Genomic DNA, 113,004 nt, shown 5'->3' with positions numbered 1-113,004 from the left:
CAACGGTCTGCATATGAGCAGTAGCGGATTTAGGCCACTAAACTGCCAGATAGCAAGATACTTAAATAGATACAAAAAGCGGTTCAAGTTCGCACCTAAACCGCTATTGCTTTTATACAATGTTGTATGCCGTGCTTTCTTTTCATTTACAATAATTTGATATAAACAGAATTGATTGTGCCGTTAAACTTAAATGGTGCCTTTTCAAAATAATCGAAGGAAACAGGCGAGCCTAAATCTGTACCAATATCCAAAGTTTCACTAGCTGAAAATGCCGCTGGCACTGTACCCAAAGTGGTCATGGCACCAACTTCTTTACCATCTACTTTCAAAGTGATCGTTGCTGGTGCTCCAGGCTTATTGTCTTTTATCTTTGTGGTAATCTCAAATTCATGCTTACCCATACCAATTTTATTTTTACTGCTCACTTTAAATTGGTGGATAATCATCATGTTGTATTCGTATTTTAAATAGCCATTATCCATGTAGCAAGTTAATCCACCAGCGCTTCCACCGAGCGCATATAATACACCACTTTGGTTTTCTTTTACCTCCAGATCTATCACCACGGTATTACTTTTTTTACCAAGACCTGGTGCAGCAAATTCCGGCATCCTTGTTGTGGTTTGGTTAAATGTCCATTCGGTATAGGGTGAGGTAATCACATCTTCCGGATGCAGCCTTAACCAAATACCCGCACCAATGGGGAAATCTTTATTTTCCTTGGCTTCATTTAAAAACAGTTCTTTTAGTTCAGCTAGTTTTTCTGGATATTCGGCTGAAAGATCATGCGCTTGTGAGAAATCATTTTTCAAATCATAAAGCTGCCAAACGTCTTCATTTGAGTTCCAGTCTTCTAATCCTTTTTGTGCAGAAACCCAAGGGCGCAGTGGGCCAAATGTACTTGCAAACCAACCCTCATGATAAACTCCACGACTACCGTTATTATCAAAAAATTGGGTCTTTTTTAAATTCTCTGCATTGGGGTTGGTAAATGTTTGTGCAAAACTTTTTCCATCCATCTGGTCTTGCTCAAAGCCATTAACAATTTCAGGATGTTGTATACCTATAATATCATACAGCGTGGGAACAATGTCATTTACATGAAGAAATTGGCTGCGAATTTCCTTGTCAGGTTTTATTCTTTTGGGCCAGGAAATCACCATCGGGTTTCGTGTTCCTCCAAAATGCGCTGCAACCAATTTTGTGCTTCTAAACGGAGTACTTCCTGCCCATGCCCAACCAGAATGATACATGTTTTCTACCTTGTTGGTTCCTAGCGCATCTAAGCCACCAATTTTGTCCAATGCAGCCATTTGTTGACTAATGGTGTTAGGTATCTGGTTTTGAGCTAGCAACTCACTTATACTGCCGTTTTGTCCTTCTGCACTAGAACCGTTATCGCCAAAAATGTAAATCACGATGGTGTTGTCTTTGTAGCCCATAGCATCCATACCGTCGATTAGCTTACCTACTTGCACATCCGTATGTTCTACAAAACCTGCAAACACTTCCATTAAGCGCAATTGAAACTCTTTTTCATCTTCAGGAATATCATCCCATGCGACCATTGTGGAGTCTCTTTCCGTTAATTCAGTCCCCTCAGGAATTATTCCCATAGCTAACTGACGTTGAAAGACTCTTGCTCTGTATTCATCCCAACCTCCATCAAACTTGTCTTTGTATTTCTCTGACCATTCTTTAAAAATATGATGTGGACCATGAGCGGCTCCCGGAGCCCAGTACATGAAAAAAGGCTTGTCTGGCGAATAGGCTTTGTGCTCTCCCAACCACTTAAGACCTTGCTCTGCCATATCTTCTGTCAAATGATAATTAGGGTCGTGGGGAGGTTCAATGGCATTATAATTTTCAAATAATCGTGGTTCATATTGGGAGGTTTCTCCCGCTAAAAATCCATAGAAATATTCAAATCCATAGCCATTTGGCCAAAAGTCTTTTGGTCCCATTGACGTAGTTTGGTTGGCAGGTGAATTATGCCATTTTCCAAAGGCAGCAGTATGGTAACCATAGTTTTTAAGCACTTCGGCTACGGTAGCTGAAGTTTTGGGGATGACGCCTGTATATCCATCAAAATTAACAGCTCGTTCTGCAATGGTGCCAGATGACACTCTTGTGTGGTTTCTTCCAGTTAGCAAAGAAGCCCGAGTAGGAGAACAGATTGAAGTGGTATGGAATCGGTTATACATAATTCCTTCGTTTGCTAGTTTTGTAAGCGTAGGTGTGGCTACTTCCCCTCCAAATGTTTCTGAAACCCCGAAACCAACATCATCTATCAAAACAATAAGTACATTAGGAGCATCATCAGCCAGGTGTTTGTTGTTTGGCCATGGTGCTAATTTACTTTCGGCCAAGGTTTGGCCTGTCTGGCTTTCAGAAGCAATTCTTGGAAATGGGAGAACCCTCCCGTCCTGCTTTTGCAGGTTTTCTGAATGATCAGGATTTTTTTGAGGATTACACCCTGTTATCAGTATTCCTAAGCCAAGGATGGCTATTAAGTGTTTTTTAAATTTCATAATACTCCTTCTTATTAATGTAATTCTAACGTTGGCAATAAAACAGCTCTTTTGTTCTTTCAGCATGGCATACAACGGTCTAGTATAAGAATAGTAGCGGATTTTCACGCACTAACTTTTCAGTTAAACAAAGACCTTTATTATATTTACTTACTTTAGTTTTAGCGATAAACCCGCTATTATTTTTATACATTGTTGGCAACAGTTTTTTTCGATAATTTCTTTCCAATAAAGTAAAATAACACTAGAAATACTGCCATAACAACCAACAGAAATAGACTGTTGGTTAAGACTTTACCAATTCCTAATGTTTGTACATCCAAAAAGGGATATGGATAAAAATTAGAGAAACTTCCTCTTATCAAAACAAAGACAATGTATACAATAGGATACAATAACCATTTCAATAGTCTTTTTAATTCAATTGTCTTTTTGTTGTCTGAAATAATCCAAAGTATAAATGTGCATAGAGGAATAAATGTGTGGCATATTTCACTTAATATCATTTGTATTCCTTCTGGATTCCATATCGGTTTTAGTGCAACGTGATAAACTAATCCTACTATCATTATAAAAACCATTAAAGCCGTGAGAGTTTCTGGTTTATTTAAGATAGATGTACTCTTTTCGTTAGGTCTCAATAATTGATTCGTACAATAGATAGTAACAAATAAATTAGTCAGAATCGTGAAATAACTAAAGAATTGAATTGTAGATTCAAAAGCAGAAAAATCATATTCCGTAATTCTCAAATAAAGTCGGACAGATAATGTTATCCATCCTATAATCGTAATTGCTAGTATAATCCCTTTTTTCATTCAGTTTTCTTAAATTGTTGCCAACAATTGGATATAGTTATTAACTATATATCTTTTATATAAACTAAGATAGTACAACTAAGATTATGAGTATAATATATTTAATACAAGACCCCCAATTAGAGAGAGTGACTTAAAAGTGTTCTTTGTGAAAGAGAAATCTCAAGCTGGCTGGAGGAATAATTCTAAATATGAAAGATTTGGTTTTCAGTCAATAAGTCATCATTGCGAAGTCTTAGAAAGACCTGTACTAAAGTGATAACATCTAGTTCACAATAAGTCACTATGCGATCCAAATCACCTTCTTCATAATAAACATCTCTTACCATACTACCATCCATATCTTCTTTGGGAGAAGGGATACCCAGAATATTGGCCATAAGTTTCAGGGAGGTATAATGCTTAAAATCTCCAAATTTCCATAACTCCATTGTGTCCAAATGAGGCACTTCCCAGGGTTTTTTTCCAAAAAGGTCCAGCTTATAAGGGAGCGAAATACTATTGATAATTAATCTTCGCGCTATATATGGGAAATCAAATTCTTTCCCATTATGTGCACATAGCAGATTTTTTGGACGGCTGAAATGTTCGTTAAGCAATTTTTTAAAGTCTTTCAGAAGCCTTACTTCGTCCCCCTGAAATGTCGTAACCCTGAAATTTCTAACCCCATCTTTAATCAAAAAATAGCCTACGGAAATACATATTATTTTGCCAAATTCTGCCCAAATTCCGGCCCTTTCGTAAAATTCTTCCGCTGTGAATTCATCTTTGCGCTGATACTGTGATTTCTGTCCCCATAGTTCTTTTTTATAGTCATCTAAGTCCGCATACTTCGCTACTTCAGGAACAGTTTCGATATCTAAAAAAAGGATATCCTCAAGATTTAGTTTCTGTAACATGCCAATCAATTTTTAAAGTAGTTTCATTTTCAACCTTAATAGACTAATAGTATAGCTAGAGTTTAATTTTTTGAACTTTAAAACTAAAGATAGGAACAATATTCAGAAACTTTTGGCTTTCCCTGCTAAGTAGTTTTATCCAAGATACATATTGGTAATGCAGGATATTTGCAGTTTATCGAATTACAATCTTAAAATTCAATAAATAAACGGAAAAAACGTTTTAATAACCCCAGAATGCCTTTTAAATTATTATAGCTATGAAACCACAATCTTATTTTAAACTGATCAAAAAGTTATTCATGCTTGCTTTTGTATTTTCTCTGTGTTTTTCTGTCTCCTGTACAAATGACGATTCGGACAATGAGGGAGATTTGGAAATAATTACTCCCACTCAGGAAAATGGGTAAATACCATTAACTAAAATAAGGCAGGCACCACATAGGCGCATTAAAATTTTACCTTAAATATAGTCCTTGCCTGCAAGAGCTCAAAGTTCTAAACTTTATTTACAAGTAAAAGTTCTAAAGAAATAACTTCTTTGTCTCATGGGCCGCTCACAATAGGATATTATGTATCTTTAAAAAAAAAAGTGCATGAAATTTTATAAGATCTTGGGGGTATTCCACCTCCTGGTTATTAGCTCCCTTTTTATAAGCTGTACAAATGACGACAATAGACCCGAAATGGTTTCTGAGGAACAGATGCCGGATTACATAGTTATAGGCCAGAATTTTCAAAGTGTTTTTCAGTATAATTATGATGGTTCACAAGATGAAGGGGAGTTATTTAACTTAACACAAGAAAGTAATATTAACCGGGAGTACCTCACTTTAAGACAGGTATCTCAGGTTCTTACTTTTTTCAGCTTTGCAGCAGGTAGTTTTTCTGCGGTACAAAGAAATCATGTAACCGGAGAGAGCACCTTTCTAAACGAATTTTATACAATTTCCAATGAAAGATCGGTTATCTGGGGAGCCAGTTCGGAAAACAAACTTTTTCTGGGATTTTTCAACCCCGAAGCGTCTACTAACTATGGGATCAGGACTATAGACCTTACTACTGAGCAGGAGACAGATTTAATAATTGAGTACAATGTTAATGATGTATTTGAACCTATATATTACGATGGCCGGCTGTTAGTCACCTATTTGGATCAGGAGGCCAATTATAAACTTGCTGTTTTAGACACAGAGAGCAACCTTATAATAAGAACCTTTGATTTTGGAAAACTGGTCCCTAGCATTTTGATTAATAAAGATGGGGAGATGTACATTTTTAGCGGGAATTCGGCGTCTGATTATGAATTAACGCTCTATGATTTGCAGACCCTCAATGTAATACAACAAGACCTCTTCTCAATAAACAGGTATTTCCTGGCAGGACCTATCCAATCTGTGGCCTCCATTTATAACGAGAAACTTTATTATCTCAATCTGTATGCACAGCCTTCATTAATTCCATTTGGCCCTGCTACCTACGATTTTATTACAAAAGAGAATGTAATTATTGATATGCCCTCCATTGTTCAGCAAGTTCAGGATGAACTAGGGCTTGATATTGAGCTTACTGCCTTTGCTTATAATGAAAAAAGCAAGACGTTCCTTATGGGCTACGCCAAATTTGTAAATGTCGAAACGCTGGAGGGAGGAGTACTTATTATTTCTGAAAAAGGCAGGTTGTTGAAGAATACTAATTTGAAATTTGCACCAACGCGTTTTATTGATAATTAGAAAAACAAAGAACCGACCATACGGTTTGTTTTTTAAGCTCCGGGAACAGCTCTTTTTTTTCTCCATAAGGTCAATACGGATAAAACAACGACGAATTACTTATTTTAAACCGAATAAGTTTAGGAAAGTATGCCTTTGCAAACCGCTTAGTCTGCAGATTTAAAATAAAGATTGTTGCCTGGAAGGACTCTCGTGGTTTAACAGCCATTTTTTGCGGTGCAAACCACCGGCATATCCTGTTAATGAACCATCTGAACCAATTACCCTGTGGCAGGGGATAATTATCCATAATGGGTTTTTTCCGTTGGCCGAAGCAACCGCACGAATAGCTTTTACATCTCCAAGTCTCCTGGAAAGCTCTAAATAAGACAAGGTTTTCCCATATGGAATTTCAGACAATAAGGACCATACCTTTTTTTGGAATTCAGTTCCTTCCGGGTTCAGCAAAAGATCAAAGTTCTGACGTTTACCTTCAAAATATTCATTTAACTGATAGGCTGCATCTATCAGAACATCAGGGATAATCTTACTTTCCGGCTCATCCTGCTCCAGCACAGTGACCGTATTCAGGCCATTTTCATCACCTTCCAGCTTTGCACTTCCTAAAGGAGTGCTAATATATGCAGTAGCCATTTTCTATTCTATTATACCGGTTTTTTTTGCTCTGTCTTCCCACTTTTTCCTTGCCAGCAGTTGTAAATCTTCAACGTTGTCGCTTTCGTCCATAATTTCCAGTCCTAATAATGTTTCGATGACATCCTCCATGGATACCAGGCCACTAACGGAACCGTATTCGTCAACAACCAGCGCAATATGTTCCCTTTTCGCAATTAAAGTCTCAAATAATTGTGGAATCGGGGTATCCCTTTTAGTAATTAAAAGAGATCTCTTAATATTCGCAAGAGGAATATCCCCATTTTCATTTATGATTTCTTCCAAAACATTATCTTTTAAGACATATCCGGTAATATTATCTTCGCTATCTCCATAAATAGGAATCCTTGAGAACCGCAGTTTAGGGTTTTCTTCAAAAAATTCCTTTATCGATATAGATTCTTCTGCAATTTTCATTACTGCACGCGGAGTCATGATGTCCTTTGCATAAATCTCATCAAATTTCAACAGGTTTTTTATCACTTTTGATTCTGATTCCTGAAAAACTCCTTCTTCATGCGCTATATCGGCCATTGTAGTGAAATCCTCTTTGCTCAGGACACTGCCATACACTTCTTTTTTCCCAATAAGTCTTGTAAAAAGCTGAAGTAGCCAAAGCAAGCCTGTCCATTTTAGCGCTAAAACCATTATTTTAAGGGATTTTGCGGTAAAATTGGCAAGTTTTTTCCAGTAAGTGGCGCCAATGGTCTTTGGTATAATTTCTGAAAGCACAAGAATTAATATGGTCATTATTGCAGACACTACACCAACCATAAATTCTTCAGTAAAAGTAAATCCAAATAAGGTGCGGGTGGTACTCCCGTAAATTTCCTGATATGCTACTTTAGCCTGTACCCCCACAAGTATGGCGCCAACCGTATGCGCTATTGTATTCAGGGTAAGGATGGCAATTAGAGGCTGGTCCACATCCTTTTTTAAATTTTCGAGAGTTTGGGCATAATGCTTCCCTTCTTTTTTCTTTAAATTAATGTAAGTACGGGTAATACTTAATAGCACGGCTTCTAAAATGGAACACAAAAACGAGAAAAATATAGAGACAAAAGCATATAAGAGAAGTAATTCCATTTGGTTTAATTATAGTACTAAAATACTAATAATATGATTTAGTATTTTTAAAAGTTATTTGTCCCCCTGGTCATCATAAAATAACTGATGTAATTGCGGGCGAATATTTAGTTCGTATAAATTTCGATTATTGCGTGTGGGATAAACCCGGTTGGAAAGAAAAATAAATACCAATTGGTTTATTGGGTCGGCCCATATAAAAGTTCCTGTAAAACCTGAATGTCCAAAGCTTTCTTCACTTGCAGCTACTGCAGGATAGGCACTGGTAATTGGTAATGTCATATTATTTAAAAGGGGCTTATCAAAACCAAGACCGCGTCTGTTGTCATTCCCGGGAAATTGAACTTTTGTAAATTCTTTGACAGTAGCCTCCGAAAGATACCTGTGGCCTTCATAAATACCATAATTCTCCAGCATTTGCATTATTTTATGAAGATCTCTGGCCGTACCGAACAAGCCGGCATTTCCTGAGATTCCTCCCATAAGAGCGGCATTTTCATCATGTACCCATCCTTTTACAAGGTCTTTCCTGAATAGGGTATCTACTTCCGTTGGTACAATGACATTGGGATACCCCTTAGTTTTTGGATTAAACCCTAGCGCCGCAGCACCCATTGGTAAATAGAAATGTTTTTGTAAATAATATTCATAAGAGACTCCGCTAAGCTGCGAAATAAGTTCAGGGAATATTAAAAAAGACAGGCCGGAATATAAGTAGGTTTTATTTTCACTTACCTCGGACCGGTTAATTTCCCTATATATTTTTTTTACAAATCTATTTTTTACATAGAGATTCTCGTAAGCCCGGGATTTAAATCTGGGCGAAGGCTCAGAGCGGATATATTTTCGCTTGAGCCGGCCTTTTTCTTGAACTTTATTCAGAAAGACAAAATATGGCTTTAACCCTGCCTGATGAGAAAGTATTTCCCGCAGGGTCAGGTTTTTTTTGTTTTTTACTTTCCCCCAGGGTTTCCAGTAATTGCTAAATGGAGCATCCAGATTAAGTTTTCCTTCGTCGTATAGTTTCATCAGAGCAAGCAACGGGCCCGTAATTTTCGTAACTGATGCCAGGTCATAAATAGCATTCAATGCAACAGGTTGTATGCTGTCGTAAGTATAAAAACCAAATGCCTTATGAAAGATTACGGCACCTTTTTTAGCTACCAGAACCTGGGCCCCCGGAAAAGCATGGTTCTTGATGCCATTTGTTATAATTGAATCAACTTTTTGGCTGGTTTCCTTAGAAACCAGCTCTATTGGGATAAGGCTATTGTTGCTTTTGCTGTCCGCGTTACTTGCATCCAAAGCTTTTGAAGGACTATCCTGGGCATGGGAAAAGGTAGAGAAAATACCCAATAGTATTAAAGCATAAAATGAATGAAAATAGAATTCAATTCTTTCCATAGGATTGAATGCTGTAGTAAAATGGCTAACCCATAAGCCTTACGGCATCTTTTGCAAAGTAACTGGCAATGATATCTGCTCCTGCGCGCTTTATGGAGATCAATTGCTCCATCATAACAGAATCATGATCCAGCCATCCTTTTTCTGCTGCAGCCTTTAGCATGGCATATTCTCCTGAAACCTGATAAACAGCAACTGGCACCTCCACTTCATCTTTTATCTCTCTAACGATATCCAGATAACAAATTCCCGGTTTTACCATAACAATATCTGCCCCTTCATCAACATCCATATGGGCTTCTTTAATGGCCTCTATCCTGTTGGCCGGATCCATCTGGTAGGTCTGCTTATCCAGAGGGACGTTGCTCTGCTTTACAGGAGCTGATTCCAGAGCTTCACGGAAAGGGCCATAGAAACCGCTTGCATACTTGGCACAATAAGACATAATACCCGTGTTGGTTAATTCCTCATCCTCCAGGGCCTCTCTGATAATTTGTATCCTTCCATCCATCATATCACTTGGAGCTACGAAATCTGCACCTGCTTCGGCATGGGAAATACTCATTTGTGCTAATATTTCACTTGTCTCATCATTTAGAATTTGTCCATTGGCTACTATTCCATCATGCCCGAAAGAGGAATATGGGTCTAGCGCAACATCTGTCATAACCAGCATATCAGGGCAGGCACTCTTAACAGTATTTATTGCACGCTGCATTAAACCATGTTCATTAAGGGCTTCTGTTCCCTTATTGTCTTTTAAGTTGTCCGGAACTTTTACAAAAAGCAGAACTGCGCAAAGTCCCATGTTCCATAGTTCTTTCACTTCCTTGCCGAGATTGTCCAGGCTTAACCTGTAGTAATTTGGCATGGAAGGAATTTCTTCCTTAACTCCATGACCTTCAACAACAAACAATGGAACTAAAAAATCACTGGGCGTTAAAATTGTTTCACGAACCAAATGCCGAATAGCACTGTTTGCTCGCAATCTTCTATTTCTTCGAAGTGGATACATTTACTTTATTTTAAGCTTAAAGGTAATGTAAATGAATATATTCTAAATAATAATCTGGCCTTTTAAATAAGGCACTGCCCTTCCCGCAATTTTCACCCGATTGTCCATGAACTCACAGTAAATATCACCTCCCCTTTTAGATAACTGTTTTGCAACAAGTTTAGATTTACCAAGGGCCCGGGACCAATAGGGAATAAGGCTGGTATGGGCTGAACCGGTAACAGGGTCTTCATTGACTCCACATTGGGGAGCAAAGAAACGCGATACAAAATCTACCTCATCTCCTGGAGCGGAAACAATTACGCCGCGTGCTGCCAGTTGATTGAGCAGGAAGAAATTTGGCCTCAATTGTTCTATTTCTTCCTGATTATTATAAATAAGGAGATAGTCTGTCTTGCCTTTCAGTGTCTGAACCGGATTCTTACCCAGGGCGTCACTTAGTAATTGAATTTGTTTTATCGATTGAATATCATCTGTGGGAAAATCCAGGATTAACAAACCGTTTTCACCCTTTTCCACTAAAAGTTTACCGCTTCTGGGTGAAAAAAATTCAATAAAAGAAACATTCAAATTATAGTAGTTAAACAGGACATAAGCCGTGGCCAGGGTTGCATGCCCGCACAAATCCACTTCCAACTCCGGGGTAAACCACCTGATGATATACTGAGAACCTTCCTTAACAGCAAATGCAGTTTCAGCAAGATTATTTTCCATGGCTATTTTTTGCATGATGCTATCCTGTATCCAGTTTTCCAGAATACAAACAGCGGCCGGATTCCCGGAGTAGAGCTGATCTGTAAAGGCATCTATCTGGTATAATTTTTGGAGCATCTTAGTGGATATTTCCTTCTAAATTACAACTAAAAAGATCAAACCCACGATTTTGGATCCTTCAATACGTCGATTAACCTGGCCTCTTCACTGCCTTCTTCCGGATGATGGTCATACTTCCATTGAACATGTGGCGGCAGGCTCATAAGAATACTTTCTATACGGCCATTGGTCTTTAGTCCAAAAAGTGTCCCCTTGTCATGAACCAGATTAAACTCTACGTAGCGACCTCGCCGAATTTCTTGCCAATCCCTTTGTTTATTGGTATAATTAAGGGCTTTTCTTTTTATAACAATTGGTATATATGCCTCAAGAAAACTATCTCCAACGGTTGTGACAAAGCTATACCAATCCTCAATACTCATTTTATCAGTTACTTTGCAGTAATCAAAGAACAGGCCACCTATTCCACGTGCTTCCCCGCGATGGCTATTCCAGAAATAGTCATCACATTTCTTTTTATAACTTGTATAAAAATCAGGATCATGCGCATCACAAGAGGCTTTGCAAATTGAATGGAAGTGCTTAGCATCTTCCTCAAATAAGTAATAGGGCGTAAGATCCAGGCCACCACCAAACCATTGATCTACCAAATCCCCTTTTTTATCATACATTTCGAAATAACGCCAGTTAGCATGCACAGTCGGAACCATAGGATTTTTCGGATGGAGAACCAAACTCAGGCCACATGCATAAAAATCAGCATCTTCTACACCAAAATAGGTTTGCATACTTTTTGGAAGCTCACCATGCACGGCAGAAATATTTACACCACCCTTTTCAAAAACAGAGCCATATTCAATTACCCTGGTCCTGCCTCCTCCACCTTCCGGACGTTTCCAAATATCTTCACGAAATTTGGCAGAACCATCTATTTCTTCTAACCTGGAAGTAATGGTGTCTTGAAGTTTTTCAATGTAACCGTAGAATTTATTTTTCATTTGATCTTTCATATAATTCCATATCAATCGGTTCTTCATTTGGAGGGATAAAGCCTTTTAACAATGTTTTTGTCCATTTATACCCGCATTTTTCTGCTACCCGAATACTTGCTTTATTTAGTTTGGAGACAATTATTTCCAGACTTTTTAAGCCAAGATCATTGAGTGCAAAAGAAGTGATTTCCTTTACAGCTCTAGTAATCCAACCTCTACCCTGATAATTTTTATCAATACAATAAGCTATTTCACCCCGCTTAAGTTCCCAATTCAAATTTTTTAATATAAGTAAGCCTACTACAGTCTTGTTTGCCTTTATGGCAAAAGTAAATTCTGTTTTCAACTTTATCTGATCACTTTTATGAAGAATATAGTTTTCAGAGTCTTTAATCGTCTCATTTTGGCCTAAGGTGATTGGGAAAAAGCGAAGAAATTCTTTTTTATTTGACGCTAAAAAAGCATGTAAAGAGGAGACATCCACAGTTGTTAATGGCTCTAAAGCAAATAAACTATTCATTCGACTATCCGACATCAATCACTTGATTCTAATGAGATAAAGAAAGGGCATTAAGTAATTTAAAACCCTTTTGCCTTCTTAAGGTTTATACTCTTTTACCGCATCTATAAACGCTTTTGCGTTTTCCACAGGGACGTTGGGCAGAATCCCATGGCCAAGATTAACCACATATTTATCTTTTCCAAATTCATTTATCATTTGGGTGACCATTTTTTTAATGACTTCCGGGGGAGATAATAAACGGGCTGGATCAAAATTTCCCTGGAGCGTTATTTTCCCTCCTGTCAAATACCGTGCATTTCGCGCAGAACAAGTCCAATCTACTCCAAGTGCCGCTGCACCGGATTTTGCCATATCACCCAGGGCAAACCAGCACCCTTTTCCAAAGACAATAACCTGGGTTTCATCTTTTAGGGCATCTATGATTTGCTGGATATAATACCAGGAATATTCTTTATAATCATTCGGAGAAAGCATGCCTCCCCAGGAATCGAACACCTGAACTGCATTTACACCTGCTTTTACCTTGGCTTTCAAATATGAAATAGTAGTATCTGTAATTTTCTGTAACAGATTATGGGCAGCCTCGGGTTGTGTAAAACAAAATTCCTTGGCCTTATCAAAGGTTTTACTGCCTTGTCCTTGTACGCAGTAGCAAAGTATAGTCCATGGTGAACCTGCAAAACCAATTAAAGGAATCTCATCCTGCAACTTTTCCTTGGTAGCGGCAATCGCCTGCATAACATAATCCAGCTCTTCATTTACATCGGGCACTAAAACCTTGTCTACATCTATTTGAGAACGAATAGGATTGGGCAAATAGGGGCCAAAATCGGGTTTCATTTGCACTTCTATTTGCATGGCCTGAGGTATCACAAGTATATCACTAAAAAGTATAGCTGCATCCATGCCATAACGCCGAATAGGTTGTACGGTAATTTCAGAAGCCAATTCGGGTGTCCGGCATCTGGTAAAGAAATCATATTTCTCCTTAATCGCCATAAATTCTGGAAGGTATCTACCTGCCTGCCTCATCATCCAGACCGGAGGGCGCTCAACTGTTTCACCTTTTAATGCTCTTAAAAACAGATCGTTTTTTATTTTCATTTCTTTAAGCTCAAGTTATTATGTGATATTACCTTTTTCAAAAGATTTTCTATTGTTGGGGTATCTGGAACAATAATGGAATCTGTATATAAAGCTGCCTCTTTAGCCGTGGTATTGCCAATGCAAAAGGCCACACTTTTTCCTATTTTATTAGACAAAGTAAAGCTCTTTACACCAGAAGGACTGAAAAACAATACGCCATCAAAGGATTCTGAAAAATGCTGAGGGTTTAACTCTGTATCGTAAACCGTAATTTCTTTGAAATGCAGCTTGTTTTTTGTCAAAATACCGGGTAAATCATCCATTCTTCTATTTCCGCAAAAAAACAAAAATGACTCATTTATATGGTATTTTGCTATAAAATAGGCTAAATCTGCCGCATTTTGGGACACTTTCGCAACTTTTTGGCCATTATTTTCCAATAAAAGCCTGGTCTTTTCCCCTACGCAAAAGCATGCTTTTCCAGATTCCCTATTTTTCTGAAAATCTGATAAATGCCGGTTAAACGCCTCAACCGCATTTTGGCTGGTAAAAATATAATTATCAAAACCGGCAGGTAATTGAAATTCTTTTGGAGTAATATTTATGGCCTGGTATTCCTGGAGATGTATGCCGGCCTCATTTAAAATTGTCTTCTGATGTGGAGTAAGAAGTTTTGTGGAAAGGATATTTTTCATTGATTCATCCGGATTTTAATATCCTGCATCAATTCCTTTCCTCCGTTGGTTAATATTTCTTGTGCACAGGCCTTGCCAAAATTGGCGGCATCTGCCAATTTAATTTTCTTATCGACACCTATTGCCTGTTGCCCATCAAGAGACAATAAAATACCTTTAAAAAGCAGAAAATTATTTTCAATAGTTGCCAAAGCACCTATAGGTGCGGTACATCCGCCTTCTAATTCATTTAAAAAATTACGTTCTACCTGTGCACAGATCTCCGTGGTTTTATCATTTAAAGAGGTGAGCGCTTCCAGAGAATACTTGTCACCTTCTTTGGTTACAACCATCATTACGCCCTGGGCAGGTGCCGGTATCATCCAATGAAGTTCCGTACAGTTTTCCGGAAGTTTGTTTAACCGTTCAAGGCCGGCAGCTGCAAAAATTGCGGCATCCCAGGAATTATCCTCCAGTTTTTTTAACCGGGTATTTACATTTCCTCTTAAACCAATTACTTCATGTAGCGGATAACGACGCAGCCACTGCGCTTTTCTTCTTAAACTGCCCGTTGCCACAATTCCTTCAGTATTTAGAAAATCAAGGCCCTTATGAACCAATATATCCTTGTGGTTGGCACGCTTTAATACCGCAGCCTGAACAATGCCATTTGGTAAAACGGTGGGAACATCTTTCATGGAATGCACGGCAATATCTATTTTATTACCAAGTAATGCTGCGTCCAGTGTTTTTGTAAAAATTCCGGTGATACCCATCGAATAAAGTGGTTGATCTAAGTCCAGATCGCCGTCAGATTTTACAGGGATTAATTCCGTGGAATATCCCATCTTGTCAAGTTTTTTCTTGACGTCATTCGCCTGCCATAGTGCAAGTTCACTATCGCGGGTACCAATTCGAATGACTTTCTTCATTTGGAGTTTAATTCTATTTGAAAGACTTTCTGAATAAGTAGCAAACTCTCGTCCGCATCATTCTCAGATTCTTTCAGATGGTTAGCAAACTGTTTAGTAATCTTATGAATGATCCGTTCAGATATTATATCTGCATGCTCCGAATTAAAATCAGCAAGTTTTTTAGACTGAAAATCCAGTTCCTCATCCTTAATTGAGTTTAACTTCTTTTTGAGGGCTTTAATTACCGGAGCAAATTTTCTGGTTTCCAGCCACTGGTTAAAGTCTGATTTTACTTCATCTATAATAGATTCTGCTTTAGGGATATATTGTTTTCTGCGTTCCAGAGTCTCGTCTGTTATTTGCGACAGATGATCCAGGTGTAAAACAGTTACGTCTGGTAAGTCTAAAACATTATCTGCTACATTTTTAGGGATTGATAAATCCAGAATCAAGAGTGGTTTGTTGGTATAAATAAGTTCTTTTGAGATGGTAGGAGTATTAGCACCTGTGGCCACAATTAAGACATCGGTCTTGCGGATTTCTGTTTGCAAATCACCGTGATCCTTTACGACAAGATTAAACTTTCCTGCTATTCTTTCAGCCTTATCTTTTGTTCGGTTTATAAGGGTTATATGCGAATGATTTGTATGCTTTACAAGGTTTTCACAAGTATTCCTGCCTATTTTACCTGTGCCGAACAATAGAATGTTTTTATCAGAAATATCAGTTACATTTTTTAGAATATACTGAACAGATGCAAATGCAACTGATGTAGCCCCCGTAGAGATTTCTGTTTCATTTTTAATCCTCTTACTGGCCTGAATTATTGAATTTACCAGCCGTTCTAAAAAGTGATTTGTCAGGCCGTGCTTTCTGGAACGGTAAAAGCTATTTTTTAATTGACTTATTATTTCAAAGTCACCCAATATCTGACTGTCCAGTCCGGTACCTACACGAAACAAATGGTTAATTGCTTCATAATTTTTCAACACATACGCCACTTCCTGAAATTCCTCAACAGTTCCCTTGGAATGATCACATAGAAGTTTAATTAATTGGAAGGGGTGCTGCGCAAATCCGTGTAATTCTGTCCGATTACAGGTAGAAGTAATAAGCAGACCATCAACACCTATGGTTTTAGCTTCTTTTAAAAGTGCCTCGGCTGCATCATGGTCCAGGCTGAATTTCCCTCGAACGACTGCATCGGCATTTTTGTAACTTAGCCCAACAGTATAAAAAGAATTGTGTTTGGAAATATGATACCTCTTCATGCATTATCCATATAGCTCACAAAAATAATAGCATACATTTAATAAAAATAACGCTGAAGGTACAATATATATCGTTTTAAGTTTTTTATAGCTTTTTTGCCGGAATTATGGGAAAAACCTCTAATTTTACAGCAATAATGGCCGGTAGCAAATATTCAATTTAGAATGTTTCTAAATAAAATGTTCATGAATTCCACTAAAACAACTTACAAAAACATCGCTCAAGGTTCTTTTACTGAAGTCCTGATAGATGATGATTTTTATGTATTAAAAATACAGAATAAAAGTCCTAAGGTTCAAAAAGTTAACCGTGATATCGATAGTAGTTTTATTCAGTTCCACTTTTGTTTAAAAGGGAACGCAAAATTTATTTTTAACGAGGGCCATTATGCTTTAGAGGTCTCCGAAGAAAATTCTTTATTGCTATATAATACTCAGGTAGATCTCCCATTAAATCTGGACCTTAACCCAAATTCATGGTTGGTATCTGTTGTAATGACCATACGAAGGTTTCATTCTCTTTTTTCAAAAGAAGCCGACTATATTCCCTTTTTAAGCAGTGATAATAAGGAAAAGAAATACTATTCTCAGGAAAGTGTAACTCCTGCAATTGCAGTTATACTCAGCCAAATAATTAATTATAATCTTCATCCTTCAATTAAGGAGCTGTATCTGACGGCCAAGGTGTATGAATTAATTTCGTTGTATTTCAACAAAAGTGAAGATGCGGATTTGGAGCAATGCCCCTTTTTGGTGGATGAAGAGAATATAAAGCGCATAAAACAGGCCAAGGAAATTATGATTAGCCGCATGGCAGAACCGCCTACACTTGCTCAGTTGTCGGATGAGATTGGCCTCTCCCTTAAAAAATTAAAGGAGGGTTTTAAACAGGTGTATGGAGAACCCGTATTTAGTTTTTTGTTCGACTATAAAATGGATTTCGCACGCAAAATGCTGGAAACGGGGGAGTATAATGTGAGTGAAGTAGGCCATAGGATAGGGTATAGTACATCCAGCCATTTTATTGCTTCCTTCAAAAAGAAATTTGGCACTACTCCGAAGAAGTATTTAATGTCATTGGGTAATTAATAGTTAGATTCGACAGAATTATCGATATTTAACAATCAATATTTTATTAAAATGAAAACTCTCAGAAAAATTTTTGGCACTTTCCTAATTTGCATCTCCTTTACGGCATACGCACAACCTCAAATGTCAGAAGAAAACATTGCAGTCATAAATGAAGTAACCGCACAGGTTTTGGTTTTTACAAAGACCATGGGCTATAGGCACAAGTCCATTGAAAAAGGTGTTGAAACCCTTAAAAATTTGGGAAAAGAAAATAATTTTTCAATAACGCAAACTGAAGATTCTTTGCAATTTAATGAGGCGAACTTAAAAAAATATGATTTGGTTCTATTTCTAAGTACTACCATGGATGTGTTGGGCCCTGATCAGGAGCAGGCCTTTAAGAAGTATATCAATAACGGAGGCAACTACATGGGAATACACGCCGCCAGCGATACAGAATACGGCTGGCCGTGGTATGGCAAACTGGTAGGGGCATATTTTACGAGCCACCCAAATGATCCTAATGTGAGAGAGGCTAAAATGAATGTAGTAAACAGAGAACATCCGTCTACAGTGCATTTAAAGGATACCTGGGTTCGCAACGACGAATGGTATAATTATGAAAATATAAATCCGGACATGAATGTACTTATCTACCTCGATGAAACTTCATATGAAGGTGGCACAAACGGCGATAACCATCCTATTGCATGGTATCAGGAATTTGATGGAGGTCGTGTTTTTTATACCGGAGGAGGCCACACAAATGAATCTTATGATGAACCCGACTTTCAAAAACATTTAGTAGGCGGTATAAATTATTGCCTCGGCCGATAGACATCATTCTTTAAAAAAATCGGGTTAGAGCATTATAATCATTCCTGGAAAGTTCACTAATACTTTCGACAAAGCATATAATTACGATGTGAAAGTACAAATTACATGGAGCATTGATTTTATAATGGTCTGGCAACCATTATCCCTGTATTCTTTTTGATCTTTTTCAAATATTCTGTCAGGGGTAATTCAGAAATTTCAACCTTTCCGGAAGAAGATGCATGCAGCAGGTGAATCCGGCCGTCTTTTTCCCTGATGGCAATGCCCGTATGGGTAATATCCAGTCCTTGAATGGAGGTGGTTAATGCAATAATATCCCCGTTCTTTATCAGATCTTCGTTTGCTTCGATCTGGTTCTGGGGCAAAATGCAAATTGGCTGGTGATTAAGGGAGTTTTCAGAAGCTTTGATTTTTTCGAAATTTTCATCGTCGGCCAAAAAGGGATATAAATCCCTGTGGGTACTCATAAAATTTATCTCTTTCGTTATTTCAATACCTCCTGTTGCAACAGTTATATCTTCCAACAGCCCTTTCTTTTCGTTGTTGGCTATCCATTCAGAAAAATAATGTAACCGGGAAGCATAACCATCTAATTTACCATCTTTATAACGGATATTTTCAAGGGTATTGGCGAAGGAATCAAAATTCATACTATCCTTCTTTAACAAAATACTGAAAGCCAAAACGTTCTCTACATAGGTGGTGCAGTCCATCCCCTGAAAATTAATAACCAAAGCCTCAGATTCTCCTATTTCCAATGTTTTGGCTACATAAGGCAGTCCAAGAAAAGTTTTACCAACCGAAATTATGGTATCACCAAAATTGGGCTGTTTCAAACGTTTAAGCTCTTTAATCTTAATATCAAACGCTGTTTTGTCCTGATCGGAGCAAATAAGCTGCTGAGAACTTGCTGTCAGGGATAAAATGAAGAAAATAATGCCAAAAATTAATTTCATGTCTTATTGCTAATAAAGCAAAAGTACAATTTAGAAGCCAAAACTTGCATAACCACGGTATTGGTTTGGCCTGTAAGCAATAGCCCTCTTCCTATCTTTTAACAGAAAGGTTTCAGTAACAAAGTCCATTGCCTCCTCTTCAGTATCTGTATCTGCCATTCGCAATCCTTCATTCATATAATATGGATCTGAATTGAAGGGGGTATTATCTGCAAATACAACCATATGGATTTTAAAATTCTTATGGTAATCCTGGCTATTTTTTGTCTTAAAATAATATGCAGTATAGGAGCTATTCTTATAGTTTAAAGACCTGTCTCCAAGGTATATAACTTCATCCTTATTTCTGTCAAATCTTCTGTCCTTATAAATAAGGGCTTCCGCCAGATATTGTTCCGAACCGTATTGATGAGGAAAAAGTTCCGATTTTCCCTTGCGGACCAGCTTGGTATACAATAAAAGCCGGCTATTAATATCATAAGCCATAGAGTTGATCACCGCTGAAGGTATACTTTTTCCATCCGATGCCAGCAGCGTAACATAGGTACTTCGTATTTCCGGATCTTTTACTAAAAGGAGTCGGTTAAAAAACTGAGCCATTTCTCTTTCCCCTGCAAAAGGATATAATAAAACAACATAATCGTTCAGGATTTTGTTATTTCTGAGTCTTGTATAATTAGCCTGCCTGGTTTTTAATTCTTTGTTATTCTGTTCACCAAGATGCCTTTTCAAGAGAATTTTAGCATCATTTAAAAGCTGACCTTTGTACTTCTTATAGTTTGCAGACTTTATCAGATCTTCCTTTTTTAACTGTGCCAGAAGTGAAAAAATTGGGGCTTTGTACTCTGTAATAGAACTGTATTTTAACAATTCGGGATATAATCGCCTGGCTAATTCCAAACTGTCTTCATATGGTTTGAAAATACTTTTTATTTCTGCCGTATTAGATACCAATGGCAGATCTTGAGTCATAAGTTGAAGAAAGAGGCCAGCAGAGGCTTCTGTTTTTTTACTTGCTAATGATTGCAGGATATTAATTTGAGCACTGGAGTTATTATATGATTTGGCATAGAAATCTGTAAGAAACGTAATTACCTCTTCTTGTGGTAAGACCCCTAATTGCTTAATCAGGTAGGATTGAATGTGCTTTTTATCCTCATCAAAAGAAAACTTTGAAATATAGTAGGTTAATGAATCTATATGCCGTTCATCAAACAAAAGATATCTGTAGCCCTTTAGCACTATACTGTCGTTTTCCCTTAGTGCGGCAAAGAAATCTGCTGTTTTATCTTCCAGGAGATCTCTTCCCAAAGGCTTACCTACCGGTTTGAAATTGTCGAAAAAAGCGCTGACAAAAGGACTGGGTTCCGACAGGGTATCTACAACTGTCTTTAACTGGTAAAACAGGCCGCCGCGAATAACATTTTTTATTAGAATACCCCTTGTACTGGCTGTATCTGTGATAACGAATTGTAATTCGTGAGACCCATCACCTGTGGTCTTAGTCTGTTCATTTTGGATAACAAAATGTTTATCGGAATATTGTTTTTTGCGTAATACCCAAATAGAATCTATGTTGGAAAAGGTAAGATAGTCATGAGATTTGGTAAGTTCTACCTCAATTGCCTCATTATTTTTGTTCTGATAAACTGTCTTTTTGGAATACGGACTATAAGCCTTTGTTTTTTTCTTATTACTGAATTGGTGATTACTATTTTCAACAAATTTAGGTGGATCTATAGAGGTAACCGTGCTGAAATGCATCGCTGTATCTATTACCTTTTTGAACACTTCAGGATAAGATACTTCTGAAATTTTGAACGAATTAAAATACTCCTCAGCGAGAATTTCACTCGTTGTACGTACGCCCATCAAATAATAATCCCCCCTTTTAATCACAGTTTTCAAGTACAGATCCTGACCCGTTACAGAATCCCAAACAGCCTTTGAAGTCAGGGATTTCTTATCAAAAGAATTGTATTTTGGTTTAAGCTCGAGGTCCTGGTATATCCTTTTTTGAATTTGTTTGAGTTCAAAGGTGTCTTCCTCAATAAAATTTAAATCATTCAGCGTTGTTTTCTTTAGAAAGTAATAGGAATTGCTTGCAGGGTCATATCCTTCAATGCTGCGACTGCCACCTCTGGATGCGTTTGTAAATTTATGTAACCCGGGCATAGCTATTTCAAAGTCCTTGTAAGCAGAAGATATTAGTTTTGGGCCTTCGTCAGGCTTTTTAAACTTTAGGCTATTAAAAACTTTGTCCGAATAATTAGTGACGTAGTCACCTTCTCCTCCCATTTTAAAAATTAGTATTTCAAGCGGAGTGATATAAATTTGGTATCTCTGATGATCTCCATTTTTTAATTTGTTTCTTATGTCGAGACCTTTATATCTTTTATTGATAATAGGTTTTTTACTCAAAATAGTTCCGGGGATATTTTCAAATAGTAATTGATCAATATCCTCCAAAGTGTAGTCTCCTCCTGCTTTCAAATTGGCATAGGTAGGCACCCTGTTTACCATAAAATAACTTCCATTTGCCAAATCAGGCGAAACGTATACCGTGGTAATTCTTTCAGATATCGGATATAATTTATAGGGAAGTGAAATGGTAAAGAAGTTGTCATCCGGCCCAAAAGTTTTATAAGAATGTTCCCTTATTTTACCCAAGAATTTATTTTTGAGTTTTTGGCCTTTATCTGTTGCTTCAGACACAAGCGGCTCTACCACATATCCTTTTTTCTTCAATAAGGCAATTACCCCATGTGCACCCGGTAAGTGAGCTGCACCTATTCCTGCAAAAACTTTGGCCTTTTGTATAGCAGAATCTAAACTTTTCGCCATGTTCTCATTGCGGATATAGAGCATGTTTTTCAGGTAGTGATCCGTATACATGGCCTTATCGATAGAATCCAATAAACTTAAATTGCGTTCACGATACGCATCCTGCATTAAAAACATCAGGTCTTGCTGCTGCATACGTTTTTGAAGCCATTCATCCGGTTTCATTTTCATGGAATTCAGGCTCGCCCTGCCTACCAGTGCAGATGATTCTTCCAGCTTCTCCAATGCAAGGATCGGTTTGTTAAACCTGCTGCCGGCCTGATATATGAACATATCCAAATACGTGTCCTCCTCAAAATTTTGTGAATTTTCGTTCGTTCGGTAAAGAATGCTATTTACCAACCTTTCTTCAAATGCCAGATAAGATGCAAGGTCTTTTTTTCTTGGATGTTGGAAGGCAAAAGAATGCGTATAAAACCCTTTTGTATTGAAACCATAGCCTTTATTCTGGGAATCAGAACCAAAACGATCTTCGCTCTCCAGCCAGGTTTCAGGATCTGATTCAAGAGCAACTATTTCACTTTTATCCAGGGCTTCATAAAAAACATCGTCTAATCGGAAAGCGATTTTCTTACTCACGTGCATGGTGCCGTATAAATATGAAGATGTTTCTAAGCCATTGCCGGATATTTCCCAGAGCAAACTTTTTTCCGACTGGGAATAGCACATCAGCGACAATACAAAGCAGATTATTATTGAAGTTAAGCGCATTATATAGGTTTGTTTGGCACCTCTTGTAAATTTTCCGAGGCAAGAATAGTATCCAATGCCATTGCAATTTTAAAAAAAATATCTATAGAGTGGTTGGCTCTATAAAGATTGCTTATTTAGTCATCAGAAAAGTATTCGCCTTAATTTAACGGAGTTTCATTCCAAGTAGTATTTTTGTATTGTTAAAAAAAATAGCTTAATAAAAGAATTATGAAGGGTGTGTTGTTAGTTAATTTAGGATCTCCTGATGGTCCCACAGCTAAAGAAGTAAAACCATATTTGGATGAGTTTTTAATGGATGAGCGGGTAATTGACGTTCCAAAATGGCTACGCAACTTACTTGTTCGCGGAATAATTCTTCAAACCCGCCCCAAGAAATCTGCAAAGGCATATGCAAAGATCTGGTGGGAAGAAGGCTCTCCTTTAATTGTAATTTCAGAACGTTTTGCGTCTAAAGTTCAACAGCAAACAGATCTTCCTCTTGCCCTGGGGATGCGCTATGGTTCAATGAGCATAAAGAAGGCCTTAAAGGAATTAAAAGAAAAGGGAGTGAATGAAATATTGTTAGTGCCACTTTATCCGCACTATGCAATGTCTTCTTATGAGACTGTTGTTGTTAAAACTATGCAGGAACAGCAGGCTAATTTTCCTGAAATAAAAATTACAACCTTACCTGCATTTTATAAGAATGCGGACTATATTAGAGTCCTTTCAGAGAGAATTTCCACAGGATTAAAAGACTTTGAATACGACCATATATTATTTTCCTATCACGGTATTCCGGAACGACATATCAGAAAGTCAGATCCAACTAAATTCCATTGTAAAATAGATGGTAGTTGTTGCCAGACAAACTCAGTTGCACACTATACATGTTACAGACATCAATGCTATGATACTACAGAATTGGTAAAAGCAGAGTTAAATCTGGATGATCGGAAGGTAAGCACTTCATTTCAATCGCGTCTTGCGGGAGATCCATGGTTAAAACCTTATACAGATTTTGAGTTTGAACGTCTGGCTAAAGAAGGAATTAAGAGACTTGCGGTTATTACCCCTGCTTTTGTAAGTGATTGTCTGGAAACTCTTGAAGAAATTGCCATGGAGGGCAAAGAGCAATTTATTGAGGCGGGAGGTCAGGATTATATTCATATCCCCTGCCTAAATGAGAGCGATTCCTGGGTGGCTCTAATGGCCGAATGGATAAACAATTGGCATAAAAGTGAAGCCTTACCTGCTTAATAAGCGGTATTCAATTAATATTGGGCTTTGAAAAAGCGCATCCATCTATCAGAATATGCATAATACTATAATTACAGGATAATAATGGCAAAAGTCTCCTCAGATCAATTAGGGGCGGAACCCATTGGAAAACTCCTTATCAGGCAGGCAGTACCGGCATCTATAGGCATTCTTGTAATGTCTCTTAATATTTTGGTAGATACTATTTTCGTAGGCAACTGGATTGGTTCTATTGCCATAGCTGCCATTAATGTAGTACTGCCCGTTTCTTTTTTTATTGCAGCATTGGGAATGGCTATCGGGATAGGAGGAAGCAGCATTATTTCTCGTGCACTTGGTGCGGACCATAAAGAGAAGGCCTTAAAAACCTTTGGAAATCAGATTACTTTAACCTTGCTGGTTACTATTTCAATGGTGGTTTTAGGTCTATATTTCGTAGATGGTTTAATACCTGCATTCGGGGGTAAGGGAGCCATATTTGATCCTGCTAAGATCTACTATACCATAGTTTTATACGGAGTACCCTTTTTAGCACTTTGTATGATGGGCAACACGGTTATTCGGGCCGAGGGGAAACCTAAGTTTGCCATGATTGCCATGATTATACCATCGATTGGGAATCTCCTGTTAGACTACATATTCATTTATGTATTTAATTGGGGGATGGCAGGAGCAGCCTGGGCAACTACGGCCGGGTACCTGATGTGTTTTGCATATATTTTTTATTTTTTCAGATCGAAAAATTCTGAACTAAAAATTACTTGGTCTCATTTTGGATTAGATCGAAATATTTTACGGGAAATAGGAGGTTTGGGATTTGTAACCCTCTCGAGGCAGGCAGTAACAAGTATTACCTATTTACTAATGAACAACATTCTGTTTTCTCTTGGTGGGGAACCTATGGTTGCTGTGTACGCCATTATAGGGAGAATGCTCATGTTTGCCCTTTTCCCTGTATTTGGAGTTACCCAGGGCTTCCTTCCTATTGCCGGTTTCAATTATGGGGCACAAAAATACCCCAGAGTACGAGAATCAATCAATACTGCAATTAAATATGCGGCTATCGTAGCCACGCTCGTTTTTGTGGTTTTAATGATTTTCCCGGCAGAAATTACGTCCCTGTTTTTAAGTGATAAACCAAATATGCCTGCAATGGAATTGGCTACGAATGCCTTTGTCCTGGAACATACACCTTCAGCGATGCGATGGGTTTTTGCCGCAACCCCTATCATTGCGCTTCAACTAATAGGGGCGGCATATTTTCAGGCTGTAGGGAAAGCTATTCCCGCCCTGCTCCTTACACTTACCAGGCAAGGGTTCTTTTTTATTCCTTTGATCCTGATATTGCCAAATTTTTTAGGGGAATCAGGTGTCTGGATCTCCTTTCCCATTGCTGATGTATTAGCAACCCTGGTTACCGGGTTTTACCTTAGGAAAGAAGTAAAAAAGGTATTGGTCTGAGAATTATTTTATTCCAAAACGTTGCTTGCTTTTTCGGGTTTAATTCCAAACCAGGGTGCCTATGTCCTTTCCACCTAAAGTTAATTGCAACTTTTCCTCTTCCTTTTTGAGCTCAAAAGTAACGCTCTTATCGTTTTTATTTTGCAGAATAACTACTGTCTTGTTGTCAGGGGTAACATAGGCTACATTTAGTATATTTCCTTCCTGATTTGAATCTATTCTAACAGAGCCGGGAGGGACAAATTTAGAAGCGTGGGCTATAATATAATAGGCCGGGTTACGTGTAATGCTGTCGCCCTGTATAGTAATTGCCCCCAGACAACGGGTACAGCCACCCCGGTCTGTATGTGGCTGTTGGTTTTCATCTGCTGCTAGATTCCATTGTAAGACATTTCGGCTCCAGTTTCTCGGAGCGCCAATAATGAGATTTTGTATATGCCAGCTAAGATTCTCTTCAAAATTTCCGGGAGCCCCTATCCATTGTTCTGTAAAATAAAGATGCTTATCAGGGTGGGCATCATGAACTTTGGTCAGGGAATCAATAGCGCCGCCGTACAAATGAAATGCGGAGCCATCAATATATTGCGCTGCAATTGAATCGTCAAGAATAGAAATAGGATAGTCTGGCCTGTCTGCATTATGGTCATAAATAACGATTTTGGTTAAAACCCCATTTTTTTTAAATGCAGGGCCCAAATGATTTTTTACGAATTCGCCCTGATCTTTTGCCAGCATTAGGAGACTTGGATTATTGCCCGGGTGCAGCGGTTCATTTTGAACAGTAATAGCATCAATGGGGATGCCTTCGGCTTCCATGGCTTTAATATATTTGACAAAATAACTGGCATATGCCGGGTAATATTCTTTAAGCAGACTGCCACCTCTTGTATCCGTATTATCCTTCATCCATGGTGGCGGGGACCACGGTGAGCCCATTATTTTTATTGCGGGCGATATTTTAAGGATTTCCTTTAAAACCGGGATGAGGTAAAGCGTATCATAAGCCAATGAAAAATGTTCTAATTCAGGATCAGTTTCACCCGGGGGGAGATCATTATAAGACCATGGGTATTCATCCAGATCCGAAGCGCCAATGCTAATTCTTAAATAACTGACTCCAATACTATTGGGGCCTTTACCAAAGAGTTCTTCTAAAATTTCGGCTCTGGCAGAAGCACTCATTTTTTGCAGGTGCAAGGCGCTGCCACCTGTAAGTGTATAACCAAAACCATCCATTTCCTGGTACCGGATAGAAGGCATTAGCGTAATAGTGGATTCAATTGAAACCGAATCGGCAATCTTACTTTTTTTTAATTTAATTTCATTTAATAGTTCTGATTGGTCTGGCGAGGTACGGTAAAGTATAGCTTCTGGCAGCGTGTCTTCTGTGCCGGACCCGCCTTTGCAGTTGATTAAAATAATACTTAACATCAGAAAAAGGACAGGTACTATACAGCTCTTATGGATAAAATAATTAAGGCAAACAACTATTGGCCCAGACCTTTTAAATAAATATGACTTCATAGTGCGTTACTTTTATTTTTTAAATGTCGAGACATTTACATAATATAGAAACCTTTATCCTTCAAAGGCTCAGGCAAATCTTTTTCCCCCAACAATTCCTTAATGTTTATTTCAATAGCGCGGGCAATACTCGTCATAGCCGTATCTGTTGGTTGATTTTCGAAAGGGTCCTGAATGACAAATGCAATTTTTTCAAGCATAAAAAAAGGAATCGAAATTAAAACCAATATTGGAATCTCCAAAAAACCATAGAGATCTTCAAGAGCTAAAGACAACAATAACAAAAAGATATAGATAAAAAAGTGTAGAACATTTCTGTATGTTCTCGGAAACACCGTATTTTTTATACGTTCGGCCATTCCCATTGAAGCTGTAAGTCTTGCTATTGTAGAATCTAATTGTATTTGCTGGAAGTCATTGATTGATTTTTCTTTATGGAGAGCCCTTAAATTTTGTGCATGATCGTCCAGTAAAGCCAAAGGAATATGTTTTTTGTGTCTTAGTGAGAATATTTCTTCCTGAGAAATATAGTCTTCCAAATTATCAGGCACATCCAGCTTCCGTAAATAACTTCCCAAAGCATAGCACCAGGCAATCTGCCTGTACGACATAGTTTTAACCATACTATTTTCAGATTCTTTATTGAATTGTTTTAGTTGCACTACAAAGGACCTGGAATCATTAACTATAGCACCCCATATTTTGCGAGCTTCCCACCACCGGTCATAGGATTGTGAAAGCTTAAAAGACAATAGCAAAGCAATAGCGGTTCCTAAAAATGTTCCTATACCCAATGGGATATCTAAATTAATTACATAGATCTTAAAAAAATAGATAAGAATTGAAAACACACTTACAATAAGCAGATCCCATTTTATTTCTTTAAACCAATATTTCAGGGGTATTCTCTTTTCTAATATCATTCGTTATTTCTTGTTGATAATTTTTCGGTACTAGTTTAAACTTAAAAATATGCGCCAATGGTTTTGATAACGCTTACCTAATTTAAATGGTCGTTTATAAAATTCGGGACTGTTAAAATTAGGGATTATTTCCGTATAAAGTAATCTAAAAGGATAATATGAGTCGCGTTGATTTAACAAAAAACCGAACTATTTGGAAGGATAAACTGCAATCATCTGTTCTGATATTTCATTCTCAAATCCCTGGTTTTTTTCCTACATTTAGCCGTTCATTGAAAAATACCCAATATGAAATTCATTACTGTCAGGACAAGCCTCCTAGTTTTAGCTGTTTTAACATTAACGTCTCCTGCAAACGCTCAAAATAAACGAGTAAATTCTAATACCGAATTTGAATATCCGGAAGCATTGTATTCAAGCCTTGAATATAGATTAGTGGGCCCTTTCCGGGGCGGGCGTTCAGCCGCGGTCACTGGAGTGCCGGAAGAACCTAACCTGTTTTATTTTGGTTCTACCGGAGGAGGTGTCTGGAAAACAGTGGATGGCGGCAGAACCTGGGAGAACATCTCGGATGGGTTTTTTGGCGGGAGTATTGGCGCGGTGGAAGTTGCGAAAAGTGATCCAAATGTGCTTTATGTTGGCGGGGGTGAAAAGACTTTGCGGGGAAATGTGTCTTCCGGCTATGGTATCTGGAAAACTGTGGACGCCGGGAAAACCTGGAAGTCAGTAGGTCTGGAGAAAAGCAGGCATGTACCACGTCTACGCATACATCCGGGGAATCCGGATATAGTCTATGCTGCCGTATTAGGGAATATATATAAACCAACTTTGGATCGCGGCATTTATAAGAGTATAGATGGAGGCGCTACATGGCGCAAAACCCTTTTTGTAAATGATATGGCCGGGGCAGTTGACCTTATAATGGATCCTAATAATCCGCGAATATTGTACGCTTCTACATGGAGAGCACAGAGGACGCCTTTTAGCCTGAGCAGTGGAGGAGAGGGCTCTGCTTTATGGAAGAGTACCGATAGCGGGGAAACATGGAATGAAATTTCAAAAAATGAAGGGTTTCCGAAGGATACTTTGGGAATAATTGGCGTAACCGTATCACCCAAAAACTCGGAACGCGTATGGGCAATAGTTGAACAAAAAGAAAAAGGGGGCCTCTACATGAGTGAGGACGGGGGTAAAAAATGGACACAGGTTAATAACGAGAGAAAGTTAAGACAAAGAGCCTGGTATTATACAAGATTATATGCCGACACCGAAAATGAAGATGTTGTTTATGTTTTAAATGTACGTTACCATAAATCTTCGGATGGAGGTAAGTCTTTTGAAACATTTAATGCTCCCCATGGTGACCATCACGATTTGTGGATAGCACCTGAAAATTCCAATCGGATGATCATTGGGGATGATGGTGGCGCTCAGATTTCTTATGATGGCGGAGATACATGGAGCACATATTATAATCAACCCACAGCTCAGTTTTACAGAGTAACCACAGATAATGATTTTCCATTTAGAATATATGCAGCCCAACAGGATAATTCAACAATCCGGATAAGACATCGAAGCGATGGCAGCAGCATTGGTGAAGATGATTGGGAAGAAACAGCCGGAGGAGAATCAGCGCACATTGCTGTAGACCCTTTGGACAATGATATAGTTTATGGTGGCAGCTACGGTGGCTTTTTAACCAGAGTAAATCATACGACTGGTACCGTTAGGGCAGTTAATGTGTGGCCGGATAATCCTATGGGATATGGTGCAGAGGGAATGAAATACCGTTTTCAATGGAACTTTCCTATAATGTTCAGTAAGCACGATCCAAAAAAATTATACACCTTTTCCAATCATGTGCATCTAAGTGAAAACGAGGGACAAAGCTGGAAACTTTTGAGTGAAGACTTAACCAGAAATGATCCGGACAAACTGGTTTCAAGTGGAGGACCAATTACACAGGACAATACGGGAGTTGAGTATTATTGTACCATTTTCGCGGCTAATGAAAGCCCACTTAAGGAAGGGTTACTTTGGGTGGGAAGTGATGACGGACTTATACATGTGTCGAAAAACGGAGGAGAAAGCTGGGAAAATGTAACACCTGCAAATATGCCGGAGTGGAGTATGATTAACAGTATAGAGCCTTCTGCTTTTGATGAGGGTACCTGTTATGTAGCAGCAACGCGTTACAAATTGGGTGATTTTAAACCATACTTGTACAAAACCAGTGATTTCGGTAAAACCTGGAAAAAAATAACGAACGGTATAAATAATGAGCACTTTACGCGAGTTCTTCGGGAAGACCCAAAAAGAAAGGGACTTCTATATGCAGGAACAGAGACGGGAATGTATATAAGCTTTAATGATGGGCAAAACTGGCAGGCTTTTCAACTTAATTTGCCTATTGTTCCCGTAACGGATCTAACTATCAAGGATGACAATCTTATTGTGGCAACCCAGGGGCGCAGTTTATGGATTATTGACGACCTCACGGTCTTGCATCAGCTTAATAGCGCGAATAAAAATGCCGCCACAGTGCTTTTTAAACCCAAAGATGCATACAGGACCAAAGGCCGGGCGGCAAGTGAGCCTTCAAAAACAGAAGGGCAAAACCATCCGGAAGGCGTAATTACTCAGTTTTACCTGAAAGACTGGGATAAAAAAGACAGTATTGCTCTAACCTATATGTCCATGTCCGGGGATACTCTGGCTAATTTCAATACATATAGCGATAAAAAGGAGAATAAATTGATGGTCAACAATGGAGGAAACACCCATGTCTGGGATACACGGGGAGAAGGCGCAGAAAAACTGGAGGGTATGATTTTATGGTCGGCCAACCTTGATGGGGCAAAGGCGGTTCCAGGTTCCTACAAAGTTTATTTGAACAGAAATGGCGCAAGTATTTCAGAAACGTTTACCATTTTGCCGGATCCGAGAGCTGAAGTCTCATTAGCGGATATGCAAAAACAATATGATTTTATAACCGACATAAATTCAACAGTAGATAAGGCACATAAATCTATTAAAAAGATACGCAAAATCACATCCCGGTTAAATGCTTTTACCGAGCAGTATAAGGGCAATTCCGAAACAAAGGATTTAGTGGAAAAAGCCGGGGAAATGAAAAAGGGTTTTGAAGAGATTGAAAAAGCATTATATCAAACTAAAAACCGCAGCGGTCAGGATCCTTTGAATTTTCCAATCCGGCTTACTAATAAACTGGCACATTTGAACAGTTTGGTCTCCATGGATGATTTTCCCCCAACAGATCAGGACATTGTTGTAAAAAATGAATTGACCACAAAGATCAATGCACAATTGGTGACTTTTGATACTATGGTTGATAAAGAAATCAAAGAATTTAACGAGGCTTTTAACGATTTAAAGCTGAATTACTTATTTATTGAAGAATAAATCCATATAAAATATTACACCTTTAGAATGAAAAATCTTTATGTACTGTTTGTTTTTGTATTATCCATAAGTCTGGGTTTTGCCCAGGATGCGGAAACTTATTTTAAACCTCTTAAATATAGGAATATCGGCCCTTTTCGGGGCGGCAGATCGGTAACTGCTACTGGCGTCATTGGAGATCCATTAACCTATTATATGGGAACTACAGGAGGTGGTCTTTGGAAAACTTCCGATGCCGGTCAGCGATGGGAAAATATTTCGGATGGGTTTTTTCAGACGGGCTCAGTGGGCGCAGTTGCTGTTTCTCCCTCGGACCCCAATGTTGTTTACTGTGGAATGGGGGAGCACGCACCACGAGGAGTTATGACCTCCTATGGTGATGGGGTTTATAAATCTACAGATGCCGGGAAAACCTGGAAAAAACTGGGGTTAAGCAAAACACAGCATATTTCGCGAATTGTCATTCATCCTAAAAATCCGGATATCGTTTATGTAGCAGCTCAGGGAGCATTATATGCCCCGAATGAAGATCGCGGAATTTATAAATCTGTTGATGGCGGGGAAAGCTGGAAGCAAGTTTTATTTGTAAATACACTTACCGGATGTTCAGAACTTTCAATTGATCCCAAAACACCGGATGTACTTTACGCCGCAATGTGGCACCATCAAAGGAAACCGCATATTGTTATTAGCGGGGGCTCCGGAAGCGGACTTTATAAATCTGTTGATGGCGGAGAAAATTGGTTTGAAATAGGCGAGGGTCTGCCAGAGGAAAAGGGCAAGATGGCTATTGCCGTAAGTCCGGCCAATTCTGATAAAGTCTATGCCCTGATTGAAAGTGATTCTGATCAGGATAAGGGAGGGTTGTTTGTTTCTGATAATGCAGGAATTTCCTGGACTATGGTAAGTGGTGATAACAGATTAGTGCAACGGGCCTGGTATTATATTGAGGTGTTTCCAGACCCTAATGATGAAAATACGGTCTATGTTTTAAGTGCTTCTGCCTACAGATCTATTGACGGGGGTAAATCATGGGAATTGATAACCGGAACACATGGGGATTACCACGACCTGTGGATTAATCCGGACAATTCAAAAAACATGGTCATTGCAGATGATGGTGGTGCAGCCATCACCTATAATGAAGGAAAAACGTGGTCTACACAGGATATCATGCCTACTGCTCAAATCTACCGGATAAATGCCGACAGGCTGTTTCCTTATAATATCTATGGGGGGCAACAAGACAATACTTCCATAAAAATTGCAAGTCTTTCGTTAGGGCGGGAGGGTATTACCGAAAGAGACTGGACTTATGCCGCAGGTGGTGAAAGTGCTTTTCTTGCCTTTGACCCTGATAATCCAAGGTATGTTATGGGAGGAAATTATTTGGGTACTATTGAAATACTTGATATGCAGACCAGGTCTGAAACAAAAATTATGGCCGCTCCCATTCAGTATTTGGGAAGAGCAGCCAGGGATATGAAATACCTGTATAACTGGAGCGCACCAATTATAAGATCTCAACATGAACCCGACACTTTTTATCATTGCGCCCAACTGGTATTGCGAACGAGGGATAAAGGGCTTAGCTGGGAGGAAATTTCTCCCGATTTAACCCGCAATATGGACGATAAGCAAGGAAAAGGCGGGGGCCCCTATACTGTAGAGGCTGTTGGCGCCGAAAATTATGGAACTATAGCCCATATTATTGAATCGCCCCATGAAAAGGGAGTGCTTTGGACAGGCAGTGATGATGGCCTTGTTCATGTAACCAGGAATGGAGGAGATACCTGGGAAAATGTTACGCCCAAAGGTCTCAGCGAGTGTTTGATTAACGCTATTGACGTTTCGCCACATGACCCGGCTACTGCCTATATTGCAACAACCCGCTACAAGTTCAATGACTATACTCCTGCCTTGTACAAGACTACAGATTACGGTAAAACATGGAACAATATTAGTTCGGGAATTCCTTACGGTTCCTTTACAAGAGTAGTTCGTGAAGATGTTTCGCGCAAAAACCTTCTCTATGCGGGTACTGAAAAGGGGATTTATATTTCCTGGAATGGCGGAGCTTCATGGGAACCTTTTCAGCTTAATATGCCCGTTACTCCTATTACTGATTTAATGGTACATCAAGGCGATTTAATTGTGGCTACTTCAGGAAGGTCTTTTTGGATTTTAGATGACCTCGGGGCACTTGCCCAATACAAAAATCAGAATAGCAATTTTGGAATAATGAAGCCTGAGGATGCATATAATGGATCCTGGGACAGCCCTTTAAATACGAATTTAAATGGTTTTAAAGGAACAAATCCATTTTATGGTGTGAACCCTGCTAACGGGGTGGTACTGTATTATGAATTACCCAGTACGATCGCATCTGAAGAAATTACACTGGAAATTCTTAATGAAGATGGCAAGCTTATTCGAAAGTTTAGTTCGGAAAAAGACCTGAATTATAAAAAGCATGAAGGTGGTGGTCCACCTCCGGCACCTATTCTTTCCAGGGATGAAGGTTTAAACAGATTTGTATGGGACATGCTTTATCCAATAATTCCGGGTATACCTGATACATATATCGAGGCTAACTTTACAGGACATATGGCGCCACCTGGAACCTATACTTTAAAATTGCAGATGGGAGATAAAACAATAAGTACGACGGCAAATATCCTCGAAACACCGGGTTTCGAAACTAAACCTGGTCAATATGATGCTTACGATGCTTTTATGACCGAAATGGAGAAAAATGTTACCCAAATGCATCTCATGGTAAATACACTTTATAATGCCGGGGCGCAACTAAAAGACATCGTTAAAGACATGGAAGAAAATGACCTTAAAAAGGCAGGGATAGCACTTTACAACAAGCTAAACCAATGGGATGAGGATATGATACAGCGGAAATCCAAGGCATATGACGATGTAGAAAATTTTCCAAATAAATTTACCGCCGAATATCTGTTTCTAATAGACCAAACCAATAGTGCAATACCAAGGGTTAATACCTCATCCAGAAATCGTAAAGATGAATTGGATAAAGAATGGCAGCGATTAAAAATGCAAGGGAATTCATTTTTAGAAAAAGAGCTGCCGGATTTTAATAAAAAACTGTGGGAAGCAGGTATTGGAGCAATCAGATATTAGAAATAATGGAGGAATACTATAATTATATTAAAGCACTGCATCTAATCTTTGTAGTAACATGGTTTGCCGGTTTATTTTATATACCCAGATTATTCATTTATCATATTGAAGCAGGGGATAAGCCTTCTCCGGATAAAGAAATATTATCTAACCAACTTAAACTAATGACAAAGAGGTTGTGGTATATTATTACATGGCCTTCAGCTGTTTTATGTACAGTTTTTGCTATCTGGCTACTGCTCTTAATACCGGGATGGTTAGAACAGCCGTGGATGCATATTAAATTGGCATTTGTAGTATTGCTCATTGTCTATCATATGAAAACACATATGATATATCTTCAATTGCAGCGAGATGAAATAAAGTATTCTTCTAATTTTATGCGAATTTGGAATGAAGGGGCCACCGTAATACTGTTCGCCGTTACATTTTTAGTAATATTGAAGGGCACGTTCAACTGGATTTTTGGAGTATTGGGACTTATTGTTCTCGGCATTCTTCTTATGCTGGGTATACGTTTATATAAGAGGTTTAGAGAAAAGAATCCCAATGCTTAAGACTGTTTAAATTGGGTTTTTCATTGGCTGCTTTGGCTTGATTATTGCTATCTTTAAACTCAAATCAGGAGTCATTGCTTAAAAAATTATCTCTCAGATCCCGAATTTTTGTCACTATGATTTTACTGGTGCTCATTGCATCGGTATTAATAGCGGGAGTTACTATTTACCAATATAGGGAGCAATCCAAAGATTATCACAAGGTTCGTTTAGAGCGTAAGGAAGGACAAATTAAACAGAGTATTGCCTACACTTTACAGGAAACAACTTATCCGGTAACTACAGAAAACCTTGCCCTGATATTTAAAGATGAAATATATAGGATCGCTGATGTCCAAAACGTTAATTTCAATATTTATGACCTTAAGGGAAATTTAATCAAGAGTTCAAAACCAAGATTCAGAAATGATTCAATATCACTTCACCTGGATTCGAAAATAATTGAAATGTTATCAAATGCAGTGAACAAGAGATACATACTTGAAGATACTGCTGCCGGCGATAAATACCACGCTTCGTTTACCTACATAAATGATGATAAATTTAAACCAATAGGTATATTAAATTTGCCATATTATGAGGATAACACTCTTAACGACATGGAACTCAGGGAATTCCTGATGCGTCTCTCCGTTGTCTATTTATTTATGCTGCTGATTGCTGTTGTTCTGGCCTATTTTATTTCAAAATATATAACCCGCTCTTTGCAGACCATTTCTGATAAGATTACACAAACTGACCTTACAAAAAGAAATGAAAAAATACTGATTGAAAATCCCGGGCACGAAATAGGAAAACTTATTGATTCATATAATGAAATGATTGACGAATTAGAAGTTAGCGCGGCGAAACTGGCTCGGAGTGAAAGGGAACAGGCCTGGCGGGAAATGGCAAAGCAAGTGGCCCATGAAATTAAAAATCCGCTAACTCCCATGCGCCTGAGCGTTCAAAGTTTTGAAAGAAAATTTAACCCGGAAGATCCCGATGTACAAACCAAAGTGAAGGAATTCTCCCGAACATTGATTCAACAAATTGATACAATGAGCAGCATTGCTTCGGCGTTTTCAAACTTTGCAGAAATGCCTGCCCAACAGAACGAAAATTTGAATGTGGTAAAAATAGTTAAACTGGCTTTGGATATTTTTAATGAAAAGTACATACATTTTATGGCAGATGAAGAGGAAATCATTGCCAAATTAGACCGCACTCAATTGATACGTGTAATTACAAATTTGGTAAAGAATGCAATACAGGCTGTTCCGGAAGTTCAATCTCCCAGAATATTGGTTTCCGTTGTTTCGCAGGGAGATAAGGTAAAAATATCCGTGGCGGACAATGGCATTGGAATTCAGGACGGATTTAAGGATAAAGTGTTTGAACCCAAGTTTACCACCAAAACAAGCGGGATGGGTTTAGGCCTCGGCATGGTAAAGAATATTGTTGAAACTTACAACGGCAGTATTAATTTTACTTCACAGCCCGGAAAAGGAACTGTATTTACTGTAATGTTTCCAAAAACTGAAAATAATTAAACAAAATAATGACCTATGAACTTTGAAAATGTCCTGGTTGAGCTTGATGATAGCCTGGCGACAGTTATAATAAACAGGCCAAAAAAATTAAATGCATTAAACAGGGCAACCATAAAGGACTTGAGTAAGGTATTTAAGAAACTTGAAAAGGATAAAAGGATAAGGGCCATAATACTCACCGGGAGTGGTGAAAAAGCTTTTGTTGCCGGTGCAGATATTTCAGAATTTGCAAATTATTCTGTAAAAGAAGGCAAAGAACTTGCTGCAAAAGGACAAAAAATACTTTTCGACCTTATAGAGAACTTAGCTACTCCTGTCATTGCTGCTATTAATGGATTTGCGCTTGGGGGCGGACTGGAATTAGCCATGTCCTGTCATTTCAGGATTGCAGCTAATAATGCCCAAATGGGCCTTCCTGAAGTATCTCTTGGTGTAATTCCTGGTTATGGAGGCACGCAGCGCCTGCCTCAGTTAATCGGAAAGGGAAGGGCTATGGAACTTATTATGACTGCCGGAATGATTAATGCGGAAAAAGCTTTGTCCTTTGGCCTGGTAAATTATGTCGTGCCTCAGGAAGAACTATTGCCCTTGTGCATAAAAATGGCTGGCAAGATAACGAATAACTCACCTGTTGCAATTTCTTATGCAATAAAAGCGGTAAATGCGGGTTTTAAGAATAATGCGAAAGGGTTTGAAACCGAAATAAATGCATTTGGAAGCTGTTTTGGTACAGCCGATTTTAAAGAAGGCACTTCCGCCTTTTTAGAAAAAAGAAAAGCAGAATTTCCGGGAACCTGATGCGCTTAAAATTCATTATTTATCATGAAAATTCGTGTTTTCGTTTTTTTGGCAGTTTTAACTGTGAGCTTTATATATGGGCAAAAAATGCCCATTTCCTATGATTTTGGGGAAAAGTATGACGACAGATATAAATACTCCAATTTGGTTTCAATTTCCCAGGACGGAAAAGGGGGAACTATTTTGGTAAGGTCTTATTACACAGGAATGATCCTTAAACCCAAGGGTTATTTTATAGAACATTATAATAAAGATCTTGAATTGGTTTCTGAATATAATTATAAACTGAAAGGACCCGATTTTATAGAAGGTTATTTTAAAAATGGGCAATTGTATTTATTGTTTTTGGATTATAATCTGGAAACTCTGTCCTATGATTATATAGTGCACCGAAGTCCAGTTTCAGATTTTAATTTTACTGAAGAGAAGTTGCTGTCAATTAGGTCAGATCAGGTAAACCAACCCTATGATCGCAACTACTACAACAGAAATTTTTCATCTGGTTTTACCACTACCGCCCTGTTTAGCCAAGATAAGAACGCCTTTATAATTAGCACCCATTTCAAGAAGGGAAAGATAAACAAACATAATATCTATGTTTTCAGTGCTTCCCTTAAAAAGATGTTTGAACAAGATTTTTCCAATGAAATAGAAGATAAGAATTATGCCTTTGAGAATATAGCAGTTTCCACAAATATGGATCGGGTATATATAATTGGAAAAGCATATTTTAAGAAAAAAAGATTTACAGCCCTGGAGCGAAAATTCCAGTATGAACTCGTTATGCTGACAAAACAAGGGGCCAGCACCCAATCCTTTGACGGGCCAGGAAAATACTCTGAAGCGCTAAAACCTATTCTTCATAAAGGAAATCTCATCTGTGTTGGGTTTTATGCAGACAGGAAGGATAACAGGTATAATGGGTTGGGATATTTTAAATTGGATCCAATGACGCTTGAGTTCCAAATAAGAAAGTACAATCCCTTTTCAACACAGTTCATGGCAGACAAGTTTGGCAAGGAGGACGCAGAGCAGGTTAAGAATCTTGTATTTAAAAATGTGAGCTTCACACAGGATGATGAAATACTTTTCAATGCTGAAGAGTATTTTGTTACCTCAAGCGTACAGGCAAATTCCAGCGGCGGCAGACTGAGAGTGGAACGTTTCCATTATAATGACATAGTGAGTGCAAAGATTAATTTGAAAGGTGAAATGCTCTGGGCCAGAAATATTAATAAAGCTGAGGTAACACAAGGTGACGGGGCCTATGCGTCTTACTCCTCCTATACCAAAAACGACAATACTTACTTTTTTATAAGCAGCTCGGCAGAGAATCCGCAACTCCTCAATAATGAACGTTTAATTTTTAAACAGGGCTTGAGCAGGAATAGAAATGTGTTTGTAATCCAATTAGACAAGCATGGCAAAATGAGTTATGAAAAAATCATTGATGATAAAGAAGCCCGTTTACCACTTATGGTATCCAAACCATTAATGGACTTTAATGATAATGCAGTTTTGTTTTATGCTAAAAGAGGCAGCAAAAAACAGTTAGTGAATGTCTCGATCAATTAAATTAATAAAATTGGCAACATAGGAATAATTCCATAAATTTGGAATAAATCCATAGTTTGAAACAAAATAATTTTATTAAGGGAAGAGGAGCGCAGCACAATACGCCCAATAAATTTCTTAAGCACGTATACGAAATAGAGCAGGATTTTCTTGAATTTTGCGCTAAGGAAGGTGAAGAAGCCACTAAGAGCAGAACGGAATACTCAGCTGTTTACCCCAAAACAATTGTAAACAAGGTAAGCAGCCCGGATGTTGGGATGGAATATTCAATGAATCCATATCAGGGCTGTGAACATGGCTGTATATATTGTTATGCCAGAAATACACATGAATTTTGGGGTTTAAGTGCAGGATTAGATTTTGAACAAAAAATTTTAGTAAAGAAAAATGCTGCTTCCCTTCTGGAATCCAAACTAAAAAACAATAAATGGAAAGCCGAAACAATTGTACTCTCGGGAAATACAGATTGTTATCAACCGGCAGAGCAGGAATTTAAAATTACAAGGGCATGCCTGGAAGTATTTTTACGCTACCGCCACCCTGTTGGGTTAATCACCAAAAACTCCTTGATCTTAAGAGATCTGGACCTGTTAAAAGAATTAAATGCAAATGGCCTGGTAGGGGTAAACATCTCACTTACTTCACTTTCGGAAAATACGAGAAGAATTTTGGAACCCAGGACGACGACTATTAATAAACGACTGGAAACAATAGCCATTTTGGCTGAGAACAAAATCCCTGTTAATGTTATGCTGGCCCCGATTATTCCGGGAATAAACAGCCATGAAATTATTAATCTGGTAAAGGTTGCCGCTGATCACGGAGCCTCTTCTTTTGCGTATACCATAGTGCGTTTGAATGGTGCCATTGGCCTTATTTTCACAGATTGGATCAGGAAGGTTATGCCTGATAAGGCAGAAAAGGTATTGAACCTTATAGCCTCATGCCATGGAGGCACTTTAAATGACAGCAGATTTGGATTGCGGGCTAAGGGTGAGGGACAAATAGCCAAACAAATTCAGGATATGGCAAAATTGGCGAAATTGAAATATTTTGAAGGACGATCATTTCCCAAATTGAATCGGGATTTACACGAACCATATAAAAAGGGTCAATGGAAATTGTTTAATTAGACCTGTTTATTTGTGCCGGATATAGCTTTTTAAGCTAAAAACAGGTTATAAATTTATCACTAACTAAGTTCCCATCCTTTTCGATAAGTGCCCTGCACCCATTCATTTGCCTTTTCGTAATTTGTTACCCTCATATTCTCTCCATCCCAAAGTATTTTTCTTCTGCCCGGATAAACGAAGCCCCGGCCATTTGCATTAGGTTTTTTATATTGAAACGATTTTATAGCCAGGTTTCCCATTAAAACAGCCTCTGTCAAAGGTCCTGAACGCTCAAAACCGGAAGAAGTCTTTATGCCATTTATACAGGCCTCTACCCAATTACTTTGATGGCCACCGGTATCGCCTGGAATTCTATCCAAATAGGGTTCAGGCGGCTTTATATCCAGCATCCTTTCTGAAGGCAAAAGCCTTGCATTCCTGGAATAGGTGTCGCAGATCAGAATGCCGGTGGTGCCATAAAAAATACTGCCACCACCATTGTCTCCAATTTTTTCACCATCTTTTAAGTCATCAGGTAAATCGGGCATTATTCCACCATCATGCCAGTTTAAGTCAATTTTACCATGTTCTTTGGTATTAAATTTAAGTCTGACGACTGAAGAAGCAGGACAGGATTTACTGTAGTCGGCTTCAATGAAGTCGCCTATCCAATTCGTAGTGCAACTGGCTTCAGCTTCCGTGGGATACCCAAGGTCTAACACTCCAAAAGGTGTTTCCATAATATGACAACCCATATCACCTAAGGCTCCGGTACCAAAATCCCACCAACCTCGCCATTTAAAAGGGAGATAAGAATCATTATAGTCGCGCATTGCGGCAGGCCCCAGCCATAAATCCCAATCCAGTCCTTCCGGAATTGGATTTGTCTCGGCTGGTACGGGAACCCCTTGCGGCCATACGGGTCTATTCGTCCAGCAATCAACCCTTTCAATCTTCCCAATTACCCCGGATTGTATCCATTCTTTGGCCTCTCGGCTCCCATTACTGGAAGCACCCTGGTTTCCCATTTGAGTAACAATTCCATTTTCACTTGCAACCTGGGTCATTAGGCGGGCTTCTGCAATATTATGGGTTAATGGTTTCTCTACATAGGCATGTTTTTTTTCACGCATAAATGGTAAGGCAATAGCTGCATGGGTATGATCTGGAGAAGCCACCATTATGGCATCCATATCATTTAAATGATTATCAAAAACTTTTCTGAAGTCCTTGTATCGTTTTACTTTGGGATATTTCTTGTAACTGCTCGCTGCTCTCCGATCATCTACGTCGCATAAAGAAACGTATTTTACCTTCTTCGTCATATCAAGACCTCTCATAACACTTGCCCCACGCCCTCCTACACCAAAGGCCGAGATATATAAGGTGTCGCTTGGCGGGATATGATTTTTGCCCAAAACAAAGCTGGGGACAATTGAAAAAGCAGTAGAAGTTGTAGCTAATTTTTTGACAAATATTCTTCTTTTCATTTTGCAGCTGATTTCGAAATAAGAATTTAAGATACGAAATAATGTGATATAGAAATTTTCGTAAAACCTGGAGCCAATTAGGCTAAATTAAAGCTATGTCATTTTAAACCTTCCCATTCCTGGAAGAATTGGTCCAGGTAACTGAGCATGAATTCATGACGTTTTTCTGCAAGCTTTTTGCCCGTGGCGGTATTCATCTTTTCTTTTAAGAGCAATAATTTTTCATAAAAGTGATTTATTGTAGGAGCTGCAGACTTCTTGTACTCTTCCTTGCTCATGTTCCTGTTTGGGGTAACATTTGGATTGTAGAGTTCCCGGTTTTTAAATCCCCCATAGTTAAAGGCACGTGCAATGCCTATTGCCCCAATTGCATCTAATCTGTCGGCATCCTGCACAATCTGCATTTCTATTGAGTTAAAGGTCTTCTCCAAAGGGGATAGGCTATTCTTAAATGATACAGATTCTATTATTTTAACTATATGTTCCCTGCTTACCTGATCTACCTTTTGTTCTTTTAAGAATTCTGAAGCTACCTTAGGTCCAAGAGTTTCATCCCCATCATGGAATTTTGAATCTGCTATATCATGCAACAATGCGGCCAGTTGAACTACAAATAAATTGGCATTTTCTTCCCGGGCAATATGAACAGAATTCTCTAATACCCTTTTCGTATGAAACCAATCATGACCACCTTCCGCACCTTTAAAGCTTTGTTTGACAAATTCTTTAGTCTTTTTTAAAATTGCTTTCCGGTTCATTAAAAAGAAGTTACGCCACTGGTTATCACTTGTTCTGCCTTTTCAATTAATTCTTCCGGATTTCCCTTATTATCCAAAGGTTGGTGAACATTAAAAGTTAAATGCGATCCTATCCCGTATGGAAATTTTCCGTAACGAAGCATTTTCCAGGAATTATTAATACTAATAGGAACTATCAATGCCGAGGGTGCTTTCTTCATAAGAATTTTTAAGCCCGTTGTCTGGAATTTTTTTGGATGCCCGGTCCGGCTTCTGGTTCCTTCCGGGAATATGACTGCGCTTCGATTATATTTTTCAATATATTGGCCTAGTTTGGATATTTCCATCAGGGCCTGTTTCGGGTCTTTTCTGTCAATAAGCACAGATCCGCCATGTCTAAGATTATACGAAACACTGGGAATCCCTTTCCCAAGTTCAATTTTGCTTACAAATTTGGGATGGTGCCTGCGCATAAACCATATTATTGGAGGAATATCATTCATGCTTTGATGATTTGCAACGATAATTAGAGGTCTGTTGGCAGGAATACTATAGGGATTGGTAAATGTATATCTGGTTCCCAGTACGTGGGAACATCTTATCAGCAGTAAATTGAGGATGCTTACACTTTTTTTATGTGCATTATACCCAAAAAAATTAAAGCAGATCCATTGAATAGGATGGAAGACCACCAGGACTATTCCAAAAAAAATAAAATATATTACAGTAAGCGGATACGCCAAAATTTTTTGCATGGCACAAAAATAAAAAACCGCTTCTATAGAAGCGGTTTTTTACCATTTTTTATACTAACTAAAATCCGTTATTTTAAAAAAAGAGTATTTAGTCTTGTATGGAAAATTAAATAACTACAAGGAAATAAAGAATACTGTTGCACTAAATGTTAACAGAATTCCTCGTAGGCTTGCATTAAATTCTCTGATATTAATTCTGCAGGTCTTCCTTCTATATGATGTCTTTCAATCATATGTACCAATTCTCCATTTTTAAACAAAGCCATACTGGGAGATGAAGGTGGAAACGGAATCATGAGATTTCTAGCGGCGTCTACCGCTTCCGTGTCTACCCCAGCAAAAACCGTAATCAGATGGTCCGGTTTTTTACCATTTACCAGGCTTAATTTCGCAGCTGGTCTTGCATTTGCAGCAGCACAACCACAAACAGAATTCACAACCACAAGGGTTGTACCTTCTTGCTTTATAGCATTTTCAACTGCCTCTGCTGAATATAATTCTTCGAACCCGGCTGAAGCCAGATCTGCTCTCATTGGTTTTACTAATTCTTCAGGATACATAAGCATTTTTTTAATTAAACTAATGGCAAAGATAGTGAAATTGTTATATCCATAGTGCAAAGCTTAACCATTCTTTAAGTAATGTATTCATTGATATTATCCTATATTTGCCCAAATTTTACTACTGTTATGCTAAGGTGGTTCGCCGCAATATTGGGTTATTTTCTTTTTCGTCTGCCTGGAGCCATACTGGGCTTTTTAGTAGGGAGTTTTATAGATAATTTAAATAGCAGTTCAGGTGGCAGAACGGTATTTAGTGATTTCACCAGACAAAAAGTATCTCCGGCAGATTTTGAACTAAATCTTTTATCGCTTTGTTCAATAGTGATTAAGGCAGATGGGCAGGTCAGTCAGCGCGAATTGGACTATGTAAGACAATATTTTCTAAGCACATACGGAAAAGACAAGGCGAATGCTATTTTCAGAACGTTTAATGAGGTTATAAAAAACAGGGAGATATCTGCCCGGCGTATCTGTACCTACCTGAACCAGCGCACGCGTTATGAGGTACGTTTGCAATTATTGCATTTTCTTTTTGGGATTGCTCAGGCAGATGGCGCCGTAAGTAATTTGGAAATAGAAAAAATAAAGGAGATAGCAGGTTACCTCAGGGTTGGGCGGAATGATTTTGAAAGCATTAAGGCCATGTTCATAAAATCTGCCGACAATGCTTACAAAATATTGGAAATAGAAAAGGCAGCTTCAGATGAGGAAGTAAAAAAGGCATATCGGAAAATGGCGAAAAAGTATCATCCGGATAAGGTAATCACGGATAATGAAGCCATTAAAAAGGGAGCAGAAGAAAAGTTTAAGGAGGTTCAGATAGCCTATGAGCAGATTCAAAAGGAAAGGGGGATTTAGACTGGTTTCTTAGCCAGAAATTATTTCCGTGCAGACGATCAGCTAAATTCTAAACTATTATTTCAAAATTAGTTCAATGTACGATTTTTGGTTCTATAGCAAACTTGGTGTTAACCATGTCCTGGATTGGGGGGCCTATGATCATGTATTATTTTTGGCGGCTTTAACTGCTCCTTTTACATTTAAGTACTGGAAGAAAGTAATTGTATTGGCTACATTATTTACAGTCGCTCATTGTCTTTCCTTAGCTTTATCTGCCTATTCGATTGTCCATGCTGATGTGGAACTGGTTGAATTTTTAATTCCTTTGACCATAGTGTTAACTGCATCTTTTAATCTGATTCAGGCCTATGCGTTTCAATCCGAAAAAAAAGGATATCTGCTTGAATTTAGTACAACTTTTTTTGGGTTAATTCACGGGTTTGGATTCTCTAATTACTTCAATATGTTGATGAGTGAAGAAAATGAAAAAATAGGGCCTTTGCTGGGTTTTGCAAGTGGAATAGAGATTTCGCAGATTATAGTAATATTTTCCATACTCTTGCTGGCCTTTATCTTTCAAAATATACTTGGAGTTAAAAGGGTGGTATTCACAGGCCTGGTTTCGGCGTCCATAGTTCTTCTTACAATACCCATGTTAATAGATAGCTGGCCCTGGTAGGAGAGATATTCTGTACGCGGGCTTTAGTCTGAAGACTAAAATGTTTTGTGTCAGACAACGGTTTTAAATAAAAATTAACCGTATAAGGTTGTAGGACTTTCCCAAAGCGGGTATCTTAGTGCTTTACCTGAATTAATTAGCGCATAAAAAATTCTGTTTGGTGAAACAAAGTAAACAGGAAAAATACGATAAGGCTTATTTGAGAATGGCTCTGGAATGGGGTAAATTATCCTATTGCAAGCGAAAGCAGGTCGGAGCTATTGTGGTTAAGGATAGGATGATTATCTCTGATGGGTATAACGGGACGCCTACCGGGTTTGAGAATTTTTGTGAAGACGAAGAAGGTTATACCAAGTGGTATGTTTTACACGCAGAAGCCAATGCCCTCTCCAAAGTAGCTGCCTCAACTCAGTCTTGCGAAGGGGCTACCTTGTATATTACCTTATCGCCCTGCAGGGAATGCAGCAAACTAATACACCAATCCGGCATTAAACGCGTTGTATATCAAATTGCGTATAAGGATAATTCAGGATTGGACTTTCTGAAAAGGGCAGGAGTGGAATTGCAGCACCTCCCTGCAATAGAAGACGTTGTTTAAATTATAATTAGACTAATGAAGAAAAATTATTATATATGGCCAACAATTATCGCACTAGCTTTATCGCTTGGAATTTTTGTGGGCGGAAAACTTCATTTTAACGACACACCTGAGAAATTATTTACTACTAATTCCAAAAAGGATAAACTCAACAGGCTAATCGATTATATTGATTATGAATATGTTGATGAGATTAATACAGATAGTATAGTAGATATCACTGTAAATAATATTCTGGACAAACTGGATCCTCATTCAGTTTATATTCCCAAAAGTGAAATGAGGCGTGTGGCTGAAAATATGAAGGGAGATTTTGTAGGGATAGGGATTAATTTTTATATGTATAAGGATACGATAACGGTAATTCGTACCGTGGAAAAGGGCCCCAGTTTCCTTAAAGGGATTAAGCCGGGAGACAGAATACTCATGGCAGGCAACGACACTCTTTATGGTAAAAGATTGGCGAGTGAGGTTATTGTAGAAAGGTTAAAAGGGCAAAACGGTTCTTCTGTTGAACTTAAGGTTTATCGAAAATCCGAGAACAAAATGTTCAGAGTAAATCTTAAAAGAGACAGGATACCTATAAAAAGCGTGCAGGCCTATTATATGCTTACGCCGGAAATGGGATATATTAAGATAAACAGATTTGCCGAATCAACTTATAAAGAATTTAATATGGCCCTGCGCATACTGCAGCGGCAGGGTGCAAAAAAGCTGGCCTTGGACCTTAGGGATAACCCCGGGGGCTATCTTGGAATTGCCGAACAATTGGCCGACGAATTTTTGCAGGATGGTAAGTTAATCCTTTACACAAAAAATAAGAAAGGGGAAATAGAAAAAACTTTTGCAACCAAAAAAGGCAGTTTTGAAAATAAACCGGTCTATGTATTAATAAACGAACGATCTGCCTCTGCAAGTGAAATCATTGCCGGCGCCCTGCAAGACAATGATATAGGGACAATAATTGGTCGCAGATCCTTCGGGAAAGGACTGGTTCAGCGTGAAATGGAATTGGGAGACGGCTCTGCCGTGCGGCTGACAGTGTCCAGGTATTACACGCCTACCGGGCGTTCTATTCAAAAGACGTACAAAAACGGAAGTAAAGATTATTATCAAAAATTTACAGATCGCTACCACAACGGCGAGCTTATTTCTGTAGATAGCATTAAAGTAGCAGATTCCTTAAAATTTACAACGCCCAATGGTAAAGTGGTTTACGGAGGCGGAGGTATTATTCCCGATATTTTTGTGCCAATTGGCTCAAATGAAGAAGAAGCGGTTGAAAGCCTGGAAAGCCTTGGGTTTATGTCCAGGTTTATATTTGAACATTTAGAAGAAGACAGAACCAGATATTCCAATTATACCGAAGCGGAATTTGTACGGGATTTTCGTGTAGATGATATTGTTTTTGAAAGGTTTGTGGACTATGCAATAGATCGAAATATTAAAATCAATTTCTATGATTTTGAGGATAAAATAAAACTCTATTTAAAAGGGGCTTTGGCAGAGCAGCTATTTACATCCAACCTGAATGCCAGGATCAAAGGAAGTTCAGACAAGATGCTACAAAAAGTACTGGAATTGGATAAGCCTACAATTCAGTCAAAAGAAAAAATCGAATTCAGCAACTAATTATCCTCTATTTTTCTCTGAATTTTTTTGGAAGTCATATATATTAACAGCAATAATATAGCGCATAAAGAAGCCACAATCCCAATTAAAGCAACGATACTATTTCCTTTAAAGGGCTCGTCAAAATCAATAAGTGTACTATTGTAGGTAATTAACACTAGTCCTAGGATTATAAGAACTATGGAGAATTTTTTGTTCATTTTTGTTGTTTCTGGATTTTTTTACGCTCTGGCTTCGGAACCACAAATTCTAAAAAAGCTGATTGATATTTGAAGTAAATAACTTAACCGCTATTGCCAGCAAGATAACTCCAAAGACTTTCCGGATTATGTTAATACCGTTCCTTCCAAGCACCCTTTCGATTGCTTTAGACGATTTTAGAACTATATAGACAAAAATAATATTAATTATAATAGCCACAATGATATTCTCCACATGAAATTCTGCCCTTAAAGAAAGGAGGGCAGTCATAGTGCCCGCGCCGGCAATCAGAGGGAATGCAATCGGGACAATAGATGCACTTTCCGGTTCATCATCTTTGTAAAGCGCAATCCCCAGGATCATCTCAATTGCTAAAAAGAACAAAACAAAGGCACCTGCCACTGCGAATGAATTTACATCTATCCCTATAAGTTTTAAAATTTCTTCGCCAATAAAAAGAAAAGCGACCATTATGGCTGCTGCCACTAAAGTAGCTTTCCCAGATTGTATGTGGCCTACTTTATTTCTAAGGCTAATAATTATAGGAATGCTTCCTATAATGTCTATAACTGCAAAAAGGATCATGCTTGCAGAAGCTATTTCTCTTAAGTTAAAATTCATTAGACGTGCAAATTTAATAAACTCGCAAATTTACGTTTTACCAAAGTTAGTTGGATCATACAAAGACAAATATTTTATAAATGTAAAATTCAATAATTATCTTTACCACCTTAAATCTGTAAGATGTTTCAAATTGGGAAAGCCATTGTCTCTGATGATATTTTGGAAAAGGAATTTGTATGTAATTTATCTGCATGCAAGGGCGCATGCTGCATAGATGGGGAGGCAGGAGCTCCATTGGAGGATAAGGAGACCGAAATTCTGGTAGACATTTATGCGGATGTTAAGCCTTTCCTCAGGGCTGAGGGGGTTTCGGCTATTGAAGAGCAAGGTGCATTTATAAAGGGTGCCGATGGGGAATGGGAAACACCATTGATTAATAAAGAAGAATGTGCATATGTCGTTTATTCAGAAAAGGGGATCGCAAAATGCGGAATAGAAGAAGCGTATAATAATGGTGCTACAAAATGGAGAAAACCGGTTTCCTGTCATTTGTATCCTGTAAGAATAACAGAATATGAAGAACTCACTGCGGTGAATTATCATAAATGGCAAATCTGTGACCCTGCATGTTCTCTGGGAGAAGAATTAAAAATTCCGATTTACAGGTTTGTAAAGGAAGCACTGATTAGAAAGTTTGGAAAGGAATGGTATCAAAAATTGGAAAATATTGCTTTGGATACTTCTAAATAGTAGGAATATTTAAAATTACCCGGGTTCCGGAAGCTTCACCCCGCGAATCAAAAAGGTCATGAATTTCTAATTCAAAGTTATTTTGATAATCCTTTGAAAAATTAGCCAAACGCTCCTTTGTAATACTAATCCCAACTGATTTTCTTTTTAAAACCTTGCTTTCTTTGAGTTTTTCAGCTATTTCTCTACCCACTCCGTTATCCGTTATAGCTATATTTATGAACCCCTTTTTTTCTTTACTTATTTGCAAGACTATAGATTTTTCACCTTCTTTTGAAGAGAGGCCATGCCATAGTGCATTTTCCAAAAAAGGCTGAAGAATAAGAGATGGAATTCTGATTATATAGGGATCGATATCCTCATCTACGATTATTTTGAAATTTATTTCATTGGAAAATCGAATATTTTCAATGTTCATATACAACGCAACAGTTTCCAGTTCTTCAGATAAAGGAATCTCCCTGACTGAGGAAGATTCCAGTATTTTACGCACTAACTTCGAAAACTTATTAAGGTATTGAACAGCATTCTTTTGTTCATTGTTTATGATATAGTGTTTTATAGAATTTAGTGAATTGAATAAAAAATGTGGATTCATCTGGCTGCGCAGCATACTCTGCTCAAGGGTCAGCAATTTCTTATCGCTTTTTAGCTGGGTTTGCCTGTATAAAATATAAAGTAATAATGTAAACAGGCATATTAATAGTGCGCTAACCAATAAGGTATTTTGATTTCTGCGCAGCTTTAGATTGATTATTTCATTCTCTTTTGCAAGCACTTGAATCTGATTATTCTTTTTATCTGTCTCAGAACGCGTAATTAAATCAGCTACATAGCGCTTATTGCGATCATTTGAAATACTATCCTCCACCTGTGAGGCCTTCATAAAGAATTCTTTAGACTTTTTGAAATCATCCTGGGTTGCCCATAAATCCGCTAAAAAGGAGTATGCCTCTTCCATCTCAGTTATCAGATTATATTTTTTGGCTATTTCCAGGCCTTTATTCAAGTGGGAATTGGCTTCTTTAATATTATTATTTTGGATCTGTGCCCAGCCTATATTGAGATGTATCTCAGAAATGATTTTCATGTCGCCCAAATCTTCTGATATTTCAAGAATAGATTTGAAAATATCCAGGGCTTCTTCGGTTTTTCCCTGATGAACGTATGTATGAGCTAACCCCAGACTTGCTTCGACATGAATCCTACTGGATCCGACCTTTTCATTAAGAGCTAAGGATTTTTCATAATTTTCAAGCGCTTCTTCCAGCTCGCCCACTGCCTCAAGACATTCCCCTATATCCTTATAATTTGTGGCAATGCCCCTGTTATTTCCCAGTTCGGTCTCCAGCACTATTGATTTCCGGAAATTAGCTATGGCAAGATCAAATTCACCTAAAGTTCTATAGATATGGCCAATACTGTTCAGAGAATAATTTAAGCTTCTTTTTATGTCTTTACTGGGCTGTTCAACGGTCTCTGCCAGATTTATTGCTGTTTGTGCACAGTCGAGGGCGGATGGAATAGCCACTGTTTGCCTGTAGACAGTGCTTAACATTGCTAAACTGTAAATTTGAAATTCGGTATTGTTGTTTTTCACTGCTGTATCTAAAGCCAGTTGGTGCAGTTTAATTGCTTTGCCGTATTGCGCATAATCTCTGTAGGCAATGCCTAACATGTTCAATGCATAGGATTCACCCACATAATAGTTTGCAATGGCTGAGGCATTTGCAAAATAACGCATCAAACTTGTATCACGCTGAATTGGCTTAAGTGCAATATCCAGATCATAATAAGACTGAGGGGCCTTTGAAATAAGGTTTTCGGTTGTTTCCCTGAAATTTTTACCGTTTAATTGTGCATTTGTTTCATTTAGAAAAAGGGTGATGCTAAAACAAAAAACCAGGGAAGTTTTAAAAAAAAATGACGTGCTACAGGGGATTTTACAACGAATTGACATAGGGAATTCTACAATTGATTAGAACAGATCCAAAAAATCACTCTTTTTTTGCCGGGACACGGGTATTTTATGATTGGATTGAAGCACAACATACCCGTCTGTTTTTAGGAACTCCTTAATTTTTGTAAGATTAATTATGTACGAGTTGTGTATCCTGAAAAAGGAATCACCCGGCAGCAACTTATTAACCTCTTTCAATTTTTTGGTAAGTACGATCTTTTGACCATCCGAAAGGTAAATTGTGCTGTAATTGCCGTCGGATTCCGCATATAGGATTTCCTCGCTCTCCAGGAAAATCAGTTTCCCGTCGGTATTGAAAGTAATTTTTTTATGCTTTTCATTAGCATTAAAATTCAAAAGAATTTTTTCCATTCTATCCGAGGTGTAAGTTCTGGCGTTGAACTTTTTAATCTTTACAATTGTATCCTTTAGGTCGTCTGTATCTATTGGTTTTAACAGATAATCAACAGCCTCATTTTTAAGCGCTTTTATCGCATATTGATTGTAAGCGGTGGTTATCACAACGGGAAATTCCTTATTGCCTAATTTTTTAATGAATTGAAACCCATCCATGGTGGGCATTTCAATATCCAAAAACAAGCAGTCCGGAGAATTATTATTCAGAAACCGCAGCGCTTCAAAGGGATCGGTAAAAGAAGCAACTACATTTATTTCATCACTGAAGTTGGTCAATTCCCATGCAAGGCTTTGAATTGCCTTTTTTTCATCATCTACAATAACAGCTTGTAACATCACAATATAATATTCTTGAAAGTTACAAAATTAGGGGTACTACTGTCAATACTTTTTTAATTATGTATAGTTAGATTAAATAGATGTACGACCTGCCCTAAAACACTTAAAGTCGGGGTTTAAAGGAAAATTTAAGCGGATATACACTGTATTGATTTTTGAAACAAACAAATTGTTATGGATATAACAATTAGCTGTTAAAAGACCAATAAAACTAAACTTAGATAAGTTGGTCTGTGGCAATGCATACATAATCCTATACCAATTATACATATAGGGTGTTAATATTACTTTTATGTGCATATTTTGGCGCTGGAAATATTTGACAATAACATCATTGAACGCTTGTTAATTTCAGTATAAAAATGAAAAAATGTGTTATTTTTTTTATCCTTTTAATTTTAGCGCTTTTGTTAGCGGTTCATACGGATAAGAATGAACATTTTGAATTGCTGGATGAAGTAGTGGTTACGGAAAACGGCGTGGATAATCTTTTGGCTAAATAGCAGAGGCTGATAACAGAAATGTGTGCGGAGTAGAACTATATAAGATGCGTCCTTCCGGGTCTCTTAATCAAAGCCCTCAGGATTGTTTTATGGGTTATTTTTTACCTGATTTAACTTCTGACATTTCAAATTATGAAACGTAAGAGGAGAAGAAATGCCAGAAGGATATTGTCGTCAATTAATTTTACGGAATAAGAAATACTTGGTGAAATTAAGTTCTTTGAAGGTTAATACAGTTGTACAGTTAGAAGTATAAATAAATCTGTCAAACCATTATGTACGACTCCGGGGGGTATTTTCTATATGGAAATACCATTGCTTTGATGCAGGCCCATAGGTGCAGTTGCTAATTGGATAACCATACCAATCATGTTGGTCATGAAATTTGCTCGATTTTTAGGTTTCGGGGGAACTACCTAGATCAGCAGAACCAAAAAGTAATTAAAATTATAAACATCTAGTGAGTCGTACGGTTTGTCAGTTTTATGAATATGCGTAAAAAATAAGACCGCCTTTTACACTATATTTTCTTTGGCATATTAAAATTTTAAGGAATGCAGTGTAATAAGCCCCGAATATCTCAAGAATAGAAGAATTTAATAGGAGCCCGTATAATCTTCATAGATACAGGCATTTCCAAATTATTCAGAATTGTAATTTTAAGCTCATATTTTATGTAATTAGCTTACTGCCGAAGAGTTAGAATGGAATTACTAATTTTTCATTTTCTAATAAACCAAAAAGTATGGTTTATTATACTTTATGGTTTAATTTTTCGAACTCAAAAAAGTTCATTTATTTATCAAAGACTGACTTTCCAGAAAAGTCAGCAAACATCAATGGCCAACGTAGATTTCAACATGCTGTGTTAAAAACTTTGAGTAGTATTTGATAAAACCTTCTTTACAATTTGATAACATTTTTGAATCTTTGTTACCCCCAACAATCAGGAATTCACATCCTTCATTAACACTTAAAAAAATATATATAATGTCTGCAGCCCTCGAGCCAATTTTAGAAGAAAACGAAGATAGATTTGTCATATTCCCTATACAACACCATGATTTGTGGGAATGGTATAAAAAATGTGAAGCTTGTTTTTGGACTGCAGAAGAGATAGACCTTCATGAGGACTTAACGGACTGGAACAATAAACTCAGTGATGATGAAAAATATTTCATCAAGCATATACTTGCATTTTTTGCTGCTTCAGACGGAATAGTAAATGAAAACCTTGCAGAGAATTTTGTGAATGAAGTGCAATATTCCGAAGCTAAATTCTTTTATGGTTTCCAGATTATGATGGAGAATATCCACTCGGAAACATATTCTCTATTGATCGACACCTATGTCAAAGATGAAAAGGAAAAAGGGATTTTATTTAAAGCAATTGAAAATTTTCCGGCCATTAAGAAAAAGGCAGACTGGGCTTTAAAATGGATAGAATCTCCAAGCTTTGCAGAGAGATTAATTGCTTTTGCCGCTGTTGAAGGTATCTTTTTTTCCGGGGCTTTCTGCTCTATTTTTTGGTTGAAAAAAAGAGGATTGATGCCGGGGCTTACGTTCTCCAACGAACTAATTTCCAGAGATGAGGGAATGCACTGTGATTATGCAGTTCACCTTCACAATAAACACTTGATTAACAAGGTTCCCAAAAAGCGAATTACGGATATACTCGTTGATGCCTTGAATATAGAACGCGAATTTATTACCGAGTCACTTCCCGTGAGCCTTATAGGGATGAATGCCAAGCTCATGACACAATACCTCGAATTTGTTACGGACAGGTTATTGGTTGAGCTGGAATGTGATAAGGTATACAACTCTACAAATCCGTTTGATTTTATGGATATGATTTCTCTTCAGGGAAAAACCAATTTCTTTGAGAAACGTGTTTCAGAATACCAAAAGGCGGGTGTCCTCAATAAGGATAAAGACGTAGATGCACAAAAAATCAGTTTCGACGCGGATTTCTAAATTATAGAACCAGGGATTTTTTCCGGTTTCTATAAGGGATATTCAGGTCATTTATTTGGCGTATTTGACTGGTGTAAGCTTTCAATAATCAACTTAAGACTTAAAAAATAATTAGAAACACATGTATGTAGTTAAAAGAGATGGAAGAAAAGAGCCGATGATGTTCGATAAGATCACGGCCAGAGTACGTAAACTTTGTTATGGCCTTAACAACCTGGTAGATCCTGTTAAAGTTGCCATGAGGGTAATTGAAGGCCTGTACGATGGTGTGACAACGTCCGAACTGGATAATCTGGCTGCCGAAATTGCAGCCACAATGACCACGGCACACCCGGATTATGCGAAATTGGCGGCCCGAATATCTGTCTCTAACTTACATAAAAACACAAAAAAGTCTTTCTTTGAAACAATGAAGGATTTATATGAATACGTAAATCCCAGAACCGGAAAAAAAGCACCGTTGTTATCTGATGAGGTTTTTAAGGTTATCTCTGAAAATGCTGACAAGTTAGATTCCACTATAATATATAATCGGGACTTTGGGTATGATTATTTTGGATTTAAAACGCTTGAGCGTTCTTACCTCTTAAAATTAAATGGAAAAATAGCAGAACGACCACAGCATATGCTAATGCGTGTTGCTGTTGGGATACATCTTAATGATATGGAGTCGGCCATAGAGACCTATGAGCTTATGTCCAAGAAGTACTTTACGCATGCAACTCCTACATTATTTAATTCGGGCACGCCTAAACCACAAATGTCTTCATGTTTCTTATTGGCAATGAAAGACGACAGTATAGATGGTATCTATGATACGCTAAAGCAGACTGCGAAAATTTCTCAATCTGCCGGAGGTATAGGCCTTTCTATCCATAATGTAAGGGCAACCGGGTCTTATATAGCAGGAACAAACGGCACATCTAATGGAATTGTACCCATGTTGCAGGTATTTAACGATACGGCCCGCTATGTTGACCAGGGCGGCGGAAAGCGAAAAGGGAGTTTTGCAATATATGTTGAGCCCTGGCATGCGGATATTTTTGATTTTTTAGACCTTAAAAAAAATCACGGGAAAGAAGAAATGAGGGCAAGAGACCTTTTCTATGCCATGTGGGTGCCAGATCTTTTTATGAAAAGAGTAGAGGCCGATGCAGAATGGACTTTAATGTGCCCGAATGAATGCCCCGGCTTATTTACAAATCACAGTGAGGATTTTGAAAAATTATATACTGGTTATGAAGCGGCTGGGAAGGGCAGGAAAACGATTAGAGCACGTGAATTATGGGAAAAAATCCTTGAGTCGCAAATAGAGACCGGGACACCGTATATGCTCTATAAGGATGCAGCGAACAGGAAGAGCAATCAAAAGAATTTGGGAACCATCCGCTCTTCCAACTTATGCACAGAAATATTGGAATATACTTCTCCTGATGAAGTAGCTGTTTGTAACCTGGCATCTATAGCGTTGCCAATGTTCATTAAAAATGGAGAATTTGACCATAAAGAGCTCTACAGAGTAACCAAAAGAGTAACAAAAAATCTAAATAGGGTAATTGACAGAAACTATTACCCTGTTAAAGAGGCCGAAAATTCTAATATGCGCCACCGCCCTATAGGTTTGGGGGTACAGGGTCTTGCAGATGCTTTTATAATGTTGCGCCTGCCTTTTACAAGTGATGAAGCCAAGCAATTAAACCAGGATATCTTTGAAACACTCTATTATGCAGCTGTAACAGCATCAATGGAACAGGCAAAAGAAGAGGGAGCTTATTCTACTTATAAAGGATCACCTATTTCTCAGGGTCAATTTCAACATAACCTTTGGGGTATTAAGGATGAAGAATTATCCGGCAGATGGGATTGGGAAAAATTGCGTAATAAAATAGAAAAGCACGGAGTTCGCAATTCGCTTTTAGTAGCACCGATGCCAACGGCTTCTACGTCGCAGATATTAGGCAATAATGAATGCTTTGAGCCCTATACATCGAATATTTACACGCGCAGAGTACTTTCCGGCGAATTTATTGTAGTAAATAAACATTTGTTGGAAGACCTTGTTAAACTGGGATTATGGAATGAAACCCTCAAACAGGAATTAATGCGCGCCAATGGTTCTGTTCAGCATATAGATAATATTCCGGACGATATTAAGGAGCTTTATAAAACAGTATGGGAACTAAGTATGAAGGACATTATTGATATGTCCAGGCAACGGGGCTATTTTATAGATCAAAGCCAGTCGCTAAACCTCTTTATGGAGAACGCCAATTACGGGAAACTAACTTCTATGCATTTTTATGCCTGGAAGAGTGGTCTGAAAACAGGAATGTATTACCTGCGCACAAAAGCCGCAGTAGACGCCATTAAGTTTACATTGGATAATACCAAGAAAAAGGAAATTCCGGTTAGTGTTGCAGCGGAAGCAGAAGTCACAGCCGCGTCACCTGAAGCTGCAGGAGCATTGCCTGTTGAAACAACACCAGTTGGACAACAGGAACCGGATGTGGAACCAATGTCACAAGCTGAAATGAAAGAATTGATCGCACGCTCTAAGGAAGGGCAAGCAGATGATGATTGTCTTATGTGCGGTTCATGAACGTAACCTATACTGAAATGCAATTGGCTGACTATACTATATCGTTTCAGTTATAGTGTAATAGTGTTTATTGATTAAAAAACACCTCGGGCAGGTCTACCCCATCTTAAAGACCGGTTCTGCAGGTGTTTTTTTATGGATTGCACTCTGAAGTTCAAAATAGTGCACAAAGCAATAAATAATTGCTTCTTTACATTAGGGATGAGTCCTTAAATAGGGGATTGATTTTAAATTTAGGGGTAGGAAAACCTTCTAAGCCGGATTTTTAATCTATTAAAAAGGCTTTTATCCTAATTTTTGAAGTTAGGTCGCACAACATTATAAGATATGATAATCAATGCTGTGTAAATCAATAAAATAATAAAATAGTTATCCATTAATCGGTGAATTATATTACATCCAACAATCTTATATACGCATCAAATCCATATAAAGATTACGAAATTGTAAAAAAAAGATATAAAAAATGTTAAGACAACAATTTAATTACCAAAGGGCAACGAATTCCCTTTTTTTGAATAAAGAGATTTTACTGTTGTAATAACCGGATAGTACTGTTTAGGGTGATCGGTAGTTTATATAAAGGCATCCACTGTTTTATAGGCATTTATTACAGCTAATTCACCATTTTTACCAGGAATAGAATTTCCATGTTCCATCCCCATAATGCCATTAAAACCTTTTTCATGGATAAACTTAAAAACGTTTTTATAATTTATCTCTCCCGTAGTAGGCTCATTTCTGCCGGGGTTGTCCCCGATCTGAAAATAGGCAATTTCATCCCAGCAGGCTTCAATATTGGGTATGAGGTTGCCTTCCTGGATTTGTTGGTGATAAATATCAAAAAGTATTTTGCAGGAAGGAGAATCAACCGCCTTACAAATTTCATAGGCCTGTGGAGAACCAGAAAGAAATAAACCGGGGTGGTTACGGAAGTTCAGTGGTTCCAGTACCATAATTAAATTATGGGGTTCCAAAAGTGCACTGGCTTGTTTAAGAGATTCAATGACATTAGCGGTCTGGTAGCCCATTGACAATCTGAGATCCACATGACCAGGGACTACTGTCATCCATTTTGCGTTGACCCTTTTTGCAACATCAATGGCTTTTCTGATATCATTAAGGAATTCTTGGCGTTTATCTCTATCTCCGGACGCCAGATTTGGCTCGGTCCAATAGATTTTATGGGCAACAAAAACACCCATTTCTATCTTCCTTTCCCGCATAGTCCGGGCCATGCTTTCCTGTAATTCAATTTTACGGTCGGCCATACCATTATCCTCAAAGGCAGTAAACCCCTGATCTGCCATAAAATGCAGTTGGGAGATAGGATCTTCTCCGGCATGGTGTTTGAACATGCCAATATGGGGAGCATATTTCAGGTGAAAAGAATGTTTTGCGTCTTCTTTTGAGGAAAAACCAAAAGCCGAAGAACCTGTCAGAGACAAGGCACTTGCCGCAAAAGCCGTCTTATTTATGAAATTTCTTCTTTTCAATTTATATTCTTTATAGTGACCAATCTTTACCCCCTGTAAGTTCATTAAGATCGCCACATCCAATATATTCACCTGGAACCGGTAAATATGCAAGAACTTCTTCCCCAACATATTCCGAAGTTTTATAACCCCAAATTGTCATATCCCGAATATTCTTCGCAAAGTTATAAGTAACTGGTTCCTCTGATACTGCATCATTTTCACCTTTAATCATGGCTGAGGGGTTCTTTATAACCAGATCCTCATTCATTATCTCCTCTTCTTCGCTTAGTTTAAGAGCTTCTGCCAGGACGGGCTCCAGGTCTTCAGAAGTTAAATCATTCGCTTCATCTTTACCGGAATCCTTAAGCGCCTTTACAATAAATTTATCAAAAGACAATTTTGTTACGGTTTGTTGTATGTCTTCCATGATCTCGTTGGTAAAACGATCTATGAATATATGCACATTAACTTCAGAAGCCGAAGGTGTGTCTGTTTTAGGAAGGATGATATCTACCAGCTTAAGAAGTACGTTACCCTGTTCCTTTGTAAAAAAATCTGGAGTCCAGGCAACGGTATCTGCAGTTTTACATCCCTGAACAAGGCTTAACAATGTTGGGGTGGCCACGGTATAACCAAGTGCCAACCCCATATTTTTAATTGCGATTCTTCTGTCCATTATAATAATCCTTTTTTAAGTTGTTCAGCAGCATGGTTGGCTGCCCTGGCTGTAAATGCCATATAGGTTAATGATGGGTTTACACAGGCAGATGAGGTCATAAAGGCCCCGTCCGTTACATAAACATTTTTAACAGTATGGACCTGGTTAAATCCGTTAACTACGGAAGTTTCCGGGTCCCTTCCCATCCTTGCAGTTCCCATTTCGTGGATCCCCAAACCAAGGGCCACAGGTTTATCAAAAGCTTCAACATCCCTGATACCGGCTTTTGTCAGCATCTCAAATGCCTGCTCTTTCATATCCTCACGCATTTTCAATTCGTTTTCTTTCAGCTCGGCATCAAAGGTCACCGTAGGCAGCCCCCAACTATCCAATTTATCATAATCAAGGGTCATTCGGTTATCTTCATAAGGCAATACTTCTCCAAAACCACCCATCCCTATGGTCCAGCCCCCGGGTTTAAGGATAGCTTCTTTCAGGTCTTTACCGTGAGACAATTCAGAAACAGCCTCATCCCAGTTACTTCTGCTGCCGCTTCCCTGGTAGCCATATCCGCGCTTAAAAGTATCTACATTGGAATTGCCTCCTATATTCCGGAACCGTGGCACATAAATGCCGTTGGGTTTTCTGCCCTTATAAAATTTGTCATCAAATCCGTCATATTTACCCGAAGCACCTACCCCAAGATGGTGGTCCATAATATTGCGGCCCAATTGATCTGAATCATTTCCCATCCCATTAGGGAACCGTTCCGATTTAGATTGCATTAGTATTGAAGTAGAAGCAATGGCCGAAGCACATAAAAAGATTACCTTGGCTTTAAATTCAAAGGTTTCTTTGGTAACCCTGTCGATCACTTTTACTCCGCTTGCCTTTTTTGTATCGGGGTCGTACATAACTTCATGAACAATAGAATCAGGTCTCAGGGTCATATTTCCGGTGGCTTCTGCTGCCGGCAAGGTAGATGAGTTACTGCTGAAATAGGCGCCAAAAGGACATCCCCGAATACAACGGTTCCTATATTGACATTTGCTTCTCCCGTCACCTTCAAATTGTTTGCTGCTATTTATGTGGGCTACACGACCTGCCGTGATTACACGACCATCAAAATTCTCCGCTACTTTTTCCCTCACGTGTTGCTCTACGCAATTCAATTCCATCATGGGTTCAAACACACTATCGGGCAACTGTGGCAGTCCTAAAGTTTCCCCGGATATCCCCACATAGGTTTCTACTTTAGAATACCACGGGGCAATATCTTTATAACGAACCGGCCAGTCCACGGCAATGCCTTCCTTTTTATTTGCTTCAAAATCGATATCGCTCCAGCGGTAGCTATGCCGGCCCCAGAGCAAGGATCTTCCTCCTACATGATAGCCACGCATCCAGTCGAATCGTTTTATTTCATTGTATGGATGTTCTATATCATTTACAAACCAAAAATTATGTGGGGCTCTAACGGTATAGCCCGTACGCGCCTGTTTTGATTGTTTGGCTGCTTCTTCAGGGGGAAGTTCTCCGTTATTTGGAAAGTCCCAGGTGTCCATATTTGCGGTGGGGTAATCTTCCCGATGTTTTACCATTCGCCCACGTTCCAGTACCAGAGTTTTAAGTCCTTTTTCACATAACTCTTTTGCTGCCCAACCACCACTAATACCGGTCCCTACAACAATGGCATCATAAGATTCCTGTTCTTCATTGTAATAAAATTTACTCATATAGCTCTATTGTTTATATGCTAAAGGCATCAAATATAAAATTAATTTTTTACATTTAAAGGCTTATTAACTTATGGATTCTGCATTTAAATAGAATGTAAACTGAGGATATTAAAATGTATGTTTTATTTAAGGCTGAACGATAATTTTCACCTCTTAAACATTGAAAATACAAGTCAATAATTTTAATATAAGTACGCTTAAACAACACCTTAACTATTCAAGAGAATCATATTTATGAAAAGAAGAAACTTTATTAGAAACAGTGCCGGTGCAGGGATAGGTTTTTCCTTATTGGGCATTTACTCCTGCAGGGATGCAAAGAAAGATGTAAAAAAAGAAGAAGCGGTTGAAGAAAATGTTTTGAAAACTGCAACACCTTTTTTTAAATTATCTCTGGCGCAATGGTCTATTCACAATATGATCAATTCAGACGGGGTTGATCCTTATACTTTCGCTGAGAAAGCAAAGAATTGGGGGTTTGAAGGGCTGGAATATGTAAGTCAGCTTTATGATAAGGAGTTAGAAGCTGCGAATTACTCTAAGGAAGCAATGCAATCTTTTGTGGATAAATGCAATGCTGAGGCAGAGAAACACGGTTTAAAGAATCTCTTGATTATGATTGACGGGCAGGGAGACTTAGCCACTTCCGATCCTGCAGAACGTAAGAAAGCCGTTGAAAATCATTATAAATGGGTGGACGCCGCGGCTTCCATGGGCTGCCATGCTATTAGGGTTAATCTGGCCGGAAGTTCTGATCCGGTGGAATGGAAAGCAAATTCAATAGACGGTCTTTCTATGCTATCTGCCTATGCGAAAACTAAGAATATAAATATCCTTGTGGAAAACCACGGAGGCCTCTCATCAAATGCCGCGATGCTCTCTGAGGTTATGACCAGTGTTAACATGCCTAATTGCGGTACTTTGCCAGATTTTGGTAATTTCTGTATCAAAAGAAAAGATCCGAAAGATTATGCTGCCGGTTGTGCAGAGAATTATGATATTTATCAAGGCGTAGAGGAGCTAATGGTTCATGCCAAGGCTGTTAGCGCCAAGTCGCATAATTTTGACGCAAATGGAAACGAGACCGTAATAGACTACGTTCGGATGCTGCAAATTGTAAAGGATGCCGGTTATACGGGTTATATTGGAGTTGAATATGAAGGAAGAGAATTATCCGAAGAAGAGGGTATTATTGCAACAAGAGATTTATTGCTTAGAGCATCCAAAGAAATAACCTAACCACTTATCATGCCCTATGAAAGTTTTTTTTAATCAACTTTTTGATTACAATTTTTATTGCAATAAAAAACTCATCGAGGAGTGTATAAAACTCGAAAAGGTACCTGAGAAAAGCACAATGTTATTCAGCCATATCCTTAACGCACATAACATATGGAACTCAAGAATACTCGGAAAAGCAGCAGAATACAAAGTTTGGCAGATTCACCCTATCCAGGAATGGGGAGATATTCATTATGAAAATCAGCGAAGCTCTTTTGAAATAACTACGAATGCTGCAGATTTCGAACTAAGGATAGATTATGAGAATGCAGAAGGCAGGCTTTTCACAAATACCTTACAGGACATTTTATTTCATATAATAAACCATTCAACACATCACAGGTCCCAGATAGCCATGAATTTCAGGGATAATGAATTGGAACCACTTTCATTAGACTATATTTCTTATAAAAGATAGCAGAAAATTTCATGAATAAAATAATTCAGGTACAGCTTTCCGTAATGATGTTCTTAGAATTTTTTATTTGGGGCAGCTGGTATGTTACGATGGGGATATATTTACCGAATAGCTTGGGAGCAAGCGATCCTGAAATCGCCATGGCTTATTCTACGCAATCCTGGGGGGCAATAATTGCCCCATTTATTATTGGGCTGATAGCAGATCGTTATTTTAATGCGGAAAGGATTTTGGGAGTGCTGCATCTAATTGGTGCAGTTTTAATGGTGCAGTTGGCTTATGCAACCAGTTTTAATGGGTTTTACCCTTATATTTTAGGTTATATGATTTTATATATGCCAACCCTGGCGCTTGTAAACTCAGTATCCTTTAATCAAATGGATGACCCGGCAAAGCAATTCTCCCTGGTCCGTGTTTTTGGAACCACAGGTTGGATAGTTGCCGGTTTAGCGATTAGCTACTTTTTTCACTGGGATTCTGTGGAGGGATTAGCTAATGGGCATCTGAAAAACACCTTCTTAATGACTGCATTTGCTTCAGGCGTTTTAGGTTTTTTTAGTTTTACCTTACCCAAAACACCTCCCGCCATAAGCGGGAAAAGAAAAATAAGGATAGCAGATATTATTGGATTGGAAGCCTTAAAGCTTTTAAAGGATAGGAATTTTTTAGTTTTTTTTCTGGCTTCTGTTTTTATTTGCATTCCCCTGGCTTTTTACTACCAGCATGCCGGACAGTTTTTAGGGGAAATAGGAATCTCAAACCCTGCTGGCAAAATGACGATAGGGCAAATTTCAGAAATTCTGTTTATGCTCCTTTTGCCATACTTTTTTAAAAGGTTTGGCTTTAAAAAAACAATGATAGTTGCTATGTTGGCCTGGTCTTTTCGCTATATCTGTTTTGCCTACGGAAATGCAGGGGAATTTTCCTTTCTTCTCCTTATGGGGATTGCCTTGCACGGTATTTGCTATGATTTCTTTTTTGTATCGGGCCAGATATATACCGATAGCAAAGCAGGGCCAAAATATAAAAGTGCAGCTCAGGGCTTAATTACATTAGCCACTTATGGGGTTGGGATGTTAATTGGCTTTTGGATAGCCGGAAGAATAACGGATTATTTTACGCTGGAAGATATCTCACATAACTGGGAAAGGATCTGGTTATTTCCTGCTGCTTTTGCATTTGGAGTTTCGCTGTTGTTTATGTTCTTGTTTAAAAACGAGAGAATTGCTTATAAGTCTTAGATATTTTATATAAATTGAACCGGCTTTATTGATAAATGCAGGAGAAGCTCATGGAGAAGAAAATACTATATTTTGTGAGGCTTTTGGAATAGAATTGGATATTGGAATAATAAAAAAAGAGATATAAAAATGGCAAAAAAAATTAGATTAGGAATAATTGGTGGCGGTGGTGATTCTCTTATCGGGGTATTGCACAGGGTAGCTTCGCACATCAATGACAATTACCAGATAGTAGGGGGCGTTTTTAATCCCGTATTTGAATTGAACATGGAATTTGCAAAAGAAATTGATGTTCCTACAAATAGGATATATAAGGATTTTGACACTCTTATCGAGGAAGAACTAAAACTGCCAAAAGAAGAAAGAATACAGGTTTGCTCCGTACTTACTCCAAATTTCCTGCATTTTCCCATGGCCAAGAAACTTTTAGACAATGGGTTTCATGTGATCTGTGAAAAACCGATGACCACTACCCTGGAAGAGGCAAAAATTTTACAGGAAGCCCACAAAAAAGCAGGAACCGTTTTTGCTGTAACGCATACCTATACAGGCTATCCTATGGTTCGCCAAATGCGTGAGATGATCAAAGAAGGAGCTCTGGGAAAAATTCATAAAGTAGATGCCCGATATTATCAGGGATGGATTAACACAATAATCCACGACCGGGAAAAACGCTCTTCTGTTTGGAGACTGGATCCCAAAAAGGCAGGGATAAGTTCCTGTATGGGCGACATTGGTGTTCATGCGTTCAATCTTATAGAGTATACTACTGGTTTGAAGATAAAATCCTTATTGTGCGATTTTAATTACCTCTATGAGGACAATCAAATGGATGTAGATGGAACCGTTTTAATACGAATGGGAGATCATGTTAAGGGAGTAATAAGAGGTAGCCAGGTGGCTACGGGTGAAGAAAATGGCTTGGCCATAAGAATTTATGGGGAGAAAGCTGCATTTGTCTGGGAGCAGGAAAGACCTAATTTCCTCTATAAGCTAAGCGATACAGAACCAACTCAAATATATAAACCGGGTCATGAATATAATTCAAAGCTATCTCTTGACGGCACTAAATTACCCCCGGGGCATCCCGAAGGTATATTCGATTCTATGGCCAATATTTATTTGGGAGCTGCCAGGGCTATTCGCGGAGAAGAGTATAATGACGGCGAATTCCCAACTATGTTAGATGGTGTTCGCGGGCTTAATTTTATTGAAGCCACTGTTCAATCCAATAAAGAGGGTAATGTCTGGGTAGATATGGAATAACTGCGCTGATAGTAAATAAAAAAACCCCGAAATTTCGGGGTTTTTTTATTTACTGAATGATCATTCAAAAACCTTTTCAAAATATTCACATACTACGATCATGCTCTCTCTGGGAACTCTGCCAAAAGCCTCCAGCTCTTTGGTGTATGCATCCCAGTACTTATTTTTCCAATAGGTTAAGGACAAATCCCCCTCACCTTCAATTTTTGAATAAGATTCCCTGATACTAAAAAACGGCTTAAGCCTAACAGCTACTGTCCTTAAAATACATTTGGCCTCTCCTTTCCAATCTGTAAGTACGGTAAAATCTCCAATTTTCGGAAGCGGTTCTTTTCTGTACTGCAGCCCTAACAGGGAATGAGAGATAGCTCTTTTTTTTCCCGATAAGATCAGTTTTAGAGCTTCGTTTACTTCATTTTCACTATTTCCAAAATGCGTAACCTTAGGTTCATGCGAAAAGGCGTACTCCAGGTGTTTGTCTAAATAGTCTCCCCACAAATTTCTAGCTGATGCATTTTTCATAGAATATTCACTTTTGGTTTATGAAAATTTACCTGTATTGATCTCTTTTGCTGCATGGCTGACTGCCCTGGCTGTAAATGCCATATACGTCAGGGAAGGGTTAACACAGCTGGCTGAGGTCATAAATGCACCATCTGTAACATAAATATTTGGTACATCATGAATCTGATTATGTTTATTAACTACAGATGTTTCCGGATTCCGCCCCATACGTGCCCCACCCATTTCATGAATACCAAGACCCGGCCCGGTACTTCTTTCATAGGGTTCTATGTCTTTGAATCCTGCGGCAGAAAACATTTCCGTAATTTGTTTGATAATATCTTCCCGCATTTTATATTCATTTTCCTTAAACTCAACATCAAAGTCTAACTGTGGTAATCCCCATTGGTCTTTTTCAGTGGCACTGAGGGTTACTCTGTTGTCATGGTATGGCAGCATCTCACCAAATCCGGTAGCGCCTATTTCCCAGCTTCCGGGTTTTAAAATGGCTTCTTTTAAATCTCTTCCATAATTCAATTCTGCGACGGATAGTGTCCAGTCTTCTCTGCTTGCCCCACCCTGGTAGCCAAAACCCCTTAGGTATTCTTTCTTTGAATTCTTTGAATCTAAATTCACAAATCGGGGAATGTAAAAACCATTAGGGCGCCTGCCCTTATAAAATTTATCCAGATGCCCTTCTACCCTGGCAGAAGCACCTAATTGATAGTGATGGTCCATTATGTTTCTTCCCAATTGGTCATGATTATTACCAATACCATTCGGGAAACGATCAGATTTGGATTGCAGTAGGATTCCCACAGAAGCCATAGAAGAGGCACATAAGAAGATCACTTTTGCCTCAAATTCATATTTTTCATGGGTCTCACTATCAATAACCCTAACGCCGGTTGCCCTTTTGGTATTATCATCGTAAATGATTTCATAAACAATGGAGTTTGCGCGCAATGTCATGTTTCCCGTTCGTTCTGCGGCAGGAAGTGTGGAAGAATTACTGCTGAAATAGCCTCCGAAAGGACATCCACGCCAACATCTGTTTCTAAACTGACAAGGATTTCTGCCTTCTATATTACCTGCTTTATCAGTAATATTTGCGACGCGTCCAATGGTGAGTAGCCGGCCATCATCAAACTCCTCAGATAATACATTTTTCAAATCTTCTTCCGGGCACATAAGATCCATTGGGGGGTGAAACTTGCCATCAGGGAGATGGCTTAATCCAAGTTTTTCGCCACTAACCCCTATATATTCTTCTACCTTATCATACCAGGGTGCAATATCCTTATAACGCACCGGCCAGTCTACGCCAATACTTTCTTTTAAGTTAGCTTCAAAGTCCAGGTCGCTCCATCTATAACTCTGCCGTCCCCATGTTAGTGAACGTCCTCCTACATGGTAGCCGCGAATCCAGTCAAAACGTTTTGTCTCCACATAAGGGTGTTCCAAATCATTCACAAAAAAATGTTTCACGTCTTCTTTAGGGGCCCAGTTTACCCTGCTTTGCTTGTGGTATTTTTTCCGATCTTCCCGGGATAACTCATTGTTGTTAGGCAGATCCCATGTATCCATATTCATCGTGGGATAATCTTCAATATGCTTTACCATTCTACCTCGTTCGAGAACCAGGGTTTTTAGCCCTTTTTCACATAATTCCTTGGCAGCCCATCCTCCGCTTATTCCGGTGCCTACAACTATGGCGTCATATTTCTCCGTCTGATTCATGCTATATTGTTCTTTTAATTCTGATGTAATTGCTATATTTAACACTTCCCAATTGAAGAAATATTAGTAGAATTTTTACCCATTAAATATAGGATTTAATTCTTGAAACGTAACAAAATAGAAATTTGATTAACCAAGTAGAACTGTATCATGAAAACAATTAAAGGACCCGCCGTATTTTTAGCCCAATTCGTAGATAGTAAAGCCCCTTTTAATTCACTGGAAGGGATGTGCAAATGGGCCTCCGATTTAGGATATAAGGGAATTCAAATCCCTACCTGGGAACATTTTTTAATTGATTTGGACAAGGCTGCTGAAAGTCAGGCATATTGTGATGAGTTAAAAGGGACCATAAATTCATACGGTTTGGAGATTACCGAACTTTCTACCCATTTACAGGGACAGTTAGTTGCTGTAAACCCCGCTTATGATCTAATGTTTGATAATTTTGCCCCCGATGCCGTAAAAAACAACCCCAAAGCGCGCACGGAATGGGCCGTTGATGTTGTTAAGAAAGCAGCAACCGCGAGCCGAAGACTCGGAATTAGTGCGCACGCAACATTTTCCGGAGCATTGCTGTGGCATACCTGGCATCCATGGCCACAACGTCCACCCGGATTGGTAGAGATGGGTTTTGAAGAGCTTGCTAAAAGATGGCTTCCAATATTGAATCATTTTGATGAAGAAGGGGTAGATGTCTGCTATGAAATACATCCCGGGGAGGATTTACATGATGGAGATACCTTTGAGCGCTTCCTGAAAGCCACGGGAAATCATAAGCGTGCCAACATTCTGTATGATCCAAGCCATTTTGTTTTACAGCAATTAGATTATATAACCTATATAGACCATTATCACGAATTTATTAAGTCCTTTCATGTAAAAGATTCGGAGTTTAACCCAACAGGCAAAAAAGGTGCTTTTGGAGGCTATAATGATTGGGGTGAACGCGCCGGCCGCTATCGCTCGCTTGGGGATGGTCAAATAGATTTTAAGTCTATATTCTCTAAATTAACCCAATACGGCTGTGATGTTTGGGCAGTTATGGAATGGGAGTGTTGCATAAAGAGTCCGGAACAAGGAGCCAGGGAAGGGGCTGTGTTTATTCAGGATCATATAATTGAGGCCACAGAAAAGACCTTTGATGATTTCGCGGGGGGCGATATTGACAAAGAAATGCTTAAAAAAATCCTCGGAACTTAAAAAAACAGAGCTATGAAAAATATGTTAGGGGTTATTTTATTTGCCTGTCTTTTAATTGGGTGTAAGGAAAAATCAAAGGATCAGGATAAAGAAAATGTCAGCTCCTCCAATATTGAATCAACTATGAACACTAGTAAAGAAAGCGAATGGACCGTCCTTTTCGATGGCACCTCCTTTGATGGCTGGCACGTTTATCCGGGCGGGGAAGTGCCGGATGCATGGAAATTGGAAGACGGGGCTATGAGGTTGAGACCGGATGACACCAGAACGGATGGGAACAGGTTTAATTTGGTAACGGATAAGGAGTACACGGATTTTGTATTACAGCTCGAATGGATGGTTACAGAGGGGGCAAACAGCGGTATCATGTGGGGAGTTGTTGAGGATCCTAAATACATTGAGCCTTATTATACAGGACCTGAAATACAGGTTTTAGATAATATAAATCATCCCGATGCCAAAAACGGCACTACACACCAGGCAGGCGCCCTATATGATTTGGTTGCACCGGCAGAGGATGTGGTTAAGCCAATTGGAGAGTGGAATACCTGTGAAATTACGATCAACCATAAGACCAATGAAGGCATTGTAGTGCTGAATGGAACAAAAATCGTTGAGTTCCCGGTCACGGGTGAGGGATGGGATACCATGGTGGCCAATTCCAAATTTGCAGACTGGGAAGATTTTGGAAAGCACCAGACCGGAAAGATTGCTTTGCAGGATCATGGGGAAAAGATAAGTATAGGATACAGAAACATTAAGATAAAAGAATTGTAGGTATGAATCGATACTATTTGTTGTTGTTAATACTTGCGATTGTAAGTTGCAAACAAGGATCTCAGGATATGCATGAACTTCAGGAAGACACTTCTGATGATGTAATAGTTTATGAGGAATATATGGGGGAAGAACCCACGGAACCTGAACAGACCGAGATCTACGAACCTGTACCACCCGTTGTAGATCCATTTGGAAATAATGGTGTTCCAAGCGATGCCATTGTTCTTTTTGACGGAAGTAATTTCGATAATTGGGAGATGGCTAAGGATAGTTCAGAGGTTGTATGGCATCTGAACGATGACGGAAGTATGACCGTAAAAGATAAAGCGGGGGATATACAGACCAAACAAAAATTTGGGGATGTACAGTTGCATATTGAATGGAGATCTCCGGCTGAAATACAAAGAGATGGACAGAACAGGGGAAATAGCGGCATATTTTTAGCGGGCCTTTATGAAGTTCAGGTTTTGGATAATAATGACAATGACACTTATGTAAACGGGCAGGTAGCTTCGATTTACAAGCAGCATGTGCCTTTGGCAAAAGCCTCGGTTCCTACCGGAGAATGGAACACTTATGATATTATTTACCATGCCCCGGAATTCAATTCGGAGGGCGGTAAAACCAAATCGGGGACAATAACGGTTATTCATAATGGTGTGCTGGTACAGGATCATGTGGAAATAAAAGGGGCCATGACCTATATAGGTTGGCCAAAAAACCCGCCTCATGGCAAAGGGCCATTGAAGCTTCAGGATCATGGCGATAATAGCCGGGTAAGCTTCAGGAATATTTGGATCAGGGAATTGTAGTAAATTAGGTTGGGTTCTAAAAAATCCCTTTTAGATTTTAGTACCTTTATCAAAATTAAATAGAGTTTATGATCCAATCCATGACAGGGTTTGGGAAGCATGTGGTGCAGCTTCCATCCAAAAAAATCACCATCGAATTAAAATCCCTGAATAGTAAAAATCTCGATATCAATGCCCGTATGCCCTCGGCCTACCGCGAGAAGGAATTGCAGCTTCGAAAGACAATTGCCGATTCCCTGGTGCGTGGTAAAATAGATTTTGGTTTATATGTAGAAATTACGGGAGACGAAGTATCTTCTGTTGTGAATGAAGGGGTGGTCAGGCAATACATAAAACAGCTGAGATCTATCGCAGATGGCGATGATATAAAGCTAATGGAAATGGCACTCAGATTACCGGACGCTCTTAAAACAGAAAGGGAAGATATTGATGATTCCGAGTACAAAATCATACAAGATGCCCTTGAGAAGGCTCTGGAAGAAATAATTGGTTTTCGCACAAAAGAAGGACAGGTACTTGAAAAGGATTTTACAGATAGGATTTCAACAATAAAGAACCTTTTAGCTGAAGTAGTAAATATGGATCCGGATAGATTGGCAACTATTCGTGAGCGACTGGAGAAAGCCGTAGCCGATTTGAAGACCGAAATAGATGCTAACCGTTTTGAGCAGGAGCTGATTTATTACCTGGAAAAATATGATATAACAGAGGAGAAAGTTCGCCTAGACAACCATTTAAACTATTTTACCGAGACAATGAAATCTGCTGATTCCAATGGTAAAAAATTAGGCTTTATCAGCCAGGAAATAGGCAGGGAGATAAATACCATAGGTTCGAAGGCAAATTATGCACCCATGCAACAGTTGGTGGTTCAAATGAAAGATGAGTTGGAAAAAATTAAGGAACAAATGCTCAATGTACTGTAATGGGAGGAGGTAAGCTTATCATTTTTGCGGCTCCTTCAGGTAGTGGAAAAACTACAATAGTAGAATATTTGCTAAAGCAGGAAGAGCTTAACCTGGCCTTTTCCGTTTCTGCTACTTCAAGGCCAAGGAGGGGGAAAGAAAAGCATGGGGTAAACTACTATTTCATAACCATAAATGAATTTAAAAGGCATATAAAAAACGATGATTTTCTTGAATGGGAAGAAGTTTACAGAGATAATTTTTATGGCACATTAAAAACTGAAGTAGAACGATTATGGGCTGAAGGGAAAAATGTCATATTTGATATTGACGTTGCGGGGGGATTGCGAATAAAACGTAAATACCCCAATAAGACACTGGCAGTATTTGTAAAGCCCCCTAGTGTAGACGAACTAAAAATAAGGCTTAAAAAGCGGAGTACGGAAAGCGATGATAAGATTAATATGCGAATCGCCAAGGCTTCCGTAGAATTAGCCACGGCACCCCAGTTTGACAAAGTAATTAAAAACTACGATTTGGATACGGCACTTAAAGAAGCCTATGAATTAGTCGCAAATTTTGTTGGGGTAGAAAGAAAATAATTCCTTTAGGGAAAGACCCTGGCAAAGCTTTAAAAAAATCTTGCTTGAAATATTGGATGAATAAAATTTAGAGGCTATTCATGAAGAAAACCGGACTTTTTTTTGGGACTTTCAACCCAATACATGTGGGTCATTTGGTCATAGCAAATTATTTGGTTGAGTTTTCTGATCTTGATGAAGTTTGGTTTGTGATTACACCTCAGAGTCCGTTTAAAGTCAAGAAAACTTTACTGGATAACAATCATCGTTATCAAATGGTGTTTGAGGCTGTAAAAGAATATCCTAAACTTAAGGCCAGCAAAATAGAATTTGATTTACCACAGCCAAATTATACGATAAATACATTGGTGCACCTGGAAGAAAAGTTTGGCAATGACTATGAATTCTGCCTGATAATGGGGGAGGATAATTTAAAGAGCTTTCACAAATGGAAAAATTACGAGCTAATATTGGAAAATCATGAAATTTATGTGTATCCCCGGATTTCTAAGGGTTCCTCAGAGCCTGAAATTAAAGGCCATCCGAAAATAAGACAGGTGAATGCACCTATAATGGAAATCTCATCCACATTTATACGAAAGCAACATAGACTGGGGAAAAATATCAGGGCAATGCTGCCAGATGCCGTCTGGACCTATTTGGATGAAATGAATTTTTATAGATAGTTGTATCTCAATTAAAAAGGCCCGGAACACAGAATCCCGGGCCTTGCAAAATAGCAACATCAGGGGTAAACTTTGACATCAATTAAAAACGGATTTTATAGAAATTCTCCGTTCTCACTCATCATTACTCTCATTGTTTTATCCCCATTTTTTAATTTAATCTTATAGTTCTTTTTGGCACCTTCTCTATCCTCATACCTGATTCTATAAACATCCTTGACAATCTCCCAGCTTGGGAATCTGTCCTGCAATGCTTGACGAACTTCATCTGGTAATGGAACGTCGTTGTATTTTTCAATGGTTCTCAAAATTTTACCATCAGGACCATAAGCAGCAACTAATTTCCCGTCGGGGATAACAAAGGAAACAGTGTAATAGTCATAATTATCCTGATAATAATCCTTGGTGGTAACATCATATGCCGCCGCTTTACGCTCGAGTAATTTAACAGGTACCGGAGCTTCTTTGTTGTCTGACGTATTTAAATACTTATAATTTACAGCCTCAATAACAACTTCAGATAGTTCCTCTACTTTGACCTCTTGAGAATATGTCAGGCCGGCTATCCCAAAAGCCAATAAACCGATACAAAATTTTTTCATGGTAGTACGTTTTAAAGTTAATATATAGCCACTTTCTGGCATTAATAGTACAAAGATATCGTCCCTCAAAGTTTCCTGAAATGATTTGGATCAGTCGTGCCTCAGCCAATTGATCAAATTGTAAAAAAGAAAATACTAAAAATTAAAAGGTTCTGCCGCTAACTAAGGCAGAACCTTTTTTTCAATAAGACAACTACATATTACTGGTAAATGTAATCAGAGTTACCTTTGCTGCATTTTAAAGAAACTCCCCGTCTTCATTCATCTTAATCTTCATTTCTTTGTCACCATTTTCTAACTTAAGCTTATAAACTTTTTTGGCGCCCATTTTTTCTGTATAAGTAACCCGATAAACATCACTTGCAACTGTCCAGTTAGGGAATCGATCTAATAGAGCTTCAGATACAGCAGTGGGTAATTTAATATTATTAAATTTTTCAATAGTCCTTAAAATCTTACCGTCAGGATCATAGGCGGCAACTATTTTACCGTCAGGAATATAAAATTCCACGGTATAGTATTCGTAATCATCCTGATAATAATCTTTTGTTGTTACATCATAGGCAGCAACCTTGCGTTGTAACATTTGAACAGGAACAGCGGCCTCTTTGTTGTCTGTTTGATTTAAATATTTGTAGTTAACAGCGGTAACTACAACCTCTGATAATTCTTCTACCTTGGTAATCTGTGAGTATACCTGGCTAGTAAGGCCAATAACTAATAAACTTAGAATAAATTTTTTCATAATTCCAGATTTTAGATGTTGTAAAATTTTACGCTTTGTAGCATAACTCTGGTTAAAAGTAAAAAAGCATTTATTCTTGTGAAATGATCTTGGTCAGTTAAAGTACCGGGCTGAAATGAGATAATACGGTATGAATAATGCCCGAATATCCGCTTATCCGAACCTCTTAATCAGTCTTTGAGCGGGCTTGTTTTGGTAAGGGTGTCCGTGCCTAAATATTTATCATCCTTATTGTAGTACCATGCTCTAATTTTTGGCATTTTAATGCCGTTAATTTCTTCCAGACCACTAAGAATGATGTATTCGCCATCATTTTTTTCTTCATCGTGGTAAAACTGATAAACTTCAAGGGCATACGTTTCAGAATCAAAATAGAAATACCAGGTATCTTTTCCAACAGCTTCTTTATAGGTAACCCTGAGCACCTCATAAAGTTTTCCCTGAAATGTTTTTCGATATACTTTTCGATCCAGTAAGGTCCCCGGATTTTTTAGTTTCATTGGAAGCCCGTATAAATAGGTGTAATAGTTCCTCATGGTCCGGGCACGTTCGCAGGTCAATCTGTGTTTGGCAATTTCATCCTCAGAAAGTGTTTCAGAGCCATTAAGCAGAAATTTACAATTCCCCTTATTTATAATTTGCTCTGTAATTATGTTGTCTTTTTTGGTAACTAACTTAAAATATTGTCGTGGCAGGTCAATGGTTATTTCACTTAATCTATCGCTGCTGTTAGGTGTCTTCATGGTAATGAAGAGCTGCCCTTTAAAATCAACCCAGTTTCCCTGCGGATCGTGATAGGCTATGGCTTTGTTGAGTACCTGATTAGGAGAAAGGTGCTGCCCATATAGGAGAGTGGTACTCCAGGCACAAAATAACAGTAAGAAAGCTTTTGTCATGTTTTGATTATTTTCAATAGATAGAATTACAATATCTTAAATTTACTTAGAATTAACTATTTGTTACTTAAATTTAAAAAATAGACAAGCATTAGATACATGGCATACGGTTTTACAGATATTTTGCAATTGATAGGCTCTCTGGGCTTATTCCTCTTTGGAATGAAAGTAATGAGCGATGCCTTGATAAAGCTTGCGGGTAATAAAATGCGGTCTATTCTTGCAACCATGGCATCTAAACGGTTTTTGGGCATAGCAACCGGCTTTCTTATCACATCGGTAATACAATCTTCCTCCGCCACTACACTTATGGTGGTAAGCTTTTCGAATGCTTCTTTACTAACCTTACCGGAGGCTATTAGCGTAATCATGGGAGCTAATATAGGTACTACCATTACAGCATGGTTAATTACAATATTGGGATTTAAAGTAAGCATGAGTGCAATTGCGCTGCCATTAGTGGGGGTTGGGTTTTTAATTACGTTTTCAAAAAAAGAAAATTCAAAAAATTGGGGAGAATTTATCATCGGATTTGCCATTTTATTCATTGGATTGCAGTTTTTAAAGGAGGCCATGCCCAATATAGATGATAACCCCCAAATCCTTGAATTTCTTACGAGGTATACCGATGCAGGATTTTGGTCTGTACTTCTATTTTTATTAATTGGCACATTTCTAACCCTGATTATTCAATCTTCCAGTGCTACTATGGCATTGACATTATTAATGACTGCACAGGGCCTTATTCCATTTGAATTGGCTGCGGCCATGGTTCTCGGCGAAAATATTGGTACTACCATAACTGCCAATATTGCTTCAATAGTCGGGAATTACCAGGCCAAAAGAACGGCAAGGGCCCATTTTATTTTTAATATTTTGGGTGTAATCTGGATGCTTGCGGTGTTCTATCCCTTTTTGCAGTTAATTAGCCTGATAGTACAGAAATTAGGTTCTGCATCACCATTTGTAAACGTTGCAGCAGCTCCGGTTGCGATTTCCTTATTCCACACGATTTTCAATGTCCTGAATACATTTATACTGGTTTGGCTTATTAAGCCTATAGCCCGTCTTGTTGAGAAAATGGTCCCGGAGATAATACTCCCCGAAAAGGCCATAGAAGTACCAAAATATTTGGATGATAAAATGTTAAAGTATCCGGAGACCGCCATAGCAACCTTGTTTAAAGAGACAGATTATCTATACAAGAATGCAATTTTTGAAATTGTTACTCACGCACTGAATATTCATCGATCGGATATTTTGTCGGATTTAAAGACCAAAAAAGTAATTAAGAAATCTGTGGAAGATTTTAAGACAGATGTAAGAGCCTTATACCTGTCTAAAGTGAAGACTATTTACGGCGAAATTATTAAATATGCTACCCTGGCCCAAAGTACTCTAAATTTAACCGAGACCCAGAATAGTCGAATTATGCAACTAAAACTGGCAAACAGGAATATGGTGGAAATCATTCGCGACGTCAGGGAATTAAACCGGAATGTTTCAAAATATTTGGGGTCCGAAAACACCTATATAAAAGACAGATACAATAATTATAGAAAGTTGGTTATAACCGTTTTAAGGGTTATATTTCTGTATAGGACTGAATTATCAAGAGAGGAATTTCACAAGGAATTAAATGTTCTTCGCAACAAAATTGAATATAGTTTAGAAAAAGAAAATGTTAATATCGATAGACTAATCAGGGAAGATCTGATAACTACGGATATGGCATCATCACTGGTTAATGACCACGATAATGTAAAAGTTCTTATGGAGAAACTAATAGAGGTTGCTCAGATTTTATACACATCGAAAGATCCATTGTTAAATGAAATACAAGAAGGAGTAAACCATATGAATACTGCAGCATAATTGGCTCAACCTTAAAATGACTTTGTATAAGGAGTCCTTAGGCTAACTTTTTTATAGTATAATTTAGAATTTAAGGAAGGGGGAATTCAATTATAACAGCTGACTTAGTTGATGAACTATAAGGTTGCCGGCTGAATATTGCTGTCGTATTCCTGGTAGTATATTTCCATTAAATTCAGGGTTGCTGTTACGAGATCCTTGGTCTCAGTTAAAATATTGAAATATAAGGTAGTATTTTTAGGACTGGACTCTTCTCCCCTTGTTCTTGTGATTTGTCTTGAAATTTTTTGAGTCAATAAATTAAACATATCTTCTTTATGAGCCAGCACTTCAGCGATTTTCTGAAACTGCCGGTCTTCAAAAGCAACTTTTGTTTTGTCAAAAAGCGATTCCATTTCGATATCCAATTCTTTTAATTCCTTAATCTGGCTGTAGGTAAGTTTTTTATGATTATTGTTTACATGTTTATAGCTGATCTTTCCAATATATTCAAGTGATTGCGCAATATCCTGAAGATAGTCCAAAATATTTAAATAAAAATTACTGGCACCAATATTATTCTCATCCAGGTTCTTTATAAAATAAAATATATTATCCCTGAGATCATCTATTTCAGCCGAAAGTTTTAAAACTTGTTTCTTGCTTTTCTTTAGCATTTCCAAATCATGTCTTGCAAGGCCATCTATAGCATGTGTATAGATTTTATTACTTCGCTTAATAACACTGGTTATGTTATCCGCACTTTCTTCAATTACCCCTTGAATAGAACTGCTCTCAGCTCTTTTCAGACCATATTCCAACTTGGCAAGTCTGTTGGATTTTCTGTGATTCAAATAATTTCTGGTTATCAGAATTGCGGCAAATAACAATAGAAATCCAACTGCAATTATACCGCCAAAATGGATTATTAGGGCCACCAGAGCTGCTGCCGAAAATGCAATAATTGCGGTTAGGAACCAACCACCAATTACATTAAACACACCTGCAACCCTGTAGACAGCACTTTCTGTACCCCAGGCACGATCGGCCAGTGAGGTCCCCATAGCCACCATAAAGGTCACATAAGTGGTGGAAAGAGGTAATTTCATTGAGGGAGCAATGGAAATCAAAACACTTGCCACCATAAGATTTACGGCAGCGCGAACCAGGTCGAAGGCGGGTAAATCTTTAACCTTACTTGTTAATGAATAATCATAGGTTTGGGCGAATTGCTGATTTACCTTTTTTTGTAAACTTTTAGGGAAGACATCATTTACCTTATCAAAAACCTTAATAGAATATTTAACTACCTGCCTGGACAGGAAGTTTGGTTGAAATTTTTCTTCACCCTGATTTTGTCTTGACAGATCAACACTCGTTTTTACAACACTCCTTGCTTTTGAAGAAAACCACAGGGTAATTATCATAATAATTCCTGCCAGAAGCAAAAGCATCACAGGAGTTCGAACCGCTGCAGATAAGCTTTCCATAGTATATTCTGATGCTGGAATTCCGGTTCCCTGCCAATCCTGAAAAGACTGCAACGCAGCAATTGGGACACCAATGAAATTTACCAAATCATTTCCGGCAAAGGCCATGGCTAGCGCAAAGGTACCTACAACAATAATTACAGTATAAATATTCCATTTAAAGACACCGGTAAAAATGCGGGATATGATGGACCAAAAAATTAAATTTGACAGAATAAATAGTTCAGGTTGCTGGGCAACGTAATCTGTAATTATTCCACCAAAAAGGTTTGCACTTTTAAGCCCTTTTATAAGGATAAAGTACACGATAGCCGTTAATGCAAAACCACCAAAAATAGCCCCACGCCACTTGGGTTTGTCTTCAAATCTGAAAGTAATCAGTAATCGGGCAATAAATTGTATAAGGGCCCCAATAGTAAAGGCTATTATAACAGAAAGGATGATACCCAGTATAATTTCCGTGGCTTTATCAGTATTGATATACATGCTCAAATCTGCGAAACTCCCATCTGCTGCCCATATTTTTAGAAGGGATACGGCCACAGCAGCTCCTAATAATTCAAATACAATTGAAACTGTGGTTGAGGTTGGCATGCCCAGAGTGTTAAAGAAATCCAGTAACAGGATATCTGTAATCATCACGGCCATAAATATTATAATTATTTCAGCAAAGAAGAATTCACCAGGATTGAAGATCCCCTTGCGCGCCACCTCCATCATTCCGCTGGAAGACATTGCACCAAATGCAATCCCAACACTGGCTACTATCATTATAGTATTGAAAGAAATGGCCTTTGACCCTATAGCTGAATTCAAAAAATTTACTGCATCGTTACTAACGCCAACTACAAGATCCGCAATGGCCAGGAAGGCCAATGCTATTATCATAAATAAGTAAATATTATCCATTAAGAGTAAAAAGGATTAATTGGTAAATATCCTAAGTATGTATTTTTGATGTGTTACCTTAAAGTTATCATTTATAATTAAAATTGAGATTTATCTCTAATGCTTAAACTATAAAGTCTGTTTCCAAGTCTATTGCAAAGTAAGGATATTCTCTTTAATGTTACATTTGAGACCATAAGATATTTGGAAAGCTATAAACAGGTTTTTTTACCACCCTATAGAAATTTATTTTTCACAGCGAATTTATGGAAGTGGGTTATTCAGGTTTTATGTAAGATCAAATTCTATTTATTTCAAATAATCTGCAAAGACAGGTTCTTAAAACTTAGAGAGCACAAAATCTAACGAATATTTTAAAAAAATTAAGTTGGTAAGATACTAATAATCAATATTTTTCGTTTTCAATGTAAATTTAATGTTAAGTAATAGTTGATTTAAAGTTAAAATTATTTATCTTTGTACTATTATAAATTGAAAAGGGAGTAATCATGAAGAAAACAGTTTTATTAATTGTATTGGCATTTACAGCGGTATTTGTCTATGGACAGGATAGGAGAGAACAGAAATTTAATGATAAAACCAACTTAATAGAAGTTACGGATTATCATGACAATGGAATAGTAAGCCAGGAAGGGACTTTTAATCTAAAAGGTCAATTACACGGAGAGTGGATTAATTATGATGCTTCGGGCAATAAGATTTCCCAGGGCAGCTATAAAAATGGAGATAAAACCGGCAAGTGGCTTTTCTGGTCCAATAATACCATGAAGGAGGTTGTATACAGCAATAATGAAATAGCGAGTATAAATGGTGTTAAGAATGCTACCAGACTTGCTGATAGCAATAAGTAAGCAACAAAAAGCTAATCATAATAAAAACATCCCGCTCATAGCGGGATGTTTTAGTTTAATGCCTAAAGTAATTCTTATTTACCTGAACTTTGTTCAGAAATAGTAGTACTGTATGCAGTTTCTTCTGATTTTTTATACAAACCCGCAATTTCATCGAGACTTATTTTTTTGGCTACGAGTTCATCAATCACTCTTGTAGTCTTATCTTCCTCAATACTAATTGGGATTTCTAAAGTCTCATATCCCAAGTAAGTAACTACCAGAATGTGATCCCCGGCTTTAATGTCATGTATTTCAAAATTTCCATGGAAATTGGTCTGTATACTTTTGGAGGTATTTTTAAGTTGAACGTTAGCAAAAAGCATAGGTTCATTATTCATTTCTTTGTCCAGTATTGTTCCGGCAACAGAACCCTCGTGCTGTGAAAACAGAAGCCCTGTAAATAGAAGAGAAAATACCAATACCAATTCTTTCATCGCTCACTTAAATTTTATTGCAAAAGAAAGACCTCAATGTAAAATTAAGGTTAACCAAATATTACTATTGTGTAACAAAAAGGTTATTAAAAAGCGGGACAAAAGTAAAGCAAAAGGTAAAGAACTTCATTGCTTGAACATCCAACTAACTAATTACGCCCGAACTTTAGAGTCAAAGTACCCTTACTTCAAAACAAAGCCCGGTATTACCGGGCTTTATAATCCGTATTTTAATTTTTTATTAGTTAATACCTACGGTCCAGCCTGTACCCCAGGCAGAAACATCTGTACCTGTTCCATTACCATCACCTGAAATAAAATAGGCTTCTGTGAAATTAAAACCTGTATCATTTTTTAGTTTTGTAATTACATTGTTAAAAGTTACATCAATTACACCAAGAGCTCCGTCCAGGACACCTTGCCCGGTAGGGTTATCTCCTGTATCTCCGTCTAGGTCAAACCCTTCATCAAAGTCATTAAGAACTACATTGGTGAATATACCCTGGGTAACGTCCCTAAGCCTGATTGTCTCACTTGTATCATCAGCTCCGGCAACAGTTAAATTGGTAACATTTGGAGAAGAGAAATATCCGGCGTCGTTACTAATTTACCGCATCATTACTTAACCCAACAACCACGGCGGTAATGGCTAAGGCAGCTAGAGAGATAATCATAAACAAATAAATATCCTCAGTCATAAAATTTCGATTAGGTCAAAAATGATATTATAAATTTTTTTCTATGCTATTTAAGATAAACGCTTAATAAAAATAAGGAGGCCTTGCATTGCAAGGCCTCCATTGGTATTTAATCGGTTTAATGGCTAATCGCCAGTTATCCAACTAAACATAGTAATGTCTACGGGAGTGCCATTAAAGACATCGTCATCAACGCTAGTCAATGGAGTACCATCTACGACTACATTTGCAACGTCACCTGCGTCTCTCATGTCCACATTTACTACATATCCTGTTAAAAGAACATTTGTCATTGTAGCCCCAGTTTCCTTTTTGAACTGTAAAGCAGTTCCTCCAGGATCAGCAGTGGATATGGCAGTAAAATTAGTTATCGTTGGCCCTGCGGTAATTCCATCCGCTTCAACAGCGGTTGAAAAGCCTGCAAGAGTATGAGATACATAAGTATCCACTAATGTACCGTTCCATCCTTCCGTCCAGTCTACTGCGTCGTCTTCGTTATTTTCTAAGTAAATATTTGAAGCATTTACCGTTCCACCAAAGAACTCAACACCGTCATCCGTACCGTTTAGTATACCTACATTTTCAATTGTAGTTCCAGAACCAACTGCATAAAGAGATAATCCATTAAACTGGGATTCTGAATTTATTTGAGCTCCGGCATAGTTGATAATTAAGTAGTTAATAGTTCCGGAATTATCTGCGTCATTAGTTCCTCCATAAACGAATCCACCAATTTCAGCAATCGCATCAACACCTTCCGTGGTAGTAGCATCTCCTAGGATTACTAATCCACCCCAGTCACCTGGGTTCTGTCCGGTGGAAGTCATTGTAACTGGGTCGGACTCTGTACCAAGAATATCGATCTGAGCTCCTTTTTTAACCACAATATAAGTCTCCGTAGCTTCAGTACCAGCAGCATCTGCAATTATTAGTGTTCCAGCCGGGATAGTTAATTTGGCGGGTGCTTCAACACTAAGGTTCCCATCTAACAAATAGATTGTATTGGCATCAAGAGAAGTGTCGGTTGTGATTGTTCCCGACAAAGCAATTGTTTCCACTTCTGAAGCATTTTCTACCCATGAGAATAAATCAATATCAACAGTTGGTGGAGCTAAATAAGTTAAGTTTGGATCTGCCGTTGCTCCGTCAATTTGAACATTTGCGAGGGCACCGTTATCTCTCATATCTACAGAAACAACATAACCTGTTAAAGATAGCCCAGTAATAGTTGCTCCAGATTCTTTTTTGAATTGGAGTGCTGTACCATTTTCTGTAGAAACGGCAGTGAAATTAGTAAGCGTTGGATTCCCGTTTATACCATCTGCTTCTACCGCTGTAGAAAAACCTTCAATAGTATGAAGAACATAGGTGTTAACTACAGTACCATTCCATCCCTCTGTCCAATCTACAGCATCGTCCTCATTATTTTCAAGATATAAGTTGGTAACACTTACGGTACCTCCAAAGAATTCAACACCATCATCTGTTCCGTTTAAGATGGCAACATTCTCTATAGATGTTCCAGATCCAACGGCATAAAGAGATAGACCATTATATTGTGATTCAGAGTTAATCTGTGCTCCTGCGTAATCAATTATTAAATAGTTGATGGATCCTGAGCTGTCTGTATCTGTAGTCCCACCATAAATAATACCACCCACTTCAGCAATAGCATCTATACCTTCTGTAGTCGTCGCATCGCCGGCAATAACTAAGCCACCCCAATCTCCAGGATTCTGACCGGCCGAAGTCATTAAAACTGGTTGGGCAGCGGTACCTTGAATATCTATAGAGCCACCTTTTTGGACTACGATATATTTGTCGGTTCCAGTTTCTGAAGTAATAGTTGTTCCTGCAGGAATTGTTAAAGTAACGCCACTTTCAACACTAAGCGTACCTGTTAAGACATAGGAAACACTTGCGTCTAGTGTGCGGTCTTCGGTTATTGACCCTGTAAGATCAGTTCCTTCTTCTGACTCGCAGGCGTTAGGACAAGAGCCTCCACAGTCTATACCTTCTTCATCTCCATTTTGGATTCCGTCTGTACAAGTAGCTTCACCTCCTCCTTCCCCGGGAGGATCAGGGTTGTTATCATCACTACTACAGCCTATTATTGTTAGGGTTGTGATGGCCATAATCATCATTAAGAATTTTGTTGTTTTCGTCTTCATAATTAAAGTGTTAATATTAATAAGTAATTTAAAATGTATAATTAATTTAAAATGTATAACTCAGTCCCAGATTTATCTGAGCACCTCTGGTATAGGATCGGACCAATTCTTCGGTTTCTATTCCTGTAGTACTTGGTTTAACCAATTGTGTTCTTTCTATACTAGGGTTTAATAAGTTCCGGCCAATAAATCGCAGGCGCCAGTGCTCGCTAAATTCTTTGCTTATTACGGCATCTAACACCACAAAACCTTTTTCTACGATTGCGTCATTATAAAATGTTTCACTTTCACTTTGTATTTCAGGAGCACCAATCGCGAATATTTTATCTGAGGCATAATTTGCTGTTAAGGAAGCATTAAATGGATTTTCACCTGGTGAGGTAAAATTGAGACTTGCATTTAATATCCAGTCCGAAGCTCCTTCTAGGCCCTCTTCTGTTAGGCCTTTATATCTAAAAGTTCTGATGAAATTTCCCTCTTCATCAAATACTTCTTTTAAATCTTGGCTATGCCACATTCTGCTCACATTAAATACCAGGTTTAGCCCACTAGTACTGGGAACATTGGTTTCCCCATTTATTTCGGCATTTATGAGATTAAGTTTTGTTTCGGCTTCTATGCCAATGACTTCTGCCTTATTTCCGGTATTGAAATAAGAAAAAACTCCTGCAGAACCTCGATCTTGGGCTCTGTTTATAGGATCACTGATATTCTTATAAAATGCAGCAACAGAGATTAGCTGGTCGTTGGAAGGAAAAAATTCCCACTTAAGATCAAAATTTAGATCACGAGAGGCTTCTAAATCTGGATTACCACGAGTAACTTGTCCAACTTGAGAAACATATTCAAACGGGGCTATTTCTTTAAATTCTGGAAGTGTAATGGTTCTACTAAATGCAAAGCGCAAGGCTTGTTTCTCGTTAAAATCATACTTTAGATTTACACTAGGATAGAAGTTATCATATTCTTTAACACTTTCACCAACCCTACCTGGAAAGTTTCCTACATCAAAAGCTACGTCTATTTGATCTCTTTGATACCTTAAACCAAAATCTGCATTAAACTTGTTAAATCCGATATTAAAATCGACAAAAGCTGCCTGTGAATCTAAATTTCCGACATATAAATCTGGCTGAAGTAGATTTAATTGTAAGTCTCCTGAATCAAAGTTTGATTGCTGAAAAATGGCTCCTAAATTATCTATGGATGGTGGGTTTATCGTATTGGTGGTTCTTTCTTCAACACCTACAAATTCTGATCTAAAATCTCTTTCTTTCTTTCTAAAGTTTACCCCAAATTCTAATTTCATTGGGTTAGGACCGTCCTCCTTAATACGGAATTCATCTTTGATAAATCCATTATATTCAACATCCTCTATAGTCTGACTTGACTTTCTTTGTTGAAACCCACCAGTTCTACCCAATTGAACAAAATCACTATTGGGGTCAAAGTTTACCTCGTTACGTATCCTATTTGGTTCATCGGCATTGACAAGATTGTAACCTCCAGCCCAATGCAGGGTATTCTTATCCCCTATCTGATGTGTACCAATTAAATGGGTCACGATTAATCGGGTCTGTTTTGTATTTTGGTCTCGGATAAACTGACCTAGTCCTTCTGCAGGATCGGTTTCTTCAAAAATAAAGCCTTCACCATTTCTCCCTCCTTCATAAATCTCCTCATTTAAAGTATTTATAAAAAAGGTACTTGATTTAAGTTTGTTCTTATCATTAATATAATAGGTTAGATCTAATAGTCCAGAGGTAACAACCTCTTCTCTCCAATTGCTAGCATCTGTTATAGTATCGTCTACAAAATTGGATCTGAATTGCCTAAAAATACCTTCCCCATATTCAAATTTTCTAGAATGCGAACCAGAGAAAAATATAGCTAGTTTTTCGGCAATTCGTTTTCCTCCCGCTACATTAAATCTGTAGTTTATTGGATTATCTCGTTTTACCGTATTCCAACCTTGTTGTGTTATAAGTTCTTGGGTATTTAAATTTTGATTGTAAAACCCAAAATCTGTATTGTTGGAGTTAGGAGAAACTTTGAAGTTCCCATAAACACCATTACTTAATATATTTGTGTTGAAACCAGATTGTAAGCCAATATTCAATTCACTATTTCCTGCTAATTCTCTAGAAGTAATATTTACATTACCAGAGGATTGATCTGCTGAAGAGCTAACATCATAGGTTTTACTAACACTTACATTTTGAATAACTCTTGTGTTAAAAAGGCCTAAGTCGATGTTTTTGCGTTCTACATCATCTGAGGGTACGGCCAAACCGTTAAGAGTAGTAGAAAGATAACGATCTCCTAGACCTCTAATAAAGATGTCACCAGAGGCCTCACTACTGGTTACACCTGATATTTTTGTAGTAGCCACGGCTACGTCCGTTACACCAATTTTTGATAATTGTTGGGCTCCAATACTTTCTTTAATCTCCACAGCTTGTTTCTGATCTAATAACAATGCCACTTCAGAATCTTTTCTGGCCTGAACTGTTATAACAACCTCGTCTAAAGACACCCCTTGTGAGGCAGACATTGGAATATCTAAGGTGGTTACATTTCCGGCCACGACGGTTACATCTGGAATTTCTACGGTTTCGTATCCTAAAAAACTGAAAACAACGGTATACGTGCCAGGTTCTATATCGCTTAATTCATATAAACCATCAAAATCTGATGTAGTTCCTTTTGTAGTACCCTTGATTATTACGTTTGCAAAAGCCAGCGGTTCATTGTTGGCTTCTGTATCGGTAAGTTTTCCTAAAATACTTCCCGTTTCTTGTGCATTACTCGTGAATGCCATCGTCGCTATAAATAGCAGACTTAATAATAATTGTTTCATTTACTATGTTTAATACCGCCGCAAATAACGTGAGCAGTTGTAAAAGCTGTGTTACCCTCAGGTTAAACATTTATATTCTTATTGTTAGATTTGTGTTAAGAAGTTAACTAAAGGTTAAGGGACCCTAAACCCTATAGAAAACAAAGAAGAATATGAACTAACTACCTGAATTAAAAAAAGTAACTTGTACCCCAAAAGTTTAAAAATGGTGTGGGAGAAATTACTTTCATTAAAGCGTCACGGGGACCAGAGTAAAAGACTGCGCAGGGAACAAAATGAGACGCGTCTGGGCTTTGAGGTAGACTATGACCGGGTAATATTTTCTGCAGCTTTCCGGAGTCTACAGGATAAAACGCAGGTAATACCGCTCTCAAAAACAGATTTTGTTCATACCCGTTTAACCCATAGCCTGGAAGTTTCTGTTGTGGGGCGTAGCCTTGGAAGGATTGCCGGTGAAAAGCTGCTGCAAAAGCATCCCTTTTTAAAAGAAACCCATGGGTATAAATTTGGAGATTTTGGAGCTATTGTGGCCGCCGCCGCTCTGGCGCATGATATTGGAAATCCGCCATTTGGACATAGTGGTGAAAAGGCAATCGGGGAATTCTTTGCACATGGGGAAGGCAAAAGATATCAATCTCTTTTGTCCGCAAAGGAGTATCAGGATCTTATTGATTTTGAAGGAAATGCAAACGGGTTTAAGTTGCTTACCGAATCACGCGAGGGTGTATCCGGAGGACTTCGATTGAGCTATGCAACCCTGGGGGCCTTTATGAAATATCCCAAGGAATCTCTTCCAAAAAAGCCTTCAGCCCATATAGCAGATAAAAAATTTGGATTTTTCCAGTCTCAAAAGGAATTCTTTACAGAAGTTGCCGGGGAATTGGGGCTTATCTCTACAGGCCGTGGGAAAGACATTGCATATTCCCGGCATCCCCTGACTTATTTGGTTGAAGCTGCCGATGACATCTGTTACACCATAATTGATTTTGAGGATGGAATAAACCTGGGACTAATTTCTGAAGAGTACGCCCTGGAGTATTTGATTAAACTGGTCAAAGACACCATTAATACAAAAAAATATAATTCCCTGACCATTATGGCCGACAGGCTTAGCTATTTAAGGGCTTTGGCTATTAATACCTTAATCAGTGATGCGGTATCAATTTTTATTGAGAACGAGGAGGTAATTCTAGATGGCACCTTTGGCGTGTCACTTTTGGATCGCAGCAATTATAAAGCTCAGGTTGCGGACATTATTCAGCTAAGCGTGAATGAAATCTATTGTTCTCCCGGAGTAATAGAAAAAGAAATTGCCGGCTATAAGATTATTTCGGATATTCTGGAGGTATTTACCAGGGCGCTGGTGAGACAAATGGAAGGTAAACCCACCAATTATGATAAATTGCTAATACAAACCCTGCCCCCTGAATACAGAAATACCCAAGGCTCTATCTATTCTGTTTTGTTGAATGCCAGTTGTTTTGTTGCCAGTCTTTCAGACAGTGCGGCAGTTCATATACATAATAAAATAAGCGGGAAACAACTTTAAAAATTATAAGCCAGGCCAATGGCCAGGGCCTGTCTGAACTGTATTCTGGGCACCCCCGGATCAATTACATTTCCGGTGTCAGCGATTACCTGATCAAAGCGTATATCGTCATCATATATAACCTGGGTTCCAAAATTGGCCTCAAATAAGTCGTTCACCTTAAATGTAAAATTCAATTCCCAGTCTATATCAATATTTCCAAAGCTCCTCACATAATCTGTAAAAAGACTAAGACGATGCTGCATAATAATATTCTTAGAGATTTCTTTCTCCCAGGTATTCGTTACTAATATCCCGAATTCAATAAACTTTTTTTCTCCCCTGGTCACCAGGTTACCCTCCTCATCATATATCGCCCTTTTCACTCCAAATGCACCCTGGTTAGCAAGTGTTTGATCCAGAACAAAAGTTGCTTTTACCGTTGTAGGCGACAGATAGAGGTTGAATTTTTCACCTTCAGGGGCATAGGAAGGGCCGCCACCAAAAAACAGATAGCCCGGGGCCATAAATCTGGAGATGCGATTCTCCGTGTCCGGATACTTGTAACCATCTGTTATTTGTGTATTAAATTTTACGTTTACTGAATGATACCATTTACTCAGGGTATCCCGGCGATAGCCAAAAGTAGAGGTAAACCTGATAACGTCCTCTGTCTTTCTTAACTCCCTGCCTTCCTGCACATTTATCCCATATTTGAGGATTAGCTCGTTATTCCATTTTAGGTACCTGAATTTATAATTTCTTATAAATTTCAGGTTTCCAAGGCCGGAAACGGCATTTTCACCACCTGCATTCCAATTAACAAAAGCAACCTGACTAACGTTTAAGCCCAATTTATTTTCTCTGGTCCAAAAAGATGGAATTACAAAGGGTTCATATGGTTCGCTTAGCACCTTGGTATCATTAAACGAAATATCAGGGTTAATAAAACGTATTCCCCTGGGCACTGCTTTGACTTTGTATTGGGTTGCCCGGATTACAATGGTATCAATTTTTGTGGTGTCGATGGCAGTAACAGGAGGAATACTATCCTGAAAATATGCCCGGGTAGAGGACAATAACAACAAGCCCAATAATATTAATCTAAAAGACATATTATAATTTTAATAATTCTATGATACGCTTTTTGATAGCAAGCGAATCTATATGCGCCTTCTTATGCAATTGTTCTACTGTACCGTGTTCAATGAAAACATCTTCAATTCCTAATACTGATATTGGGATACGATTGTTTATGGAATTAGCAAATTCTATTATAGCACTTCCAAAGCCCCCTATTTTGCAGCCATTTTCAACTGTAACTACCTGCTCATAAGTATTAAAAATATACCGTAGCATTTTTTCATCCAGAGGTTTTACAAAACGCATATTATAATGGCCTATTTTTCCCTGCAAATTCAAATCTTCGACAACTTTACTAACAACATTTCCGATGTGCCCAATAGAAAGTATGGCAACTTTATTTCCTTTTATCAATTCTTCTGCAACCCCGATTTCCATTTTTTGGAAAGCTTGTTTCCAATTGGTCATCGTGCCATGGCCTCTTGGATAGCGAATAGCTATAGGTCCGGACATGCCTTTTTGAACAGTATACATCATATTGCGGAGTTCCACCTCATTCATGGGTGAAAAAATAATGAGATTTGGGATACACCTTAAATAAGCTATGTCATAAACTCCATGATGCGTAGCGCCATCCTGTCCTACCAGTCCGGATCTGTCCAGAAAGAAGGCTACCTGAAGATTCTGTAAAGCTACATCATGAATTACCTGGTCATAAGCCCTTTGTAAGAAGGTAGAATATATTGCACAAAATGGCAATAAGCCTTCCACCGCCATCCCTGCGGCCATTGTAACCGCGTGTTGTTCCGCAATACCTACGTCAAAAGCTCTTTCCGGAATCTGGTCCATCATAAACTTCAAAGAACTTCCGGTAGGCATAGCAGGGGTAATACCAATAATTTTATCATTTTTTAAGGCCAGTTCCACCAGTGTCTGTCCAAACACATCCTGGTATTTAGGAGGCTTATCTCCACTATTTGCAGCCAGCAAATCGCCAGTCTTACTGTTAAATTTCCCGGGGGCGTGGTAAATTACCTGATTTTCCTCTGCTTTTTTTAGTCCTTTCCCCTTGGTAGTTATGATATGGAGTAATTTAGGGCCATTCACCCCCTTAAGCCGCTCCAATTCTTTTATCAGTAAACCAATGTCATGTCCGTCAACAGGACCTGTATAATCAAAATTCAGGCATTCAAAAATATTTTCATCTTTTGCGGTACCTTTTTTGACATTGGTAAGGTATTTTTTTAGTGCCCCCACACTTGGATCAATGCCAATGGCATTATCATTAAGGATAATGAGAACATTCGTATTGGAAACACCGGCATGGTTCAATCCTTCAAAAGCCATCCCACTGGCAATAGACGCGTCACCAATAACCGCAATATGTTGTCTTTTGTTATCTCCTTTTAATTTTGATGCAATGGCCATCCCCAGAATTGCGGATATTGAAGTAGAGCTGTGTCCTGTTCCAAACGAATCATACTCGCTTTCATCTATTTTTGGAAAACCGCTAATTCCGCCCATTTGCCTGTTGGTGTTAAAGACATCTTTGCGACCTGTAATGATTTTATGGCCATAAGCCTGATGCCCCACATCCCAGATTAATTTGTCGAAGGGGGTATTGAATACATAATGAATTGCCAGGGTTAATTCTACCACACCAAGGCTTGCGCCAAGATGTCCTTCCTTAACGGCCACTATGCCAATTATAAATTCCCTTAATTCTTTGGCAAGAAGTGGTAATTCTTTCGCTTTTAATTTGCGAATGTCCGCAGGATAATTGATGGAATTTAATAGTTTCATAAGAAGTAGCAAATGTACATTAATTCATTTTTTTGTTATAACCAGATCTATACCTATTATTGTACTATTATGTCTTTTGATCTTACATACGACGACGCCTATTTTATGAAAAAGGCATTACAGGAAGCAGAGACTGCTTTTGAGAAAGGAGAGGTACCCATTGGGGCTATAATTGTAGTAAAGGATAGAATAATTGCAAGGGCACATAATTTAACCGAGCAACTTCACGATGTGACTGCGCATGCAGAAATGCAGGCAATAACCGCGGCAGCTAATTTTCTGGGAGGGAAATACCTGCGTAACTGTACCTTATATGTTACTCTGGAACCATGCCAAATGTGCGCTGGAGCACTTTTTTGGAGTCAAATTTCAAAAATTGTTTTTGGTGCCTATGACCCGCAAAGAGGGTTTTCTGCTATGGGAGGGCAATTGCATCCTAAAGCAACTATAAGCGGAGGTGTTTTGGAAGAGGAGTGTTCAGAACTTTTAAAACGATTTTTTATTCAGAAACGAAGTTTAAATTAAAGGCAAAAAAAAATCCCCGATACTATATCGGGGATGGTTCAATTCAAAATAAAATATTGTTATCCGATTACTTGCACTTGTGCCGCAACCATGCCCTTTCTACCTTCTTCTTCTTGGTATTCTACTTTGTCGCCTTCGTTTAGTTCCACTCCGTTCAATGCTGTTGCATGAACAAAGATGTCTTTCCCGGTGTCGTCGTTGGTAATAAACCCGTATCCTTTGGATTCATTGAAAAATTTTACAGTTCCTGTCATTAAAATAAGTATTAAAATAAAAAAATTACCATACGAAAGTATGATTTTTTGGGCAGACCTCTTTAAAGAAAAGGTAAAATTTGACCAAATTTATTGATTTTCAGTCTTTTTGGGAGCTTTACCTTGCATTTTGCGAATATTTTCTTCGGTGAGCATATAGTCCTTTACTTTCCTGCTTTTGCTCTCCTTTATAAGAAATAGGGGCATAGCTATTAAAAATAATCCAACGGTGCCAAAACCTATAAATTTATTGGCAATTTGGGATTGCTCTTCCCCAAGTGTGAAGCCATAAATGATTGCTCCCAGCGAAGCCAAAACAATTATAAGTACAATATGTTTGAGTCTAATTCGCATCTTCCTGAGTAAAGTTAATCAACTTCCTTCTATATGCGGTCAGCAACTTGGATTTTGAAATAAATCCTGAATATTTTCCATTTTTTATGACAGGAAGGTTCCACGCGTTGCTATCCTGGAATTTCTGCATTACCTTCTTCATGGAGTCCGTTTCATAGAATATAAGCTCTGGCGCGTTGTGCATAAAGGATTCGACCGTTATTTTGTTATACATTGATGTGTCGAACATAAATTCACGAATGTCATCTAAGGATACGATCCCAACAAGCGCATCCTTTGCGTCTATTACCGGAAAAATATTCCTTGTAGATTTTGCAACTGTTTTATGGACAAGCTCACCCAATGTCATATCCTGCCGGATGGTTTTAAAATTCCGTTCAATGATCTCATCGAGTTGCATTAAAGTAAGAACAGCCTGATCTTTGTCATGTGTAATAAGTGCGTCCTGTTCCGCTAATTCCCGGGTGTATATGGTATAATCAATTGCATTTTTTGTCAGAAGAAAAGATATTGCCGATGTAATCATCAGGGGAACAAAAAGCTCATAGCCCCCGGTTATTTCAGCAATTAAAAAGATGGCGGTTAAAGGAGCCTGAAGCACGCCCGCAATAAGACCTGCCATTCCAATCAGGGTAAAATTACTTTCATTTACAGAAAGCCCCAGCCCCAGGTTATTTATTACTTTGGCAACAACATTGCCCAAAGCACTTCCCATAACCATCGTAGGGATAAATATACCTCCGGAACCACCTGCCGCAAAAGTAGTAGTCATTGCCACAGCTTTAAAAATTGTAATGCCAAACAGAAGGGCTATCACTACCCATATGTTATTTGTATAGCTATCGAAAGGTGTTTTACCCAAAGCAATAGCATGTTCACCATGCAGCAAATTATTTATAAAACCAAAACCTTCCCCATAGAGCGGGGGAATGAAATAGAGCATAATTCCAATGGCTAACCCCCCGACCAGGAGTTTGTATTTTGGACTTTTGAATCTTTCAAAGAAAGCCAGTATTCCAAAATACATCTTTGTAAAATAAATAGATGCGAAAGCCGTGCCTACACCTAAAACGATATAGAAAAAGGTATCTTTTATTTCAAACTTTTCAGTTATTGAATAACTAAATAGCGATTCATCACCAAGAAAAAAATAAGAGGTCAGAACACCAGAAATGGAAGCCAGTAATAATGGGAGCATTGAGATCATGGTCAGATCAAGGCTAAAAACTTCTACGGCAAAAATTATGGCTGCTATGGGAGATTGGAATATAGAGGAAATGGCTCCGGCAGAAGCACAGGCTATAAGAAGGGACCTTGTTTTGGCATTAATATGTAATAACCTTGCAACATTTGAACTTATGGCCGCTCCGGATGCAACCGCAGGGCCTAAAAGACCCACTGAACCCCCAAAACCGACGGTCAACGGGGCTGTAACCAGGGGTAAATATATTTTCTTTACCCCAATAATTCCTTTCTTTTTAGACAAGGCAAAAAGTATAGAGGAAATGGCGTGCTCCAATTTTTCTTTATGCACAAACTTTACATAGAGATAAACAAGGGTAAGGCCAATAATTGGCGTGATAAAATAGAGTTGATTGTTTGAAAAAACGATTCCCTTTTCCAGAAGGGATTCTATAAAGTAGGTAATGTTTTTTAGGGTAACCGCTGCAAGGCCGGCCAAAAATCCAACAACCACACTCATCAGCTGCGTAAAGGTTTTATTGGAAATATGTTTATACCTCCATTTAAGAAACCTTGTAAACAAGCGTGTAATTAGGTTGGGCATTATTAGATTATACGTTTAAAGGTATTAAAAAATGCCACTTTTAAGGGGGCTTTATGCTAAGATTGAATATCTAATTTTAAATTTAGCTCCTTCAATTGCTCCTCAGCAATAAAAGCAGGAGCATCTATCATGACATCCCTTCCGCTATTGTTTTTTGGAAATGCAATAAAATCCCGGATAGTCTCCTGTCCTCCAAGAATAGCCACCAGCCGGTCCAGGCCAAATGCAATACCACCATGTGGTGGTGCGCCGTACTGGAAAGCATCCATTAAAAAGCCGAATTGTTCTTTGGCTTCTTCCGGGCTAAAACCCAGATGTCTGAACATGGTGGCCTGTGTTTCTTTATCATGAATTCGTATGGATCCACCACCAATTTCATTTCCATTTAAAACCAAATCATAGGCATTAGCTCTTACTGCAGCCGGATCGGTTTCAAGCAATTCCAGCTGCCCCGGCTTGGGGGAAGTAAATGGGTGATGCATGGCATGGTAATTGCCAGTTTCTTCATCCAACTCCAGTAATGGAAAATCTACAACCCACAATGGAGCAAATTCTTTCGGATTTCTAAGTCCCAGGCGTCCTGCCATTTCCATGCGCAATGCACTTAACTGAGTTCTTGTTTCATTTGCATTTCCCGACAGGATAAATATAAGATCTCCCGGTTTTGCACCGGTACGTTGCGCCCAATTGGAAAGGTCTTCCTGTTCGTAGAATTTGTCGACAGAAGATTTATAACTTCCGTCTTCATTGCATTTAACATACACCATGCCTTTTGCTCCTATCTGCGGACGGCGCATCCATTCTATCAAAAGATCTATTTCCTTTCTGGTATAGGATGCAGCACCTGGTACCGCTAACCCGACAACCAATTCAGCAGAATTAAAAACATTGAAATCTCTGTTTTGCGCGATATCATTTAATTCGCCAAATTCCATTCCGAACCGGATATCCGGTTTGTCGTTGCCATATTTTTGCATGGCCTCATCATAAGTCAGCCTGGGGAATTCTCCGGTGTCAACGCCATTTATTTCACGAAGCAAATGCCGCGTAAGTCCTTCAAAAGCATTTAAAATATCATCCTGTTCCACAAAAGCCATTTCACAATCTATCTGCGTAAATTCAGGTTGCCTGTCTGCACGCAAATCCTCGTCCCTGAAACATTTTACAATCTGAAAATACTTATCCAGCCCGCCAACCATGAGCAGCTGTTTAAAAGTTTGGGGAGATTGGGGCAATGCATAAAACTGGCCCTCATTCATCCTGCTCGGCACAACAAAATCCCGGGCCCCTTCCGGGGTAGATTTTATTAAATATGGGGTTTCTACTTCTATAAAGCCTTGATGGGTAAGATAATTCCTGACCTCCAGGGTTACTTTACTTCGAAAAATAAGATTTTCCTTAACCGGATTTCTTCGAATATCCAGATAGCGATATTTCATTCTTAGATCCTCACCACCATCCGTTTTATCTTCAATAGTAAACGGAGGTACCAATGATTCGTTCAGGACATTGAGTTCTGTAACTAATATTTCGATATCGCCGGTTGGGAGATTCGGGTTTTTAGAAGTTCTTTCAATAACAGTTCCCCGTACCTGTAAAACAAATTCACGACCTAAAGCCCTGGCTTTTTCAAATATTTCAGGATCACTCCTTTCTTCATCAAAAACCAATTGGGTAATGCCATACCGATCTCTGAGGTCTACCCAGACCACAAACCCTTTGTCCCTTGTTTTCTGTACCCAACCAGACAGCGTAACTTCTTTATTGATGTGTGATGACCTTAATTCACCACAAGTATGATTCCTGTACATTTTAAGTGCCTTGTTTTTATCGCCGCAAATGTAAGAAGATATGCTTGTAAGCCATACTCCTTGAACATGTTTTCTCTCATATTCTTCATTATTGCAAGGGCAATTATGTTAAAAAAAACTTAAAATTAATTTTGATTACACCTTTTCTTCATTACCTTGGAAAGAATATTAGCTAACTAAATACTACCAAACATGAAAAAAACTGTACTTAACAAGGTATTCCTGTGGCTTTTTCTTGCGCTGCCATTCCTGGCATTTTCGCAGGCAACTGTCAGTGGATATATCCAGGATGAACTGGATGGATCACCCTTACCCGGGGTAAATGTTGTAATAAAAGGGACCAATACGGGGACTACGAGCGACTTTGATGGAAAATATGAAATTACCGTCAGCAGTTTCCCGGCAATCCTGGTTTTTTCCTCTCTGGGATTTGAAACCAGGGAAATTAGGGTTACGGATGCAACAACATTGGATGTCGTTTTAGCTGAATCTGCAACCGGGCTGGACGAGGTTGTTATTACCGGTTTGGCAACATCCGTAAAACGAGAAAATTTGGCGAATGCGGTTTCCACAGTTTCATCACAGGAATTGGTGGGCACAACAAGCCAGTCTACGGTAGATGGGGCTCTATATGGAAAAGTGCCGGGCGTTAATATAACTGCATCTTCGGGAGCTCCCGGTGGTGGTTTTGCCTTAAGACTCAGAGGTGTTTCTTCCATCAATGGAAACAACCAGCCTCTGATAATAGTAGACGGCGTTTACTATAACAATGTGGAGGTGCCCTCCGGTTTAAGGTTTGCCTCAGGGGCAAACAGGGAAAATGAAGAAAACTCCAGCAACCGTTTGGCGGATCTGGATCCAAATGATATTCAGAATGTCGAAGTTTTAAAAGGATCTTCTGCAGCGGCAATTTATGGACAGAGAGGAAATGCAGGGGTAATCATAATTACTACAAAACGAGGTAAAATCGGGAAAACCAAAATCAGTTTTAGCCAGGATTTAGGCAGTAATAAAATTGCGAACCCTCTGGGGATAAGACCCTGGACCGGAGATTCCGTGGAGGCGACATTTGACGCCGGCGAGAGAGCCAAATACGATGCAACAATTGCCGAACGGGGCAGCCTTTATAATTTTGAAGACATTATTTATGGGGAAACAGGTCTTATTACAGAAACAAGGTTGAATGCGACCGGAGGAAATGAAAAAACCAAATTCTATGTTGGAGGTGCCTACAGAGACGAGGATGGTATTATCAAAAATACCGGGTTTGACCGTCTTTCACTGCGTACAAATATAGAACACAAAATTTCTGATGTTTTTGATTTTACCTCTACTACGAATTACACCAGAAGTAATTCCAGTCGGAGTTTTACCGGTAACGAGAACGAAGGCGGACTTAGTTATGGTTATACTTTGGCGTTCACCAGGCCATGGAATAATTTGTTTCCTGATGCTAATGGCAACTATCCGAATAATCCCAATTATCCGGGGAATCCAATTTTTGTAAGAGACAATGCCAGAAATGATGATACTAACAATCGTATAGTTCAGGGACTGGCCTTAAATACCAATATCTTAACGACCGATGTAAACCGTGTAAAATTAGTTTTAAGCGGCGGACTGGATTATTTGGCCAATGAGACTAATGTTTATGTTCCCGAAACACATCAGGCTCAGATAGGTGGTCAGGGTGGTTTTGTTGCTGTAGGAAAGAATAACTTTACACAGTATAATGCACAAGCCATTGCTGTATGGGATCATGATGCAATGGGAGGAGACCTGGGCTTAACTACACAGGCAGGTGTAACGTATCTGAGCCAGGAGTCGAATTTGGTCAATAGCCGTGGGTCACTTCTTGCAGCAGGTCAAACAAGTGTGGATCAATCGGTAAACCAGGTTGTAGATCAGAACAGGACAGAAGAGGAGGATTTTGGATTCTTTGCGCAGGTGGAAGGAAACTACAGGGATCAGTTTATTGCCACTTTAGGGTATCGTATGGATAAATCCAGCAGGAATGGAGATCCAAATAAATTCTATGGTTTTCCAAAAGCCTCTTTAGCAGTAAACCTTAATAATTTCGATTTTTGGAGTATTGAGGATATAAGCCAGTTAAAGCTTAGAATTGCTTATGGTGAAACAGGAAATCCGGCCGGTTTTGGAGCCACTTTTACCAGTTTTGGAGCAGATAATATTGGCGGTAATATAGGACAATCGGTTTTAGCGGCCAAGGGTGACCCGGATGTTGAGCCGGAAACGGCCAAGGAAATCGAAATGGGATTTGATCTTGGACTGTTCCAAAACCGCATTACTTTTGAAGCCACTTATTATAATAAACAAGTTAAGGATTTAATTCTTACCAGAGCACTCCCTGCCTCAACAGGGTTTACTCAGGAAACCACAAATCTTGCAGACCTGAGGAACAAAGGGTTAGAATTGGGCTTAAGAGCAGATGTTCTGAGCAATCAGAACGTTAGATGGAATACAGGGGTTCTATTTTATCTGAACCGATCTGAAATTACCCGTTTAGATGTACCGGCCTTTCCACAGCCCGGGGCAGGTTTTGGACTTGGTTTAGGAACCTTCTTTATAGAGGAAGGAAAACCGGTAACCCAATTGGTTGGAAACATAGACGGTGCTCAAACACAAGTTGGAAATGTTGAGCCGGATTTTCAGATGGCATTCAGTAACAACCTGACATTGTTTAAACAATTTGATGTATTGTTTCTTCTTCAATGGAAACAAGGTGGTGAGAATCTCAACCTTTCTACTTTCCTGACGGATTTGGGAGGTGTAACCCCGGATCTGGAAACTGCTGAAGGTCAGGCAAGATTGGCGACACCTGCCAATGCATTGCGATTTGTAGAACCGGCTGGTTATGTGCGCTTGAGGGAAGCCGCAGTCTATTATAGATTGCCAACCCAAATCGTGAACAATATTTTTGGTGAAACCGTGGAGGGTGTTAAATTTGGATTTTCAGGCAGAAATATTTTTACCATAACGGATTATAGCAGTTATGATCCTGAAGTATCCGTTAATGGTGGTGCCGGACTTTCCAGTGGAATAGAGGTAACTCCATTTCCCAGTTCAAGGCAATTCTACTTTCACTTGAATGTTAACTTTTAAAAAATTGACGATGAAAAATATTATCAAAAAGATAACTACGTTAGCATGGACCTTTTCTATTATAGTAATAGTGTACTCATGCTCAATTGATAAAGTACAAGATCCTGACGGACCCAGTGTCAGTGGAGTGCAACAAAATGCTTCAAAAGGACAATTAAACGAACTGGTAGTAGGAATAGAATCTACCATCAGAGATGGTTTGGGTGTTGAAGTTACGGCCAGTGGTACTATGGCTAGGGAACTTTATTTATTTGATGCAGATCCTCGTAATACCGGAGATCTTCTGGGAAAAGAAGGAATTGGTTTAGACAATAATTCGTTTTACAGTACGCAACAATGGAACGGTAGTTACCGTGCTACAAAGAATGCCAATTTGTTGATAGAAGCTGCATCTAATACGGAATTTGTTACAGATGCTGAATCTAATGGATATATTGGGTTTGCAAAAACAATGCAGGCTTATGAATTAATCCAGGTTTTAAAATCCTATGGCAGTGCCAGATTGGATGTAGCCGACCCTGATAATCTGGGCCCAATATTAGATTTTAACGAGGCAATAGCACAAATCCGTGCTTTGTTAGACGAAGCTGAGGGAAATCTGTCAAGTGCAGGGAATAGTTTTGCCTTTCCTTTGAGTAGCGGGTTTAGCGGATTTGACACTCCGGCCACTTTTACTGAATTTAACAGGGCTGTAGCCGCTCTGGCAGCTGTATATGCGGGTGATGGCACATCTGCATTAACCGCACTTACCGGGTCTTATTTTGATCTTGCCGGTGCTTTGGATCTGGGTCCCAACCATATTTTTGGGCTGGGAGGAGGAGACCAGGCAAATCCGGTTTTCAGGGTTCCATCTACCCCGGAAAATGTAAACAACGGGGATCAGATTATTGTGCATGATAGCTGGATTAATGAGGCTGAGGCAGGCGATACACGTGTAGCAACCAAGGCTGCACCAAGGCCGGATCCCAGCTCCCAGGATGGCCTTACAGGAACCCATGAAACGCGTTTATATGCTACTAATGTATCAGATGTTGAAATCCTTCGGAACGAGGAGTTGATACTGCTATATGCAGAAGCAAGTATTTTGGCAAATAATCTTCAGGATGCCGAAGACGCTTTAAATACGATTCGTAATTCTGCATCTCTCACGGATTACGCAGGAGCACAAACAGCCGATGCACTTACTACAGAATTATTGAATCAAAGGAGGTATTCTTTGTGGTCTGAAAACCATAGAATGTTTGACCTAAGGCGCTATGGATTGTCCAGCACCTTGCCAATTGACAGGGACGGAGACCAGATTTACAATGTTTTGCCTGTTCCGCTTTCTGAAAATGAATAGGCGTGCTTTCAGATTAAATAAAACCAAAACCCCGCAATTTGCGGGGTTTTGTATTGAATAATACCATTAGATTTACGCAGCTATTTCCAGATCTTTGCTTTTTGAAGGGGTTTTTTTAACTCCTCCTCTGAGTTTAATCTTTATTCTATAAACGATATTAAATAGTACGGGGACTATTATAAGCGTTAGGAAGGTAGCTACAATCAATCCAAAAATGACTGTCCAGGCCAGAGGCCCCCAGAAAATGACATTGTCTCCACCTATATAAATTTTCGGGTCAAACTCCGTAAAAAGCGAAAAGAAATCCAGATTCAGACCAATAGCTAAAGGAATAAGACCGAGGACTGTAGTTATTGCGGTTAGCAATACAGGTCTCATCCGGGCTTTTCCACCTTTGACAATTAATTCTGTGACCTGTTCCAGGGATAGAAGTGCTTTATCTTCCATTCCTAGTGCTAATTTTTTGCGATCTATAAGAATTTGGGTATAATCCAGAAGAACAACGCCATTATTAACTACAATACCGGCTAAGGATATTATTCCCATCATAGACATCATAATAACAAAAGGCCATCCGGTTATCATTAATCCGCCAAAAACCCCTATAAAACTCAGGAAGATGGCCGTCATTATAATAGCGGGCTTCGAAATACCACCAAATTGGAAGATAAGGATTAGCATTATTAATCCAAGTCCGGAAAAGAATGCACCAACCAAAAAATTCATTTGTTTGTTTTGCTCTTCAATTTGACCGGTATAGTCAATTTTTACATCGGCCGGAACACCGGTAAATTCTTCCATTTCCTTTTTTATCTCAGCTACAATAGCGCCGGCATCTGTAAATCCAGGCCTAAGTCCGGAATAAAGTGTAACAACACGTTTTGTGTCCTTGTGTTTTATGGCGCTGAAACTTGAGGTGTTTCTCTGTGATGCTACCGCAGAAACAGGAACTTCTTTTATACGACCTGTTGACTGGTCCCTGAAAATTATATTCTGATTAAATAAAGCACTGGTATTATACCTGAGATCTTTATTAAAACGAACATTAATGTCATAGTCTTCGCCACCTGCTTTATAAATGCCGGCTTTGTCTCCAAAAAGGGAACGTCTTAACTGCAAGCCCACCTGTCCTACAGACACCCCAAGTTCACCGGCTTTTTGCCGATCTACAGTAACCTGCATACTGGGTTTCCCTGTATTAACATCAATCTTTAATTCTTCAATACCCTCTATATTTTTCGAATTAAGGAAATTACGCATTTGCTCTGCCGTATTTATTAAAACGTTGTAATCCTTACCTTCAATTTCAATATTTATTGGATACCCTGAAGGAGGAGCAACCTGATCTTTTTCAACAGAAATAGCAATTCCCGGATAAATGCCCTTTAATCCATCCTGAATTTCTTTGCGAAGCGCTTCGGTATCTCTGCCATTTCTAAATTTATACTCCTCCATAGAAATAGTTATTTTACCCCTATGAGGCATTTCTGCTGCTGACCCTCCTTCGGTAAACGGATTTTCTGCGCCTTTACCTACTTGTGAAACACTTGATGCGACAAGTAAATTATTTTCACCATCCATATATTTAGGATCGTCTGCAATGGCGTAGACCCTTTTTTCAATATTTTTAGTTATTTCATTGGTTTTTTCTATCGACGTACCCTGTGGATATTCTATATACACATAAATCTCATTAGGTACATTATCAGGAAAAAACTCCACTTTGGTTCGGCCACTCCCAAGTGATATGCCAAAAGCAATAAAGGCTACTATTAATAAAAGTACTGTAAAACCAAAGAAAGCATACACATTTCTTCCCCTCAAAGCAGTTCTCAATAGATTTTCATACCAATTTTCAAATCGTGACAGGTATTTTTTCTGAAATTTTAAAGCCGCTTTTTTAAGTCCGTATTTATAAATCCAGAATAAGATTGCCACTACGATCATCAGGGAACCCAAACCGCGAACAGCTCCACCAAATATGAGGATAAACAGACCAAACCCACCAAGGACAATACTAAGGCGAATTAGCTGTTTTCTCGTCAGTTCTTTATCTCCTACCTCCATAAAGCTCGATACTAACATGGAGTTCATAAAGATGGCCACAAATAATGAAGAGCCAAGCACAACCGATAAGGTTATTGGGAAATAGATCATAAATTCCCCAAAAAGACCGGGCCAAAGCCCTAGCGGTACAAAGGCGGCCACCGTGGTGGCAGTAGATATAATTATTGGAAAAGCAATTTCTCCAATACCTTTTTTAGCCGCTTCAATACGAGGCATTCCTTCTTCTTCAATAAGCCTGTAGACATTTTCAACAACTACAATTCCATTGTCTACCAGCATACCCAGACCCATAATTAGACCGAACAAGATCATGGTATTTAAAGTATATCCCATGGCAGATAATATCATAAAGGACATGAACATAGACATAGGAATTGCAAACCCTACAAAAAGAGCGTTGCGGAAACCTAGAAAGAACATTAAAACGGTTACCACCAGGATGATCCCGAAAATAATATTGTTCACCAGGTCGTCAACCTGATTCAATGTTCGGTTTGAGGAATCATTGGCGATAGTTACCTGCAAGTCTGCCGGAAAATAGTTCTCTTTTGATTCCTTTACAATTTCCTTTATTCGATCTGCGGCGGTAATTGCATTTTTACCTGCTCGTTTTTTAATATCGAGCATAACCACACTTTTTCCCCGTTCCCTGGCATATGTGATTTTTTCTTCTTCCCTGAAAGAAACCTCGGCAATATCCTTAAGGTATACGGCATCATTATTTTCCCATTTTACCACAAAGTCTTCAAGTTCTGCCGGGTCTTCAATTTCGCCTAAAACCCGAATTGTACGACGCTGACCGCTAGTCTTTAAATTTCCGGCAGACATAGTCATATTCCCATTGCTTATAGCCTGTATTACATCGTCAAAGCTTACCTTGGCCGCCATCATTTTATAAATATCTACAGCCACCTCTACTTCCTTATCCTGGGCTCCCCTTATATCTACAGCTTTAATCTCCGGTAAATCTTCAATTTCATCTTCCAGGTATTCCCCAAATTCCTTTAATTTGTCAACAGGATAATCCCCCGTAAGGTTAACATTCATTATGGGAAAAGATTCAGACAAATTCAGGTCAAAGACATCCGGTTCTACTTTAGCACCATTAAAAATAGGCCAGTCTTCACTCGCCTTTTCACTGTCTACTTCATCCTTGACCTTTTGTTTCGCATTTTCAACGGTTATATCCTCATCAAATTCCACAACAATCATAGAATAATCTTCCTGCGAGGTAGAGGTAATTTCCACCAGATTACTCACGTCCTTTAATCTGTCCTCCAGTGGATCTGTAAGCAAGCGTTCAATATCTTCTGCCGTATTTCCGGGATAAATTGTACTAATGTAAATCTTGGTTTCCTTAACTTCAGGGAAGTCTTCTCTGGGCATGGAAAAATAGGAAGATAAACCAATGAAAAAGAAGATTCCAATCATTACATAAATGACCGAAGGGTTATCAATAGCCCAGGAAGATAATCGGAATTCCTTATTTGCGTTTCTCTTTTGCTTGCTCATAAGACTATTGAATTATTTTTACTTTCTGATTTTCCCGGACATTTCGGGCACCTTCCATTACTACCTGAACCTCTGGTGTAATTCCTGCTAATACTTCTACATAGTCTCCCTGTGTAAGCCCTGTACGAATTATTTGTTTTTTGGCTACAGCCATGTTATCAGAATCTACCTCTGTTGCTACATAAACATATTGTTCTCCTTCTGCATTTTCAGATATCAAACTCTGTGGAATTAAAATGGCGTTTGTATTCGAATAATCGTTAATCTGGACACGAGCCGTCAGATTTGGTTTTATGGTATTCTTTGTGTTTGGCACCGCTATTTCCACTCGAAAAGATCGGTTGGTTGGGTTAATAAAATTCCCTGTTTGCCGGATGGTAGAGGTAATGCTGTCGCCCAGAACCGGAAAATAAATGTTTACTTCCTTCCCAACGGTTACCCCATTTATATAACTCTCAGGCACGTCTACTTCTATATACATATCAGAGAGGTTAATAATGCGGAATATAGCTTGTCCGCTGGCGGGTGACACAACAGTTCCCTGTTCCTGGATAACATTATCTATTATTCCTGAGAAAGGAGCTCTGATGCTTGATTTTGCCAACTGGCTTTCCGCTTGTTTAACAGAATTCATTACGGCCTGATAGTTGGTTTCAGCCTGGAGATATTGAATTTCAGATCCGATTTTTTGTTCCCATAGCCTTTTTTGACGTTCAAAGGTAGTTTTTGCAAGTGCGGCCTGAGTTTTGAGCTGTTCAAGTTGGCTGCTCATTCCGCCATCATCTATCGTTGCTAAAAGCTGACCTTTTTTGACATTTTGACCTTCCTTAACATATACCTTAATTAAAGTTCCGGCCATTTCCGGATAAATCAACACATTTTGTTTGGTCATTACATTCCCCTGAAGATCCAGATAGTGCCTAAACTCCCTTTCTTCTGTTTTAATGGTGGTTACCAGGGCTAATTTAGAATTGCTATCCTTTATTTTGATAAAGGAATCAAGCTGTCTGAGTTCTGCGGTTAATAGCTTTTGTTTTTCAGTAATTTCCTGTTTTTTTAATTTTATAGCTTCCAAATTACCTTCTGCAATTAAAGTTTCAACGGAATCAACTGATCCATTTCCGCAGGATGTGATCAGTAATGAAATTAGTATTATTATAAAGGTATTTTTCATCTTATTCGGTTTTGTGCGTTGCGATTTAGTTGTTAAGAACAGTTTCCAATTCTGTTTTTCTATTGATTACTTCTACCATAGCTTCAAGGTAATCCTGCTGTGCGGTATATAGTTGAATTTGTGCCTGCCTTAGTTCAAAGCTGGTAGCCAGACCTTCAAAATATTTTGTTTGATTTTTCTTTTCGATCCGCTCAGCCAGGTTGAGATTGTTTTTTGTAGTCTGGTATTCTTCAATGGCAAATATGTAATCGCTTTTAGCCCGCTCAAGCTGAAGCCTGATCTGTTCTTCAGTTTCTGTCAATTGCGTTTTTGCCTGGTCGTAGGCAATTTTCGCTCTTTGTGTGGTTGCGCTTCTGTTGAGTGAACTGAAAATAGGAATTTTTAAGTCGAAGCCTAAAACAGATGATCCATACCATTGTTGTTCATTCTCAAAAAAAGTGAATGTATTGCTAAAGGCGGAGGTTCCATAATTTACAAATGCATTAAGTGTTGGCAAGGCTTTGCTTTTGGCAAGCTTTAATTCGTAATATCGTTGTTCATTCAGGTTTAGCACCAACTTGTAATCCACATTGTTTTCCATAAAGAATTCCGATTCCAAAAGATCAAAATCAATTTGTTTCAATACCAGGTCATCCAGATTCTCGGTTAACAATGTCTGGCTTTCAATGGGAAGCCCCATAATTAAATTCAGCATTTGCATCGTAATGTCTTGAAACCGGATTGAGTTTTTTAATGCACTTTCAATGGAGGATAATGTAATTTGAAGTTGTTCCACACTCTCTTCATCACCTAGGCCATTTTCAAAAAGTTTTTCAGTTTCAAAGAGATTCTTCTCTAAGGTAGACTTATTGTTTTCCAGGATAGCAACGGTTTCCTTTGCCAGCAGAACATTGCCATACGCCTCTATGACCGCTTTCCTGATTTCCTGATCTGTTTTTTCCTTGTTGTTTTGACTGTATCTAAGAAAGGCTTCAGTGGCTTGCACTCCTACTATGTAGGAACCATCAAAAATTTGCTGTTTAAGTGTAGCAGTTGCATTAACCTGATTTTGTTGTCCAAATACAACAGGAAGAAAAGATCCCGGTTCGCCTCCGACAATTTCTCCGGGGAGTAGAGTAACAGGCTGTTTTAACTGATTTTGGTAGCTAAGGCTACCGTCAATTTGAGGTAATCCTGTAGCAATAACTTCCCATTTTTGCTTTTGGGCATCTAATATTTCTCTATCAGCATTAATAACGCTATAGTTATATTCAAGGGCATAAGCAATGGCCTCTTCCAATGAAAAGCTGTTGGGTTGTTCCTGTGAAAAAGACCAACCTACAAACAGGAATGCTATAAAGCTTAAAAATTGAACTTTCATTTAATTTTGATTAGAGTTGATTATATTGTTTAGAATTTTTCTTCCTTTTGGCGTAACAATTCCCCTGAGATGATATTCCAGATAGTTATCCATGAGATCAGCCACCGGAAATTTAGCAACCGGGAATAGTCGGCTATCCTTTATACTTGTTACTCCTGAAAAGTAGATTCGGGCCACGAACTCTATATTTAAATTACCCCTGTATATGCCCTGATCTATGCCTTTCTTTACATTATTGATGACACAGCCATGCATCATTTCAAATTGTTTATTTCGAAGCGTATTAAAAATTCTGGGGTAGTATTTTTGAAGTTGATACTGAGGAGAGGTTTTCTCCTCATTTAAATGTTCCATTACGAGCCTTTTAATCTCATAGAGTTCTTCAATGGGGTTCTTTTTTAGTAAACATATTTCATCAATCCCGCAGGAAACAGAATCAAATACATGCATTGTACATGCTTCCACCAGCTTGGTTTTGTTTTCAAAATGGGAATAGATGGTTTTCTTGGAAATACCCATTGCCTGAGCAAGGTCGTCCATAGTAACGCTTTTAAATCCCAGATTTAAAAACAGGTCTGTGGCTTTAATCAGTATTTTTTCTTTCATAATCAGTGGCCAAATATAACCAGGAAACTATAAAAACATAAAAAGTTTCCAAAGTTTTACATTTTTTTAACAAACCACTTGATTCAGGCCCTGTTTTGTTTACAGGAAATTTACATAAATGTTCTTAAGTGCCGGCTTTTAATGTATTTTTGAAAAAAATTCAAAATGCCAAACGTTGAGTTTTACCGGGGATGTTTTAATTCCTATCTGGAAAAAAAAATCAGAACCAAAGAACCTCAGAATTTGTACGATCCCATAGTATATATAATGGATTTGGGTGGTAAGAGACTCAGACCAATATTAACGCTTATTAGTACGGATGTGTTTGGGGGTAAATATGAAGATGCCCTCGATGCAGCCCTTGCAATTGAAATTTTTCATAATTTTTCCCTTGTGCATGATGACATTATGGATGCAGCACCACTAAGAAGAGGTGAAATAACCGTACACAAAAAATGGGATGTCAATACTGGTATTTTGTCTGGAGACGTCATGCTTATTAATTCTTATCAGTATTTTGAAAGCTATCCGGCAGATTTATTTAAATCGCTCATAGAAGTATTTAGCAAAACCGCAATTGAGGTGTGTGAGGGACAGCAGTACGACATGGACTTTGAAATAAGGGACGATGTTACGGTTCCGGATTACCTCAAAATGATAACCTATAAGACAGCCGTTTTAGTTGCTGCAGCCATGAAAATGGGTGCAATTATTGCCAGGTCCTCAGAAGAATTACAGAGTGCAATTTATGATTACGGCATAAATCTTGGCATAGCCTTTCAGCTTCAGGATGACTATTTGGATGCGTTCGGTGATCCGGAGAATTTTGGAAAACAGGTAGGGGGGGACATTATAGAAAATAAAAAAACCTTTTTGTATATAAGGGCAATGGAATTAGCTACTGAAGAAGAGAAGCGTGAATTGAAAAATCTTTTTTCAATAAAACCTCAGAACCCTCATGAAAAAATTCAAACTGTAAAGCAGATATTCATAAAAAGTGGTGCGGCCGAACTAACTCGGAAAGAAATTGAAAAGTATACAAAACAGGCATTCCAAATATTGGAATCTTTGGATGCACCGGAAAAAAAGAAAGGGATACTTCAGCGATTTGGCAACAAACTAATGAACAGAGAAGTCTAAAGCAGCCTGTTAAATAGCGCCTTGATAAAATAACTCTTTGGACAACTTGAAATAATCTTAAGATCTTCTCTGATATTGGTTTCTTCGTCCAGAAATTTAAAAATAAGTTGGGGGCTGCTACCTCTGAATAACGATTCAAAAATACGTCTGCCTTTGCTGTTATCTTCGTACAGAATATCTAATAAAAGTAAATCATAGTACCAATATCGATCTTTATGAGTGAATGATGAAAGGGGTTTATTCTTTTTGAGAAAAGCCACCAATTCTTTGGTCTTTCTGTATGTGCTCATAAAAGTATATCCCGTGCTGGCCTTTGCCCATCCTCCTGCTATTCCAATATGTAAAAGGCTATTGCCGTTCTTTGCAGAAAAATCATAGCAGCTCATGGGAATGTTTCCTTTTTCTTTCTCTACTATCTCGTATTCAGTGCACCTGAGAGTTTCTTCAATATATTTTTTAATGGCATTTTCATACTCTTGTTCAGCTAATGTGTCCGCAGAGAACAAAGTATACTCCACCAATCCCTCCGTTTCCGAAAACGGCAAAACGTACATGAAACGCGTATTACCTTTTTGAGGGATCGAAAAATCCATAAAAGTGGCCTTTTCCGCATTGAAAATGGGCTTATCAGATTTAATAAACCATCCTATGAAATGCTGCTGTAAAACGGGATATTTTGTTTGTTGATGCAGCAACTTATAATTAAAAATACTATTAAAGACTTTAGTTCCCCTAAAGACTGTATTTTGTGTGGTTACTTCCACATAATTTTTGTGATCTTCAACCGCCGTTACCAAAGCCTGCAAAAAGGTAACATTATCATAGGATCGAATGCTATTGAGATAGCTGTTATAAAAATCAAGTCCCCGTAACATTTTATATTTATATGGTGCTATCTCCTGAGCTGCGCCATAATTCTCGCCATAAAATTGAATTTGACTCCAGCTTTTTGTAATGATAGTATCGAAATCGCCCTCATTCTTCTCCCAAAAGCACCAGGTACGGTCGTTGGTCTTTTTAGCATCCTTGTCGATCAATAATACGGTTTTCCCCCTAAAATAAGGATCATTGCCAAGGGCATTGGCAAGCATCAGGCCGGAGGCTCCTGCACCTATTATAATATAGTCGTAGTGTTTCTGCACAAATATGAAAAATACCAAAAGTACAAATTACAGTCCAAGTAGTACTCTTCCTTTAATTCAAACGGAAGCGCATGCCTAAAAAGCCTCTTATTCCCTGATTTGGAGCATAGACATATGAGGGATCAAAGGTAAGGCCGTATGGGTTGTCTGCTGTGGGTATGGCATTCCCTGAATTGTCAAATTGAACATTTTTATCGAAGGGGTCATTGGCCCTGGCAATGATAAACGGGTTCCCCTTGTTGGGAGTCCAGTCCAGCAAGTTTTTTATTCCAACATAGAACTCAAAATCTTTCACGCCAGAATATGTAAATTGGATATTTTGTATACTCCAGGTTGGAGAATATTCCTGCCTGGGATCGAGCTCACCCAAAAGGGGAAGGCGCATTGGGCCATAGAGGTTCCCTGTATAATCGAAAGTAAGATCCAGAGCTCTGAAAGCATAAGAGATGCTCCAGGTTCCGCTAAAACTTTCTGTCAGGATTTGCCGTTGGGTAACACCGTTTGTAGTATTGCTTACATCCATTAAAGTTGCGCCCAATAATATTTTGAGCCCTGCAGGGAATGCCATATCCAGGTTGGCACTAATGCCTTTGGAAACGGATTTGCCATCCAGATTTTTATAGATTATTAAATTGGGATTAGTATCATAATCCGGAAGAATAACATTATTGAAATAAGTATAGAAAGCCGAGGCATCCAAACCTATAAAGGTTCCATTATTGCTGTATATTTTTTTAAGGTAATTGAGATTCACGTTAATGGAGCGTTCGGGTTTCAGATCTTCGGCGATGACTACTTCTCTTGCTCCTGTTAAAGCGGCGTGTTCCTCAGTAAAAAGGTTAACAACCCTAAACCCTGTGCCCGCATTTAAACGTAAAATGTCATTGTCCGTAAATTTCCATTTGTAGGCTATTCTTGGAGTAAATATGGAACCGTGTCGTTTGTCATAGTCATAACGAATACCGGTTAGCAAGGAATGTTTTTTGGAAAAATTTATCTCATCCTGAACAAAGAGGCTGGGTATCCAAACGATGTCTTCTTTATTACCCGCCAGGCCGGAAGTTGCCGGTGTATTGTCATCATAATAATTGTATTTTACAGCACCTCCAAAAAGAAGATCATGCTTTGCCCAGACTTTATCCCAGGTTAATTGGCCAAAGCCAATACGCTGATCGGCAAGATAGCGTGTGGTGCCATATACAGAATTTTGATTGTGGTCATTGTAAGAAACGGAGAGCAGGATGTTTTCTTTAAAGGGCAATTGATATTTTCCCAGTACCTCCCAACGCCTTGTGAAGATGCTCTCACCATATATTTCATCTCCACCCCTGAATTCTGGGGTCCATTGCATTTCGCCACCCCACCTGTCTTCATAGAAAAAACGACCCGCCACAGAAAAAATGCGATTATTCTCTCGCTGCAAACTCCATTTTTGGAAAAAAGATATGCGATCCTGAAGGGTTAAATCTGTGAAATTATCTCCATTGTCATCAATTGGGTTGTCGTATTTAAAATAATTAAGGCCAAGTAGCAAATTGGAATTACTTCCTGTTGCAATTTTAGATCCGATATCAAGGTTGTATTCGCCCCAGCCACTCATGAAACTATCAGCTGAAAAAGCAGAAGCCTCAAGGGTTTTCTTTGTTATTATATTGATGAGTCCGCCCACGGCTTCACTTCCATATAATGTAGAAGCAGGTCCCTTGACAATTTCTATTTGTTCTATCAAAGAATTTGGAATACCCGACAGCCCATATACAGTACCTAAACCACTTACGATAGGCATACCATCTATTAAGACCAGCGTATATGGCCCTTCCAGCCCATTGATATGAATATCCCCGGTATTGCAGACATTGCAATTAATTTGGGGGCGTACGCCATTGACATTTTGCAGGGATTCAAAAATACTTGGGGTGGGATTTTTTTCAAAGAATGCAGGGCTATATACCTCTACCGGCACAGGGCTTTCCAGCCGTTTTACCGGTTTTAAGGTACCCGTAACCACCATTTCTTCCAGTTGTTCGGATGAAGTTTTAAGGGATATTTTGAGGGTCAGGACTTTATTATTATCCAGGGTAACCTTTTTGTAGAATGTGTTGTATCCGATGGAAGACACGTTGATTTTATAGGTGCCATCGGGAATGTTCTCAATGGTAAACTCCCCGTTTCTATCCGAAGATGAACCAATTTCCGTTCCCTGCAGGTATACGTTTGCAAAGGGTACCGGCTTTGCTCCATCAAGAATCACCCCCGCAATGGTATTTTGTTGAGAATACAAATTGGAAATTCCCAAAAGAGAGATCAACACAAATAGTACTACCCTAAAAATTATGGGATTGACAATATATTTCATTCGACCAATAAATAATTTAGACAAAGCTAAAAATTTGTTTCTACAAATAAAAATGTATTTTTGTAAAAAGGTTTTTTATGACTCATTCTGAAGAGAATTACATAAAGGCAATATTCCATCTGGCTAGTAGTGGTATTGATGTTATTTCAACCAATGCCGTGGCCGAAAAGATGGAAACCAAACCATCCTCAGTAACTGATATGATGAAAAGGTTATCTGAAAAGGGGTTGGTTCATTACAAAAAGTATCAGGGAGTATCACTCACGCCCCTCGGTACAAAGACCGCCTTATCGATCATAAGAAAGCATCGTTTGTGGGAGGTTTTTTTAGTGGAAAAATTAGGGTTTGCCTGGGATGAAGTACACGAAGTGGCCGAGCAATTAGAGCATATCAAAAGTGAAAAGTTAATTGATAAGCTTGATGAATTATTGAGTTTCCCAAAATTTGACCCCCACGGGGATCCAATACCGGGTAAGAATGGAGAGTTAATGGAGCACGATAGCCAGGTATTGGGCCAATTACCAATAGGGTCTGTGGCACTATGTGTGGGTGTTAAAGATTCTTCTGCAGTATTCCTGAGGTTCCTGGATAGAAATAGTATAGCCCTTGGAAATAAAATGAAGATTTTGGAAAAAGAGGAGTTTGATAATTCATTGCGAATTCTTATAGATGAAAGAGAATTGCATATTTCTCAGCAAATAGCCTCTAATTTATACGTTAAAAAAATTGAGTTATGATAGAGAATGTTATTAGTTATTTCGAAACCATAAATCCTATTTTGGCAGCCTTTTATGCAACACTTTTTACCTGGGGCCTCACGGCATTGGGTGCAGGCCTGGTCTTTTTTTTTAAAACTATGAACAGGGCTGTTTTAGATGGAATGCTCGGATTTACAGGCGGGGTAATGGTAGCTGCAAGTTTTTGGAGCCTCCTTGCCCCGGGAATAGAAATGAGCCCGGGAGAAGGGTTTGTAAAGGTCCTGCCGGCGGCGGTAGGGTTTTTACTTGGCGCTGTTTTCATTTATGGACTGGATAAGGTATTACCACATATACATATTAACTTTAAGGAGAGTGAAGGAATAAAAACACCCTGGCACAGAACAACGCTGCTTACACTGGCCATAACTTTGCACAATATTCCTGAAGGACTTGCCGTAGGGGTTTTGTTTGGTGGGGTCGCTGCCGGGTTTGAAGGCGCTAATATTGGCGGGGCGGTGGCGCTGGCCCTGGGGATTGGCCTGCAAAACTTTCCTGAAGGGTTCGCGGTTGCTATGCCTTTAAGGAGGCAGGGCTTAAGCCGGCTTAAAAGTTTTACATACGGACAAGCATCCGCTATGGTGGAGCCAATTGCAGCAGTTTTAGGGGCCTGGGCAGTACTTACGTTCCAGCCTATTCTCCCCTATGCCTTGTCATTTGCTGCCGGAGCAATGATCTTTGTGGTTGTTGAAGAGGTTATACCGGAGACGCAGCAGGACAAATACACGGACATAGCCACAATGGGCTTTATCGGAGGCTTTATTATTATGATGGCCCTGGATGTAGGATTGAGCTAATTTATTAAGGTTCTAACAATTAAACTTCCATCATTCGCCCACAAGACTAAATGCACCTTTGGTTAAAATACGGGCGTTTTCCGGTAATTGATCTGTACTTTTTATGGCAGTGTAGCCATTATATGCATCGCCTGTTTCAACTTTTACAAGTTTAAAACGATACATAGTATCGTTTTCTGTTTCCAGTAACAAGAGGTATGAAGAATCATTCAGCGATACAAGGGCCTCCGTAGGAATACTCATGGCGCCCTTATCTGATGTAATAATAGAGGCGCTGACAAACATACCGGTTAGAAAATTGTGCTTGGAAATATCTTTGAGATGCCCATGCACTCTTATGGTTCTGTTTTCTTCTATGGCATTGCCAATTAAATATACTTCTGCCCTATATGTCTCTTCAGAAGCTTCGGGTATTTTGAATAGTATTTCCTGGCCTTTTTGAATCTTCATTATGTCCTTTTCAAAAACGGATATTTCAAGATGAATATGCTCATTATCTACAATTTCGATAATAGGTGTTGCAGGCGAAACATAGGTTCCCAGAGATACATTAACCTGGGTAATACTACCACTTATTGGAGCAATCAGGGCGGATGTTGTACTTATAATGCCCTTTTCAACATCTTTCGGTGAAATATTAAGCAAATCCAGTTGCTTTCGAAGCCCATTGTAAGTGGCTTCCGCTTTTTTATAATCGCTCTCCGCTCTTAGAAAGCTCTTTTGTGATGAAATGTTTTCCTTAATCAATATTTGTTGACGCTCATATTCAGATTTCAGATAGGTTAATTGTTCCTTTATCTCGAGGTATTCTTGTTGCAAAGAAACAAAATCGGGATTTTCAATGGTCCCCAATGTTTGTCCTTTTCGTACACGATCTCCAATTAATAAATGGGTGTTTTTAATATAACCACCCAAAGGCGCACTAACTACAGCTCGGTT

The 113,004-nt window shown here is 38.6% G+C and carries 91 protein-coding genes (1 of these 91 cut by a window edge); 40 read left to right on the top strand and 51 right to left on the bottom strand.

Annotation, left to right across the window (positions count from 1 at the left end):
* Positions 1-146: 146 nt before the first annotated feature.
* The 3 genes from G504_RS0116540 to G504_RS0116530 form a co-directional block, all read right to left on the bottom strand.
* Positions 147-2,534, bottom strand: coding sequence for an arylsulfatase (locus G504_RS0116540; RefSeq protein ID WP_019671314.1), 2,388 nt, complete (start codon positions 2,532-2,534; stop codon positions 147-149).
* A 185-nt stretch (positions 2,535-2,719) separates the two neighbouring features.
* Positions 2,720-3,352, bottom strand: coding sequence for a Pr6Pr family membrane protein (locus G504_RS0116535; RefSeq protein ID WP_019671313.1), 633 nt, complete (start codon positions 3,350-3,352; stop codon positions 2,720-2,722).
* A 185-nt stretch (positions 3,353-3,537) separates the two neighbouring features.
* Positions 3,538-4,251, bottom strand: a complete 714-nt coding sequence (locus tag G504_RS0116530; RefSeq protein ID WP_019671312.1) for a 3'-5' exonuclease — start codon at positions 4,249-4,251, stop codon at positions 3,538-3,540.
* Between the two features lie 260 nt (positions 4,252-4,511).
* Here G504_RS0116530 and G504_RS19730 point away from each other — a divergent pair, with 260 nt between their 5' ends.
* Both G504_RS19730 and G504_RS0116520 read left to right on the top strand, forming a co-directional pair.
* The gene (locus tag G504_RS19730; protein ID WP_019671311.1) at positions 4,512-4,661 is read left to right on the top strand and encodes a hypothetical protein; all 150 of its coding nucleotides are present in this window, start codon (positions 4,512-4,514) and stop codon (positions 4,659-4,661) included.
* Between the two features lie 186 nt (positions 4,662-4,847).
* Positions 4,848-5,984, top strand: a complete 1,137-nt coding sequence (locus G504_RS0116520) for a hypothetical protein (protein WP_019671310.1) — start codon at positions 4,848-4,850, stop codon at positions 5,982-5,984.
* A gap of 159 nt (positions 5,985-6,143) precedes the next feature.
* Here the strand turns inward: G504_RS0116520 and G504_RS0116515 are convergent, their stop codons facing one another.
* The 11 genes from G504_RS0116515 to hemA form a co-directional block, all read right to left on the bottom strand.
* Positions 6,144-6,617 carry a methylated-DNA--[protein]-cysteine S-methyltransferase gene (locus tag G504_RS0116515; protein ID WP_019671309.1) on the bottom strand — a complete coding sequence of 158 codons (474 nt, stop codon included), beginning with the start codon at positions 6,615-6,617 and terminating at the stop codon, positions 6,144-6,146.
* A gap of 3 nt (positions 6,618-6,620) precedes the next feature.
* Positions 6,621-7,724 (bottom strand): CNNM domain-containing protein, encoded by a 1,104-nt coding sequence (locus tag G504_RS0116510; protein WP_019671308.1) that lies wholly within the window; start codon positions 7,722-7,724, stop codon positions 6,621-6,623.
* A gap of 54 nt (positions 7,725-7,778) precedes the next feature.
* Positions 7,779-9,128, bottom strand: a complete 1,350-nt coding sequence (locus G504_RS0116505; RefSeq protein WP_019671307.1) for a serine hydrolase domain-containing protein — start codon at positions 9,126-9,128, stop codon at positions 7,779-7,781.
* Positions 9,129-9,153: 25 nt separating this feature from the next.
* Positions 9,154-10,143: a porphobilinogen synthase gene (hemB, locus tag G504_RS0116500; RefSeq protein WP_019671306.1), complete on the bottom strand. Its 990-nt coding sequence runs from the start codon at positions 10,141-10,143 to the stop codon at positions 9,154-9,156.
* A 42-nt stretch (positions 10,144-10,185) separates the two neighbouring features.
* Positions 10,186-10,974, bottom strand: coding sequence for a PhzF family phenazine biosynthesis protein (locus G504_RS0116495; RefSeq protein ID WP_019671305.1), 789 nt, complete (start codon positions 10,972-10,974; stop codon positions 10,186-10,188).
* Positions 10,975-11,012: 38 nt separating this feature from the next.
* The gene (gene hemF / locus G504_RS0116490; protein WP_026348648.1) at positions 11,013-11,915 is read right to left on the bottom strand and encodes an oxygen-dependent coproporphyrinogen oxidase; all 903 of its coding nucleotides are present in this window, start codon (positions 11,913-11,915) and stop codon (positions 11,013-11,015) included.
* Complete coding sequence (locus tag G504_RS0116485; RefSeq protein WP_157473462.1) at positions 11,905-12,429, bottom strand: GNAT family N-acetyltransferase; 525 nt, start codon at positions 12,427-12,429, stop codon at positions 11,905-11,907. Before G504_RS0116485 ends, hemF begins: the two co-directional genes overlap by 11 nt.
* Positions 12,430-12,507: 78 nt before the next feature.
* On the bottom strand, positions 12,508-13,536 hold the full coding sequence (hemE, locus tag G504_RS0116480) for a uroporphyrinogen decarboxylase (RefSeq protein ID WP_019671302.1): 1,029 nt from the start codon (positions 13,534-13,536) through the stop codon (positions 12,508-12,510).
* Positions 13,533-14,213: a uroporphyrinogen-III synthase gene (locus tag G504_RS0116475; protein ID WP_019671301.1), complete on the bottom strand. Its 681-nt coding sequence runs from the start codon at positions 14,211-14,213 to the stop codon at positions 13,533-13,535. Before G504_RS0116475 ends, hemE begins: the two co-directional genes overlap by 4 nt.
* Complete coding sequence (hemC, locus tag G504_RS0116470) at positions 14,210-15,124, bottom strand: hydroxymethylbilane synthase (protein ID WP_019671300.1); 915 nt, start codon at positions 15,122-15,124, stop codon at positions 14,210-14,212. Before hemC ends, G504_RS0116475 begins: the two co-directional genes overlap by 4 nt.
* Entirely contained in the window at positions 15,121-16,377 is a 1,257-nt protein-coding gene (gene hemA, locus G504_RS0116465) for a glutamyl-tRNA reductase (protein ID WP_019671299.1), read from the bottom strand. The genes hemC and hemA overlap by 4 nt, the downstream gene beginning before the upstream one ends.
* Positions 16,378-16,563: 186 nt before the next feature.
* Between hemA and G504_RS0116460 the strand changes: the two genes are divergently transcribed.
* Both G504_RS0116460 and G504_RS0116455 read left to right on the top strand, forming a co-directional pair.
* The gene (locus G504_RS0116460) at positions 16,564-17,466 is read left to right on the top strand and encodes an AraC family transcriptional regulator (RefSeq protein ID WP_019671298.1); all 903 of its coding nucleotides are present in this window, start codon (positions 16,564-16,566) and stop codon (positions 17,464-17,466) included.
* A 51-nt stretch (positions 17,467-17,517) separates the two neighbouring features.
* Entirely contained in the window at positions 17,518-18,285 is a 768-nt protein-coding gene (locus G504_RS0116455) for a ThuA domain-containing protein (RefSeq protein WP_157473459.1), read from the top strand.
* Positions 18,286-18,404: 119 nt separating this feature from the next.
* Here the strand turns inward: G504_RS0116455 and G504_RS0116450 are convergent, their stop codons facing one another.
* Both G504_RS0116450 and G504_RS0116445 read right to left on the bottom strand, forming a co-directional pair.
* Positions 18,405-19,241 carry an N-acetylmuramoyl-L-alanine amidase-like domain-containing protein gene (locus G504_RS0116450; RefSeq protein WP_019671296.1) on the bottom strand — a complete coding sequence of 279 codons (837 nt, stop codon included), beginning with the start codon at positions 19,239-19,241 and terminating at the stop codon, positions 18,405-18,407.
* Between the two features lie 30 nt (positions 19,242-19,271).
* Positions 19,272-22,796, bottom strand: a complete 3,525-nt coding sequence (locus G504_RS0116445) for a TraB/GumN family protein (RefSeq protein ID WP_157473457.1) — start codon at positions 22,794-22,796, stop codon at positions 19,272-19,274.
* A gap of 210 nt (positions 22,797-23,006) precedes the next feature.
* On the opposite strand from G504_RS0116445, the gene hemH reads away from it, so the two are divergent.
* Both hemH and G504_RS0116435 read left to right on the top strand, forming a co-directional pair.
* The gene (gene hemH / locus G504_RS0116440; RefSeq protein ID WP_019671294.1) at positions 23,007-24,038 is read left to right on the top strand and encodes a ferrochelatase; all 1,032 of its coding nucleotides are present in this window, start codon (positions 23,007-23,009) and stop codon (positions 24,036-24,038) included.
* Positions 24,039-24,122: 84 nt separating this feature from the next.
* Positions 24,123-25,499 carry an MATE family efflux transporter gene (locus tag G504_RS0116435; RefSeq protein WP_019671293.1) on the top strand — a complete coding sequence of 459 codons (1,377 nt, stop codon included), beginning with the start codon at positions 24,123-24,125 and terminating at the stop codon, positions 25,497-25,499.
* Positions 25,500-25,538: 39 nt separating this feature from the next.
* Here G504_RS0116435 and G504_RS0116430 read toward each other — a convergent pair whose 3' ends face one another.
* The gene (locus G504_RS0116430) at positions 25,539-27,023 is read right to left on the bottom strand and encodes a glycoside hydrolase family 30 protein (protein ID WP_240473057.1); all 1,485 of its coding nucleotides are present in this window, start codon (positions 27,021-27,023) and stop codon (positions 25,539-25,541) included.
* Positions 27,024-27,058: 35 nt separating this feature from the next.
* A complete protein-coding gene (locus tag G504_RS0116425; protein ID WP_019671291.1) occupies positions 27,059-27,946 on the bottom strand; it encodes a bestrophin family protein in 888 nt (295 codons plus the stop codon).
* Positions 27,947-28,234: 288 nt separating this feature from the next.
* Between G504_RS0116425 and G504_RS0116420 the strand changes: the two genes are divergently transcribed.
* The 7 genes from G504_RS0116420 (at position 28,235) to G504_RS0116390 (ending at position 40,120) form a co-directional block, all read left to right on the top strand.
* Positions 28,235-31,372, top strand: a complete 3,138-nt coding sequence (locus tag G504_RS0116420; protein WP_019671290.1) for a WD40/YVTN/BNR-like repeat-containing protein — start codon at positions 28,235-28,237, stop codon at positions 31,370-31,372.
* Positions 31,373-31,399: 27 nt separating this feature from the next.
* Positions 31,400-34,525, top strand: coding sequence for a VPS10 domain-containing protein (locus G504_RS0116415; RefSeq protein ID WP_019671289.1), 3,126 nt, complete (start codon positions 31,400-31,402; stop codon positions 34,523-34,525).
* Between the two features lie 5 nt (positions 34,526-34,530).
* Positions 34,531-35,082, top strand: a complete 552-nt coding sequence (locus tag G504_RS0116410; RefSeq protein ID WP_019671288.1) for a CopD family protein — start codon at positions 34,531-34,533, stop codon at positions 35,080-35,082.
* A gap of 116 nt (positions 35,083-35,198) precedes the next feature.
* Entirely contained in the window at positions 35,199-36,614 is a 1,416-nt protein-coding gene (locus G504_RS0116405; RefSeq protein WP_019671287.1) for a sensor histidine kinase, read from the top strand.
* Between the two features lie 15 nt (positions 36,615-36,629).
* Positions 36,630-37,412, top strand: a complete 783-nt coding sequence (locus G504_RS0116400; RefSeq protein ID WP_019671286.1) for an enoyl-CoA hydratase/isomerase family protein — start codon at positions 36,630-36,632, stop codon at positions 37,410-37,412.
* A 24-nt stretch (positions 37,413-37,436) separates the two neighbouring features.
* Positions 37,437-38,987 (top strand): hypothetical protein, encoded by a 1,551-nt coding sequence (locus G504_RS0116395; protein ID WP_019671285.1) that lies wholly within the window; start codon positions 37,437-37,439, stop codon positions 38,985-38,987.
* A gap of 56 nt (positions 38,988-39,043) precedes the next feature.
* A complete protein-coding gene (locus tag G504_RS0116390) occupies positions 39,044-40,120 on the top strand; it encodes a PA0069 family radical SAM protein (protein WP_019671284.1) in 1,077 nt (358 codons plus the stop codon).
* A gap of 59 nt (positions 40,121-40,179) precedes the next feature.
* Here G504_RS0116390 and G504_RS0116385 read toward each other — a convergent pair whose 3' ends face one another.
* The 4 genes from G504_RS0116385 to G504_RS0116370 all read right to left on the bottom strand — a co-directional run bounded on the left by G504_RS0116385 (position 40,180) and on the right by G504_RS0116370 (position 43,641).
* Positions 40,180-41,589 (bottom strand): Gfo/Idh/MocA family protein, encoded by a 1,410-nt coding sequence (locus tag G504_RS0116385; protein ID WP_019671283.1) that lies wholly within the window; start codon positions 41,587-41,589, stop codon positions 40,180-40,182.
* 98 nt (positions 41,590-41,687) lie between these two features.
* Positions 41,688-42,347 (bottom strand): HD domain-containing protein, encoded by a 660-nt coding sequence (locus G504_RS0116380; RefSeq protein WP_019671282.1) that lies wholly within the window; start codon positions 42,345-42,347, stop codon positions 41,688-41,690.
* Positions 42,347-43,081: a lysophospholipid acyltransferase family protein gene (locus G504_RS0116375; protein ID WP_019671281.1), complete on the bottom strand. Its 735-nt coding sequence runs from the start codon at positions 43,079-43,081 to the stop codon at positions 42,347-42,349. The genes G504_RS0116380 and G504_RS0116375 overlap by 1 nt, the downstream gene beginning before the upstream one ends.
* A gap of 149 nt (positions 43,082-43,230) precedes the next feature.
* Complete coding sequence (locus G504_RS0116370; protein WP_026348645.1) at positions 43,231-43,641, bottom strand: BrxA/BrxB family bacilliredoxin; 411 nt, start codon at positions 43,639-43,641, stop codon at positions 43,231-43,233.
* Between the two features lie 129 nt (positions 43,642-43,770).
* On the opposite strand from G504_RS0116370, the gene G504_RS0116365 reads away from it, so the two are divergent.
* The 4 genes from G504_RS0116365 (at position 43,771) to G504_RS0116350 (ending at position 47,393) form a co-directional block, all read left to right on the top strand.
* Entirely contained in the window at positions 43,771-44,502 is a 732-nt protein-coding gene (locus G504_RS0116365; RefSeq protein WP_019671279.1) for a TerB family tellurite resistance protein, read from the top strand.
* 76 nt (positions 44,503-44,578) lie between these two features.
* On the top strand, positions 44,579-45,163 hold the full coding sequence (locus G504_RS0116360) for a HupE/UreJ family protein (protein WP_019671278.1): 585 nt from the start codon (positions 44,579-44,581) through the stop codon (positions 45,161-45,163).
* Between the two features lie 160 nt (positions 45,164-45,323).
* Positions 45,324-45,761, top strand: a complete 438-nt coding sequence (locus G504_RS0116355; RefSeq protein WP_019671277.1) for a deoxycytidylate deaminase — start codon at positions 45,324-45,326, stop codon at positions 45,759-45,761.
* A gap of 15 nt (positions 45,762-45,776) precedes the next feature.
* Positions 45,777-47,393, top strand: coding sequence for a S41 family peptidase (locus G504_RS0116350; protein ID WP_019671276.1), 1,617 nt, complete (start codon positions 45,777-45,779; stop codon positions 47,391-47,393).
* On the opposite strand, the gene G504_RS19550 is transcribed toward G504_RS0116350, so the two are convergent.
* The gene (locus tag G504_RS19550; protein WP_083930794.1) at positions 47,390-47,593 is read right to left on the bottom strand and encodes a hypothetical protein; all 204 of its coding nucleotides are present in this window, start codon (positions 47,591-47,593) and stop codon (positions 47,390-47,392) included. The two genes, G504_RS0116350 and G504_RS19550, sit on opposite strands and share 4 nt — an antisense overlap.
* 49 nt (positions 47,594-47,642) lie before the next feature.
* Complete coding sequence (locus G504_RS0116345; RefSeq protein ID WP_019671275.1) at positions 47,643-48,215, bottom strand: MarC family protein; 573 nt, start codon at positions 48,213-48,215, stop codon at positions 47,643-47,645.
* 123 nt (positions 48,216-48,338) lie between these two features.
* Between G504_RS0116345 and G504_RS0116340 the strand changes: the two genes are divergently transcribed.
* Positions 48,339-48,908 (top strand): DUF3109 family protein, encoded by a 570-nt coding sequence (locus tag G504_RS0116340; RefSeq protein WP_019671274.1) that lies wholly within the window; start codon positions 48,339-48,341, stop codon positions 48,906-48,908.
* Here the strand turns inward: G504_RS0116340 and G504_RS0116335 are convergent.
* Complete coding sequence (locus tag G504_RS0116335; protein WP_019671273.1) at positions 48,901-50,868, bottom strand: tetratricopeptide repeat protein; 1,968 nt, start codon at positions 50,866-50,868, stop codon at positions 48,901-48,903. The two genes, G504_RS0116340 and G504_RS0116335, sit on opposite strands and share 8 nt — an antisense overlap.
* A gap of 18 nt (positions 50,869-50,886) precedes the next feature.
* On the bottom strand, positions 50,887-51,621 hold the full coding sequence (locus G504_RS0116330; RefSeq protein WP_019671272.1) for a LytR/AlgR family response regulator transcription factor: 735 nt from the start codon (positions 51,619-51,621) through the stop codon (positions 50,887-50,889).
* A gap of 365 nt (positions 51,622-51,986) precedes the next feature.
* On the opposite strand from G504_RS0116330, the gene G504_RS19725 reads away from it, so the two are divergent.
* The 3 genes from G504_RS19725 (at position 51,987) to G504_RS0116315 (ending at position 56,703) form a co-directional block, all read left to right on the top strand.
* Entirely contained in the window at positions 51,987-52,127 is a 141-nt protein-coding gene (locus tag G504_RS19725) for a hypothetical protein (RefSeq protein WP_019671271.1), read from the top strand.
* 990 nt (positions 52,128-53,117) lie between these two features.
* Entirely contained in the window at positions 53,118-54,104 is a 987-nt protein-coding gene (locus G504_RS0116320; protein ID WP_026348644.1) for a ribonucleotide-diphosphate reductase subunit beta, read from the top strand.
* A 121-nt stretch (positions 54,105-54,225) separates the two neighbouring features.
* Positions 54,226-56,703 (top strand): ribonucleoside-diphosphate reductase subunit alpha, encoded by a 2,478-nt coding sequence (locus tag G504_RS0116315; protein ID WP_019671269.1) that lies wholly within the window; start codon positions 54,226-54,228, stop codon positions 56,701-56,703.
* A gap of 575 nt (positions 56,704-57,278) precedes the next feature.
* Here the strand turns inward: G504_RS0116315 and G504_RS0116310 are convergent.
* From G504_RS0116310 to G504_RS0116300, 3 genes are read right to left on the bottom strand one after another with little or no spacing between them, the layout of a single operon-like run.
* A complete protein-coding gene (locus G504_RS0116310) occupies positions 57,279-58,199 on the bottom strand; it encodes a hydroxypyruvate isomerase family protein (protein WP_026348643.1) in 921 nt (306 codons plus the stop codon).
* Positions 58,200-58,209: 10 nt separating this feature from the next.
* Positions 58,210-58,857 (bottom strand): gluconate 2-dehydrogenase subunit 3 family protein, encoded by a 648-nt coding sequence (locus G504_RS0116305; protein WP_019671267.1) that lies wholly within the window; start codon positions 58,855-58,857, stop codon positions 58,210-58,212.
* Positions 58,857-60,575: a GMC oxidoreductase gene (locus G504_RS0116300; RefSeq protein WP_019671266.1), complete on the bottom strand. Its 1,719-nt coding sequence runs from the start codon at positions 60,573-60,575 to the stop codon at positions 58,857-58,859. Before G504_RS0116300 ends, G504_RS0116305 begins: the two co-directional genes overlap by 1 nt.
* Positions 60,576-60,812: 237 nt before the next feature.
* Here G504_RS0116300 and G504_RS0116295 point away from each other — a divergent pair, with 237 nt between their 5' ends.
* The 4 genes from G504_RS0116295 (at position 60,813) to G504_RS0116275 (ending at position 64,784) form a co-directional block, all read left to right on the top strand.
* Positions 60,813-61,817: a sugar phosphate isomerase/epimerase family protein gene (locus tag G504_RS0116295; protein WP_019671265.1), complete on the top strand. Its 1,005-nt coding sequence runs from the start codon at positions 60,813-60,815 to the stop codon at positions 61,815-61,817.
* Between the two features lie 16 nt (positions 61,818-61,833).
* Positions 61,834-62,277: a DinB family protein gene (locus G504_RS0116290; protein ID WP_019671264.1), complete on the top strand. Its 444-nt coding sequence runs from the start codon at positions 61,834-61,836 to the stop codon at positions 62,275-62,277.
* 11 nt (positions 62,278-62,288) lie between these two features.
* Positions 62,289-63,518 carry a nucleoside permease gene (locus G504_RS0116285; protein WP_019671263.1) on the top strand — a complete coding sequence of 410 codons (1,230 nt, stop codon included), beginning with the start codon at positions 62,289-62,291 and terminating at the stop codon, positions 63,516-63,518.
* Positions 63,519-63,647: 129 nt separating this feature from the next.
* Complete coding sequence (locus G504_RS0116275; protein WP_019671261.1) at positions 63,648-64,784, top strand: Gfo/Idh/MocA family protein; 1,137 nt, start codon at positions 63,648-63,650, stop codon at positions 64,782-64,784.
* Between the two features lie 60 nt (positions 64,785-64,844).
* Here G504_RS0116275 and G504_RS0116270 read toward each other — a convergent pair whose 3' ends face one another.
* Both G504_RS0116270 and G504_RS0116265 read right to left on the bottom strand, forming a co-directional pair.
* Entirely contained in the window at positions 64,845-65,306 is a 462-nt protein-coding gene (locus G504_RS0116270; RefSeq protein ID WP_019671260.1) for an ASCH domain-containing protein, read from the bottom strand.
* Positions 65,307-65,324: 18 nt separating this feature from the next.
* Positions 65,325-67,028 carry a GMC oxidoreductase gene (locus tag G504_RS0116265; protein WP_019671259.1) on the bottom strand — a complete coding sequence of 568 codons (1,704 nt, stop codon included), beginning with the start codon at positions 67,026-67,028 and terminating at the stop codon, positions 65,325-65,327.
* Between the two features lie 150 nt (positions 67,029-67,178).
* On the opposite strand from G504_RS0116265, the gene G504_RS0116260 reads away from it, so the two are divergent.
* The 6 genes from G504_RS0116260 to nadD all read left to right on the top strand — a co-directional run bounded on the left by G504_RS0116260 (position 67,179) and on the right by nadD (position 71,995).
* Positions 67,179-68,231, top strand: a complete 1,053-nt coding sequence (locus tag G504_RS0116260; RefSeq protein WP_019671258.1) for a sugar phosphate isomerase/epimerase family protein — start codon at positions 67,179-67,181, stop codon at positions 68,229-68,231.
* Between the two features lie 12 nt (positions 68,232-68,243).
* Positions 68,244-69,008 carry a 3-keto-disaccharide hydrolase gene (locus G504_RS0116255; RefSeq protein ID WP_019671257.1) on the top strand — a complete coding sequence of 255 codons (765 nt, stop codon included), beginning with the start codon at positions 68,244-68,246 and terminating at the stop codon, positions 69,006-69,008.
* 2 nt (positions 69,009-69,010) lie between these two features.
* On the top strand, positions 69,011-69,823 hold the full coding sequence (locus G504_RS0116250; protein ID WP_026348642.1) for a 3-keto-disaccharide hydrolase: 813 nt from the start codon (positions 69,011-69,013) through the stop codon (positions 69,821-69,823).
* A gap of 68 nt (positions 69,824-69,891) precedes the next feature.
* Positions 69,892-70,749: a YicC/YloC family endoribonuclease gene (locus G504_RS0116245; RefSeq protein WP_026348641.1), complete on the top strand. Its 858-nt coding sequence runs from the start codon at positions 69,892-69,894 to the stop codon at positions 70,747-70,749.
* The gene (gene gmk / locus G504_RS0116240; protein WP_019671254.1) at positions 70,749-71,330 is read left to right on the top strand and encodes a guanylate kinase; all 582 of its coding nucleotides are present in this window, start codon (positions 70,749-70,751) and stop codon (positions 71,328-71,330) included. Before G504_RS0116245 ends, gmk begins: the two co-directional genes overlap by 1 nt.
* Positions 71,331-71,410: 80 nt before the next feature.
* Positions 71,411-71,995, top strand: a complete 585-nt coding sequence (gene nadD, locus G504_RS0116235; protein ID WP_019671253.1) for a nicotinate (nicotinamide) nucleotide adenylyltransferase — start codon at positions 71,411-71,413, stop codon at positions 71,993-71,995.
* Positions 71,996-72,090: 95 nt separating this feature from the next.
* On the opposite strand, the gene G504_RS0116230 is transcribed toward nadD, so the two are convergent.
* From G504_RS0116230 to G504_RS0116220, 3 genes are all read right to left on the bottom strand, one after another.
* Positions 72,091-72,597, bottom strand: a complete 507-nt coding sequence (locus tag G504_RS0116230) for a nicotinate-nucleotide adenylyltransferase (RefSeq protein WP_026348640.1) — start codon at positions 72,595-72,597, stop codon at positions 72,091-72,093.
* Positions 72,598-72,835: 238 nt separating this feature from the next.
* Positions 72,836-73,342 (bottom strand): hypothetical protein, encoded by a 507-nt coding sequence (locus tag G504_RS0116225; protein WP_019671251.1) that lies wholly within the window; start codon positions 73,340-73,342, stop codon positions 72,836-72,838.
* Positions 73,343-73,512: 170 nt separating this feature from the next.
* The gene (locus G504_RS0116220) at positions 73,513-74,238 is read right to left on the bottom strand and encodes a DUF6503 family protein (protein ID WP_019671250.1); all 726 of its coding nucleotides are present in this window, start codon (positions 74,236-74,238) and stop codon (positions 73,513-73,515) included.
* A gap of 99 nt (positions 74,239-74,337) precedes the next feature.
* Between G504_RS0116220 and G504_RS0116215 the strand changes: the two genes are divergently transcribed.
* A complete protein-coding gene (locus G504_RS0116215; protein ID WP_019671249.1) occupies positions 74,338-76,113 on the top strand; it encodes a Na/Pi cotransporter family protein in 1,776 nt (591 codons plus the stop codon).
* Positions 76,114-76,229: 116 nt separating this feature from the next.
* On the opposite strand, the gene G504_RS0116210 is transcribed toward G504_RS0116215, so the two are convergent.
* Positions 76,230-78,491 (bottom strand): inorganic phosphate transporter, encoded by a 2,262-nt coding sequence (locus G504_RS0116210; RefSeq protein WP_019671248.1) that lies wholly within the window; start codon positions 78,489-78,491, stop codon positions 76,230-76,232.
* A gap of 488 nt (positions 78,492-78,979) precedes the next feature.
* Between G504_RS0116210 and G504_RS0116205 the strand changes: the two genes are divergently transcribed.
* Positions 78,980-79,342 carry a toxin-antitoxin system YwqK family antitoxin gene (locus G504_RS0116205; protein WP_019671247.1) on the top strand — a complete coding sequence of 121 codons (363 nt, stop codon included), beginning with the start codon at positions 78,980-78,982 and terminating at the stop codon, positions 79,340-79,342.
* A 74-nt stretch (positions 79,343-79,416) separates the two neighbouring features.
* Here the strand turns inward: G504_RS0116205 and G504_RS0116200 are convergent, their stop codons facing one another.
* The 3 genes from G504_RS0116200 to G504_RS0116180 all read right to left on the bottom strand — a co-directional run bounded on the left by G504_RS0116200 (position 79,417) and on the right by G504_RS0116180 (position 85,547).
* Positions 79,417-79,818 (bottom strand): carboxypeptidase-like regulatory domain-containing protein, encoded by a 402-nt coding sequence (locus G504_RS0116200; RefSeq protein ID WP_019671246.1) that lies wholly within the window; start codon positions 79,816-79,818, stop codon positions 79,417-79,419.
* An 823-nt stretch (positions 79,819-80,641) separates the two neighbouring features.
* Positions 80,642-82,687, bottom strand: a complete 2,046-nt coding sequence (locus G504_RS0116185) for a hypothetical protein (protein WP_240473056.1) — start codon at positions 82,685-82,687, stop codon at positions 80,642-80,644.
* Between the two features lie 46 nt (positions 82,688-82,733).
* Entirely contained in the window at positions 82,734-85,547 is a 2,814-nt protein-coding gene (locus G504_RS0116180; protein ID WP_026348639.1) for a TonB-dependent receptor, read from the bottom strand.
* A 205-nt stretch (positions 85,548-85,752) separates the two neighbouring features.
* On the opposite strand from G504_RS0116180, the gene dgt reads away from it, so the two are divergent.
* Positions 85,753-87,096: a dGTP triphosphohydrolase gene (gene dgt / locus G504_RS0116175; protein WP_019671241.1), complete on the top strand. Its 1,344-nt coding sequence runs from the start codon at positions 85,753-85,755 to the stop codon at positions 87,094-87,096.
* Here dgt and G504_RS0116170 read toward each other — a convergent pair.
* Both G504_RS0116170 and G504_RS0116165 read right to left on the bottom strand, forming a co-directional pair.
* Complete coding sequence (locus G504_RS0116170) at positions 87,093-88,190, bottom strand: DUF3078 domain-containing protein (protein WP_026348638.1); 1,098 nt, start codon at positions 88,188-88,190, stop codon at positions 87,093-87,095. The two genes, dgt and G504_RS0116170, sit on opposite strands and share 4 nt — an antisense overlap.
* A 1-nt stretch (position 88,191) precedes the next feature.
* Positions 88,192-89,961, bottom strand: coding sequence for a 1-deoxy-D-xylulose-5-phosphate synthase (locus G504_RS0116165; protein ID WP_019671239.1), 1,770 nt, complete (start codon positions 89,959-89,961; stop codon positions 88,192-88,194).
* Between the two features lie 69 nt (positions 89,962-90,030).
* On the opposite strand from G504_RS0116165, the gene G504_RS0116160 reads away from it, so the two are divergent.
* Positions 90,031-90,486: a nucleoside deaminase gene (locus tag G504_RS0116160; RefSeq protein ID WP_019671238.1), complete on the top strand. Its 456-nt coding sequence runs from the start codon at positions 90,031-90,033 to the stop codon at positions 90,484-90,486.
* A gap of 59 nt (positions 90,487-90,545) precedes the next feature.
* Here the strand turns inward: G504_RS0116160 and G504_RS0116155 are convergent, their stop codons facing one another.
* The 4 genes from G504_RS0116155 to aspS all read right to left on the bottom strand — a co-directional run bounded on the left by G504_RS0116155 (position 90,546) and on the right by aspS (position 94,691).
* On the bottom strand, positions 90,546-90,740 hold the full coding sequence (locus G504_RS0116155) for a cold-shock protein (RefSeq protein ID WP_019671237.1): 195 nt from the start codon (positions 90,738-90,740) through the stop codon (positions 90,546-90,548).
* A gap of 90 nt (positions 90,741-90,830) precedes the next feature.
* A complete protein-coding gene (locus tag G504_RS0116145; protein WP_019671235.1) occupies positions 90,831-91,094 on the bottom strand; it encodes a hypothetical protein in 264 nt (87 codons plus the stop codon).
* A complete protein-coding gene (locus tag G504_RS0116140) occupies positions 91,084-92,880 on the bottom strand; it encodes a chloride channel protein (protein ID WP_019671234.1) in 1,797 nt (598 codons plus the stop codon). Before G504_RS0116140 ends, G504_RS0116145 begins: the two co-directional genes overlap by 11 nt.
* Before the next feature lie 56 nt (positions 92,881-92,936).
* Complete coding sequence (aspS, locus tag G504_RS0116135; RefSeq protein ID WP_019671233.1) at positions 92,937-94,691, bottom strand: aspartate--tRNA ligase; 1,755 nt, start codon at positions 94,689-94,691, stop codon at positions 92,937-92,939.
* 192 nt (positions 94,692-94,883) lie between these two features.
* On the opposite strand from aspS, the gene G504_RS0116130 reads away from it, so the two are divergent.
* On the top strand, positions 94,884-97,814 hold the full coding sequence (locus G504_RS0116130) for a SusC/RagA family TonB-linked outer membrane protein (RefSeq protein WP_019671232.1): 2,931 nt from the start codon (positions 94,884-94,886) through the stop codon (positions 97,812-97,814).
* 10 nt (positions 97,815-97,824) lie between these two features.
* A complete protein-coding gene (locus tag G504_RS0116125) occupies positions 97,825-99,156 on the top strand; it encodes a RagB/SusD family nutrient uptake outer membrane protein (protein WP_026348637.1) in 1,332 nt (443 codons plus the stop codon).
* A gap of 72 nt (positions 99,157-99,228) precedes the next feature.
* Here the strand turns inward: G504_RS0116125 and G504_RS0116120 are convergent, their stop codons facing one another.
* From G504_RS0116120 to G504_RS0116105, 4 genes are read right to left on the bottom strand one after another with little or no spacing between them, the layout of a single operon-like run.
* Entirely contained in the window at positions 99,229-102,735 is a 3,507-nt protein-coding gene (locus G504_RS0116120) for an efflux RND transporter permease subunit (RefSeq protein WP_019671230.1), read from the bottom strand.
* Between the two features lie 4 nt (positions 102,736-102,739).
* Positions 102,740-103,909 carry an efflux RND transporter periplasmic adaptor subunit gene (locus G504_RS0116115; protein WP_019671229.1) on the bottom strand — a complete coding sequence of 390 codons (1,170 nt, stop codon included), beginning with the start codon at positions 103,907-103,909 and terminating at the stop codon, positions 102,740-102,742.
* Positions 103,910-103,934: 25 nt separating this feature from the next.
* On the bottom strand, positions 103,935-105,269 hold the full coding sequence (locus G504_RS0116110; protein WP_019671228.1) for a TolC family protein: 1,335 nt from the start codon (positions 105,267-105,269) through the stop codon (positions 103,935-103,937).
* Positions 105,270-105,875 carry a TetR/AcrR family transcriptional regulator gene (locus G504_RS0116105; RefSeq protein WP_019671227.1) on the bottom strand — a complete coding sequence of 202 codons (606 nt, stop codon included), beginning with the start codon at positions 105,873-105,875 and terminating at the stop codon, positions 105,270-105,272. It abuts the gene before it with no gap.
* Between the two features lie 165 nt (positions 105,876-106,040).
* Between G504_RS0116105 and G504_RS0116100 the strand changes: the two genes are divergently transcribed.
* Positions 106,041-107,015: a polyprenyl synthetase family protein gene (locus G504_RS0116100; RefSeq protein WP_019671226.1), complete on the top strand. Its 975-nt coding sequence runs from the start codon at positions 106,041-106,043 to the stop codon at positions 107,013-107,015.
* Here G504_RS0116100 and G504_RS0116095 read toward each other — a convergent pair.
* Both G504_RS0116095 and G504_RS0116090 read right to left on the bottom strand, forming a co-directional pair.
* A complete protein-coding gene (locus G504_RS0116095; RefSeq protein WP_240473055.1) occupies positions 107,012-108,157 on the bottom strand; it encodes a lycopene cyclase family protein in 1,146 nt (381 codons plus the stop codon). The genes G504_RS0116100 and G504_RS0116095 overlap by 4 nt on opposite strands.
* Before the next feature lie 52 nt (positions 108,158-108,209).
* Entirely contained in the window at positions 108,210-110,513 is a 2,304-nt protein-coding gene (locus tag G504_RS0116090; RefSeq protein ID WP_019671224.1) for a TonB-dependent receptor, read from the bottom strand.
* Positions 110,514-110,590: 77 nt separating this feature from the next.
* On the opposite strand from G504_RS0116090, the gene G504_RS0116085 reads away from it, so the two are divergent.
* Positions 110,591-111,250: a metal-dependent transcriptional regulator gene (locus tag G504_RS0116085; protein ID WP_019671223.1), complete on the top strand. Its 660-nt coding sequence runs from the start codon at positions 110,591-110,593 to the stop codon at positions 111,248-111,250.
* Complete coding sequence (locus G504_RS0116080) at positions 111,247-112,065, top strand: ZIP family metal transporter (RefSeq protein ID WP_019671222.1); 819 nt, start codon at positions 111,247-111,249, stop codon at positions 112,063-112,065. The genes G504_RS0116085 and G504_RS0116080 overlap by 4 nt, the downstream gene beginning before the upstream one ends.
* A gap of 30 nt (positions 112,066-112,095) precedes the next feature.
* Here the strand turns inward: G504_RS0116080 and G504_RS0116075 are convergent, their stop codons facing one another.
* Positions 112,096-113,004, bottom strand: the 3' portion of a protein-coding gene (locus G504_RS0116075) for an efflux RND transporter periplasmic adaptor subunit (protein WP_019671221.1). 237 nt of this gene lie beyond the right edge of the window; only the last 909 of its 1,146 coding nucleotides appear in the window; its start codon lies off the right edge, out of view; it ends in the stop codon at positions 112,096-112,098.

Source organism: Eudoraea adriatica DSM 19308 (assembly GCF_000382125.1).
Lineage (GTDB): Bacteria > Bacteroidota > Bacteroidia > Flavobacteriales > Flavobacteriaceae > Eudoraea > Eudoraea adriatica.
This window is presented reverse-complemented; position numbering and strand designations above follow the sequence as displayed.

Bases quoted from the DNA above. Each gene is read 5' to 3' on its own strand.
- G504_RS0116540 (WP_019671314.1), bottom strand. From the start codon at position 2,534: ATGAAATTTAAAAAACACTTAATAGCCATCCTTGGCTTAGGAATACTG.
- G504_RS0116535 (WP_019671313.1), bottom strand. From the start codon at position 3,352: ATGAAAAAAGGGATTATACTAGCAATTACGATTATAGGATGGATAACA.
- G504_RS0116530 (WP_019671312.1), bottom strand. From the start codon at position 4,251: ATGTTACAGAAACTAAATCTTGAGGATATCCTTTTTTTAGATATCGAA.
- G504_RS19730 (WP_019671311.1), top strand. From the start codon at position 4,512: ATGAAACCACAATCTTATTTTAAACTGATCAAAAAGTTATTCATGCTT.
- G504_RS0116520 (WP_019671310.1), top strand. From the start codon at position 4,848: ATGAAATTTTATAAGATCTTGGGGGTATTCCACCTCCTGGTTATTAGC.
- G504_RS0116515 (WP_019671309.1), bottom strand. From the start codon at position 6,617: ATGGCTACTGCATATATTAGCACTCCTTTAGGAAGTGCAAAGCTGGAA.
- G504_RS0116510 (WP_019671308.1), bottom strand. From the start codon at position 7,724: ATGGAATTACTTCTCTTATATGCTTTTGTCTCTATATTTTTCTCGTTT.
- G504_RS0116505 (WP_019671307.1), bottom strand. From the start codon at position 9,128: ATGGAAAGAATTGAATTCTATTTTCATTCATTTTATGCTTTAATACTA.
- hemB (WP_019671306.1), bottom strand. From the start codon at position 10,143: ATGTATCCACTTCGAAGAAATAGAAGATTGCGAGCAAACAGTGCTATT.
- G504_RS0116495 (WP_019671305.1), bottom strand. From the start codon at position 10,974: ATGCTCCAAAAATTATACCAGATAGATGCCTTTACAGATCAGCTCTAC.
- hemF (WP_026348648.1), bottom strand. From the start codon at position 11,915: ATGAAAAATAAATTCTACGGTTACATTGAAAAACTTCAAGACACCATT.
- G504_RS0116485 (WP_157473462.1), bottom strand. From the start codon at position 12,429: ATGAATAGTTTATTTGCTTTAGAGCCATTAACAACTGTGGATGTCTCC.
- hemE (WP_019671302.1), bottom strand. From the start codon at position 13,536: ATGAAAATAAAAAACGATCTGTTTTTAAGAGCATTAAAAGGTGAAACA.
- G504_RS0116475 (WP_019671301.1), bottom strand. From the start codon at position 14,213: ATGAAAAATATCCTTTCCACAAAACTTCTTACTCCACATCAGAAGACA.
- hemC (WP_019671300.1), bottom strand. From the start codon at position 15,124: ATGAAGAAAGTCATTCGAATTGGTACCCGCGATAGTGAACTTGCACTA.
- hemA (WP_019671299.1), bottom strand. From the start codon at position 16,377: ATGAAGAGGTATCATATTTCCAAACACAATTCTTTTTATACTGTTGGG.
- G504_RS0116460 (WP_019671298.1), top strand. From the start codon at position 16,564: ATGAATTCCACTAAAACAACTTACAAAAACATCGCTCAAGGTTCTTTT.
- G504_RS0116455 (WP_157473459.1), top strand. From the start codon at position 17,518: ATGAAAACTCTCAGAAAAATTTTTGGCACTTTCCTAATTTGCATCTCC.
- G504_RS0116450 (WP_019671296.1), bottom strand. From the start codon at position 19,241: ATGAAATTAATTTTTGGCATTATTTTCTTCATTTTATCCCTGACAGCA.
- G504_RS0116445 (WP_157473457.1), bottom strand. From the start codon at position 22,796: ATGCGCTTAACTTCAATAATAATCTGCTTTGTATTGTCGCTGATGTGC.
- hemH (WP_019671294.1), top strand. From the start codon at position 23,007: ATGAAGGGTGTGTTGTTAGTTAATTTAGGATCTCCTGATGGTCCCACA.
- G504_RS0116435 (WP_019671293.1), top strand. From the start codon at position 24,123: ATGGCAAAAGTCTCCTCAGATCAATTAGGGGCGGAACCCATTGGAAAA.
- G504_RS0116430 (WP_240473057.1), bottom strand. From the start codon at position 27,023: ATGAAGTCATATTTATTTAAAAGGTCTGGGCCAATAGTTGTTTGCCTT.
- G504_RS0116425 (WP_019671291.1), bottom strand. From the start codon at position 27,946: ATGATATTAGAAAAGAGAATACCCCTGAAATATTGGTTTAAAGAAATA.
- G504_RS0116420 (WP_019671290.1), top strand. From the start codon at position 28,235: ATGAAATTCATTACTGTCAGGACAAGCCTCCTAGTTTTAGCTGTTTTA.
- G504_RS0116415 (WP_019671289.1), top strand. From the start codon at position 31,400: ATGAAAAATCTTTATGTACTGTTTGTTTTTGTATTATCCATAAGTCTG.
- G504_RS0116410 (WP_019671288.1), top strand. From the start codon at position 34,531: ATGGAGGAATACTATAATTATATTAAAGCACTGCATCTAATCTTTGTA.
- G504_RS0116405 (WP_019671287.1), top strand. From the start codon at position 35,199: ATGATTTTACTGGTGCTCATTGCATCGGTATTAATAGCGGGAGTTACT.
- G504_RS0116400 (WP_019671286.1), top strand. From the start codon at position 36,630: ATGAACTTTGAAAATGTCCTGGTTGAGCTTGATGATAGCCTGGCGACA.
- G504_RS0116395 (WP_019671285.1), top strand. From the start codon at position 37,437: ATGAAAATTCGTGTTTTCGTTTTTTTGGCAGTTTTAACTGTGAGCTTT.
- G504_RS0116385 (WP_019671283.1), bottom strand. From the start codon at position 41,589: ATGAAAAGAAGAATATTTGTCAAAAAATTAGCTACAACTTCTACTGCT.
- G504_RS0116380 (WP_019671282.1), bottom strand. From the start codon at position 42,347: ATGAACCGGAAAGCAATTTTAAAAAAGACTAAAGAATTTGTCAAACAA.
- G504_RS0116375 (WP_019671281.1), bottom strand. From the start codon at position 43,081: ATGCAAAAAATTTTGGCGTATCCGCTTACTGTAATATATTTTATTTTT.
- G504_RS0116370 (WP_026348645.1), bottom strand. From the start codon at position 43,641: ATGTATCCTGAAGAATTAGTAAAACCAATGAGAGCAGATCTGGCTTCA.
- G504_RS0116365 (WP_019671279.1), top strand. From the start codon at position 43,771: ATGCTAAGGTGGTTCGCCGCAATATTGGGTTATTTTCTTTTTCGTCTG.
- G504_RS0116360 (WP_019671278.1), top strand. From the start codon at position 44,579: ATGTACGATTTTTGGTTCTATAGCAAACTTGGTGTTAACCATGTCCTG.
- G504_RS0116350 (WP_019671276.1), top strand. From the start codon at position 45,777: ATGAAGAAAAATTATTATATATGGCCAACAATTATCGCACTAGCTTTA.
- G504_RS19550 (WP_083930794.1), bottom strand. From the start codon at position 47,593: ATGAACAAAAAATTCTCCATAGTTCTTATAATCCTAGGACTAGTGTTA.
- G504_RS0116345 (WP_019671275.1), bottom strand. From the start codon at position 48,215: ATGAATTTTAACTTAAGAGAAATAGCTTCTGCAAGCATGATCCTTTTT.
- G504_RS0116340 (WP_019671274.1), top strand. From the start codon at position 48,339: ATGTTTCAAATTGGGAAAGCCATTGTCTCTGATGATATTTTGGAAAAG.
- G504_RS0116335 (WP_019671273.1), bottom strand. From the start codon at position 50,868: ATGTCAATTCGTTGTAAAATCCCCTGTAGCACGTCATTTTTTTTTAAA.
- G504_RS0116330 (WP_019671272.1), bottom strand. From the start codon at position 51,621: ATGTTACAAGCTGTTATTGTAGATGATGAAAAAAAGGCAATTCAAAGC.
- G504_RS19725 (WP_019671271.1), top strand. From the start codon at position 51,987: ATGAAAAAATGTGTTATTTTTTTTATCCTTTTAATTTTAGCGCTTTTG.
- G504_RS0116320 (WP_026348644.1), top strand. From the start codon at position 53,118: ATGTCTGCAGCCCTCGAGCCAATTTTAGAAGAAAACGAAGATAGATTT.
- G504_RS0116315 (WP_019671269.1), top strand. From the start codon at position 54,226: ATGTATGTAGTTAAAAGAGATGGAAGAAAAGAGCCGATGATGTTCGAT.
- G504_RS0116305 (WP_019671267.1), bottom strand. From the start codon at position 58,857: ATGGACAGAAGAATCGCAATTAAAAATATGGGGTTGGCACTTGGTTAT.
- G504_RS0116300 (WP_019671266.1), bottom strand. From the start codon at position 60,575: ATGAGTAAATTTTATTACAATGAAGAACAGGAATCTTATGATGCCATT.
- G504_RS0116295 (WP_019671265.1), top strand. From the start codon at position 60,813: ATGAAAAGAAGAAACTTTATTAGAAACAGTGCCGGTGCAGGGATAGGT.
- G504_RS0116290 (WP_019671264.1), top strand. From the start codon at position 61,834: ATGAAAGTTTTTTTTAATCAACTTTTTGATTACAATTTTTATTGCAAT.
- G504_RS0116285 (WP_019671263.1), top strand. From the start codon at position 62,289: ATGAATAAAATAATTCAGGTACAGCTTTCCGTAATGATGTTCTTAGAA.
- G504_RS0116275 (WP_019671261.1), top strand. From the start codon at position 63,648: ATGGCAAAAAAAATTAGATTAGGAATAATTGGTGGCGGTGGTGATTCT.
- G504_RS0116270 (WP_019671260.1), bottom strand. From the start codon at position 65,306: ATGAAAAATGCATCAGCTAGAAATTTGTGGGGAGACTATTTAGACAAA.
- G504_RS0116265 (WP_019671259.1), bottom strand. From the start codon at position 67,028: ATGAATCAGACGGAGAAATATGACGCCATAGTTGTAGGCACCGGAATA.
- G504_RS0116260 (WP_019671258.1), top strand. From the start codon at position 67,179: ATGAAAACAATTAAAGGACCCGCCGTATTTTTAGCCCAATTCGTAGAT.
- G504_RS0116255 (WP_019671257.1), top strand. From the start codon at position 68,244: ATGAAAAATATGTTAGGGGTTATTTTATTTGCCTGTCTTTTAATTGGG.
- G504_RS0116250 (WP_026348642.1), top strand. From the start codon at position 69,011: ATGAATCGATACTATTTGTTGTTGTTAATACTTGCGATTGTAAGTTGC.
- G504_RS0116245 (WP_026348641.1), top strand. From the start codon at position 69,892: ATGATCCAATCCATGACAGGGTTTGGGAAGCATGTGGTGCAGCTTCCA.
- gmk (WP_019671254.1), top strand. From the start codon at position 70,749: ATGGGAGGAGGTAAGCTTATCATTTTTGCGGCTCCTTCAGGTAGTGGA.
- nadD (WP_019671253.1), top strand. From the start codon at position 71,411: ATGAAGAAAACCGGACTTTTTTTTGGGACTTTCAACCCAATACATGTG.
- G504_RS0116230 (WP_026348640.1), bottom strand. From the start codon at position 72,597: ATGAAAAAATTTTGTATCGGTTTATTGGCTTTTGGGATAGCCGGCCTG.
- G504_RS0116225 (WP_019671251.1), bottom strand. From the start codon at position 73,342: ATGAAAAAATTTATTCTAAGTTTATTAGTTATTGGCCTTACTAGCCAG.
- G504_RS0116220 (WP_019671250.1), bottom strand. From the start codon at position 74,238: ATGACAAAAGCTTTCTTACTGTTATTTTGTGCCTGGAGTACCACTCTC.
- G504_RS0116215 (WP_019671249.1), top strand. From the start codon at position 74,338: ATGGCATACGGTTTTACAGATATTTTGCAATTGATAGGCTCTCTGGGC.
- G504_RS0116210 (WP_019671248.1), bottom strand. From the start codon at position 78,491: ATGGATAATATTTACTTATTTATGATAATAGCATTGGCCTTCCTGGCC.
- G504_RS0116205 (WP_019671247.1), top strand. From the start codon at position 78,980: ATGAAGAAAACAGTTTTATTAATTGTATTGGCATTTACAGCGGTATTT.
- G504_RS0116200 (WP_019671246.1), bottom strand. From the start codon at position 79,818: ATGAAAGAATTGGTATTGGTATTTTCTCTTCTATTTACAGGGCTTCTG.
- G504_RS0116185 (WP_240473056.1), bottom strand. From the start codon at position 82,687: ATGAAGACGAAAACAACAAAATTCTTAATGATGATTATGGCCATCACA.
- G504_RS0116180 (WP_026348639.1), bottom strand. From the start codon at position 85,547: ATGAAACAATTATTATTAAGTCTGCTATTTATAGCGACGATGGCATTC.
- dgt (WP_019671241.1), top strand. From the start codon at position 85,753: ATGGTGTGGGAGAAATTACTTTCATTAAAGCGTCACGGGGACCAGAGT.
- G504_RS0116170 (WP_026348638.1), bottom strand. From the start codon at position 88,190: ATGTCTTTTAGATTAATATTATTGGGCTTGTTGTTATTGTCCTCTACC.
- G504_RS0116165 (WP_019671239.1), bottom strand. From the start codon at position 89,961: ATGAAACTATTAAATTCCATCAATTATCCTGCGGACATTCGCAAATTA.
- G504_RS0116160 (WP_019671238.1), top strand. From the start codon at position 90,031: ATGTCTTTTGATCTTACATACGACGACGCCTATTTTATGAAAAAGGCA.
- G504_RS0116155 (WP_019671237.1), bottom strand. From the start codon at position 90,740: ATGACAGGAACTGTAAAATTTTTCAATGAATCCAAAGGATACGGGTTT.
- G504_RS0116145 (WP_019671235.1), bottom strand. From the start codon at position 91,094: ATGCGAATTAGACTCAAACATATTGTACTTATAATTGTTTTGGCTTCG.
- G504_RS0116140 (WP_019671234.1), bottom strand. From the start codon at position 92,880: ATGCCCAACCTAATTACACGCTTGTTTACAAGGTTTCTTAAATGGAGG.
- aspS (WP_019671233.1), bottom strand. From the start codon at position 94,691: ATGTACAGGAATCATACTTGTGGTGAATTAAGGTCATCACACATCAAT.
- G504_RS0116130 (WP_019671232.1), top strand. From the start codon at position 94,884: ATGAAAAAAACTGTACTTAACAAGGTATTCCTGTGGCTTTTTCTTGCG.
- G504_RS0116125 (WP_026348637.1), top strand. From the start codon at position 97,825: ATGAAAAATATTATCAAAAAGATAACTACGTTAGCATGGACCTTTTCT.
- G504_RS0116120 (WP_019671230.1), bottom strand. From the start codon at position 102,735: ATGAGCAAGCAAAAGAGAAACGCAAATAAGGAATTCCGATTATCTTCC.
- G504_RS0116115 (WP_019671229.1), bottom strand. From the start codon at position 103,909: ATGAAAAATACCTTTATAATAATACTAATTTCATTACTGATCACATCC.
- G504_RS0116110 (WP_019671228.1), bottom strand. From the start codon at position 105,269: ATGAAAGTTCAATTTTTAAGCTTTATAGCATTCCTGTTTGTAGGTTGG.
- G504_RS0116105 (WP_019671227.1), bottom strand. From the start codon at position 105,875: ATGAAAGAAAAAATACTGATTAAAGCCACAGACCTGTTTTTAAATCTG.
- G504_RS0116100 (WP_019671226.1), top strand. From the start codon at position 106,041: ATGCCAAACGTTGAGTTTTACCGGGGATGTTTTAATTCCTATCTGGAA.
- G504_RS0116090 (WP_019671224.1), bottom strand. From the start codon at position 110,513: ATGAAATATATTGTCAATCCCATAATTTTTAGGGTAGTACTATTTGTG.
- G504_RS0116085 (WP_019671223.1), top strand. From the start codon at position 110,591: ATGACTCATTCTGAAGAGAATTACATAAAGGCAATATTCCATCTGGCT.
- G504_RS0116080 (WP_019671222.1), top strand. From the start codon at position 111,247: ATGATAGAGAATGTTATTAGTTATTTCGAAACCATAAATCCTATTTTG.